This is a genomic window from Rhizobium sp. AC27/96, assembly GCF_001692325.1.
Classification (GTDB): domain Bacteria; phylum Pseudomonadota; class Alphaproteobacteria; order Rhizobiales; family Rhizobiaceae; genus Rhizobium.
In genome coordinates this window covers 56,220-171,562 of sequence record NZ_LXKN01000070.1, presented here as the reverse complement: position 1 = coordinate 171,562, position 115,343 = coordinate 56,220, and the positions used below count along the sequence as shown (strand labels likewise).

The window sequence follows — 115,343 nt, the reverse complement described above, 5'->3', positions numbered from 1 at the left end:
ACGGTCGTGCGCCAGATCGCCTTCTACGAATTCGAGCGCAAGCTGCACACCGCCCGCAAGAATGGCGAGCTGACCTCCGATGACATCGGCGAGCTGTGGCTGTCCGTACAGGCGGAAAGCCTGGGGCCGGCGATCAAGATCTCCGAGGGCTACGAGACCTATTGGGCCTATATCCCCCACTTCATCCATTCGCCCTTCTACGTCTACGCCTATGCCTTCGGCGATTGCCTGGTGAACTCGCTTTATGCCGTCTACCAGAATGCCGATCAGGGCTTCCAGGAGAAGTATTTCGAACTGCTGAAGGCCGGCGGCACCAAGCATCATTCCGAACTCCTCAAGCCTTTCGGCCTCGACGCCACCGACCCGTCGTTCTGGAGCAAGGGACTGTCGATGATCGAAGGGCTGATCGACGAGCTTGAAGCGCTAGATAAGAACTGAAACTGCGCCTGCTAGCAGGTCAGGCACGTCCGCCATTGCTGCGGCTTTGTGCATGGCCCCTCACCCTAGCCCTCTCCCCGCTCGCGGGGAGAGGGGACTGGCTCAGCATCCACAGCACTGTTCTTTGCAAACGGCGATTTAGTGGTTGCGGTAACTCCCTCTCCCCGCATTGGCGGGGAGAGGGCTAGGGTGAGGGGCCAGGCACCGAAGCTGCGGCAATGGCAGACCTGCCTGACAATCGACATAACAACGACCCGATAGACACCCACGCATGGCCGATGCCCGACCTTACGTCCTCTTCAGGGACGACAGCACAGGACAGGTGATGATCTTTGCCGAACCGGCCGAGATCATCACGGCCCGGACGCGCGCGCAGTTCTTCGATGCGCTGGACCGGATGGAGAGGGCAAGGCGACAGGGGAAATGGCTGGCAGGATACATCGCCTATGAAGCCGGCCATCTTTTCGAGGAAAAGCTTGCAGCTTTTGCCGAAGAGAACCGCGAGACGCCGCTGCTTTGCTTCGGCGTTTTCGATGCTCCCGCAGCCGATGACGACTCTCTTGGCCAGCCGATGCAACGGCTTGAAAATCAGGAATTCCTGACCGAGCCAAAGGCCGCCTGGGATTTCCCTATATATAAAGAGCGATTTGACCGGCTGCACCGGCATATTCGCCTCGGCGACTGCTATCAGGCGAACCTGACCATGCCGATCCATGCCCGCTGGAACGGCGACGCCAGAGCCGCCTTCTGGTCGCTGATCGAGCGGCAACCGGTGAAATACGGTGCGCTCGTCGATCTCGGCGGTCCGATCATTTTGTCGCGCTCGCCGGAGCTCTTTTTCCGCACGGATGAAGAAGGCTGGATCGAGACGCATCCGATGAAGGGCACGGCCAAGCGCGGCACAAACGCCGTCGAGGATGCCGAAATCGTCGCCGCCATGCTCGCCGACGAGAAGACGCAGGCCGAAAACCGCATGATCGTCGATCTCCTGCGCAACGATATCTCCCGCATCACCGAAGTCGGCACACTCGACGTGCCCAAGCTCTTCGAAATCGAGACCTACCCGACCCTGCACCAGATGGTCAGCCATGTGCAGGCAAAGCTGCTGCCCGACATCACCATCCGCGATATTCTTGCGGCACTCTTTCCCTGCGGCTCGATTACCGGCGCACCGAAAATGCGGGCGATGGAAATCCTGCATGACCTTGAGGATGGCCCGCGAGATGCCTATTGCGGCGCGATCGGCATGATCTCGCCTGATGGAGCCATGCGCTTTTCGGTGGCGATCCGCACGATCACGCTTTTCGAAGACGGCCGCGCAGTGTTCAATGTCGGCGGGGGCATCGTCTTCGATTCGACGGCGGAAGCGGAATATGAGGAATGCCTCCTCAAGGCGCGCTTCGCCGTGGGGGACCGATGGATCGACCGCTAGAGGATTTTTCCCTGATCGAGACGCTGCGCTATGAGCCGGAGGTTGGCTTCATCCGCCTGCGCCTGCATCTTGCCCGGCTGCAACGTTCGGCTCGCCGCCTCGGCTTCCCGGCTCCGAAAAATGCGCTCACCAAACTGGAAGAGGCCATCGCCGGTGCTTCCGCACCCTTGAGGGTCCGGCTGACGCTGGACCGAGACGGACAGGCAGCGGTAACGACAGCCCCCTTCTCGGCGCTGTCACCCGACACAGTCTGGCGCGTCCGTATCGCCGCCGCAACCCGGCTCGATTCCGCCGACAAGCTGCTGCGCGTCAAGACTACGCGCCGCGCCGTCTATGAGGCGGCACGCGCGGAGTACCGTCCCGACGAGGCCGATGAGGTGCTGCTGCTGAACGAGAAGGACGAGGTTTGCGAGGGGACGATCACCTCGGTCTTCCTCGAGGATGGACCCAACACGCTCCGCACCCCGCCAATTTCCTCCGGTCTGTTGGCTGGAGTCTTGCGCACCGAGCTGATCTGCCAGCGCAAGGCCCGGGTCGGCCGCATCCGGCCCGACGATCTAAGAGATCGCACGCTTTACGTCGGAAACTCCCTGCGCGGACTGATCCGCGCGCAACTCATATGGAATTGATGCATGTTCATTCTTTCGCTTACCTACCTCAAGGGCAACGACGAAGCCGACAAGCAGATGGAGCCGCATATGGCCTGGGTGAAGGAGGGATATGCCAAGGGCTGGTTCCTCGCATCCGGCCGCAAGGTGCCACGCACCGGCGGTGTCATTTTTGCCCGCGGCGAGCGCGCCGAGCTGGAGGCCTATGTCGCCGCCGACCCTTTCACCATCCACGGGATCGCATCCTACGACGTCCAGGAAATCGCCCTCACCACGGTTGTCGACGGATTGGAAGCCTTGAAGGCCTGATTGTCATATTCCGCATAGGTCAGTGAAAACAGAGCTTGAAGGCAACAAACTCGTCGCATATGGCGTGTATGTTGCCTGCACTTGACTTTGCCCGGCTAACCCTGATCAGCTCTTTATTGTGACATCAAATTATGATTAGAGCCCTTCACCTCGCGTTATCGCGCAAACTCTGCCAGCGCTTTCGCGCAAACTCTAACTAGATTTCGTGAACCGAACGGCGTCCTGCCTTTCGAAGGAGACAAGAATGACGAAACACAACTATCCGGTATATGCCGAAATTACCGGCCCGATCGTGATGATCGGCTTTGGCTCCATTGGTCGCGGCACCCTGCCCCTGATCGAGCGCCATTTCAAATTCGACAAGAGCCGGATGGTCGTCATCGACCCGCGTGAAGAACCAGCCGATATGGAAATCCTGGCGAAGCACGGCGTCCGTCATATCAAGGCACACGTCACCAAGGAAAACTACAAGGAGCTGCTGAAGCCGCTCCTGACGGAAGGCGGCGGCCAAGGCTTCTGCGTCAACCTCTCGGTCGACACCGGTTCGCTCGACCTCGTCAAGCTGTGCCGCAAGCTCGACGTGCTCTACATCGATACCGTCGTCGAGCCTTGGCTCGGCTTCTACTTCGACAAGAGCCTGAAGAATGCCGACCGCACCAACTACGCGCTGCGCGAAACCATGCGCAAGGAAAAGGCGAAGAACCCCGGGGGTTCGACTGCTGTTTCGACTTGCGGCGCGAACCCGGGCATGGTCTCCTGGTTCGTCAAGCAGGCGCTCGTCAACCTTGCTACCGATATCGGCCTGAAGTTCGAAGAGCCGGATCAGCATGACCGCGAAGGCTGGGCCAAGCTGATGAAGAAGGTTGGCGTCAAGGGCATCCATATCGCCGAGCGCGACACCCAGCGCACCAAGCATCCGAAGCCGCTCAACGTCTTCTGGAACACCTGGTCCGTCGAAGGCTTCATCTCCGAAGGTCTGCAGCCGGCCGAACTCGGCTGGGGCACTCACGAAGAATGGATGCCGAAGAACGCCAAGAAGCACAAGAAGGGCTGCCAGGCCGCTATCTATCTGGAACAGCCGGGCGCCAACACCCGCGTCCGCACCTGGTGCCCGACCCCCGGCCCGCAATACGGCTTCCTCGTCACGCACAACGAATCGATCTCGATCGCCGACTTCTTCACCGTGCGCGACAAGGACGGCGACGTTACCTTCCGTCCGACCTGCCACTATGCCTACCATCCGGCCAACGATGCCGTTCTCTCGCTGCACGAAATGTTCGGCAATGGCGGCACACCGCAGCCGGTTCACCACGTTCTCGACGAGCATGAGCTGGAAGACGGCGTCGATGAACTCGGCGTGCTCCTCTACGGCCACGACAAGAATGCCTACTGGTACGGTTCGCGCCTGTCTCTCGAAGAGACCCGCCGCATCGCTCCCTACCAGAACGCGACCGGCCTGCAGGTAACCTCCGCCGTTCTCGCCGGCATGGTCTGGGCACTCGAAAACCCGACCGCCGGCATCGTCGAAGCCGACGAGATCGACTACAAGCGCTGCCTCGAAGTGCAGCTGCCCTACCTCGGTCCGGTTGAAGGCCACTACACCGACTGGACGCCGCTCGACGGTCGCCCGGGCCTCTTCCCGGAAGACATCGACACGAAGGATCCCTGGCAGTTCAGGAACATCCTCGTTCGCTAACAGGAACAGCGTTTGCTGATGCAACCTTCGAATGCCCGCACAGGTCGTGCGGGCATTTTTGTTACGCAAGCGGGATAAATCAAGGAGTTGCGTTCTCAAGCCTTGCTTTAACCCAATAGCCGCGCCATCTTTCTCGCAACCGATACGACAACACTCCGCCCTTCATCGCGGGAGACATTTATGAAGATCAGAACCGTTCTTTCCCTCGCAGCCGCTGCGGCAGCCTTGTCCGCCTGCGTTGATTTCGGCGGATCGCGACCGCCGCCGATGACGATGAACCCCGGCGTTCAGCCGCGGACAAATTCGGTGGAAGGCAGCTGGGCCGATTCGAACGGGTTGAATTCGACCTTCACCGCCGGCCGGTTCGAGACCCATACGACGGACGGCACGAACCAGCAGATGGCTTCGGGAACTTACACGACCGACCCCTCCGGCGTGATCCAGATCAATCTCTATTCGAACGTCAAGCGCACCAGTTCCAAGGTCAATTGCTTCCTGGCCAATCCCGGTCAGCTGAACTGCACCTCGGAGACGGGTGGGCACTTCTCCCTCAACCGCCAGGGCTGATCAGGCATGGCGGAAGGATAGAACGCCATGCGCCGCATGATGCTGCTCTATCTGGCCCTCATCGCAGCTCTGCCTTTCGCCATTCTGGCGGCGGTTCTCCCTGTCAACAGCTATCGGGCACAGGGTATCGACGGGCTCGATTGCGATGGCCCGGCAAGCGTTCTCCTCTTCGCCCTGCCCGTGCTGCTGATCTATGGCATCGGTGCCATCCTGCTTTATCGGGACCGGCGCCGGCGCTTTCATTTTGCTGCGGCGCTCTGCTGTACAGCTGTCTTTTTCGTCGTCGGATGGAATGCCGTGTCGGCGATCCGAGAATCCCACGGAGACGCCTCCATTGAGGCATGCGCCTGATCCGGCGATGAATTCCCGCTCTTTATAAAATCCGAATGAAGCCAACAGCTTTTGCTTGCGCTCGCTCCGCCATGATGAAAACATTCCGGCGGGGGACCGCCATGGGGGCATCGGCGGGCCGGATTGTAAAGACGAACAGGAGAGACAGATGAAGCAGCCCTTAGGAGTGGGACTTTTGGCCGCCGCAGCCTTGGCGCTGAGCACAAGCGCCGCCTTCGCGGACTATCAGCTCAACATCCTGCACTTCAATGATTTCCATTCGCGCGTGGAGTCGATCAATAAGTTCGATGCGACATGCTCTGCGGCCGAGGAAGCCAAGAACGAATGCTTCGGCGGTGCCGCTCGCCTGAAGGCGGCCATCGATCAGCGCCGGGCCGCACTCGCCGGCCAGAACGTGGTGGTACTGGACGCCGGCGACAATTTCCAGGGCTCGCTGTTCTACACGACCTATAAGGGTGCCGCCGAAGTCGAATTTCTCAACGACATGAAGATCGACGCCATGACCGTCGGCAATCACGAGTTCGACGACGGCGAAGGCCCGCTTGCCGCCTTCCTCGACAAGGCGCAGTTCCCGGTGGTGACGGCCAATCTTGTGGTCGACGACCAGTCCAAGCTTGGCAACCGCATCAAGAAATCGATCGTCCTTACCATCGGCGGCCAAAAGATAGGCATCGTCGGCGCAGTCACCACCGAGACACCCGAGCTCGCCTCGCCCGGCCCGCATGTGAAGATCACCGACGATGCCGCCGCCATCAGCGCCGAAGTGGACGCGTTGAAATCGCAGGGTGTCAACAAGATCATCGCGCTCACCCATGTCGGCTATCCTCGTGATGTCGAAAAGATCGCCAAGATCGCCGGTGTCAGCGTCGTCGTCGGCGGCCACTCGCATACGCTGCTGTCGAACACCGATCCGAAGGCCGCAGGCCCCTATCCAACCATGGTAGACAATCCCGCCGGCTATAAGGTGCCAGTGGTACAGGCCGCGTCCTACGGCAAGTACCTCGGCGACATCGTCGTCACCTTCGATGATAACGGCGCGGTCAAGGACGCCAAGGGCGATCCCATCCTGCTCGATTCCTCCATCAAGCCGGATGCGGCAATCGCCGCCCGCGTCCAGGAGATGGCCAAGCCGATCGAAGAACTGCGCAAGAAGGTGATCGGCAATTCGCAAGGCCCGATCGAGGGCGCGCGCGAGATCTGCCGCGTCCAGGAATGCTCGATGGGCAACCTCGTGGCCGACGCGATCCTCTACCGAACCAAGGCCCAGGGCATCTCCATCGCCATCCAGAATGGCGGCGGCCTGCGTGCTTCCATCGACGCCGGCGATGTCAGCATGGGCGACGTTCTCACCGTGTTGCCGTTCCAGAACACAGTCGCGACCTTCCAATTGACGGGCGCGGATGTGAAGGCGGCATTGGAAAACGGCCTCAGCCAGATCGACGATGGCGCCGGCCGCTTCCCGCAGGTCGCGGGCCTCAAATACAGCTTCGACAAATCGAAGCCGCCGGGCAGCCGGCTCGTCTCCGTCGACGTGCAGGAAGGCACGGAATTCAAGCCGCTCGACCCCGAAAAGACCTACGGTGTCGTCAGCAACAACTATATGCGCGCGGGCGGCGACGGCTACACCGTATTCGCCAAGGACGGCAAGAACGCCTATGACTTCGGTCCGAACCTGGAATCGGTGGTTGCCGACTATCTCGGCGCGCACAATCCCTACAAGCCCTATACCGATGGCCGTGTGACCCAGGTTGCCGCGGCAGCACCTGCCGCCCAGCCCGAAGCAGCCAAGCCGGCGGAAACGCAGCAGCAGGCCGCACCGGAGCAAAAGCCCGCCCCGGCACCCGCGGACACCGGCAAGGCAGCACCTGCCGTGACGCCTCCGGCCTCCTCGACACCCTCGGCGGCAACGCCGGCAACTACAACACCGGCAAAGCCCGCGGACACATCATCGGCACCGGCAACCACGACGCCCGCCGCATCTGCCCCTGCGACGGCCAACCCGGCACCTTCAACCCCGGTGACGACAGCTCCTGCCACCGCCGCACCGGCAGCTGAAGCCAGCGAAAAGCCGAAGACGCCGACAACGCATGTCATCGTTACCGGCGACACGCTCTGGGATCTCGCCAAGACCTATTATGGCAGCGCCAAGCAATGGCACAGGCTTGTGGTGGCCAACCGCAATCTGAAGCCTCACCATCTGCAAGTTGGCGAAAAGTTGAGGATTCCAGCCAAGTAAGACGATTTGTCTCGCATGAGAGAGCCGGTCCGGGCTTCCCCGGGCCGGTTTTTGTTCCTATGTGAAGGGCTTCGTTTCGCCGAGAGGATATGATTGATGACAGAAAACGTGACCACCTTCCCGCCTGATCACCCCAGCGTGAAATTCGGCAAGGTTGGCGTGCTGCTTGTCAACCTCGGAACACCCGATGGCACAGATTACGCCTCGATGCGCCGCTACCTGCGCGAGTTCCTGACGGATCGCCGCGTCATCGAATGGTCCCGCTGGAAGTGGTATCCAATCCTGTTCGGTATCGTGCTCAACACCCGGCCGCAAAAAGTCGGCAAGGCCTACGAGACGATCTGGAACAAGGAAAAAAATGAGAGCTTCTTGCGCACCTATACGCGCAACCAGTCCGATCTGATGGCCGAGCGCCTGCGGGATCTACCCAACGTGACGGTCGATTGGGCCATGCGCTACGGCCAACCCTCGATCGGCGACCGCATACAGGCGCTGAAGGATCAGGGCTGCGAGCGCATCGTGCTCTTTCCACTCTATCCGCAATACGCCGCCGCGACGACGGCAACCGTCAACGACAAGGCATTCGAGAAGCTGGCAAAGATGCGCTGGCAGCCGGCACTCCGCACCGTGCCACAATATCACGACGACGATGCCTATATCGAAGCGCTTGCCAATTCCGTGACCCGGCATCTTTCAACGTTGGACTGGCAGCCCGAAAAGATCCTGGCGTCGTTCCACGGCATACCGATGTCCTATTTCAAACTGGGCGATCCCTATTACTGTTTCTGTCAAAAGACCGGCCGCCTGCTGCGTGAAAAGCTGGGGCTGTCGGAAGATCAGTTCATGGTCACCTTCCAGTCCCGTTTCGGCCCGGAGGAATGGCTGCAGCCCTATACAGACAAGACCGTGGAACAGCTCGCCAAGGATGGCACCAAGCGCATCGCCGTACTCAATCCGGGCTTTGTCTCGGATTGTCTGGAGACACTGGAAGAGATTGCCGAACAGGCGGCCGAATCCTTCCATCATAATGGCGGCGACAAGTTCACGCATATTCCCTGCCTCAACGATAGCGAAGACGGCATGAAGGTGCTGGAGAAGGTCGTGCGGCGGGAGTTGCTCGGCTGGGTCTGACCGATCGCCGGACTAATCCCGGCAATGGCCTCTAAAGCATTTCCAGGAAAAGTGCGCAGCGGTTTTCCGTCCGGAATGCGTGAAAAAGCAAGAAACAGAGCGTCTTCGCGATTCGAAGAAAAACGGAGAGGCTCTATTGCAGCTGCGGCTTCTTGAGGAAGCTGCCGCGATCGGCGGATTTGATGCGCAACCAGGCTTCGCGGCCATTGCGCAGCACGCGCAGCGGGATCTCGGCGCCGGCCGGCCCGCTCTCCCATATCTTGCGATAGAAGTCGGCCAAGCCGTCGACTTCCGCGTCGCGGATCTCCGAAATGACATCGCCGCGCCGCAAGCCCGCCTGAGCGGCCGGGCCGCCTTCCGTCACGCTCATGACAACGACCTCACCATTGCTTTCGGCCGAGAAAGCCCCGAGCCAGGGCCTTGGCGGCTTGTTGACGCGGCCGCGCTTGATCAGGTCGTCGAGAATGGGCGTCAGCAGGTTGATCGGCACGATCATGTTGATATCGGCGCCTTCACCATTCTGGGTCGCCATCTGCAGGTGCAGCGACCCGACACCCAGAAGCTTGCCGTCCTCATCCACCAGAGCAGCGCCACCCCACGAAGGATGCGCAGGTGCGACGAAAATCGCCTCATCGAGCAGATATTCCCAGTAACCCGCAAACTCCTGCTTGGCGACGATCTTTGCCTCGACGACCTGACCGATACCATCGGCAATCACGACCGGATCACCGATCTCGGCCTTGTCGGCATCGCCGAATTCCAGCGCCGGGACGTCGAGCGGGCCGAGCGCCTGCACAAGGCCAAACCCGGTTTCCTGATCATAGGCGAGCGCATGCCCGGGCACTACCCGGCCATTGCTCGTCGTCAGCCAGACCTCTTCGGCCTCGGTGATGAGGTAGCCGATCGTCAGCACCAAGCCGTTTCCCCGGATGACGACGCCGTTGCCTTCCCTGCGGGTGCCCAGCGTCGTCGCCGTGAAGGCGTCTTCCGGAATTGAGGCATGGACGGCTACGACCGACCGTAAAGTCCTATCGATATTCATTGCTTCACCCTGACCATGCGCGGCAGTTGGGATCGAAAGGCTGCGCGGCAGCTGACCCGAAAAATTCTCTTATAAAGTATGAATATCAACAGCGAGGCGCAAGGGCCGGATCGCGATTGATTGATCCGCTGCAACAACTTGTGGCTGATCGGGCAGTCCAGCCCGTCTACCCATTCCTCCCTTGCCGAGAACATGCTAACCCACCACATCTGATTGAGCTGCCATGATGCGTTTTCGACCGAAGACGCCGAAACGACACGGCAGTGCTTTACCTGACGCGAGAGGCTCGCATTCCGCGAGCGCGTCCATGGAGGAATTCAATGGTAGTCGGTGGTTTCAGCATCGTCGTGGTCGCCCTGGTGGTCTTGGTCATCCTGGTGCTGTTTGCAGGGATCAAGACGGTGCCGCAGGGCTATCGTTATACAATCCAGCGCTTCGGCCGCTACATCCGCACATTGGAGCCGGGCCTCAATCTGATCGTGCCCTTCATCGAAACGATCGGTGTTAGGATGAACGTGATGGAGCAGGTGCTCGCCGTTCCGACGCAGGAGGTCATCACCAAGGACAATGCCAGCGTCTCCGCCGACGCGGTCGCCTTCTTCCAGGTGCTGAATGCGGCGCAGGCCGCCTATCAGATCACCAATCTCGAAAGCGCGATCCTCAACCTCACCAAAACCAATATTCGTTCCGTCATGGGTTCGATGGACCTCGATGAGCTTCTGTCCAACCGCGACGCCATCAACGAGCGGCTGCTGCGCGTCGTCGACGAAGCTGTCGAGCCCTGGGGCATCAAAGTGACGCGCGTCGAAATCAAGGATATCCAGCCGCCGAAGGATCTGGTTGACGCCATGGGCCGGCAGATGAAGGCCGAGCGTGAAAAGCGTGCCCAGATTCTCGAGGCGGAAGGCTTGCGTGCCGCGCAGATCCTGCGCGCCGAGGGCGCAAAGCAATCGGCGGTGCTTCAGGCCGAAGGCCAGCGCGAGGCAGCGTTCCGCAACGCCGAAGCCCGCGAACGTCTCGCAGAGGCCGAAGCAAAGGCGACCCGCATGGTGTCCGAAGCCATTGCAGAGGGTAATGTGCAGGCCATCAACTACTTCGTCGCGCAGAAATACACCGAGGCCCTGACGTCGATCGGTTCGGCCAGCAACTCGAAGATCGTGCTGATGCCGATGGAAGCCAGCTCCCTCATCGGTTCGCTCGGCGGCATCGGCGCCATCGCCCGCGAAGTCTTCGGCGACAATGGCGACGGCAACGGCGCAGCGCAGCCTTCACGGCCGCGCACGAACACGGTCCGCACCACGCCTTCGGTCAATCCGCTGGCCCCTCGGGAGAGCTAAGATGTTCGACAATCTCGTCGTGGAACTCGGTCCCTGGAGCTGGTGGCTGCTGGGATTGGTACTGCTCGCCGCCGAGTTGATATTGCCGGGCTTCTTCCTCGTCTGGATCGGTCTGGCCGGCATCATCGTCGGGGCGTTATCGCTACTGTTCTGGGATGACGCCTTCTGGATCTGGCAAGTGCAGTGGCTGGTCTTTGCAGCAGCAGCCGTCATCGTCACCCTGCTCGGGCGGCGTTATGTCTATAACAACAACCAGGTGACCGACGAGCCCTTCCTGAACCAGCGTGGTGCAAGCCTTGTCGGACGCACGGCAACGCTCGGTGAGCCCATCGCCGAGGGCCGCGGACGCATCCGCCTCAACGATACCTATTGGACAGTCACGGGCCCGGATCTGCCCGTTGGTACGCGCGTGAAAGTCGTCGCCAGCAACGGCCGCGAGCTTACGGTCGAGCCGATCTGATCAGGCGACGCCGATCCGCAGCAGATCGTGGAAGTGGACGATCCCGACCGGTCGCTGCCCATCATCGACGACAATGAGCGCGGAAATGTTGTGACGATTGAGCACGGCCATCGCGCCGGTCGCCAGCGTCGTTTCCTTGACCGTCTTCGGATTGCGCGTCATCACTTCGTCCACCAGCATCTCCGCGAGGCTGGAACCAAGATTGCGGGCAATATCGCCATCGGTGACGATACCGCAGAGGCAGCCGTCATCATCGACGACGCCGACGCAGCCAAAGCGCATTTTCGCCAAAGTCGTCACGGCTTCGCGCATGCCGGTACCAAGCTTGACGAGAGGCACGCTATCGCCCTTGTGCATGATATCGGCGACATGTGAGAGGCTGGCGCCCAGCTTTCCGCCAGGATGGAAGGTACGGAAATCCTCGGCGGTGAAGCCACGCGCTTCCAGCAGCGCCACGGTGAGCGCATCGCCGATCGCAAGCTGCAGCATTGTCGACGTGGTCGGCGCCAGCCCATGCGGACAGGCTTCCTGCTCCTTGGGCAGCAGCAGCACCACATCGGACTCACGCGCCAGCGTTGACGTCTCGCCCGCGGTGATGGAAATCATCGGGATCGAGAAGCGGCGCGAATAGCTGATGATGCCGCGCAGCTCGGCGCTTTCGCCGCCCCACGAGATGGCAATGATGACATCATCCTGCGTGATCATGCCGAGATCGCCATGATTGGCCTCGACCGGGTGCACGAAGAACGCCGGCGTTCCGGTGGAAGCCAGGCTTGCGGCGAGCTTGTTGCCGATATGGCCGCTCTTGCCGACACCAGTGATGACGACGCGGCCCTTGATATCGCCGATGATCTCCACCGCGCGGCTGAAAGGCCCGGCCAAACCATTGGCCAATGCACGTTCCAGCGCCTCAAGGCCCCGTCTCTCGGTCTCGATCGTCCTCATTGCGGATTCGATCGCACCGTTCTCGATGAGTCTCACAGCTCTCTTATTCATGAGCGAGGCCTAACGCTTTTCTGCAATTCTGTCCACCAAAGATCGACTTATGCCGACGGTGACGGGCTTTTGCTGGGCCTGGATAATATTACCGATAGCATCTCGCCGTAACTCTTTAGCAACCAAGCGTTAACCACACGGCTTTACACTTGGGTAAGGATTTAGTGCTTTTCCAGCAAGGTCAGACATAGACAAAATGAACATCGGCAAGAAAAAGGCGGGTAAAAATGCCCTCCGGCTGACAGCATGGGCGACATCCGCCGTGCTTGGCTGGGGCGTCGTATGCGCCGCGCCGATGTCCGTTAACGCACAATCCCTGCCGCCCGGCCAGGACCCCGACGATACATCCGCGGTCTCGACGCCTGCCACGACGACCGACTCGGCTGCAGCACCTGCCACCGACGCGCAGACGGCGCCGCCAGCAAATCAGGCCGCTACCACCAATGCGGATGGGCCGCCGAATATGCGCCTTCGCCTTGATGGCGTCGACCCCACAACCACCGGCTCGACGCTCGACAACGACATGCGCCGCGTCAACCTGCCGGAATCCACCGTCGATGGCCTGAGAACGCGCCAGCATCCGGACCGCGCGGAAGCCCAGGGCATACCGCTCGGCACCTTCACCCTGCGCCCTTCGGTCAATCAGTCGATCAATATCGAACGCGACCGCACCGGCTCCGTCGAGGACAACCGCAGCTTCCTGCAGACGGATCTGCGCAGCACGTTGACGTCGGACTGGGATCGCCACGCGCTGACCATCACCGGCGAGGGCGTCTGGCAGAAGAATATCAGCGGCACGGGTGAAGAGAAGCCGACGATCAACCTCAATGCGGATCTGCGCCTCGACCTCCCCGCCGACACGACAGCGCATATAACGGCCGGCTATCAGTTCTTCCGTGAGGATACCAGCGACCCGAACGCCATTGCCGGCGCCTCCAAACAATCCGCCGTGAATCAGTTCACGACAGGACTGTCGCTGGAGCGCGATTTCGGCCTGCTACGCGGCACGACGGCAGTCGCGTTGACCCGCACGGTCTATTCGGATGCCGTGCTCTCGGATGGAACCCAGGTCACGCTCAGCGACCGCAACCAGACCGCCGGCACATGGCGCGGGCGTATCGGCTATGAGCTGTCACCGGCGATCATTCCCTTCGTCGAAGTCGATCTTGGTCGCGCTGTCTACGATGAGACGCGTGACAGCAACGGCTATGCCCGTTCGAACCAGGGCTACGGCGGCAAGGCCGGCGTCGAACTCGATCTCGGCGAAAAGCTGAAAGGCGAGCTGGGCTTTGGCTATCAGCACACGCAATTCGACGATTCACGCTTGGCTTCAGTCGACTCACCGACCATCGACGGTAGTCTCGCCTGGTCGCCGCAGCGCGGAACGGATGTCAGTATCGGCCTTTCAACCACGGTTCAGCCATCCACCACGGCCGGCCTGAGCGGCTACACCGCCTACCAGCTGACGAGTACAATTAGCCACCAATTGCGCGATGACCTCACCGCCAAAGCGACGGGCGGCACGATCTGGCGCGACTATCCTTCCAACGGCAGTGCGGCCGATGAGACCGAATATGACGCGGCCCTCGGCCTGACCTGGGGGATCAACCGCTACCTCGATCTCACAGGCAATTTCGGCTATCAGCTGACCACCCGAAAGGCCGGCGACGATACGCATCAGCTCCAGGCCGGCGTTGGATTGACGGTGAAGCGCTGATAGCCGGCTGGACAATTCCCCACCCGACACCTTGATCCGGCACAATCTCTCCACCCAAACGAAATGAGGCCCGGCAAATGCCGAGCCCCATCGTTTTTTCCCGAACGTTCGAGAGCTTATTTCAAGGCCGCGATCAGTGCCTTCAGCTCGTCCTCGATCGTTGGACGGATATCCGCACGCGAAAGCGCGAAAGCGACGTTGGCGAGGATGAAGCCATCCTTGGCGCCACAGTCGAAAGTCTGACCCTGGAAATGATAACCGGCAAAATCCTGCGTCTGCGCAAGCTTCAGCATGCCGTCGGTCAGCTGGATCTCGTTGCCCGCACCGCGCTCCTGGCTTTCGAGAATGCGGAAGATTTCCGGCTGCAGGATATAGCGGCCATTGATGAAGAAGTTGGACGGAGCCGTACCCTTGGCCGGCTTCTCCACCATTTCGGTGATACGGAAACCGTTGCCGATCGTTTCGCCAACGCCGACGATACCGTATTTATGGGTCTGGTCCGGAGCGCATTCCTCGACGGCGATGACATTGCCACCGCTTTGCTCGTAGAGCTCGATCATGCCCTTCATGCAGCCCTTTTCGGCCCGCATGACCATATCAGGCAACAGCAGCGCGAAAGGCTCGTCGCCGACGATTTCGCGGGCGCACCAGACGGCGTGGCCAAGGCCAAGCGGCTCCTGCTGGCGCGTGAAGCTGGCCGTGCCGGCCTTTGGCAGCAGGCCGTTCAACAGCGACAGCTCGGCATTCTTGTTGCGCTGGCGCAGCGTGTGCTCAAGCTCGAACTGGATGTCGAAATAATCCTCGATGACGTGCTTGCTGCGGCCCGTTACGAACACGAAATGCTCGATGCCCGCTTCCATCGCCTCATCGACGACGTATTGGATCACCGGCTTGTCGACGACGGTGAGCATTTCCTTCGGCACGGCCTTGGTCGCCGGCAAGAACCGCGTCCCTAGTCCGGCAACCGGAAATACTGCCTTACGCACCTTCTTATGCTGTCCCACTCATACCTCCTGGGCATTAAATCGCTGGCGCCGAGCCAATCTCAAGGTCAGTAGATTAAATTTGCTACTGTTTTGCAAATAATGACTGAACCCGGCTTCCATGGTAAAGAATTTGTTGACTTCGTTCCCCTAGTGTCATGCTTCGGCGAACGCTACCTGCTTCGCCGCACCGAAATCCAACGATTGATGGACAAGGCTGTAGATGACTGCAAACCGCAAAAACTCCCTTCGTGGTCTCGCTCTGGCGCTCGCGCTCGGTGCCTTTGCGGGACTCGCTCCCGTTAACGCCAATGCTGACCCAGGGTTCCAAAAATGGATCGCGGGCTTCTATGCTACCGCCGCAAAGAGCGGCATCACACAATCGACCTATCGCGATGCATTTGCCGGCGTGACGGACCCCGACCCCACGGTCCTCGAAAAAGCGCAGTACCAACCGGAATTCAAGTCCCAAATCTGGGATTACCTCGACTCCCGTGTCAATCCCTATACCGTGGATATTGGCCGGAAAATGGCGGTCAAGTATGGGGCCACGCTTCGCACGCTCGAGCAGCACTTCGGCGTCGATCGAAATATCATGCTGGCCATCTGGTCGATGGAATCGAACTATGGCGCGGTCCTCACCAAAAACGATCGATTGCACTACGTACCCCGTGCACTGGCGACACTTGCCTATGCCGATCCAAAACGCGCCAGTTACGCCAAGAAGCAGCTGGTCGCCGCGCTGAAAATCCTCCAGAAGGGTGATGTCTCGCGCAAGGAACTGAACGGCTCCTGGGCTGGCGCCATGGGCCATACCCAGTTCATCCCCTCCAGCTACCTGCTCTATGCCGTCGACGCCGACGGCAGCGGCCATGCCGATATCTGGAATTCCATTCCTGATGCGCTGGCGACAACCGCCAATCTGCTTGCCAAGAACGGCTGGGAAACTGGCCGCACATGGGGCTACGAAGTGGTCGTACCACCTGGCGGCAGCGCACAGGCCGGCAAGACCCACACGATCGCCCAATGGACGGCTCTCGGCTTCGTGCGTCCCAATGGCAAGGGCTTCCGGCTCACCTCCGATCGGGCGCAGCTGAAGATGCCCGGCGGGCCGAATGGCCCCGGCTTCCTGATGACCGGCAACTTCTTCACCATCAAGCGCTACAACGCATCCGACAGCTATGCTCTCGCCGTTGGCTTGCTTGCCGACCAGATCGCCGGCTATGGCGGCATGCAGCAATCCTGGCCACGCCCGAGTGGCACGCTGAATGTGCAGCAGAAATTCGAGCTGCAGACGCGGCTGAAGCAGCTTGGCTATTATGACGGCGTCGTCGACGGCAATTTCGGATCTGGATCGAAGGCCGCGATCAGCGCCGTCCAGCAGCGCATCGGCATGGATACGGATGGCGAACCTTCGATGGACCTGCTGAAGGCATTGCGCAAATAGGCCGCTGCCATCGATCGGTTCCGGGATCGCTGCACCGGGGAGCTACCCTCATGCGACCGCGGGCCGTGAGCGGAAAGAAGTTATGACAGAACGACCTGCCCGCGCGACCACGGCAACCCTGAAGGTCATTCTCACGGCATTTCTTGCCGTCGTCATCGCGTTTGGCTGCCTCTCGAAGGCAGCCGAAGCGCAGGAACGGCCGCGCCGAAACCTGTTCGACATGCTGTTCGGCACGCGCGAGCCCGACTACCCGGACCAGCCGGTTGAACAGCCGCCACCACGGCGCAAGGTGCAGCCGCGCAAACGCCCAACGCCACCGCCGCGCGAGCCCGTTGTGGTCCAGCCGGAGACACCACCGCCGGCGGAAAAGCTGCCGGATGCCAAAACCATCCTCGTCGTCGGCGATTTTCTGGCGAGCGGCCTTGGAACCGGGCTGGAGGACGCTTTTTCCACCTCGCCCGGCGTCATCATCCAAACGCGCGGCAATGTCGCCTCCGGCCTTGTCCGGCAGGATTATTACAACTGGCCGCAGCAATTGACCGGGATGATGGACCAGCTGAAGCCGGCGATTGTCATCGTCATGCTCGGGGCCAATGATCGCCAGCAGATCATCGGCGATGGCCTCAATGAAAAATACGGCACCGATCCGTGGTTCCTCGCCTATGAGGAGCGCGTGCAGCAATTTGCCAAGCTGGTCACGAACCGCCACATCCCGCTGCTCTGGGTCGGCCTGCCCTCCTTCGGCTCGGATCAGCTGACGGCCAGCGCCGTCAAGCTCAATCAGCTCTATCAGAGCCAGATGGCCGGCGTCGGCGGCGAGTTCATCGACATCTGGGACGGCTTTACCGACCAGAACGGCGAGTTCATCGTGACAGGGTCCGATATCAACGGCCAGCAGGTGCGCCTCAGAACCGCCGATGGTGTCAACATGACCCCGGCCGGCAAACGCAAACTTGCCTTCTATGTCGAGAAATCGGCGCGACGGCTGCTCGGTGATCAGGCAAGCCCGGATATCACCCGCCTCGACACCGGCAATCCGCTGCCCGTGCAGCCGGCGAATTTGCCCGCGGCGGAGGCGGAAAAGGTCACCCGCACGCCGCCCATGAGCCTGTCCGATCCGGACCTCGATGGCGGCGCGCAGCTTCTGGGTGCGGCCCCTGCACCGGTTGCTGCAGCGCCGTCTCCACGAGACCTCCTGGTCGACAAGGGTCAGATGGCGCCGGCGCCCGCAGGTCGTGTGGACGATTATCGGTTGCCGGTCCCGGCAACGACCACACCGTGATTACTTTCCAGACAAGCCGAATGCGCTGCGATGTCCGTTTGACAATATCGCAGTGCGCCAATAGAAAAACGGCATGAGCACCATCAGCGCAGATCATATCGATCGTAACCGCACCTGCCCGCAGGTCGCGATTCTGCGCGCTTTCTCCGGCCGAGGTCTCCGCGTCCAGCCGTGACGGCCGGAGGCATTGGCCTGTCCGGCGGCTGCTGGACGTAAAGCCCTTACCCAAAACATAAACGTTGCCCATGGAGAATGGCACGTGCTCAATATCTACAACGTCAATTCGCTCGTTCATTGGGAAGAGCGGGATATCCGCCTGCGCGAGGATCTCGTCCGGTACTTTTCCGATTATATCCGCAGCTTCCTGCGATCCGTAAACCCTGCCTGGGATGTCCGAAGGGTGGAAGCCCCGACCTTGATGCCGCGCAGCCTCGTTTCGAATGCCTATTCCCATGAAGATATATGGGTGCAGGAGCGCTTGTCAGAAACCGATACCGCACTGGTACTCCGACCTGAGACGACGCCTTCGACCTACATCTACATGCAGCATGTTCTCGGAAATCACTCCAGAACGCGCCTGCCTTTATGCGTCTGGCAAGCGGGGAAATCCTATCGTCGCGAACAGGAGCAGCCGACAAAGCATGTGCGGCTCAAGGAGTTCTGGCAGCTCGAATTTCAATGCGCCTTCACCGCCGACAGCGGCAATGACTACCATGTCGCCTGCCTCGAACCGGTTCGCCGGATGATCGGATCGGTCATCCATCTACCGACGAGGATCGTACCCTCCGACCGCCTGCCGGCCTATTCCGAGGTGACGATGGATATCGAAGTCGATAACGGCGACAAATGGATGGAGGTCTGCTCGATCTCCAAGCGAACGGACTTCCCGCAGCGCTATCGCAGCCAGCCCAGGAAGGGACCGTCGATAGACCACGCTGTCACGGTGCTCGAGATTGCCATCGGGCTCGACCGCTGCGTCTACAACTGGAATATCGCCGCAAACAGATAAGCAAAAGGCCGGGTTCATCACGAGCCCGGCCTTTCCGATAGTGATCTTAGAACGGTCTTGAAGACTACCGCGGCAGAACCGTCGAACCCATCAAGGTCTCGTCGATCGCACGCGCTGCCTGGCGTCCCTCGCGGATCGCCCAGACCACCAGCGACTGGCCGCGGCGCACGTCGCCGGCAGTCCAGAGCTTGTCGACGGAGGTCTTGTAGTCCTTGTCGTTGGCGACGACGTTGGTCGAGCCGCGGCGGTCGGTGTTCAAAGTCAGCTTACCGTCGAGTTCCTTGAGTACGCTATCCGTGAACGGGCCGCGGAAACCGATGGCGATGAAAGCGAGATCGGCGCGGATGACGAACTCCGTCCCGGCAATCGGCTTGCGGCGCTCATCCACTTCGCAGCACTTCACGCCAGTCAGCACGCCATCTTCGCCGATGAATTCGAGTGTCGCCACCTGGAATTCGCGAACCGCACCTTCGGCCTGCGAGGAAGAGGTGCGCATCTTCGTCGCCCAGAACGGCCAGACGGCGAGCTTGTCTTCCTTTTCCGGCGGCTGCGGGCGAATGTCGAGCTGGGTAACCTTCACCGCGCCCTGGCGGAATGCCGTGCCGACGCAGTCGGACGCCGTATCACCACCACCGACGACGACGATATGCTTGCCACCGGCCAGGATCGGGTCGGCAGGCCAGCCGGCGCTGTCGATGTTTTCGCGGCCGACGCGGCGGTTCTGCTGCACGAGATAGGGCATGGCGTCATGGACCCCGGCCAGCTCGACGCCGGGAATGCCGGCCTCGCGCGGGGTCTCAGAGCCACCGCAATAGAGCACGGCATCATGATCAGCCAGAAGCTGCTCGATCTTCACGTCGACGCCGACATTGACGCCACAATGGAAGGTAACGCCCTCGCCCTTCATCTGCTCGACGCGGCGGTCGATGAAGTTCTTCTCCATCTTGAAGTCCGGGATGCCATAACGCAGCAGACCGCCGGCCTTGCTTTCCCGCTCATAGAGATGAACCTCATGGCCGGCGCGACCGAGCTGCTGGGCAGCCGCCATGCCGGCGGGGCCGGAGCCGATGACGGCGACCTTCTTGCCGGTATGCACCGTTGCCGGCTGCGGGCGGATGAAGCCGAGCTCGTAGGCCTTGTCGGCAATCGCCTGCTCGACGGTCTTGATGGCGACCGGCGCGTCTTCCAGGTTCAGCGTGCAGGCTTCCTCGCAAGGTGCGGGGCAGACGCGGCCGGTGAACTCCGGGAAGTTGTTGGTCGAATGCAGGTTGCGGATCGCCTCTTCCCAGTTGTTGTTGTAGACGAGGTCGTTCCAATCGGGGATCTGGTTGTGCACCGGGCAGCCGGTCGGGCCATGGCAATAAGGAATGCCACAGTCCATGCAGCGCGCTGCCTGTTTCTGCACTTCCGGGTCCGACATGGGGATCGTGAATTCACGGAAATGCCGGATGCGATCGGACGCCGGCTGATACTTGCCGACCTGCCGGTCGATTTCCAGGAAGCCTGTTACCTTGCCCATGCTTTCGTTTCCTCACTCAAAAAGTGGAGCCGCCGGCTCCCGTGCCAAGGGTAAAATCCGTTCCCTGTCCGGCACTGTAATTCACATCTGATTCCGCTGTTCGACAGTCGCGATCGCCCGGATGGCGATCGCAATGCGAGGCGAAATCCTCGACTGGTTTGCCAGGAGACGGATTACTCCGCCGCCACGCTCATCCGGCTGCGCTCCATTTCCTCAAGGGCGCGACGGTATTCGACCGGCATGACCTTGCGGAATTTCGGGCGGTAATCGGCCCAGTGATCGAGAATTTCCTTGGCGCGCGTCGAGCCGCTGTAGTGGAAATGGTTCGAAATCAGTTGGTAAAGACGCTCCTCGTCGTGGCGCGTCATGTCACCCGAAACGTCGACACGTCCCTTGTGTGCAAGATCGCCACCGTGATGATGCAGCTTCTCCAGCAGTTCGTCCTCTTCCGGAACCGGCTCCAGCTCGACCATCGCCATGTTGCAGCGGCGTGCGAAATCGCCAATCTCGTCAAGCACATAGGCAACGCCGCCCGACATGCCGGCCGCGAAGTTGCGCCCCGTCTCGCCCAGCACGACGACGACGCCACCGGTCATGTATTCACAGCCATGGTCACCCACGCCTTCGACGACGGCGACCGCGCCGGAGTTTCTGACCGCGAAGCGCTCGCCCGCAACACCACGGAAGTAGCATTCGCCCTCGGTCGCACCGTAAAGCACGGTGTTGCCGACGATGATCGAGTTTTCAGCAACGATCTTCGAATTTTCGGGCGGACGGATGATGATGCGGCCACCCGAAAGACCCTTGCCCACATAGTCGTTGCCGTCGCCGATGAGGTCGAACGTGATGCCCCGTGCGAGGAACGCGCCGAAGGACTGACCGGCCGTACCCTTGAGGGTGACGTTGATCGTGTCTTCCTTCAGACCGCGATGACCGTAGCGCTTGGCAACCGCGCCCGACAGCATGGCGCCGGCCGAACGGTCGACGTTCTTGATGTCGACCTCGAAGGCGACCGGTGTCTTGGAAGACAGAGCAGGCTCTGCCTTCTCGATCAGCTGGCGATCCAGAATGTCGTCGATCGGGTGCTTCTGCACGGATGTCCAGTAGGTCTCTTCCTTCGGCGCATCGACCTTGTGGAAGATGCGGCTGAAGTCGAGACCCTTCGCCTTCCAATGGGCGAGCATGTCGTCCTTTTCCAGAAGCTCGGAAGCGCCGATGATGTCGTCCAGCTTGGCAACACCAAGCGAGGCGAGGATCTCGCGCACTTCTTCGGCCACGAAGAAGAAGTAGTTGATGACATGCTCCGGGCTGCCCTTGAAGCGCTTGCGCAGGACCGGATCCTGGGTAGCGACGCCCACCGGACAGGTATTGAGATGGCATTTGCGCATCATGATGCAGCCGGCCGCAATCAGCGGCGCGGTGGCGAAGCCGAATTCGTCGGCGCCGAGAAGCGCGCCGATGATGACGTCACGTCCGGTCTTCAGACCACCATCCACCTGCAGGGCGATACGCGAGCGCAGCCCGTTCAGCACCAGCGTCTGCTGGGTTTCGGCAAGGCCGATTTCCCAAGGGCTACCTGCATGCTTCAGCGAGGTCAGCGGCGAAGCGCCGGTGCCGCCGTCATAGCCCGAGACGGTGATATGATCGGCGCGCGCCTTGGCGACGCCGGCGGCGACCGTGCCGACGCCGACTTCCGAGACGAGCTTGACCGACACATCCGAGGTCGGGTTGACGTTCTTCAGGTCGAAGATCAGCTGTGCCAGATCCTCGATCGAATAGATGTCGTGGTGCGGCGGCGGCGAGATCAGGCCGACGCCCGGCGTCGAATGCCGGGTCTTGGCAACCGTGGCATCGACCTTGTGGCCGGGCAGCTGGCCGCCCTCGCCGGGCTTTGCACCCTGCGCCACCTTGATCTGCAGCACGTCGGCATTGACAAGATATTCTGTCGTCACGCCGAAGCGGCCGGAGGCGATCTGCTTGATGGCGGAGCGTTCCGGGTTTGCCGAGCCGTCGAAGAGCGGCATGTAGCGGTCGGACTCCTCGCCGCCCTCGCCGGTGTTCGACTTGCCGCCGATACGGTTCATGGCGATCGCCAGCGTCGTATGCGCCTCGCGGCTAATGGAGCCGAAGGACATGGCGCCGGTCGAGAAACGCTTGACGATATCGACGGCCGGCTCGACCTCATCGATCGAGATCGGCTTGCGACCGAGCGCTTCCGCACCCTTGATCGTGAAGAGACCACGGATGGTGTTCATCCGCAGCGCGGAGTCGTTCACCATTTCGGAGAATTCGCGATAGCGGTCCTCGGCATTTCCACGCACGGCATGCTGAAGGGCTGCCACCGCATCCGGCGTCCAGGCATGGCTTTCGCCGCGCATGCGATAGGCATACTCGCCGCCAATGTCGAGCGTGCTTGCCAGGAGCGGATCGCGGCCGAAAGCCGAACTGTGACGCGCCACCGTTTCCTCGGCAATGGTCTCCAGATCGATGCCCTCGATCATCGTCGCCGTACCGAAGAAGTACTTGTCGACCAATTCCTGCTGCAGGCCGATCGCATCGAAGATCTGCGCGCCGCAATAGGACTGGTAGGTCGAGATGCCCATCTTGGACATGACCTTGAGGATGCCTTTGCCGACAGCCTTGATGTAGCGGTAGACGACTTCGGTCGCGTCCACTTCCTTCGGAAATTCGCCGCGCTGATGCATGTCGAGCAGCGTGTCGAAAGCCAGATACGGGTTGATCGCTTCCGCACCGTAGCCCGCCAGCAGGCAGAATTGATGCACTTCGCGCGGTTCGCCGGTTTCGACGACGATACCGACCGAGGTACGCAAGCCCTTGCGGATCAGGTGGTGATGCACGGCCGCCGTCGCCAGCAGCGCCGGAATGGCGATCCGGTCCGGTCCGATCTGGCGGTCGGAAAGCACGATGATGTTGTAGCCGCCGCGAACGGCCGCTTCCGCCCGCTCGCAGAGACGGTCGAGCATCTCGGGCATGCCTGCGGCGCCGCGTTCGACATCATAGGTAAAGTCGAGCGTCTTCGTGTCGAAGCGGTCTTCCGTATGACCGATCGAGCGGATCTTCTCGAGATCGCCGTTGGTCAGGATCGGCTGGCGCACTTCCAGACGCTTGGCGTTCGCCATGCCGGTATGGTCGAGCAGGTTCGGGCGCGGTCCGATGAACGAGACCAGGCTCATGACCAGCTCTTCGCGGATCGGATCGATCGGTGGGTTCGTCACCTGCGCGAAGTTCTGCTTGAAGTAAGTGTAGAGCAGCTTCGGCTTGTCCGACATGGCGGAGATCGGCGTATCCGTCCCCATCGAGCCGACAGCCTCCTGCCCGGTGGTCGCCATCGGCGACATCAGGAGCTTGGTGTCCTCGGTCGTGTAGCCAAAGGCCTGCTGGCGATCGAGCAGCGACACGTCGCGACGCAGCGCGCGCGGCTCCACCGGCTTCAGGTCTTCGAGGATCAGCTGCGTGCGCTTGAGCCAGCTCTGGTAGGGATGCTTGGTGGCAAGCTCCGACTTCACCTCGTCGTCGGAGATGATGCGGCCCTTTTCCATGTCGATCAACAGCATCTTGCCCGGCTGCAAGCGCCACTTCTGGATGATCTTTTCCTCTTCGACTGGCAGAACGCCGGCTTCGGACGCCATGATGATGCGATCGTCGTTGGTGACGAGGTAACGAGCCGGACGCAGGCCGTTGCGGTCGAGCGTCGCGCCGATCTGCTTGCCGTCGGTAAAGGCGACGGCGGCCGGGCCATCCCATGGCTCCATCAGGGCGGCATGATACTCGTAGAATGCCTTGCGCTCGGCCGCCATCAGCTGGTTGCCGGCCCATGCTTCAGGGATGAGCATCATCATGGCATGCGCCATGGAATAGCCGCCGCGCACGAGGAATTCGAGCGCGTTGTCGAAGCAGGCCGTGTCCGACTGTCCCTCGTAGGAGATCGGCCAGAGCTTGGAGATGTCCTCGCCGAACAGCGGCGAGGATACGGATGCCTGGCGGGCGGCCATCCAGTTGACGTTGCCGCGCAGCGTGTTGATTTCGCCGTTGTGGGCGACCATGCGGTAGGGATGCGCCAGCTTCCACGACGGGAAGGTGTTGGTCGAGAACCGCTGGTGCACCAAGGCAACCGCCGTCTCGAAACGCGGGTCGGCTAGGTCCTTATAATAGGCACCAACCTGATAGGCGAGGAACATGCCCTTGTAGACGATGGTCGAGCTCGACAGCGACACGGGGTAGAAGCTGCTCTCTTCGCCCTCATATTCCGCATAGATGCGGTTGGAGATCACCTTGCGCAGGGTAAAGAGGCGGCGCTCGAACTCCTCGTTCGTGCCGGCATCGCGGCCAGCGCCGATGAAGACCTGCACGTGATGCGGCTCGGTGGCGGCGATATCAGGCGCCTTCGACAGCGACGAATTGTCGACCGGCACGTCGCGGAAGCCGATCAGAACCTGGCCTTCCTCGGTAACGACCTGCTTGATGGCGGTCTTGAAATGCTCGATCAGCGCCTCGTCGCGCGGCAGGAAGAAATGGCCGACGCCATATTCACCGGCCTTCGGCAGGGTAATACCCTGCAAGGCCATTTCCTCGCGGAAGAAACGATCCGGAATCTGCACGAGAATGCCGGCGCCATCGCCCATCAGCGGATCTGCACCCACGGCGCCGCGATGCGTCAGGTTCTCGAGAATGAACAGGCCGTCGCGCACGATCTGGTGCGACTTCTGGCCCTTCATATGCGCGACGAAGCCGACGCCGCAGGCATCATGCTCATTGCGCGGATCGTAGAGGCCCTGTTTCCGGGGGATGCCGCCGGCGCGTTTCGACGTTTTGGCCGCAGCGACAGCATTGGCTGCAGCAGTCTGGTCAAAACTCGTGGACGTCGTCCTGTTCGTCATCGTCTTCCCTCCGGTAAGGCCCGCATGGCGGGCGATCCTTCGTCCCGCGCGGTCCGTTTCCGGCGCCGACGCGCGACAGCTCTGTTGCATTGTGAAGATCCGGCCGCGAACCATGGCCCCTTGAGTGGAGCCCGTCGTCAGCGTTCCGCGCCTTGCTATTCCACCGCCGCAATACCCATTGCCTGGAAGGCTTGAAAGGGCATGCTCCCGATAACTATAGCTTGAAATCCCGACATCGTCAGGACCCTCTGGCGCATCTTCGGCCTCGGCGGCCAAAATAGGACAGCAACCCTGTCCTAATTCATCAGTTCTATGCCAGAAAGCTTAAGCCTTCGCAAGAGCAAAATGGCAAAAATTCGTCAGCGAACGACGGAAGATTGCCCTCGTTGCGCAAATAGAGCAATAAAGTTTCGCTGCAGCGCATCATTTTATTTGTTGATTGCGCCAATCAATTTCTGTGATGGATTGTTCAAGTTCATGCACTTGATAGGTTTTTGCATTGGCGTAAGGTCCCGCCGACCCTATTTATGCCGCCTGCTATTCACTCCTTATAATTGGTGCACTTCATGTTCTTTGCCTCCGATAACTGGGCTGGCGCCCACTCCAAGATCGCTGAACGTCTCCTCGCCGAGTCCGGCGGCTTTGCTTCCGCCTATGGTACAAGCGACCTGGACCAACGGGTGGAGGCCAAGTTCTCGGAGATCTTCGAGCGCGAGGTTGCCGTGTTTTTCGTTGCGACGGGCACGGCGGCAAATTCGCTGTCGCTCGCCAGCGTCCAGAAGCCGGGCGGAATCAGCTTCTGTCACAACGAGGCGCATGTGGCCGAGGACGAATGCGGTGCACCTGACTTCTTCAGCGGTGCGCGACTGGCAACCGTCGATGGTGCCCTCGGCAAGATCGATCCCAAGGCGCTCGCCGCCAAGGTTGCCCGCTTCCCCCAGGATGCCGTCCATCACGGCCGCGCCGCCGCGGTGACAATCACCCAGGCCACGGAAATCGGCACGGTCTATTCGCTCGCCGAAATCGATGCCATCGCCGCCATCGCCAAGGCAGACCGCCTGCCGCTTCACATGGATGGCGCGCGTTTCGCCAATGCCCTGGTCGCGCTCGGTGTCAGCCCGGCGGAAATGACCTGGAAGCGTGGGATCGACATCCTCTCTTTCGGCGGCACCAAGAACGGCTGCTGGTGCGCCGAGGCGATCGTCTTCTTCAATCCGGAGCAGGCAAGGGAGATGCATTTCATCCGCAAGCGTGCCGCCCAGCTCTTTTCGAAGTCGCGCTTCATCGCCGCCCAGTTCGATGGTTACTTCAAGGATGGCCTCTGGCTGGATCTCGCTCGCCATTCCAACGGCATGGCCGACCACCTGCGCGCCGGCATTGAAAAGGCGCCTTCGGCACGCCTTGCCTGGCCGACGCTTTCTAACGAAGTTTTCGCGATCATATCGAAATCGGCTGCCAAGGCCGCCGAGGACAAGGGTGCGAAGTTCTACGAATGGCCGATCCCGGAATCGCAGCCGGATCTGGTCGGCGGTGATGAGACACTGATCCGCCTCGTCACCAGCTTCGCCACGACCGACGCCGACGTGACGAACTTCCTCGCCTGCCTGGCCTGACGGCAAGAAAAAGGAGCGCCGGAGCCGGCTTCAGGCCGGACGGCGCTCAATGTCGCAGGAAAGCTCAGTTCTAATTCCGATGCGCGAACAGTCTGAAAGTCGATAAGTCGTCGCGATCGGATGCCGGAGCATGGTGAACGATCACCGTCATTGCCATTACGCAAGCGACAAGCCCGGAAATGAAGATGGCACCATAAGTCATCGGGGGCGGATGTCCTCATGCAACTCGTCCACTGCCACCTACGATAGCAGCCCAAGCTGACTGCGACCTGAACCGGACGCTGCGCAGAACAGATGTGCGGGGGCGCAAAACGACAGCCGGCGAAGGAAATCCTAACAAGAGCTTAATCCTATCCGCATGCTGGACAAAGGCTTTTCCATCCCTGTGGTCTACGCCACCATCATCAAATTGATCTCGGCCCTCGAACTTTTGTCAAAATGTCTTCCGATAGGGCATTGACCACAAGTTGATCCGCCCCCTTGCGTGGCACAAGCACAAATTCCACATCCTCCAGGGCCGGCAGCCAGCCCGGCGCGATCTCCGTCAACCCGGTCGGCGCCATGCTTTGCGGCTGGACGAGAACACCCATGCCGGCGCGAGCCGCGGCCGTCAGCCCGCTAAGGCTGCCGCAGGTGCAAACGATCCGCCACGGCACCTGCTGGCGACGCAGCGCCTCCAGCGCCACCGCCCGGGTGACGCTTGGCGCCGGAAAGGCGATTAGCGGCAGTGGCCCGGCAAGCCTGCGAATGCGCTCGGGATCGCGTGCCAGCCAAACCAGCGGCTCGCGATAGACCAGCTTGCCCCTGACATCGCCGAGGCGACGCTTGGCGAGCACCAGATCCAGATCACCATTGTCCTGCATTTCATAAAGAGTGCCGCTGAGCGCAACGGTCAATTCGAGATCGACCGAGGGATGCGAGCGAACGAACTCCTCGAGCACGTCGGGGAGCTGGCTGGTAACGAAATCCTCGGAAACGCCAAGGCGAAGACTGCCGCGCAGGCTGTTGCCGGCAAAGAGCTGGCGCACCTCCCCTTCGATCGACAACATGTTGCGCGCATGGCCGAGCAAAGCCTCGCCATCACCGGTCAGGACGACGCGATGCGTGTCGCGGGCCAATAGCTTGCGCCCAAGCTCCGTTTCCAATCGCTGTATATGCTGGCTGACGGTCGACTGGCCGAGCCCGAGCCGTTCCGCCGCCAGCGTGAAGCTACCCATCTGCTCCACGGCAACGAAGCTGCGCAACTGCGTGAGATCGAGCATAGCGCTTATCCTATATTGCGATAACTGTTATTCCTTGCATCGTGGATCACAATAGGTCTATCTGCAAGGATCAATTATCAAGACCTGCAACCGCGATTGGGGTTGGCACGATGCGCCGCTTTCTTCCAGATACTTTCACCATGCTGTTGGTGCTCACTGTTCTAACGGCATCCTTCTTTCCCGTTCAGGGGACAAGCGCCCACTATTTTAGCATCGCGACAAACTTTGCCATCGGTCTGCTGTTCTTCCTGCACGGCGCGCGCCTATCGCGCGATGTCGTCATTGCCGGCATGCTGCACTGGCGGCTGCATCTCGTCATCCTGCTGACAACCTTCGGCATCTTCCCGCTGCTGGTGCTCGCCATCGGCCAGATCGTACCGACCAGTGTTCTGCCCGTGTCGCTCTATACCGGCCTGCTGTTTCTGAGCGTGCTTCCTTCGACAGTACAGTCGTCGATCGCTTTCACCTCGATCGCCGGCGGCAATGTTCCCGCCGCCATCTGCTCGGCTTCCGCATCGAACATCTTCGGCATGTTCCTGACGCCGCTGCTCGTCGGCGTGCTGTTTTCAGTGGGCGGCCAGGGCGGCGGTTTTTCTTGGGATGTGCTGTGGCAGATCATGTTGCAGCTGCTTGCCCCCTTCATCGCCGGCCAATTGCTGCAGCCGTGGATCGGCGACTGGATCCGCTCCAAGAAGAAGATCCTGATGCCGGTTGATCGCGGCTCGATCCTGATGGTCGTCTATTCCGCCTTCAGCGAGGCAGTGGTCGAGGGGCTGTGGCATACGTTTTCGGTACTCGACATCGCCACCGTCATCGTCGCCAACATGGTCCTTCTGGCCATGGTGCTCTGCATCACCATGTTCGGCAGCCGTGCGCTTGGCTTCTCCAAGGCTGACGAGATCACCATCACCTTCTGCGGCTCGAAAAAGTCGCTGGCAAGCGGTGTGCCGATGGCCAATGTCATCTTCGCCGGCCAGGGTATCGGCGCCATCGTATTGCCACTGATGCTGTTCCATCAGATCCAGCTGATGACCTGCGCCTTCCTCGCCCAGAAATATGCCGACGCCGCCAAGAAGCGTGCCGACGCTAAGACCGAGGCAGCGACAGGGGCCACGAACGCGGCCTGACAATATCCTTATATTCCTCCCAAAACAAAAGCGGCGCCCCGATGGAGCGCCGCTTCTTTTTGATCTTGGGAGGATCAAAGGCGTGACGGTCATGCGACCATCAGCCCGGGCATGACGGCGTAGGGCCGTCAGCCCGATTTAGTTGATGTGAGCCTCGATGGCCTTCGGGGCTTCCACCGGATCAGCCGCAATCGAGATACGACGGGGCTTCATGGCTTCCGGAATGTTGCGCAGCAGATCGATGTGCAGCAAACCATTCTTCAGGGAAGCAGCCTGGACCTCGACATGATCGGCGAGCTGGAAACGACGCTCGAAGGCGCGCTTGGCGATGCCGCGATAGAGATATTCGCTGGCTTCAGCCGGCTCTTCGCTCTTTTCGCCCTTGACGTGAAGAACGTGGGCATGAGCGTCGATGCTCAGTTCCTTTTCATCGAAACCGGCAACGGCCATCGTGATGCGATAGGTGTTCTCACCGGTGCGCTCGATGTTGTAGGGCGGATAGGTCTGAGCCTGATCCGGCTGGGCAAGGGTATCGAGCATGGTGAACAGACGGTCGAAACCGACGGTGGAACGGTAAAGGGGAGAGAAGTCTACGTGACGCATGGAGTCCTCCTGTGAGCGACAATTGCGATTCTGAATTTGCCCCACGGCCCCACTCCTGGCGGCCTCGGGACGGCTTTGCGAGCCCGTTTGGCACCCGCAGGATGGAAATGGGGATCGCTTTTCAGGAGTTCAAGCCCCAGGCCTCGCAGCCGAGATTTTGAAAAAAGTACGCGTGAACCGCAGATGAACACCCGGTTCGGCACCCGTTCAGGCAGACAGTCCTATCCATTGCATCGTCGGATACATCATCATCCGATGACTGAAGTGTATCGTCCCTTCTTCTTCAGTCCTGCTCGGCCGGCGAAGCGGATCTCTCTATCCCGCAAGCCGGCCCCTTTTCTCCTCGATGCTAACGCAAAAGCTTCAGCGAACCGGTAAGCGATTTCACCCATTTCGATGGACCGGCTATGCCCAGGCCGTCGATGGTCTCCTGCGATAGATCGCGCCCGGGAAAAGTCGCCTCATACTCCCTGTAATCGTGCAACGAACGTGCGAAGGCCGGAAAGGGAACGATTGCCCGTTCGCCCTGCTGCGGCAGCGCCTTCAGCAGCAGCGACCGGATGGTATCGGCATCCGCCTGCAGCATCGGCACCGGCATGTTCGAGCTGATGTCGATGGCACGTTCCTGCCCGTCGATCAGCTGCCGCGCCGCAAGACCGGGAAACCTGGCCCCTAATCCGATGGCAATGGCGCCGGCGGTATTGGCGATCAGCCCGAGTGGCAGATCCGGATTGATGACAATGGCGAGACGAATATCGGGAAGCATTGAAACCTGCTGTTGTTGACGATGACTATCAGCAGGATATCGCGCCAATCACGGGCGATCTTACCTTTCATTGCGGTATACTCGCTCAATGTGGTAGATCCTACCCATATCAACCGCTATCGGGTCAATCTATGCCTTCCAATCTCGAACCCGTCGATCTAAGAATTCTCGGCGCCCTCCAGAAAGACGGACGCCTGACGAACCAGGCGCTGTCGTCCGAAGTCGGGCTCTCCACCTCGCCCTGCTGGCGGCGCGTGCGCCAGCTTGAGGAAACAGGGGTGATCCAAGGCTATACGGCAACGCTCGACAGGCGTCAGATCGGCCTTGGCGTCCTCGCCTTCATCAGGATCAAGATCGACAGCCACAGCGAGGCGGAGGCCGACGAATTTTCGCGCGATGTCCTGAAGTTGAGCGAGGTCGTCGCCTGCTACAGCATTGCCGGCGATGCGGATTTCCTGCTGCAGGTCGTTGCCGCCGATCTCGACAGCTATGCGGATTTCGCCATGCGGGTGGTGCGTCGCCTGCCGCGCATCAAGGAAATGCAGACGACATTCGTTCTGAAGGAAATCAAGCCATTCAAGGGACTACCGCTGGATGTCGGGCAGCGACTGAAATCGGATTGAAAAGACAGCGATAAATTGCCTATACGCCAGGCCGAAACTTGGCTGCCGCGAACGCCCCGCCAGCCCTTTACGTTTCAACCGAAGACATCCTATTCTGAGAAAGTGGCGGGCCAGTTGGGGTATCGAATGTCGGCGCTTTCCTTCTCGAAGATTTCCACATCGCTGAACGCGCTGCTCGCAGCAATCGGCCTGCTGACCGTGGCGGCACTGACGACACCCGACATAACCGGACAGACAAGGTTGGTTCTGGAGGTCCTGCTCGCCGGTGTCTGGGCCGCCTATGTTCTGCAACTGATCGAGACGCTGTTAATGCAGCGATCGAGAGAAGCGCGCGGCAGGACGCTGGAAACGGCCGTCGACGTGCTTGCGGTTCTCGTCCCCGTGCTCGCATTCCTCTTCGCCCGCGGGCGTGACCAGAGCCTTTATTGCGCCATCTGGCTGCTGAAGCCGCTGCGTGGCTCGACCTTCTTCCGGCTGCTGGGCCGGGTCCTCAGCAAAGAAGCGCGCAACCTGATCGGCGTCACCTCGATCTTCGGCATAGTTCTGTTTGGCGCGGCACTCGCCGCCTATATCATCGAGCGCGACGTCCAGCCCGACAAGTTCGGCAGCATTCCGCTGGCCATGTGGTGGGCGGTGGTTACGCTCTCGACCACCGGCTATGGCGACGAAATTCCGCAAAGTTTCGCCGGCCGTATCCTTGCCGGGCTGGTCATGATGAGCGGGATCGGCATCTTCGCGCTATGGGCCGGTATCCTCGCCACGGGCTTCTATGAGGAAGTTCGCCGCCAGGACTTCGTGCGCAACTGGCAGCTGGTCGCAGCCGTGCCGCTGTTCCAGAAACTTGGTTCGGGAGCACTCATCGAGATCGTCAGGGCGCTGAGACCGCGCGTCGTGCCGGCCGGCGGCATCATCTGCCGCAAGGGCGAGGCCGGCGACCAGATGTACTTCATCGTTGAGGGCCGCGTCACCGTCGCCACGCCGAACCCCGTGGAGCTCGGCACCGGCAGCTTCTTCGGCGAGATGGCGCTGATCAGTGGCGAGCCACGCTCAGCGACAGTCAGCGCCGCGACGGAGGTCTCGCTGCTGTCGCTCTATTCGTCGGATTTCCAGATGCTATCCAGCAGCAGCCCGGAAATCGCCGACATCATTCGCAGAACCGCCCTCGAACGACGCGGTGGAACGCCCACGACCTGATGAAGACAAGGTTTTGACAAAACATATTGAGAAGTGTTTGGGCACCGGATAGTCGAGCATAGGGACCGCCAACAAATCTATTGCAATTCCCCCAACCTGCGCTATCCCCTTGAGGTAGGCCATTTGTCAGCGAGGCGCGACATCGCGATGGATTCGATCCTCTATTCCACGCCAGACAATCCGGTGCCGGAAAACCGCACCGAAGGGTTCTTCGAGAGTTTCGATGGACGCAAGCTGCGCTACGCCGTATTCCGTTGCGAGCAGCCGGTTGCCAGAGGCACCGTCGTCGTGCTGCAGGGGCGCAACGAATTCATCGAGAAATATTTCGAGACGATCCGCGATCTCACGGCCAAGGGCCTGTGGGTGGCAACCTTCGATCTTCGCGGCCAGGGCGGGTCGGAGCGCCTGCTGAAGGATCCGTTGCGCGGCCACGTCGCGCGGTTTTCAGACTATGAACGCGACCTCACCGTCTTCCTCGACAAGATCGTGCTGCCGGATACACGCCTGCCCTTTTTTCTTCTCGGACATTCCACAGGCGGCCTGATTGCCATGTATTCAGCGCCAAGGCTTGCAAGCCGTATAGAGCGCATGGTGCTGTCGGCGCCCTTTATCGGCCTGACCGGTCACGGCGCCTCTCCGGGCTTGATCCGTTTCCTGTCCGGCGCCTTTAGCACGGTCGGGCTCGGCCGGATGCAATTCAGCAAGAAATTCAAGGAAAGGCCGTTCAGCGAGAATCCGGTGACCACGGATGAACAGCGCTATCGGCGCAATGCAGGCATCAGCGAGGCCTACCCACAGCTTTCCCTCGGGCCTCCGACGGCACGCTGGCTCTCGCAGGCACTCCGTGCAATCGAGCAGGTCAACAGGCCAGAGCATCTGTTTTCGATCCCCATCCCAACCGTCATGCTCTCACCGACCAGAGACGGCGTCGTGCCTTATGTCGACCAGGAAAGGGTATCGCGTTACTTCCGGGCCGCCCAGCTTGTGCCCATTCATGGCTCAAAGCACGAGATCCTGCAGGAGCGGGATATCTATCGCAACCAGGCGCTGGCCGCCATTCACGCCTTCATTCCCGGCAGCGACGCGGAAACCAACGCCTATGAGCTCGAAGCCGGAGCCTGACCTTTACCGGGACAGGATGGCGCAAGCCTGCTCGTAAACCGCCCGGCTGCCGGCAGCGATGATCGTGCCGCCCATTTCCGGACGGCCGCCGTCCCAGGTGGTCATGATGCCGCCAGCCTGCTCCACAACGGGGATGATGCCGCCGACATCATAGGGCTTCAACGAATTTTCGATGACGAGATCGACATGGCCGGCGGCGAGCAGCGCATAGGCGTAGCAATCCGTCCCATAACGGAAGAGCCGCGCCTGGCTCTCGATCTCGCGATATTTGGCAAGCTCCTCGCCGACGAAGAGATGTGGCGAGGTGGTGAAGAGAATAGCGTTCGACAGACTGCCGCAATCGCGAACCTTGAGCTGTCGCTCGCCGTCCGGGCCGGAATAGGTGGAGCCGTTGCCATCGGCGAAATAGCGCTCGCCGGTAAACGGCTGGTCGATCAGGCCCATGATGGCGCGGCCGTTCTTCTGCAGGCCGATCAGCGTTCCCCAGACGGGCACACCCGAGATGAAGGCACGCGTGCCGTCGATCGGGTCGATCACCCAGACATGCTCGCGATCAAGGCCGACGCTGCCATGTTCCTCGCCCAGAATGCCGTGATCCGGGAACTCAGCCTCGATCAGCGACCGAATCGCCACTTCGGCAGCACGATCGCCTTCGGTCACCGGATCGAACCCGCTGGCTTCCTTGTTGACCACATCGACGCCGGCGCGGAAGCGCGGCAGGGTTTCGGCCTTGGCCGCCTCGGCCAGACGGTAGAAGAACGAGCGATCGGGGAGCATGGTCAATCCGATTAGGTGATGGGATGAGCGATCCATAGCGCATATAATTCACGAAGCAAACCGGGTGATGACGCAATGGGCGCGATGCCTGTCGATCAGGCAGAGTTTTCAAATCTGCCTAAATATTTTGCACCGCAATAAAATGCTTGACATTTGTGCAGTGCGAGACCAATATCCAGCTACAGTCTTCTGACTGTAAATACCCTCCTTGGGTGTTTCCTCCCTAGACTTAGCCGCGCCACAAGCGCGGTTCTTTTTTGCTGGGGTACGGAATTCAAGTCGCGGCGAAACGGCCAGCGCGGAACCACGCCTTTCCAAGCTTGCCTAGAGAATTTTCGTTATTCGGCAGCCAGCGCCGGATCGCCCGTGTAGGATTCCACATGCTCGGCAATGCGCTTCATGAACAGCGTGATGGCCGAGGCGACCTGACTGAAATCCGGACGCTTCTCCAGCGTCGTCTCGTCCACATAGAGCGAGCGGTTGACCTCGATCTGCAGGGCGTGCAGTCCGCGAGAGGGACGACCGTAATGCTCGGTGATGAAGCCGCCGGCATAGGGCTTGTTGCGCACGGCGTTGAAGCCGAGCTCCTCGAGGATCTGCATGGCGGCGCGCGAAAGCTCCGCCGAGGCGCTGGTGCCGTAGCGATCACCGAGAATGAAATCCGGCCGCGCATTGCTGCCGGCGATTCGGATGTTGCCCGGCATCGAATGACAATCGACCAGGACACCGAAGCCGAATTTGACATGGGTGCGCGCGATCAGCCGGCGAAGCGTGGCGTGATAGGGCTTGTAGATCGTGTCGATACGCCTTAGCGCCTCTTCGACCGGGACGCGGCGCGCGTAGATTTCCATATTCTCCGCGACGATTCGCGGGATCGTACCGAGACCGCCGGCGACCCGCAGCGAATTGATGTTGGCATAGGATGGCAACGCGCCATCGAACATGCGGGGATCGAGCTCGTAGGGCTCGCGATTCACATCGATATAGGCACGCGGAAAATTGGCGAGCAACAGCGGCGCGCCGAGAGAACTCGCCGCCGAAAAAAGCTCGTCGACATAATGATCCTCGGAACGGCGGATGGCGATGCCTTCGAGGCGGGACTGGGCGATGAAATCGGGGGGATAGATGCGGCCGCTATGCGGTGAGCTGTAGACAAACGGTATCGTCTGGGAGGCGGGCTCCAATACCTCGTAAATCTCGAAACTACGCATTTCCGCGGACATCAACGTCTTTACCATGTCAACAACTTGTCGCAGTATTCATGTTGCCAGTTGCATGACCGCAAGTCCATAGTAACTTGACCGAAATGGCCTTAATCCAAAGCGCCGTAATCGAAATCTCCGAATGTTCCGCGAGCGGAAACGCAGGGCGTTTTCGTGGAATGCACTTATGCTTTGAACCAATGCAGGATTGGCGCGTTTTGGCTGGCCATTCACAGCTTGTTTACGGCGGAGCGCTAACCTGAACGCTGGACGTGTCCAACAAGACAACATTGATTAGCGAAAAGATGATGACCCAGAAGATACTTCTTGCCGAAGATGACAACGACATGCGTCGCTTCCTTGTGAAGGCGCTCGAAAAAGCCGGCTACAAGGTCTTGTCCTTTGACAACGGAGCAAGCGCTTACGACCGGCTGCGTGAAGAGCCGTTTTCGCTGCTTTTGACCGACATCGTCATGCCGGAAATGGACGGCATCGAGCTGGCCCGCCGCGCCACCGAACTCGATCCGGACCTGAAGGTGATGTTCATTACCGGCTTTGCGGCAGTGGCCCTCAATCCTGATTCGAAGGCTCCGAAGGATGCGAAGGTGCTTTCCAAGCCTTTCCACCTCCGCGAGCTCGTCGACGAAGTCAATAAACTCCTTGCCGCGTAAGGCTTCCGGCAACTACGTCACAAAACCGAAAAAAAGCCTATTGACGGCCCCCGAGGTTTTGTGATCTATGCGCCGCCATCGGATGGGCGTGTAGCTCAGCGGGAGAGCACTACGTTGACATCGTAGGGGTCACAGGTTCAATCCCTGTCACGCCCACCATCCTAATTTGCTGAAAAGCAAGGCCTTTCGAGAAATCGAAAGGCCTTTTTCGTTTCATGTCTGTTTCGGGAAGAATGTTCCGTGGGCCGCAATAGCCCGTGGATATTCACCGGTCCAGAAAATGCCGGAACACCGCCGTCGTCGGATAGGCATAGGCACCGCGATCCACATAGCCCTGGCGATAGAGGCAATTCCTCAGAGCCAGCCAATAGAAGGTGCTGTTCGGGTCGGGCGATCCCCGACGCCAGGAATAGGCCTCTGGCTCGCAGTGGTTGAGAGCCCTACTGTATCTGGCCAGCAGCACCGGATCGCTGTCGACGCGAACGCCCTGGTAAGTCTGATAGTTCGAAGGCGCCTCCCCGGCGGAGACGCATGCCAGGCTCAAAATCGCTCCCAGCGCTAACATCATTTTCATAGGCTTCGATCTCCTACTTGTCGCGCCCCGAATATTCGGGCGCAAACCGAGAATAAGCGCGTTTTTGCAGATAGCCAATCACATGCTGATGTTCGCCATGGCCTCGGCCACATCAGCCCCATCGCTGCGATTTCCCGCGACAAGCCGCTTGACTTCCGGCCGCGCCGTCATCCTACTGTCATACGGAAGCATCGATCATACGGGAGGACGAGATGACGGTGGTGAAGCGGCAGTTCTACAAGAACCACAAGCCCAACGGCGATGAATATATGTTCCACCTGGCCCGCGATTCGGAAAGCGGCGAGGTCTTCGTCATCCGCCAGGCCGACTACATGGTCGATGGCGGCAACGAAACAAGCATGAGCCTCTATGAATTCCTCGCCGGCGGCGGCAATCGGCAAAATGCCCTGCTGCAACTGATCGGCTCGCTCGTGCCGGAATAACGGCGGCGAACGCGCACATCGCTGCCTTGGGTTGACTGCCACATTTTGATCGGCAAACCTGCAGGGGCTTTAAAGGAGCCCCTTATGCGATTCGCATGCATTGTATTTGGATTGACGGCGCTGGCCGCCACGTCGGCTGCAGCCGTTGAGAATTTCCCGGCACAGGGCGTAACCGTGGTCAGCGGGAAATGCGCCAAACTCGTCGTCGGCAAACTCGATGCCTCCAAGGGCTGCGTGGGCCAACTCGGCACAGTTACCGGGGCGGATGGATCTGTGGCATTCCTTTTCACATCTGGCGGCAAGATGCTGGGGTTCGAGGGTAACGGCAAAGGCATAAAGCCCGGTAGCCAGAAGGGCACCGCACAGTTGCCGATCGACGTTATTTCGACGGGCCAGGGTGAAAAAATCTCCAACAAGATTGCAGCAAAGGGCACATGCACCTTCGCAAACCCCTATGCCGGCAAGCCGGTCGTCATCGAATGCTCGGCCAAATCGCCCGAGATGAGTTTCAACGGCAGCTTCACATCAGACGGCAAGGCGCCCAAGCACAAATAGGCATCCGTCCATCAAATGACGCGCGGCAGCCTTGGAGCATTTCCAGGAAAAGCGCATGGCGGTTTTCCGTCCGGCATGAGTAACGACAAAGAGATAGAGTGCTTTCACGATTCGGAGAAAAGCGAGAACACCCTAGTGCCGCGTGCCGGTTTTCCGCTTCTGCTTATGATTGGCGTCGGCGGGTGCTTCGCGCGACAGGTCGGCACCATTGACATGCGCCGGCACGTGAACATCGTCATGCGTCATCGGATGCAAGGTCAGGTCCACTTGATGCGGCGGCAGGACCTGTGCCTGTCGAAGCGTATTGGATTTCGCCTTCTTCTGCCGTTCCGTCAGCTCCGGCTTTTGCTCATGCGCTTTGCGATGGATGGGATTGGGACTCATGGAGGTTTCTCCTGTCGGTCGTGATCGTCCAGGCAAGACGGGTGATACAGATAAGCCTAAGGGGCAAACGCCGCCTTTCCTGTTTGGTTCCTCAAATTCTCAATTTCTGGGAGCAACCGTCTTGGCGACCGTTTCAACCCCTTGACGTACGTCCCGACTTCACTAACTATTGGTGATCTCCGCGCCTTCTGACATCGGCGGCGGATTGGACTATGGTGCCGGGCCCCTCTGGCGAGAGTTTTTACGGCGCTCTCGCGATGTCGGTACCGCCTGCAGATGAGCCGGCGGACTTCTTTTCATGAACAGCTTGACCATGCCTTGCCCGCATGCCGTCTTCGGTATGCGGCTGCGCGCTCGATCTACGATCAAATCCTTCTGCAGCGAGGTGCGCCCATGACGCCGCCCGTCGCTTCCAAATCCATGCTTGGCTATTTCGGCTGGGCTTTTGCTGTCACCCTGGCGGGTCTCGCTCTCGGAGCCCTTTTGGGCTGGAACGCGACCGGCACGCTCGGTGGCCTTGCGACGGCTTTCTTCATCTGCGCGGTCCTGGCCGTGCTGGAGATTTCGCTCTCCTTCGACAATGCCATCGTCAACGCCAACAAGCTGAAGGAAATGACGCCGGTCTGGCAGCATCGCTTCCTGACCTGGGGTATCATCATTGCCGTCTTCGGCATGCGGATCGTCTTCCCGCTGCTGATCGTCGCCATCGCCGCCTGGATCAATCCATGGGAGGCGCTGAAGCTCGCAGCCGCCGAACCCGAGCAATATGCGCGCATCATGCACGACGCGCATCTGCCCATCGCCGCCTTTGGGGGCACCTTCCTGATGATGGTTGGCCTCACCTACTTCTTCAACCACGAGAAGGACGTGCACTGGATCAGCTTTCTCGAAAAGCGGATGGCGAATTTCGCCACCATCAAGGGCATCGAGATCGCCTTCGTCCTGATCCTCGTTCTGATCTTCAGCTCGCTCCTCGACGGCGATGACTCGACGACCTTCCTTCACGCCTCGATCTATGGACTCCTCACCTTCCTGCTGGTGGAAGTGCTTGCAGGCTTTCTGGATGCCTCGCAAAAGACGATGAGCGCCGCCGCAAAGGGTGGTTTCGGCGCTTTTCTCTATCTCGAGATCCTCGATGCCAGCTTTTCCTTCGATGGTGTCATTGGCGCTTTCGCGCTCACCCAGAACCTGTTCATCATCGCCATCGGTCTCGGCATCGGCGCCATGTATGTGCGCTCCATGACCATCATGCTGGTGGAGAAGGGTACGCTTGCGCACTATCGCTATCTTGAGCATGGCGCCTTCTATGCCATCCTGATTCTCTCGGTGATCATGTATGTGCAGACGCTGGTCCATGTGCCCGAAGTCGTTACCGGTCTCGGCGGTGCCGCGCTTATCGGCGTCTCGCTCTGGTCGTCGATCCACTATAACAGGCGCAACGGTGTTGCCCATGCGCCCACGCACGGCGAACAACAGCCCGACAAGGCCGAGGCGTAGAGGGCAAGCGAGGCTTGTCGCGCCCACGCATCGAGAATTGTTTTGATCAGGCGGAAGCGGTTTCGATCGCTTCCGCCTTTTTACTTCAACGAGGATGCAGCCTGCAGAATTTCATTAGAATTTCCGCGCGGGGATAACCGAATATTTGCGGTCTTGACGTATTGTAGCTAGCGTCGAGTACAAAAATATCGCAATGGCGATAGAGGTTGTCTGGGGATGCGCGCGCCAGCGCAAGAGTTGCAATCGTTCCGGCAGGCTACCGAGAGAAGCATCCAGGAGAGGCAGGGTATGGCAGCGAGAATCGTTCCGGTGATCATGGCAGGCGGCAAGGGTACACGGCTTTGGCCGTTATCGCGCTCTTCCGCCCCAAAGCAGTTCATTCAGTTCATCGGCGATAGGACGCTGTTTCAAAACACGCTGGAGCGCATTTCGGATGCCGAGCTTTATGAGGCCCCGATCGTTCTGACCAACGAAGAGTTTCGCTTCCTCGTCGCCGAACAGGCCCGGGAGCTGGACCTGAAACTCGCGGCAATATTGCTGGAGCCGGTTGCCCGCAACACCGCAGCCGCAGTCGCCGCCGCCGCAGTGCTCGTCACCGAGCTTTTCGGCAAGGACGCGATCATGCACGTTCTCGGCTCGGACTACGAGATCGACGCCAACACGACTTATTATGATTGCGTGCGTCTGGCGCGGGATACGGCCCTTCAGAGCAAGCTCGTCACCTTCGGCATTACGCCCACCGAACCCGCGACCGGCTACGGCTATATCGAAAGCGGCAAGGCGCTTTCGACCGGAGCCCATGCCGTCAAGCGCTTCGTCGAGAAGCCGGCGCTGGAAAAGGCGCAGGAGATGGTTGCAAGCGGCAACTTCTACTGGAACTCGGGCATGTTCATGTTCTCGGCGGCCCAGCTCCTTGCCGAGATGAAGGAATATGCGCCCGAGGTCGAAAAGGCCGCCAGCGAGGCCGTCTCCAAGTCGACGCGCGACCTCGACTTCACCCGCCTGGACGCAGATCATTTCTCCAAGAGCCCCGATATCTCCATCGACTACGCTCTGATGGAAAAGACGGCCAATGCAGCCGTCGTCCCCTCACCCTTCATCTGGTCGGATCTCGGCAGCTGGGATGCGGTCTGGAAGGTCGGCAATCGCGATGAAAGCGGCAACGTCTCCACCGGCGCCACGACCTTGGTCAACACCAAGAACTCGCTCGTGATGTCGCACAGCCTCCATGTCGCCGTGCAAGGTCTTGAAGACGTCGCCGTCATCGCCAGTGAAGACGCCGTCTATGTCGGCCACCTCAAGGACAGCCAGGAAGTCGGCAAGCTCGTGAAGTTCCTGGCGAGCGACAAGAAGACCGCCAAGCTCACCGAGACACATCCGACATCCTATCGCCCCTGGGGCGGCTATACCTCGGTGCTGAACGGCGAGCGCTTCCAGGTCAAGCGCATCTTCGTGCTGCCGGGCAAGAAGCTCTCTCTGCAGAAGCATCATCATCGCTCCGAGCACTGGATTGTCGTCAAGGGCACGGCCGAAGTCACGGTCGGCGAAAATGTGCAGATGCTGCGCGAGAACGAGTCGATCTATATTCCGCTCGGCGAAGTGCACCGCCTCTCCAACCCCGGCAAGATCCTGCTGGAATTGATCGAGGTGCAGACCGGCTCCTATCTCGGCGAAGACGATATTATCCGCCTGGTCGACGAGTTCGGCAGAAGCTGATCGCAGGCTGTAAAATAGAATTCTCGAAGCGGCGGGCGAAAGCTCGCCGTTTTTATTTTGGCATTGTGCAGCAAGACTTTGGCGCTCCCGCCGAGATGTCTTGCATTCTTTCGCTGCATTGCACACACTGCCTGCGGGAACAGCAACCACCGCACAACGATGTGGGCTAGGCAAAGAGACATATGGCGATCAAGGCAAGCATCTATCATCTCACCCACTACACATATGACAATCCGGTCCGCCTCGGCCCTCAGATCATCCGCCTGAAACCTGCATCGCATTCCAAGACCCGCGTTCTCAGCCACTCGCTCAAGGTCACACCCTCCAATCATTTCGTGAACCTACAACAAGATCCCTACGGCAATTATCTCGCCCGTTTCGTCTTTCCCGATCCGGTGACCGAGCTGAAGATCGAGGTCGATCTCGTTGCCGACATGACGGTCTACAACCCCTTCGACTTTTTCGTCGAAGAGGAAGCAACCAAGTGGCCCTTCGCCTATCCCGAGACGATCCGCGAGGATCTGTCCATCTATATGACGCCGGAAGAAACCGGCCCCCGGCTGCAGGCTTTTCTCGACACGCTTGACCGCTCCGAGCAACCCACCGTCGACATGATCGTCGGCATCAATGCGCGTCTGCAGCAGGAGATCGGTTACGTCATCCGCATGGAAACCGGCGTGCAGACGCCGGAAGAAACCCTGGAGAGGGCTAAAGGCTCCTGTCGCGACACCAGCTGGCTGTTCGTCCAGGTTCTCCGCCATCTCGGCCTCGCCGCCCGCTTCGTCTCCGGCTATCTCATCCAGCTGACGCCCGATCTGAAGGCGCTCGACGGCCCATCGGGCACCGAGGTCGATTTCACCGACCTGCATGCCTGGACGGAAGTCTATCTTCCCGGCGCCGGCTGGGTCGGTCTCGACCCGACCTCGGGCCTGCTTACCGGCGAAAGCCATATTCCGCTCGCCGCCACACCGCATTACCGCAACGCCGCCCCGATCTCCGGCGGCTATTTCGGCGAAGCCAAGACAGAATTCGATTTCGCGATGACGGTCACCCGCGTCGCCGAACATCCGCGCATCACCAAGCCTTTCTCCGACGAAAGCTGGGATGCGCTGAATGCGCTTGGCAACGAGGTCGATCGCGTCCTGCAGGCCGAAGACGTGCGCCTGACCATGGGCGGCGAGCCGACCTTCATCTCGATCGACGACTTTCAGTCGGAGGAATGGAACACCGCCGCCGTCGGCCCGACCAAGCGCCACATGGCCGATCAGCTGATCCGCCGCCTTCGCGACCGCTTCGCGCCGGGCGGCTTCCTGCATTACGGCCAGGGCAAATGGTATCCGGGTGAAAGCCTGCCGCGCTGGACCTTCTCACTCTACTGGCGCAAGGACGGCAAGCCGGTCTGGCAAAACCCGGCCTTGATTGCCGAGGAAACCGCAAGGACCGGCGCCAGTGCCGAGGATGCCGGAAAGCTTCTGAGCGCAATCGCCAGGGAATTGGCCATCGAGCCCGATATGGTGCTGCCGGCCTATGAAGATCCGGCCGAGTGGATCATCAAGGAAGGCAGCCTGCCTGAGAATGTCGACCCGTCCAATTCGAAGCTGAAGGACCCCGAAGAGCGCAGCCGCATCGCCCGCGTTTTCGAGCGCGGCCTGACGACAGCGACCGGCTACGTCCTTCCCGTGCAGGCCTGGAATGCACAGGCCTCGGGCACACGCTGGGTCAGCGAGAAATGGAGCACGCGACGCGGCAAGATTTACCTCGTGCCCGGTGACTCGCCGATCGGCTACCGCCTGCCGCTTGGTACGCTGCCCTATGTGCCGCCGTCGCGCTATCCCTATATCCACACCGTCGACCCCACCCTTCCGCGCGCGCCTCTGCCCGATGTCATCGTGCCCGCTGGCCGCGCCATGCCGGAAGCGTCGTTCCAGGCCGACGAGGGCGTGCAATCGCGGGTGGAGCAAACGCTTGGCGATATCCGCGGCGCAGTGCGCACGGCCATCTCCGTCGAGCCCCGCGATGGCCGGCTCTGCGTCTTCATGCCGCCGACCGAGGGGATCGAGCAGTATCTGGAACTCTTGGCGGCCGCCGAGAATGCGGCGGCAGAACTCGGGCTGCCGGTCCATATCGAGGGCTATTCACCGCCTCAGGACGAGCGCATCAACGTCATTCGCGTCGCGCCCGACCCCGGCGTCATCGAGGTCAACATCCATCCTGCATCGAACTGGCAGGATTGCGTCGACATCACCACGACGGTTTACGAAGAAGCACGGCAGACGCGCCTCGGCACCGACAAGTTCCTGATCGACGGCCGTCACACCGGCACAGGCGGCGGCAACCATGTCGTCGTCGGCGGCGCCAATCCGAACGACAGCCCGTTCCTGCGCCGTCCTGACCTGCTGAAGAGCCTGGTGCTGCACTGGCAGCGTCACCCCTCGCTCTCCTATCTGTTCTCCGGCCTGTTCATCGGCCCGACCAGCCAGGCGCCGCGCATCGACGAAGCGCGCCACGACAGCCTCTACGAGCTGGAAATTGCAATAGCTCAGGTGCCCGCGCCCGGCCAGGGCAACCCGCCATTACCCTGGCTGGTGGACCGGCTGTTCCGCAATCTCCTGACCGATTCCAGCGGCAACACCCACCGTTCGGAAATCTGCATCGACAAGCTCTTCTCGCCCGATGGCCCGACGGGACGGCTCGGCCTTGTCGAATTCCGCGGCTTCGAAATGCCGCCCAACGCCCGCATGAGCCTTGCCCAGCAATTGCTCGTGCGCGCCCTCATTGCCCGCTTCTGGCGCAATCCCATCGAAGGCAAATTCACCCGATGGGGCACGACACTGCATGATCGTTTCATGCTGCCGCATTATGTCTGGCAGGATTTCCTCGATGTGCTTGCCGATCTCCGTGAAAACGGCTTCGACCTGCGGTCCGAGTGGTTCCAGGCGCAGCTCGAATTTCGCTTCCCCTTCTGCGGCGAGGTTGAATACGAGGGCAACAGACTGGAGCTGCGCCAGGCCCTGGAGCCTTGGCATGTACTGGGCGAAGAGGGCGCAGTCGGCGGCACGGTCCGCTACGTCGACTCCTCGGTCGAGCGTCTGCAGGTGCGGCTGGAAACCAGCAATCCCTCGCGCTACACCGTGTCCTGCAACGGACGCCCGATGCCGTTGACGTCGACTGGCATGTCAGGCGTTTCCGTCGCCGGCGTCCGCTACAAGGCATGGCATCCGGCATCCGGCCTGCATCCGGTTCTGCCCATCGATACGCCTTTGACCTTCGACATTTATGATACATGGTCGCGCCGTTCGATCGGCGGCTGCATCTATCACGTTGCTCATCCGGGGGGCCGGAACTATGACACCTTCCCTGTCAATGGTAACGAAGCGGAAGCGCGGCGTCTTGCGCGATTCGAACCTTGGGGGCATACCGCTGGCGGCTATGCCCTGCGACCGGAGACGACATCGGCGGAATTCCCGCTGACGCTCGATCTCCGCCGGCCGGCGGGACTTTGAAACGGGAATATGCATGGTTAGAAAACCGGCAGCGGAACGGCGAAGTGAAGTAAAGGCTGGCATCGGCAACGATCCGGCCTTTGCCTATAGCGCCCTGCCCGGTGTTGCCGATGAAATGGTCGACAATGCAGGTGCCGTGCGGCCGGTCTGGCAAAAGCTCCTGTCGGCATTGTCCCACATGTCGGAACAGGAACTGACCGAACGTTTCGCCCGCGCCGATCGCTACCTGCGCGATGCCGGCGTTTTCTATCGCGCCTATGGCGCAACCGGCGTCAGCGAGCGCAACTGGCCCATCTCGCACATCCCGGTGCTCATCGATGAGCGCGAATGGCAAAGCCTTTCCGAAGGCCTACAACAGCGCGCCGATCTGCTCGAAGAAGTCATGGCCGACATCTATGGCGACAGCCGGCTTGTCAATGAAGGCCTGCTACCGCCGGCCCTGATCGCCGGCAATCCGGAATTCCTGCGCCCGCTGGTCGGCGTCAAGCCCGCGAATGGCCACTATCTGCATTTCCTCGCCTTCGAGATCGGACGCGGTCCGGATGGCAACTGGTGGGTATTGGCGGATCGCGCACAGGCACCGTCGGGCGCCGGCTTTGCGCTCGAAACCCGCGTCGCCACGACGCGCGCCTTCTCCGACATCTATGCCGAAACCCGGGTGCACCGCCTCGCCTCCTTCTTCGGAGCCTTTCGTGACGCGCTTCTGGGTGGCAAGCGCGGCGGCGAAGGACGCGTTGCCGTTCTGACGCCTGGCCCGGCCAACGAAACCTATTACGAACACGCCTATATCGCCCGCTACCTTGGCTTCATGCTGCTCGAGGGCGAGGATATCACCGTCGTCAATGACCAGCTGATGGTGCGAACCGTCGCCGGGCTACGGCCGATCAGCGTGCTCTGGCGCCGGCTGGACGCCTCCTACGCCGACCCGCTGGAGCTCAACCAGCACTCCCATATCGGCACGCCGGGCCTGGTGGAAGCGCTGCGGGCCCAGACCGTCAGCATCGTCAACGCGCTCGGTTCCGGTATTCTGGAAACCCGCGCCCTGCTTGCCTTCATGCCGACCATCTGCCGGCATCTGCGCGGCGAAGAGCTGAAGCTGCCGTCGATCGCCACCTGGTGGTGCGGACAGAAGGGCGAGCGCGAGCATGTCGCCGCCAATATCGAGAAGATGGTGATCGGCCCCGCCTATTCCTGCATGCCCTTCTTCGATGACAGCGGCCAATCAGTGCTGGGCTCGACTCTGCGCAGCACTGCCCGCGATTCAATTTCGGACTGGCTGGCAACCGACGGCCACAAGCTGGTCGGCCAGGAAGTCGTTACCCTTTCGACGACACCGGCCTGGGTCAACGGCAAGCTGATGCCACGGCCGATGAGCTTGCGCGTCTTTGCCGCCCGCACGGAAAGCGGCTGGAAGATCATGCCCGGCGGCTTTGCCCGTATCGGCAGCGGCGATGATGTCGCCGCCATAGCCATGCAATCAGGTGGCTCGGCCGCCGATGTCTGGATCGTCTCCGACAAGCCTGTGGAAGCCCACACGCTGCTGCCAGCGGAGGAGACGTTTACCCGCAATATGCCGGGCAGCCTGCCGAGCCGCGCCGCCGACAATCTGTTCTGGCTCGGCCGCTATATCGAACGGGCCGAAGGGGCGCTGCGCATCCTGCGCGCCTGGCACGGCCGCTTCGCCGAAGCCGCCGATCCGAGCCAGCCGCTGCTCGCCGACGTCAGCGCCTATCTTGCCGGCATCGACATAGACATCGAGAAGGCCGTACCGGAAAGCCTGCTGCGCAACATCGACAGCGCCGTTTACTCGGCCAGCAACATTCGCGACCGCTTTTCGCCCGACGGTTGGCTGGCCTTGACGGACCTCGCCAAGACCGCCCGCCGCTTCAAGGAAAACGTCAAGCATGGCGATGACGCCAGCCATGCCATGACGATCCTGTTGCGCAAGCTCGCGGGCTTTGCCGGCCTCGTGCATGAGAACATGTACCGCTTCACCGGCTGGCGTTTCCTGTCGCTCGGTCGTTATATCGAACGCGGACTGCACATGACCCGGCTTCTCGGCCATATGTCCGGCCCCGAGGCGCCCGACGGCGCACTCGACATGCTGCTTGAAATCGGCGACAGCGTCATGACCCATCGCCGTCGCTACAACGTCAACACGGCACGTCTGACGGTGACCGACCTCCTGGCGCTTGACCCCCTTAACCCGCGCTCGATCCTCTTCCAGATGAACGAGATCCATCGCGAAGTGGAGCAACTGCCGAATGCCTTCGTCAACGGCCAGATGTCGCCCTTCTATCGGGAAGCCATGCGGCTGCATTCGGGCCTCGCCGTCATGACGCCGGAGACGATGACCGGCGAAGTCTATCAGCGGCTGGAGCGTGAGCTGGAGCGGCTCTCCGATCTGCTTGCCCGCACCTATCTCGGATGATGTGATGCTCTACGACCTGTCGCTGCACATGGGTTACACCTACGACGCGCCGGCCAGCGGCGCGCGCCACATCCTGCGTATCCTGCCGCTGTCGCTCACCAACCGCCAGCGGCTGGTCGCCGGTTCCCTGAAGGTCACGCCGAATCCGGACGAGCAATCGAATTTCACCGATTTCTTCCAGCACCCCGCGACGTCGATCCTGGTGCGCAACCCGCATGAGAAGCTTGATATCCGCATGCAGGCACGTGTGCAGGTGGAGAGCCAGCCCATCGCTGCAGACTTTTCACCCTTGCTTGGCGAATTGCCTGACGAGATCAACAGCTGCTGGTCGATCGACCCCTCCTCCCCGCATCATTTCCTCGGCAGCAGCCCTCGCCTGCCGGAGACGAGCGAAATCGCCGAATACAGCAAGCAGTGGAAGACGGCGAAGCTGACGACAATGCAGATTGCCCATGCCGTCTGTGCCCGGATCCACAAGGATTTCGTCTACGACGCGAAGGCGACGACCGTCGACACGACGCCCAAGGAGGCATTCCGCCTGAAGCGCGGCGTCTGCCAGGATTTCTCGCATGTGATGATCATCGCGCTGCGCAGCCTCGGCATTCCGGCCGGCTATGTCAGCGGCTTCCTGCGCACCATCCCGCCACCCGGCAAGGAACGGCTTGAAGGCGCGGATGCCATGCATGCCTGGGTGCGCGTCTGGTGCGGAGAAACCGCCGGCTGGATCGAACTAGACCCCACCAACAATATCCCCGCCGGCACCGACCACATCGTCGTTGCCTATGGCCGCGATTACTCCGACGTTGCACCCGTTATTGGTGTATTGAAAGGTTATGGTAACCAAAAAACGGCGCAAGCCGTAGATGTTATTCCACTAATATAGTATAAGTCGAAATAAGAATGAGACTAATCCGATAGTTTTTTAAAATTTGAACCACAACTTAAACGTTTGACTAATATTTATCGTCGATAGTCCCGCCAATTATTGAGAACTTCAACTCTCCATCAGGCGGACATGATGATCACCGGTTCGGATATACTTTGTATCTTTAGAAGACTGTTGCGTGATAGAGCCGGCAATTTCGGCATTATGACCGCACTTTCAATCCCAGTACTGGCTGTGGCGGGCGGCGTTGCTGTAGATGTGACGAACATGTCGCTGACACGCAGCCAGCTCCAGGAATCGACCGATGCTGCCGCGCTCGCCACTGCAACGGCGCTTGTCGACGGCGATGCGACCACAACGACCGCCAAAGATCTCGGCAATAATTTTGTACTTGGCCAGATGTCCAACTATCTCGGCGGAGATACGAACGCCACGAATTCACTTAAGGCGGGCACCAACACGACAGTAACGAAAACCACCGATTCCTCCGGGAATTCGGGCTATACCGTCGTTGTGAATGCATCCTATTCAATGCCCGTGAACAGCATGACCCGCTTGACGGGTCAAAGTTCGATGAACATTTCCGCGTCAAGCACCTCAACCAGCGGAAAAACTTCTGAAACCCAGAAGAGCGCTCTCTCTATGGAGATCGCGCTCGACAAGTCCGGCTCGATGTTGCTGAACACAGAGGTTGTCGACACCAGCCAGAAAAGCTGCATCCAATATTATACGGATGGGAATTATCTATATCAGTATCCAAAGGCTAAGAGCCCTTGCTACATCAAAAAGATTGCAGCACTGAAAACAGCAGTCGGCAATCTTCTGGACCAGTTGGATACGGCCGATCCTACCTCGCAATACGTCCGCACCGCGGCCATTGCATGGAGCAGCCAAGTCGACAGTTATAGCAACCTCGATTGGGGAACAAAATCGACTCGCACCAACGTCATCAGCGGATTGAATGCCGAGGGCGGCACCGAGTCCAGTGCACCTATGACAATGGCTTACAACAACCTTATGTCGGCGTCCGAGAGTGCCGCACAGGCCAAGAAGAATAACAAGACTTTCCAGAAGTACATCGTCCTGATGACAGATGGAGAAAACAACGACACCAGCTCGGATCAGAAGACGCTGACGACGTGCAATGCCGCAAAGGCCGCCGGTGTCCAAATCTACACTGTTGCCTTCATGGCTCCGGCGCGCGGCCAAACCCTGTTGCAGAATTGCGCATCAGGTTCATCAAACTACTTTGCCGCACAGCAGATGTCGGATCTGGTTGCGGCCTTCAAGACGATCGCCACGGAAACCTCCAAGCAGATGACGCTCCTGACGAAGTGACCTTGCCTGGGTCCCGCCTCAAGCAACCATAAATAGCCATTAAAACAAAAGCCGCGCGAAACGAGTATCGCGCGGCTTTTGTTTTTCATCAATCCGCGAATAAGAGCCTGAAACATCATCGGAATCAAGTCTTTTCCCGCGAATGGGAAACGTTTGGCGGCTATTTTCGCATCTGCCCAACTCGCATATTGCAACTGCTTTACATCAGTGCGTAAACTGATAGTGAAACGGAAAGGAAATTTGATTTATTGGGCATAACACTCTGAATATAAATCACAAATGGCGAGAGTTGATAGTATGAATAATTTGACGAAGGCCGATCTCCCCGTTCCCGCCCCGCGCATTTCCCGCCCCGAAATCCTTGCGGAAGAAATCATCGAGCGCCTGACCTATCGCATCGGCAAGGATGCGAAAGTGGCCAAGCCACACGATTGGCTGACGGCAACGATCCTCGTCATTCGCGACCGCGTTATCGACAGATGGATGGAATCCACCCGCCGCGTCTACGAGACCGGCGCCAAGCGCGTATACTATCTATCGCTCGAATTCCTGATCGGCCGCCTGATGCGCGACGCCGTCTCCAATCTCGGCTTGATGGAAGAAATCACCAACGCGCTGACCTCGCTCGGTGTCGACGTTCGCGTCATCGCCGGGCTCGAGCCGGACGCAGCACTCGGCAATGGCGGTCTCGGCCGCCTCGCCGCCTGCTTTATGGAATCCATGGCGACCGTCGATGTGCCGGCCTACGGCTATGGCATTCGCTACGTGCATGGCCTGTTCCGGCAGCAGATGGCCGATGGCTGGCAGGTGGAACTGCCGGAAACCTGGCTCGCCCACGGCAACCCTTGGGAATTCGAACGCCAGGAAAGCGCCTACGAAATCGGCTTTGGCGGCGCCGTCGAGACGGCAAGCAGCCATGACGACCAGCCCCGCTATGTGTGGAAGCCGGCGGAACGTGTTATCGCCGCCGCATTCGACACGCCCGTCGTCGGCTGGCGCGGCAAGCGCGTTAACACGCTGCGTCTCTGGTCGGCACAGCCGATCGATCCGATCCTGCTCGATGCCTTCAACGCGGGCGACCATATCGGCGCGCTACGCGAAAGCAACAAGGCGGAGAGCCTGACGCGCGTCCTCTATCCGGCAGACGGAACCCCCGCCGGCCAGGAACTGCGACTGCGCCAGGAATTCTTCTTCTCCTCGGCCTCGCTGCAGGACATTATTCGCCGCCATCTGCAGCAGTATGACGACCTGACCAACCTCGCCGACAAGGTCGCAATCCAGCTGAACGACACCCATCCGGCCGTCTCCGTCGCTGAAATGATGCGCCTGCTGGTCGACGTCCACGGCCTCGAGTTCGACAAGGCCTGGAACATCACCCGCGAGACCTTCGGCTATACGAACCATACGCTGCTGCCGGAAGCGCTCGAAAGCTGGCCGGTGCCGCTGTTCGAACGGCTGCTGCCGCGCCACATGCAGATCATCTACGCCATCAATGCGAAGATTCTGGTCGAGGCCCGCAAGGCCCGCAATTTCAGCGACACCGAAATCCGCTCTATTTCCCTGATCGATGAAAACGGCGACCGGCGCGTGCGCATGGGCAATCTCGCCTTTGTCGGCTCGCATTCGATCAACGGCGTATCGGCGCTGCACACCGACCTGATGAAGGTCACCGTCTTCGCCGACCTGCACAAGCTCTATCCGGACCGCATCAACAACAAGACGAACGGCATCACGCCGCGCCGCTGGCTGATGCAGTGCAATCCGGGCCTGACCGGCCTTATCCGCGAAGCCATCGGCGACGATTTCCTCGACGATGCCGAAAAGCTGAAGCCGCTCGACAAATTCGCCCACGACAGCGCCTTCCAGGAGAAGTTTGCCGCGGTCAAACGCGCCAACAAGGTGCAGCTGTCCAATCTCGTTGCGAGCCGGATGGGCATCAAGCTCGATCCGAATGCGATGTTCGACATTCAGATCAAGCGCATCCACGAATACAAGCGCCAGCTTCTCAACATCATCGAGACCGTGGCTCTCTACGACCAGATCCGTTCGCATCCCGAGCTGGACTGGCAACCGCGCGTCAAGCTCTTCGCCGGCAAGGCGGCGCCGAGCTATCACAATGCGAAGCTCATCATCAAGCTGATCAACGATGTCGCCCGCGTCATCAATAATGATCCGTCGGTGCGTGGCCTGCTGAAGGTCGTCTTCGTCCCGAACTACAATGTCTCTCTCGCCGAAGTCATGGTTCCGGCCGCCGATCTCTCCGAGCAGATCTCCACCGCCGGCATGGAAGCTTCCGGCACCGGCAACATGAAATTCGGCCTCAACGGCGCGCTGACCATCGGCACGCTCGATGGCGCCAATGTCGAAATGCGCGACAATGTCGGCGAAGACAATATCGTCATCTTCGGTCTGAAAGCCGATGAAGTCGCCAGCCTGCGCAGCGACGGCCACGATCCCCGCGCCGTCATCGAACGCTCGCGCGAACTCGCACAGGCGCTTTCGGCCATCGCTTCCGGCGTCTTCTCGCCGGACGATCGCAGCCGTTATGCCAACCTGATTGAGGGCATCTACAGTCACGACTGGTTCATGGTCGCCGCCGATTTCGATGCCTACGCCGCAGCTCAGCGCGAAGTCGATATCCTCTGGGCCAATCCCTCCGAATGGTATGCCAAGACGATCAACAACACTGCTCGCATGGGCTGGTTCTCCTCCGATCGGACGATCCGTCAATATGCCAAGGAAATCTGGAGAGCTGGATGAAAAAGCCGAAGAGACCCGCTGACGGCACAAGCTTGAGGGATATTTCGGCAGACGATATTGCTGCAATTCTCGCAGGCACGCATTCCAACCCGTTTGCCGTGCTCGGCGTGCATCGGACGGATGACGGGTTTGTGGCGCGCTGTTTCATTCTCGGCGCGGAAGCCGTCACTGCCCTGGCGCTCGACGGCTCGGTCATCGGCGAACTGGATTGCCTTGATCCGGCGGGCTTCTTTTCCGGCGATGTGAAACTGAGCAAGCAGCAGCCGGTGCGCTATCGCGCCCGGCGCGGCGACGCCGAATGGGCGGTGACCGATCCCTACAGCTTCGGCCCGGTTCTCGGGCCGATGGACGACTATTTCGCCCGTCAGGGCACGCATCTGCGTCTGTTCGACAAGATGGGCGCCCATCCCCTGAAGCACGAAGGCGTCCAGGGGTTCCATTTTGCCGTCTGGGCGCCGAACGCCCAGCGCGTCTCGGTCGTCGGCGACTTCAACAACTGGGATGGCCGCCGGCATGTCATGCGCTACAGATCGGATTCCGGCATCTGGGAGATCTTCGCGCCGGATGTCCCAGCCGGTGTCGCCTACAAGTTCGAAATACGCGGCAATGACGGCGTCGTGCTGCCGCTCAAGGCCGATCCCTTCGCCCGCCGCAGCGAGCTGCGGCCCAAGACCGCTTCCGTCACGGCAAACGAACTGACCCAAGTCTGGGAGGATGCAGCCCATCGCGAGCATTGGGCAAGCGTCGATCAGCGCCGCCAGCCCATCAGCATCTACGAAGTGCACGCAGCCTCGTGGCAGCGTCGCGACGACGGCTCCATGCTCTCCTGGGACGAACTAGCCTCGCGGCTGATCCCCTACTGCGTCGACATGGGCTTCACCCATATCGAGTTTCTGCCGATCACCGAGCATCCCTATGATCCCTCCTGGGGCTATCAGACCACCGGTCTTTATGCTCCGACAGCCCGCTTCGGCGAACCGGAGGGTTTTGCCCGCTTCGTCAACGGCTGCCACAAGGTCGGCATCGGCGTCATTCTCGATTGGGTGCCGGCGCATTTCCCGACCGACGAACATGGCTTGCGCTGGTTCGACGGCACCGCCCTCTATGAGCATGAAGACCCGCGCAAGGGCTTTCACCCCGACTGGAATACGGCGATCTACAATTTCGGCCGTACCGAGGTTCTCTCCTATCTGGAGAACAATGCACTCTTCTGGGCAGAAAAATACCACTTGGACGGTTTGCGCGTCGATGCCGTCGCCTCCATGCTCTACCTCGATTATTCCCGCAAGCACGGCGAATGGATCCCCAACGAATATGGCGGCAACGAGAACCTCGAGGCTGTCCGCTTCCTCCAGTCGATGAACACCAGGGTCTATGGCGCTCATCCGGGCGTGATGACGATCGCCGAGGAATCGACGTCCTGGCCGAAAGTCTCGCAGCCCGTTCACGAAGGCGGCCTCGGCTTCGGCTTCAAGTGGAACATGGGCTTCATGCATGACACGCTGAGCTATCTCTCCCGCGAGGCCGTGCACCGCAAGTATCATCACAATGAGCTGACCTTCGGCCTCATCTACGCCTTCTCGGAAAACTTCGTGCTGCCGCTTTCCCATGACGAAGTGGTGCACGGCAAGGGATCGCTGATTGCCAAGATGGCCGGCGACGACTGGCAGAAGTTCGCCAATCTGCGGGCCTATTATGCCTTCATGTGGGGCTATCCCGGCAAGAAGCTGCTGTTCATGGGCCAGGAATTCGCGCAGTGGAGTGAATGGAGCGAAGAGCGCGCGCTGGACTGGAACCTGCTGCAATACCGCATGCATGAGGGCATGCGGCGCCTCGTGCGCGATCTCAACTTCACCTATCGCAGCAAGGCGGCCCTGCATGCGCGCGACTGCGAAGGCGAAGGCTTCGAGTGGCTCGTCGTCGACGATTTCGAGAATTCGGTCTTTGCCTGGCTGCGCAAGGCGCCCGGTGAAAAACCCGTTGCGGTCATCACCAATTTTACGCCAGTCTACCGTGAGAATTATACGTTGCGCTTGCCAGCTGAGGGGCGGTGGCGTGAAATACTGAATACCGATGCCGACATTTATGGCGGCAGCGGCAAGGGGAACGGCGGGCGTGTACAGGCCGTTAATGCTGGTGGAGGCATACAAGCGACAATAACGCTGCCTCCATTGGCAACCATCATGCTCGAACCGGAATTTTGAGATCATTACGGACAGGGAGGAATAAAATGGTAGAAAAACGTTTCCAGCCGCTGGCACGCGACGCCATGGCCTACGTTCTTGCCGGGGGTCGAGGCAGCCGACTGAAGGAACTCACCGACCGTCGCGCCAAGCCGGCCGTCTATTTCGGCGGCAAGACCCGCATCATCGATTTCGCCCTCTCCAACGCACTCAACTCCGGTATCCGCCGCATCGGTGTCGCCACCCAGTACAAGGCGCATTCGCTGATCCGCCACATGCAGCGCGGCTGGAACTTCTTCCGCCCCGAGCGAAACGAAAGTTTCGATATCCTGCCGGCCTCGCAGCGCGTCTCGGAAACCCAATGGTACGAAGGCACGGCAGACGCCGTCTACCAGAACATCGACATCATCGAGCCCTACGGCCCGGAATACATGGTCATCCTAGCCGGCGACCATATCTACAAAATGGACTATGAATGGATGCTGCAGCAGCACGTCGATTCAGGCGCCCAGGTTACCATCGGCTGCCTCGAGGTGCCCCGCATGGAAGCGGTCGGCTTCGGCGTCATGCATGTCAACGAGAAGGACGAGATTATCGATTTCGTCGAGAAGCCTGCTGATCCGCCCGGCATTCCCGGCAATCCGGATTTCGCGCTTGCCTCGATGGGAATCTATGTCTTCCACACCAAGTTCCTGATCGAATGCCTGAAGCGCGACGCAGCCGATCCGAATTCCAGCCGCGACTTCGGCAAGGACATCATCCCCTACATCGTCAAGAACGGCAAAGCCGTCGCGCACCGCTTCACGCAGTCCTGCGTCCGCTCGGATTTCGAGCGCGAGGCCTATTGGCGCGATGTCGGCACGATCGATGCCTACTGGCAGGCCAATATCGACCTGACCGCCGTGGTGCCGGAGCTCGACATCTACGACAAGTCCTGGCCGATCTGGACCTATGCGGAAATCAGCCCTCCTGCCAAGTTCGTTCATGACGACGAAGACCGCCGCGGTTCGGCCGTCTCCTCGGTCGTTGCCGGCGACTGCATCATTTCAGGCGCCAGCCTCTACAACAGCCTGCTGTTCACCGGCGTGCGCGCCAATTCCTACTCCAAGCTGGAGGGAGCCGTCGTGCTACCGAGCGTCAAGGTCGGACGGCGCGCGCAGCTTAAGAACGTCGTCATCGATCATGGCGTCACCATTCCCGAGGGCCTGATCGTCGGCGAGGATCCGGAGCTCGACGCCAAGCGCTGGCGCCGCACGGAAAGTGGCATCTGCCTGATCACGCAATCGATGATCGACAAGCTGGATTTGTAGCAGATGAAGGTCCTCTCGGTTTCGTCCGAAGTCTTCCCTCTGATCAAGACAGGGGGGCTGGCCGATGTGGCCGGCGCCCTGCCTATCGCGCTGAAACCCTTCGGCGTCGAGACCAAGACCCTCATTCCAGGCTATCCCGCGGTCCTGAAAGCGATCCGCGACCCCGTGATCCGTTTCGAGTTCGCGGATCTGCTCGGCGAAAAGGCGACCCTGCTGGAAGTCGAGCATGCCGGCATTTCCTTCCTCGTTCTGGATGCGCCGGCCTATTACAATCGCACTGGCGGACCCTATGTCGATGCGATGGGCAAGGATTATCCCGACAACTGGCGGCGTTTTGCCGCCTTGTCGCTGGCCGCTGCGGAAATCGCCGCCGGCCGCCTGCCCGGCTGGCAACCCGATCTGGTGCATGCGCATGACTGGCAGTCGGCCATGGTGCCGGTCTACATGCGCTACTCTGCGACGCCGGAATTGCCGAGCGTGCTTACCATCCACAACATTGCCTTCCAGGGCCAGTTCGGTCCCGATATCTTTCCCGGCCTGCGCCTGCCCGCGCACGCCTTTTCCATGGAAGGCGTCGAATATTATGGCGATGTCGGCTTTCTGAAGGGCGGTTTGCAGACGGCCCATGCACTGACAACCGTCAGCCCGTCCTATGCCGAGGAAATCCTGACCCCGGAATTCGGCATGGGTCTCGAAGGCGTCATTGCCAGCAGGACAAGCAGCCTGCACGGCATCGTCAACGGCATTGACGACGATGTCTGGAATCCCGCGACCGATCCGATGATCGCGCAGACCTATAGCGCTGCAACGCTGAAGGACCGCATCGTCAACCGCCAACGCGTGACCGAACATTTCGGACTTGATAGCGATGACGGACCGATCTTCTGCGTCGTCAGCCGCCTCACCTGGCAAAAGGGCATGGACCTCCTTGCCAGCATTGCCGGCGAGATCGTCCAGATGGGCGGCAAGCTTGCCATATTGGGCGCCGGCGACGCTGCGCTGGAAGGTGCGCTATTTGCCGCAGCCGGCCGCCATCGCGGCCGTATCGGCGTATCGGCCGGCTATAACGAGCCGATGTCACATCTGATGCAGGCCGGCTGCGACGCGATTATCATCCCCTCGCGCTTCGAACCCTGTGGCCTCACGCAGCTTTATGGCTTACGTTATGGCTGCTTGCCGATCGTAGCCCGCACGGGCGGCCTCAACGATACCATTGTCGACGCCAACCACGCCGCGCTGCAGGCCAAGGTCGCAACCGGCATTCAGTTTTCGCCCGTCACCGCCGAGGGGTTGCTACAGGCGATGCGCCGAGCCATGCATCTTTTCCAGGATCGAAAGGTCTGGACGCAGATGCAAAAGCAGGGCATGAAATCCGACGTATCCTGGGGCAGGAGCGCAGAACGCTACGCCGCTCTCTACTCCAGTCTAGTCTCGAGAGGCGCTTAACCCGATGATTAAAACCGTATCCACTACCCCCTACGCGGATCAGAAACCCGGTACTTCCGGCCTGCGAAAGAAGGTTCCCGAATTCCAGCAGCCGAATTACGCGGAAAACTTCATCCAGTCGATTTTCGATTCGCTCGAAGGCTATCAGGGCAAGACCCTGGTCATCGGCGGCGACGGTCGTTACTACAATCGCGATGTCATCCAGAAGGCCATCAAGATGGCCGCCGCAAATGGCTTCGGCAAGGTGATGGTCGGCAAGGGCGGCATCCTCTCGACGCCCGCAGCCTCGAACATCATCCGCAAATACAAGGCCTTCGGCGGCATCATCCTGTCGGCCAGCCACAATCCAGGCGGCCCGACCGAAGACTTCGGCATCAAGTACAATATCGGCAATGGCGGCCCGGCTCCGGAAAAGATCACCGACGCCATTTTCGAGCGTTCCAAGGTCATCGACAGCTACAAGATCGCCGATTTCCCGGACATCAATCTTGACCGCATCGCACGCGAAGATGTCGGCGGGATGATTGTTTCGGTCATCGATCCCGTCGAAGACTATGCGGCGCTGATGGAGGAGCTGTTCGATTTCGGCGCCATCCGCAACCTGATCAGCCTCGGTTTCCGCCTGCACTTCGATGCCATGAGCGCGGTCACCGGCCCCTATGCCAAGGAGATCTTCGAGATCCGCCTTGGCGCGCCCGACGGCTCGGTGCGCAACTTCCTGCCGCTGCCTGACTTCGGCGGCCACCACCCTGACCCGAACCTCGTCCACTGCAAGGAGCTTTACGACGAGATGATGGGTGACGATGCGCCCGATTTCGGCGCAGCATCGGACGGTGACGGCGACCGCAACCTGATTATCGGCAAGGGCATCTACGTTACGCCGTCGGACAGCCTGGCGATTCTGGCCGCCAACGCCAACCTGGCGCCCGGCTATTCGCACGGCATCGCCGGCATTGCCCGCTCCATGCCGACCAGCGGCGCTGCCGACCGCGTCGCCGAAAAGCGCGGCATCGGCATGTACGAGACGCCGACGGGCTGGAAATTCTTCGGCAACCTGCTCGATGCCGGCATGGCGACGATCTGCGGCGAAGAAAGCTCCGGCACGGGCTCCAATCACGTCCGCGAAAAGGACGGCCTATGGGCCGTGCTGCTCTGGCTCAACATTCTCGCAGTACGTGGCGAAAGCGTGATCGACATCGTCACGCAGCATTGGGCTACCTACGGCCGCAACTATTATTCCCGCCACGACTATGAAGGCGTCGACACCGATGCGGCCAATGGCCTGATTACAGCGCTGCGCGAAAAGCTGCCGACGCTGCCGGGCACGAAATTTGGCGATCTCACCGTTTCTGCCGCCGATGACTTCGCCTATCACGATCCGGTCGACAAGTCGGTCAGCCAGCATCAGGGCATCCGCATTCTGTTCGAGGGCGGCTCCCGCGTCGTCTTCCGCCTCTCTGGCACCGGCACGACGGGCGCGACGCTGCGCGTCTACATCGAACGCTACGAGCCCGATTCGACCCGTCACAATATCGAAACGCAGGAAGCGCTCGCCGACCTCATCACCGCAGCCCAGGATATCGCCGATATCAAGGGCCGCACCGGCCGCGCCGAGCCGACGGTTATTACCTGAACCAAGGCCTAAGCCCCTTCTCCCTGCATATGCGGGGAGAAGGTGGCCAGTCGCTTCCGAACGACGTGAGGTAGCGACTGGTCGGATGAGGGGCTTTCTCAGGATTTGCGGCGGCCTCAGAGCTTTGCAGGACGCTCGGCCCCTCACCCTAGCCCTCTCCCCGCAAGCAGGGAGAGGGGACGAACTCCAGCCATCCGGAAAGCCCGAGCATGTCAGAGCCGACGATCCGCTCCCTTGGCGCTACTCTCACCGATACGGGCGCCGAATTTGCCGTTTGGTCCCGGAATGCCGAGCGGATCGAGCTTTGCGTGTTCGATGCGGAGGGCAAGAAGGAAGTCGTGCGGCTGCCATTGGTCCGCGATGGCGATGAGCATCGTGTTTTCGTCAAGCACGCCAAGCAGGGCATGCGCTACGGCCTGCGCGCCCACGGTACTTACGACCCTGATCGCGGCCTGTGGTTCGACCCTTCGAAACTGCTGATCGACCCCTACGCCCGGGAGATCGACCGAGCCTTCCAATATGATCCGCGTCTGGGAATAGTCGGCGAAGATACGCGCGATCTCATGCCGAAAGCGATCGTCTCGCGCGATGTCGCCGTTGCCCCCGCCAAGCCGTTGTTTCAGCCGGGCGGGCTGATCTATGAGATCGCCGTCAGGCCCTTCACCATGCTGCACCCGGATGTGCCGGCGAAGCAGCGGGGCACGCTCGGTGCCCTCGCTCATCCCTCCGTCATCGCACACCTCAAACGCCTAGGGGTGAATGCCGTCGAACTGATGCCGATCACCGCCTGGATCGACGAACGTCACCTGCCGCCGCTCGGCCTTACCAATGGCTGGGGCTATAATCCCGTCGGCTTCATGGCGCTCGACCCGCGCCTCGTGCCCGGCGGCATCAAGGAATTACGCGAGACGGTCGCGGCCCTTCACGCCGAAGGGATCGCCGTCATCCTCGATCTCGTCTTCAATCACACCGGCGAAAGCGACCGCCAGGGGCCGACGTTGTCGCTGCGCGGCCTCGACAACCCCACCTATTTCCGCAGCCTGCCGGATCAGCCCGGCACGCTGGTCAACGATACCGGCACCGGCAACACCGTCGCCTGCGACCAGCCGGCGACGCGCAGGCTGATCATCGACAGCCTGCGCCATTTCGTCCAGCACGCTGGCATCGACGGTTTCCGTTTCGACCTCGCCCCGGTGATCGGGCGCGGCAGCAAGGGGTTCGATCCCGAAAGCGTCACGCTGCGCACCATGCTGGCGGATGAGGTGTTGCAGGATCGCATCCTCATCGCCGAACCATGGGACATCGGTCCCGGCGGCTATCAACTGGGAAATTTTCCGGCACCCTTTCTCGAATGGAACGACCGCGCTCGCGACGACCTGCGCCGCTTCTGGCGCAACGACATCAGGATTGGCGATCTCGCAACCATCCTTGCTGGCTCCTCTTCCATCTTCGGTCGCGACGGCCGCACGCAGACGCGCAGCGTTAACTTCCTCGCCGCCCATGACGGTTTCACGCTGATGGACATCGTCTCCTACGCCGGCAAGCACAATGAAGCCAATGGCGAGAACAATCGCGACGGCCACAACGAGAATTTCTCCTGGAACAATGGTGTCGAAGGCAAGACAGACGACCAGGCCATCCAGAACAGCCGCCGTGCCGACATCAAAGCCATGCTTTCGACGCTGTTTGCCACACGCGGAACGATCATGCTGACATCAGGTGACGAAGGCGGCCGCACCCAGCAAGGCAACAACAACGCCTATTGCCAGGACAATGCCATCACCTGGATGGACTGGAAGACGCTGGACGACGAGCTGATCGGTCACACCGCGTGGCTTGCCGGCCTGCGCCGCCGTTTCAGCGCTTTCAGCGATATGGATTTCTTCAAGGGAGACGGCGACGTCGTCTGGTTTTCGGCCGCGGGTACGCCGATGACCGTGCCGGACTGGGATGCGCCGGCAGCCGGTGTGCTCGGCATGGCGATCGAGACACAGGACCGCAATGCCGGCCGGCCGACACGCCTTGCCATGCTGTTCAATCGAACCGCCGATGAGCTCCACGCCACTCTGCCGCCATCCGAAAAAGGCGACTGGTCGCAACTGAGCCCTGCCGGTGAAACATCAGCCGGTGAGCAGATCACGATCCCCGCCCGCTCCGTCGGTTTCTTCGTCGAATCCTGACGCCGGTTGCACTTTCCGTCCCAATTCGCCAGAAAGGGCCAGTGGCCCTTTAGATAGACGAGGATGGAATGCCCGGCGATACCTCACTTGTTGAGATCATGAAATGTGTGGGAACGGAGATCGGCGTCTCCGATTGGATCGAAGTCGACCAGACGATGATCGACACCTTCGCCGATGCGACGCACGACCACCAGTTCATCCATGTCGATCCGGAACGCGCCAAGGCGGAAACGCCCTATGGCGGCACCATCGCCCACGGCTTTCTGACGCTTTCACTGCTCTCGGCGATGAACTACAGCGCCCTGCCGAAGATCCGCGAGCAGATCATGGGCATCAACTACGGCTTCGAAAAGATCCGCTTCATGTCGCCAGTGAAGTGCGGCGCACGCGTGCGCGGCCGCTTCAACCTTGCCGAAACCCGGCTGCGCGGCGCCAATATGCTGATGCTGACCTATGATGTGACGGTCGAAATCGAGAACGAGCGCAAGCCGGCGCTAACTGCGACATGGACGACCATATCGCAGTTCGATCCGAAGGATCGGCCGGAGGAATCTTAAAACCGTTGCAAGAGCCGGGTGGTTCTTCGGATCAGAAGAGCAATTGCTTTGATAAGAATGATAGCGCCGCAGATTTCCAACTTGATCTTCAGATTATATGAAAAATGCGATCCGCTGAAAAATAGCTCGTTCACCACAGAGTCGATATTTGGGCTGAGTGTCCCATCGAAGAAATGGTAAGCAACGTGAAGAATCGCCGTAATTAATATCTGACTGGCAGTCAGAAAAAACATGAATTTCAGAACCCTGTCGAAAGAAAGAGCTTCTCGCCAAGAGAATTCTGAGTTTTCTGTCTTTCCGAAACCGCTTTCAGCAGATCCCGTGCCCGTCCACGACTTGGAATCAACTTCAAGGCCGTCTTTGTCAGAGCCCATGGGCATGACCTTTGTGTCGCGCGTCCCAGTGCGCCGGTTGAAGGTGAGTATTTCGACCTCGCCGATACAACCAATATGTGACCGAAACTGATGGCAAACAAGATCGATTGCCATCAGCCGTGGTTGTCATGCCTTGACCCGATTTTGCGTTGGCTCTACCCGCGAAGGCCTGTCGAGCCTAAAGACCCGCATCCTCCGCGGCTTCACTCAGAAGGCCGAAGGCATAATCGGAAAACGAGCGCCAGACTTCGACGCGGAAAGTTTCCGCATCGAGACGCAGGATCACGACTTCGACCTTGCCGAGCAGCGTGCGCGAGCAGGCGCCGACCGGAAAGGCCTCAAGCGAAAGATCCTGCGGGCAGCCGCCCGAGATCGTTGCCTCGGCTCCGGGACCGGAGACGATAATAGCGGTGTTGCGATGCGAGACATCGGTCGCCGAATGCAACACACCGGCCGCTGCCGCAAGACCGACCAGATCCGCGCCATTCTCATCGATGACGAGCCATTCATCCGGGCCGAGCCAGAGCGCATGACGCCCGTTAACGCTGGCCGAAGTCTTCGGCCGGTTCGGCACTTGCAGGCCGAGCGCCTGCGAAAGCCCGCCGATGGAATCAGCCGGCGCCCGCAGCGCAATGCGGCTTGCGGGTGCGGCCGGCGTTAGGCGGACGGTGGAAGAACCGCCATGGCGGCCGGCGAGCGGCAGTTTACGGGCAGCGATATCAGCCATTGATCCGGCCTCCTTCCTTGTCAAAGAACACCAGATCCGTCACCTCGACTGATATCGTCTTGTCCGGCATCGGCACATAGAGCGTCTTGCCCATGCGCTCGCGACCGCCGGCGACCAGCGCGAAGGCGATGGAGCGGCCGAGATTTTCCGACCAGTAGGCCGAAGTGACATGGCCAAGCATGGTCATCGGCTTCTGCTCGTTCGGATCGGCGACGATCTGCGCGCCTTCCTCCAGCACCACCTTCGGGTCCCGCGTGACGAGGCCGACGAGCTGCTTGCGGCCTTCCTTGATAAGATCGGGTCGCTTCAAGCCGCGAATGCCGACGAAATCGGTCTTCTTCTTGGAAACGGCCCAGGAAAGACCGGCATCATCTGGCGTCACTGTGCCGTCGGTATCCTGGCCGACGATGATGTAGCCCTTCTCCGCGCGCAGCACGTGCATGGTCTCAGTGCCGTAGGCGCAAGCGCCCAGCGGCTCGGCCCGGGCCCAGACGGCTTCCAGAACAGACTGGCCATAATCGGCCGGCACGTTGATTTCGTAGCCGACTTCACCGGTGAAGGAGACGCGGAACAGCCGGGCCGGCACGCCGCAGACCTTGCACTCAGCCACGCTCATATGCGGGAAGGCCTCGTTGGAAAGATCCTGCCCCTCGACCAGCGGCTCGATGATTTCGCGCGCCTTCGGACCCTGTACGGCGATGACGGCCCATTGCTCGGTCGTCGAGGTCAGCCACACCTTCAGATGCGGGAATTCAGTCTGGAGATAATCTTCCATATGATGCAGCACGCGCGGCGCGCCGCCAGTCGTGGTTGTCACATGGAAGCGGTCATCGGCCAGGCGCCCGACGACACCGTCATCATAAACGAAGCCATCCTCGCGGGTCATGATGCCGTAGCGGCAGCGGCCGGGCTTCAGCGTATCCCAGGCATTGGTGTAGATCAGGTTCAAGAACTCGGCCGCATCCGGCCCGACCACTTCGATCTTGCCGAGTGTCGAGGCATCGAACACGCCGGCCACATCACGCGCCGTGCGGCACTCGCGATTGACGGCCTCATGCATGGTCTCGCCAGCGCGAGGGTAGAACCAGGCACGCTTCCAGTTGCCGACATCCTCGAAGATCGCGCCATACGCCTCTTCCCAGGCATGCATCGGCGTCTTGCGGGCGGGATCGAACAGAGATCCGCGCGAATGGCTGATCAGCGTGCCGTAGGTGACGGGCGTATAGGGCGCGCGGAAGGTGGTGAGGCCAACCTGCGGAATATCCTTGCCCAACATTTCGGCGGCAATCGCCAGCCCGTGCATGTTGGAAAGCTTGCCCTGGTCGGAGGCCATGCCGTTGGTGGTGAAGCGCTTGATATGCTCGATGGAATGCATGCCCTCGCGCACGGCAAGGCGGATATCCTTGGCGCAAACGTCATGCTGGAAATCGACGAAAGCCTTGGCATTCGTGTCCGGTCCGGCGCCTTCGGCCGCACCGATCATACCGCCGGTCCATTCGAAAGCCTGCTCTGCCTGAAGCTGGATTTTCTCGCCGCCATTGGTGCTGCCGGTGGCGCGGGCCATCAGCTCGCCGGCCGCCAGTGATTCCTCGATCGCCGCCTGCAGCCCGTCCGTGCCGTTGCATGCGCCGACGGAAAGGCAATCCTGAACATAGGTGCCAGGCAGGAAGCGCTGCTTCTCCGCATCGAATTTCAACTTGCCGCGCGACTGCGAGAACAGATGCACCGACGGCGTCCAGCCTGACGACACCAGCAGCGCGTCGATCGCAATCTTGCGGGTGGCGGAGCTGCCATTGCGCAAAACCGTCATGGAGGAGACGCGGAGCTTGCCTGAGGTGTCAACCACAGCGTAATCGGCCATCACCTCGATGCCGAGCCGCTTTGCCTCGGCCAGTACAGCCTCGCTCGGGCGAGCGCGACTATCGACGATGGCGACGACGGAGACACCGGCGCGCTTCAGATCGAAGGCGGCTTCATAGGCGGAATCATGCGCGGTATAGACGCCGATCTTCGCACCGACGGCGACGCCGTAATGGTTGAGATAGGCGCGCGCCGCAGACGCCAGCATGATGCCCGGACGGTCATTGTTCGGAAACACCATGTGGCGCTCGATGGCGCCGGTCGCCAGGATTGCCCGCTTGGCGCGGACCTGCCACAGGCGTTCTCGCGGCAGATTACGGCCGGGCTTCGCCAGATGATCGGTCACCCGCTCGGCCAGCCCGAAGAAATTGTGGTTGTAATAACCGAAGGCGGTCGTGCGGGTCAGCACCTCGACATTCGGCATGGCCTTGAGCCTGGCGACGATCCCTTGCGCCCAGACGTAGCCCTCGACACCATCAATCTTGACGCCGGTGTCGAAGCGCAGTGCGCCGCCGGCTTCCGCCTGCTCGTCGCAGAGAATGACCTTTGCGCCCGTTTCGGCAGCGGCCAATGCCGCCGACAGGCCGGAAATGCCGGCGCCGACAACGAGCACATCGCAATGCGCATAGCGGCTGGCATAGTGATCCGGATCCTCTTCCGTCGGCGCGACACCGAGGCCGGCCGCACGACGGATCAAGGGTTCATAGATATGCTTCCAGGCCGCCTTCGGCCACATGAAGGTCTTGTAGTAGAAGCCGGCAGCAAAGAAAGGCGAGGCAAGATTGTTGACGCCGCCGACATCGAAGGCGAGCGATGGCCAGCGGTTCTGCGACTGCGCCTTCATACCATCGAAGACCTCCTGCACGCTGGCACGCACATTCGGCTGGCGCCGCGCCGCATCGCGGGAAATATCGAGCAACGCATTCGGCTCCTCGGCTCCGGCCGAAAGAATACCGCGCGGGCGGTGGTATTTGAATGACCGGCCGACGAGATGAACGCCATTGGCAAGCAGCGCGGAGGCGACGGTATCGCCTTCAAGCGCCGTGTAGCTTTTGCCGTCAAAGGTGAAGCGGGCGGTTCTGGCCGGCGTCAAACGCCCCTTGCCCGCAATACGATTGGCGCCGCTCATTCAGCAAATCCCTCTTTTTGTGCCGTCTGTTCTTGTTCGTTCTGTTGCTGTGCCATCGGCTCGCCAATGCCAGGCTTGAGCGAAGCCGGATCCGGCTTCGGCTCGCCAGCCTTGTAGGTGCGGTAGAAATGGTCGCTCACGGTGTCGCGCGCCGCATTGAAGAAGCGGCCGCAGCCATGGATGTGCCGCCAGCGTTCGAAGATCAGGCCCTTCGGATTGTCGCGCAGGAAGAAATATTCCTCGAATTCTTCGTCCGAGATCCCGGCAATGTTGGCCGGCCGCACGATATGCGCGTCACCGGCGTTGCGGAATTCGAGTTCCGAACGCTCTTCCTCGCAATAGGGGCAGTAAATCAGCAGCATCGTTTTCTACCTGTGTTAAAGCTCGGAGCCCGAAAGGCTTGTACCGGGAGGCTGTGCGCAGAGCCGCCGTCCCATGATGACGAAAGGCGTTATGCGCTTCAGCAGTGCTTCCAGCGAACCATAGGGTTTCAGCACGTAGGTCATTCCCAGATTGGCCATGCTCATTCCGAACAGATCCGTATCCAGTGCGAATGCCCTTGGCACCTCCGGCGTCTGCTTCGGCACGAAATAAACCACCGGTTTGTTCAGCACCTTGGCACACAAAAGCGTTCCGCTGTCGGCCACGAAGGGCCATTCCGTCTCGTTCTGCGCCTTATGGATCACCTGCATGCGAAAATCCTTGACCCCTGGCAAGAGATCGCTGACTTCGGTCGCGACCGTTCCTGCCGGAAGCGAAAGCCCCGCCGCAAGAGCGATCCCGACCGCCGCCTGCATCAATGCGCCACGGCGGCAGCCGCGGCCTCGTCGATCAGGCGACCAGTGCGGAAGCGATCCAGATTGAGCCCGGCATTGAACTTGTGCGGCTCGTCGCGGGCGATGAGGTGCGCAAAGAGATTTGCCGAACCGGGCGTTGCCTTAAACCCGCCCGTGCCCCAGCCGCAATTGACGTAGAGCCCCGGCACCGGCGTCTTCGACTGGATGGCCGAACGATCCGGCGTATTGTCGACGATGCCGCCCCAGGAGCGCATCATCTTCACGCGGCGGAACATCGGGAAGAGCTCGCAGATGGCATCCAGCGTATGGGTGATGATCTGCAGACCGCCCGTCTGGCTGTAGGAATTATACTGGTCCGTGCCGGCGCCGATGACGAGCTCGCCCTTGTCGGACTGCGAGATATAGGCATGCACCGTGTTCGACATGACAACGCAGGGGAAGATCGGCTTCAGCGGCTCGGACACCAGCGCCTGCAGCGGGCTCGACTGCAGCGGCACGCGCACGCCGGCCATCTGCATGACCACCGTGGTGTGGCCAGCGGCTGAAACGCCGACCTTCTTGGCGCCAATGAAGCCCTTGCTCGTGTCGACGCCGGTCACGCGACCATCCGGCCCGCGGCGGATGCCGGTCACTTCGCAGTTCTGGATGATGTGGACGCCGCGATCGGCCGCCGCACGGGCAAAGCCCCAGGCGACGGCATCGTGCCGCGCCGTACCGCCGCGACGCTGCAGGGCAGCGCCATTGATCGGATAGCGGGCCGTCTTGGAGATATCGAGCGGCGGACAAAAAGCCTTCGCCTGCTCCGGCGTCAGCCACTCATTGTCGATGCCATAGAGGCGGTTGGCGTGGATATGCCGCTTGAAGGACTGCTGGTCGTGCACATTGTGCGACAGCATCATCACGCCACGCGGCGAATACATGACGTTGTAGTTGAGATCCTGCGAAAGCCCCTCCCAGAGCTTCATCGAATGCTCGTAGATGTGCATGCTCTCTTCATAGAGATAGTTCGAGCGAATGATCGTGGTGTTGCGGCCGGTATTGCCGCCGCCGAGCCAGCCCTTTTCGATCACGGCAATATTGGTGATGCCATGCTCCTTGGCGAGATAGTAGGCCGCGCCCAGGCCATGACCGCCGGCGCCGACGATGATGACGTCATACTCCTTGCGCGGCTCCGGCGAGGTCCATTGGGCCTCCCAGCCCTTGTGAGCCCGCATCGCTTCCCTTGCCACGGCAAAAACCGAGTATTTACGCATTCGCCCTCAACTCCTTCAGGCATGACGCCCTTTTATGGCTCATACAGATCGCAAATCAAAAACCGACACAACGGCTCTTTTGCGACGCATTCAGGACCGTCTTTCGACACGGTCAAAAAGAATGGGCGAACAACAACGTCAAGTCATCTGCGGAGTCTGCGCCGATATGGCCGAATTCATGCCCGTTGGGGAACAAACCACATTGTTGCGTCACGCGTAAAAAGAAGACAGGCGCCAAACAAATAAAACGAGGTCATCAAAATTAGCATAATCAATTCGAAAACCGTTCCCTCAGCGTGACCTCTAATAGCGAGTACGCCGAAGCCGAAACCAATGATAAATATCATAGCGAATTGCCCGCCAAGTGTCACCCAACGCGCCCAGTTCGCCCGTTTACGGACAACCAGCCAAACCCAAAAGATTTGGATGCAAAGAATCGCAATCTGTAAAATCGTGAAGGCCAATGGTGCTTCGGCAAGACGACTGGCCGTCCTATCCCAGTTCACCCCTTGATTTATCAAAACAACCGCTATTCCAGCATATGTGAGGCGTCCGTAATATCGAACGCTCGTCGGCATCGTCTTATCGCTCATAATCCCCAGTCCATCCTACTTGCGCTGCAGGTGACAAACCTCCACCCGGCCACCACGGCCGTCGCTGCGCCAGACACATCCTGGCTTCTGCGGCTTATGGTTGTAAAGATAAATTTGCGCGCGATGCTTGCTGTCAAAAGTCTGGTGCGAAAAATCATGATCGCCGACCCGGACATTCCTACCGAAATGCACTTCGCCTGATGCAGCAGGCGCAGGAGTTACGGCAAGAGCGACGAAAGCAAGCATGAGCGCGGCACCGAGTTTTCCGGCGGAAGCCAAGTCGAGTGGTTCCATAAAGTAGCTCCCCCTTTGCACCATCTCACGGTGGGAATCGGGCAATGGCAGTAGCGCACAAATGACTGTGATCCAGAATCATCGCGCAGGCATGTCAGTGTCGCAAAACACCGAAAATCACATTCTCATGCCAGAACCATCATGAGGCGGCGATGGCTTTATCGGGCCAATTCAGCCCTCGACAAGCCGCTTTTTCCCCGGCAAACTCACGATCTGGCTAGACTTTGACAAACCGATCTGCTATCCCGCCTAACCAATCGCAAGGCTACGGCTGCGCGAACGTTATTTTTTTGCCTCCAGGCGCCGCCGTCGCCGTTGGTAACAACAAACCAAAGGAACGTGATTCTCGTGCAGGTACTTGTCCGCGATAACAATGTTGACCAGGCTCTCCGCGCTCTCAAGAAGAAGATGCAGCGCGAAGGTATTTTCCGCGAAATGAAGATGCGCGATTATTACGAGAAGCCGTCGCAGAAGCGTGCTCGCGAAAAGGCCGAAGCTGTTCGTCGCGTTCGCAAGCTTGCCCGCAAGCGTGCTCAGCGCGAAGGCTTGGTTGCCAAGTAATCGCCGTTTTTTGGACGTTTTCAGATGTATGTGTGGCGGGGGCGAGTCGTTCGCCGCCGCCTTTTTGATTTATTCTCTGCGCAAATCGGATTAAATCAGAACAGACTGATATGACGCATGGGGAAAGCGAACCCGATAATGGCAATGACGACTTTCGTACAGTTCCGCACTTCGAGCCTCTCCTCCCGTGTTTCGAAGCGCGCCGCGGCTCTGCCGGCTTTGGCAATTTTTGCCGCAATCAGCCTTTCCGGCTGCCAGACCGCCTCAACCGATAGCGTCATACGCATCGACAAGGCGCAGGGCTCCTCGGAAAATATTGCTTCGCTGACCTCGGTCATCAACGCCAATCCCCAGGATCCGGAAGGCTATAACGTACGCGGCACCGCTTACGGCCGTGGCGGTGATTTCAACCGCGCCCTTGGGGACTTCAATCAGGCGATCCAGCTCAATCCGAAGTTCTATCAGGCTTACGCCAACCGCGCGCTCATCTACCGCAACATGGGCAAGCTGCCGGAAGCGGTCGCCGACTATAATGCAGCGCTGCAGATCAACGGCAACTACGATGTCGCCTATATCGGCCGTGGCAATCTCTATCGCCAGGCAGGCCGCGACAACGATGCCTTCAACGACTATTCCAAGGCCATCAGCCTGGGAACGACGGATGGCCGCGCCTATAATGGCCGCGGCGTGATCTTCCAGAAGCGCAATCAGCAGGACAAGGCGATTGACGATTTCTCGAAGGCAATCTCGCTGTCGCCGAACTCGCCGGAGCCCTACAACAGCCGCGGCATTTCCTATCTCGCGCAGAATGACGACGACAATGCCTTCGCCGATTTCAACCACGCCATCGATCTGAACAACAAGGTCGCCGAATCCTGGGCAAATCAGGCCTTCGTCTATGAGCGCAAGGGTGACAAGGCGAAAGCCCGCCGCTCCTACCAGCACGCGGTCAATCTCGATCCCAACTATCAGCCAGCCAGAGATGGCCTGGCGCGCGTAGGCGCCGGCGCCTGATAAAGGTCGCACCACAATAGGACATTCGGCCGCCGGCGATGCTTCGCCCGGCGGCTTTTCTTTGCGCCGATGAACGCCTAGTCTTGAGGCACCCCATCCGAACGAGACAGCGATATGCCCTCCCCCCAGAAAGTCATCGTCATCGGCGCCGGAATTATCGGCGCTTCCATCGCCTGGCACCTCCAGCGCAAGGGCGCTGAAGTCACGGTGATTGCCGGAAAGATCGGCGGCGTGGCGACGCCCAATTCCTTCGCCTGGATCAATGCGAGCTGGGGCAATCCGGAGTTCTATTTCCGGCTCAGGCATCGCTCCATGGCCGAATGGTCGCGACTGGCGGCGGAGGTGCCGGGCCTGCCGCTGTCCTGGTGCGGCGGATTGAGCTGGGATCTCCCCGAGGTGGAGCTGGACGCCTATGCGGCTCAGCATCACGGCTGGGGCTACGGCATACAGCCTGTCAATCGCGCCACCAGTGCAATGATCGAACCGAGCCTTGCCTCCCCGCCGGACTACGCGCTGCATGTCGCTGAGGAAGGCGCGGTCGAGCCCGTCGCAGCCGCCGCGCTGCTGCTGGAAGATGCAGAGCGCCACGGCGCGACACTATTGTCCGGCGTCGAGGTCACCCGCCTGCTGAGGGATAATGCCAAGATCATCGGCGTCGAAACTAGCCAGGGCGTTATAACTGCCGATCATGTCGTTCTGGCCGCTGGCGCCGGCACAGCAGCGCTCGCCGCATCGGTGGATATCGATGTGCCGCTCGAAACACCGCCGGGCCTCATCGTCCACTCCCTGCCCGCTCCCAAACTGCTGAATGGCCTGGTGATGGCGCCGGAACTGCACATGCGCCAGACGGCGGAGGGGCGGATCATCGCCGGCAGCGATTTCGGCGGCACCAATCCCGGAGACCAACCGGAGAAAGCCGCAGCTGAGCTCTTCGCCAAGGTCAGGGCAGCATTGAAAGGCGGCGAGGCACTGACGCTCGATTTTCATACCATCGGCTATCGGCCGACGCCGAAGGATGGTTTTCCGATCCTCGGGGGCGTCGATGCGGTACCGGGCCTCTATCTCGCCGTTCTTCACTCCGGCGTAACGCTGGCACCACTCGTCGGACTGCTTGCCGCCGAGGAAATCCTCGACGGCTGCAAAGCCCCGCAACTCTCGCCTTTCCGCCTGTCCCGCTTTGACTGACCCGGAAGAAGGCACGGTTGCCGCAACCGCAGGAATACATCTTTATGGTCGTAAATATCCGAGATCGCTTATGATTTCGCGGCAATGACTTTTCAGATGTTGCAAGGTAATTTACCGCGCCCTAACATGGGCGCTTCGAGAGCATGTAGCTCGGGACTAGGCATGGGGGCGCTTGGCATGACGACGAGAACCAATCTTTCCGCTTTTGCCAATGTTTCCCATCGTCATGGAGTTACGATCGGTTGATCGCACCATGAGGAAGCCACATTTCCCTAAGGCGTCAATTGGGGCTTATCTGATCGCCATCGCACTGGCGATCGCCTTGCCTATTCTGGCCTTTGTCGCCTTGCTCCTGGTTCAGCTCGAAGACAATGAGCGCGACGCATTGAAGGGCGATACCGTTCAGGACGCCCAGGCTCTGGCGCGCGTCATCGATCGGCAATTGCAGGACATGGCGACGACGCTGCGACTGCTTTCCTCTTCACCGGAGCTGGAGCAAAACGACATAGCCACCTTCTTCGCCCGGACGGAGACGGTCTTGCGCACCGATTCCCTCTTCGTCCTGCTGATGAACAAGGATGGCGATATCAGGCTGAACACCCGCTGGCCTCTTAGCAAGCCGCTCGGCAAGACGGGCAATATCACTGCGCTGCAATCCGCGCTCGATTCCGGGCGCATCGAAACCTCCGACGTCTTCGTGGGCTCAACCATCCACCGGTGGGTCTATAACGTCACCTTGCCGCTCGAACATTCACCGGCAGGCGCCGCCCTGGCCATAACCCAGGATGCCGATGATCTTGCCAAGCTCATCTCTACGGAGGCTTTGCCGCCGGGCTGGTCGGCAGCGGTCCTCGACAAATCGGGCCATGTCGTTGCCGCCGGCGGGCCGACGATCCACGCGCCGGGCGACGTGTTCAACAAGGAAATTCTCTCCAAGCTGATTGCATCGAGCGGCGTCTATCAGGATGACAAGGTCCTGCCGCACTCGCTGCTTGGCTATGCCCAGATCTCCGGATGGTCATGGAAAGCGGTCGTCTGGGGGCCTGTCGCCTCGGCACAATCCTCGCTGATGAGCACCTGGCGCTTCCTGATCTACGGCGGCGTCACCTTGCTGCTGGTGGCGTTGATCGCCGTCTATGCCCTGGCGCGCCAGGTGCGGACCACCATACAGAGCATTGCTGACATGGCAGACCGCATGGGCCGCGGCGAGATCGTCGCCCCGGTCGAAACCAGCGTTGTCGAAGCCAACCAGGTGGCCGTCGCGCTTTCCAATGCATCCTTCGATCGCAGCGTCACGGAAGACCGGCTGCATTTCGTCATGCATGAGCTCGTCCACCGCACCAAGAACCTGCTGGCGCTTGCCCAGGCGATGACCCGTCAGCTCGCGCGGCAGACGGATAGTGTCGATACCTTCCAGCGTGCCGTCGCCGACCGGCTGGAGGGATTGGCTCGATCGATCGAAGTGCTGACCAGCGAACAATGGTCGGGCGTTTCGCTGCGCCGGGTGATCGACATCCATCTCGCCACCTTTCTGCAAGGCCCGCAGCAACTCGACGTCCTGGGCAACGACTTTCTGCTGAAGCCCGAAGCCGTGCAAAACCTTGGGCTGATCCTGCATGAGCTTGCGACGAATTCGGTGAAATACGGTGCGCTTTCTGCCCCTGAAGGCAGGATCGCCATCGAGTGGGCGAATGAAGCCGGCGACAGCGGACCAATGATCCGAGTCACATGGACGGAAAGCGGCGGTCCGCCCGTCAAGCCTCCGACCGAGACCGGCTTCGGCACCACCGTGACGAAGACCCATGCCGCCGCGTCCTTCAGCGGCAGCGTCGAGATCGATTTCCGCCCCGGCGGCCTCGTCTGGATACTGATCGCCCCGCGCAACACGATGGAGCGCGAGCGCGAACGGGCATAGGCAGGCAATCCGAATGGGAGGTGAACGCCTTTACTCGTTCATCGCCTTGACGATTTCCTCGGTCACCTTCTTGGCATCGCCCAGCAGCATCATCGTGCCGTCCTTGTAGAACAGCGTATTGTCGATGCCGGCATAGCCGGAGCCAAGCGAGCGCTTGACGAAGAGGCAGGTCTTCGCCTTGTCGACGTCGAGGATCGGCATGCCGTAGATCGGCGAAGTCTTGTCGTCGCGCGCCGCCGGATTGGTGACGTCGTTGGCGCCGATGACGTAGGCGACATCGGCCTGGGCGAATTCCGAGTTGATGTCCTCGAGCTCGAACACCTCGTCATAGGGCACGTTGGCTTCGGCAAGCAGCACGTTCATATGGCCAGGCATGCGGCCGGCAACGGGGTGGATGGCGTATTTCACCTCCACGCCATGCGCCTTCAGCCTGTCCGCCATCTCGCGCAACGCATGCTGTGCCTGTGCGACCGCCATGCCATAACCCGGCACGATGATGACCTTGGAAGCATTCGCCATGAGATAGGCGGCATCCTCGGCCGAGCCGAGCTTGACGGACTTGTCGGAATTATCAGCGCCGCCGGATGCCGTCTCTCCGCCAAAGCCGCCAAGGATGACCGAGACGAAAGAGCGGTTCATGCCTTTGCACATGATGTAGGACAGGATCGCGCCGGAAGAACCGACGAGCGCGCCGGTGATGATCAGCGCCAGATTACCGAGCGTGAAGCCGATACCGGCCGCCGCCCATCCCGAATAGGAATTCAGCATCGACACGACGACAGGCATGTCCGCGCCACCGATCGGCACGATCAGCAGCACGCCGAGCGCCAGCGACAGGACGATGATTGCCCAGAAATCGAAATGGCTTTCGCTGACGGCAAGGCCGACGATGAAAAAGACGATGAGAACCAGCAGCGCGGCGTTGATGACGTGCCGGAAGGGCAGCATGATCGGCTTGCCGGACATGCGCCCGTCGAGCTTCAGGAAAGCAATGATAGAACCCGTGAAGGTCAGCGCGCCGATCGCCGCACCGATCGCCATCTCGACGCGCGCTTCCGTATGGATCGAGCCGATATTGCCGATACCGAAGGAAGAGGGCGTATAGAGCGCCGATGCCGCCACCAAAACAGCGGCAAGACCCACCAGCGAGTGGAAGCCGGCCACAAGCTGCGGCATCGAGGTCATCGGGATGACGCGGGCGATATAGGCGCCTGCCCCGCCGCCAATGGCAAGACCGAGGATGATCAGCACCAGACCGCCGAAGGACGGGGTTGCCAGCACCAGCGTGGTGACGATGGCGATCCCCATGCCCACCATGCCGTAGAGATTGCCGCGCCGGCTGGTCGCGGGGTGCGAAAGGCCGCGCAGTGCCAGAACGAACAGCACACCGGAGACGAGATAGAGGAAAGCTGCGATATTGGTCATGCCGGCCTCACTTGTCCTTCTTGCGGTACATCGCCAGCATGCGCTGTGTGACGAGGAAGCCGCCGAAGATGTTGACCGACACCAGCACCAGCGCGACGAAGCCGAACCCCGTGGCCAGGCCGCTGGCGGAGATACCGACCGCCAGCAATGCGCCGACGACGATGACCGAGGAGATTGCATTCGTCACCGCCATCAGCGGCGTGTGCAGAGCCGGCGTCACCGACCAGACCACATAGTAACCCACGAAGATCGCCAGCACGAAGATCGCGAACTGAAACACGAAGGGATCGATCACCCCGCCCGTTGCGGCGCTCGCGACTTCGGGCGCCTGTGCGGCGGCCGTCGTGACGGCGGTCACGGCGTCATTCAGTTGCTGGAGTGCCTGGTCCATTGCTTGGCTGGCCATCTCAGAGATCTCCCTTTTTGACCGTCGGCTGATCGGGATCGACGAAATTCGGGTGCACGACTTCGCCGCCATCGGTCAGCATCGTCGCCTTGATCAGCTCGTCGGCGCGATTGAGGCCGAGGCTCTTGCTGTCCTTGTCCACCATCGTTTCCAGGAAGGTGACGAGGTTCTTGGCATAAAGAGCCGACGCGCTTGCCGGAATTCGTCCGGCCATGTTCGGATATCCGACCACCTTGACGCCTTCGACATCCGCGATGGTGTTGTATTCGGCGCCCTCGATATTGCCGCCACGCTCGACGGCAAGATCGACCGCGACCGCGCCAGGCCGCATCGCCTTCAGCATGTCGCGGCTGACAAGCCTCGGTGCCGGCCGGCCCGGGATCAGCGCCGTGGTGATGATGATATCCTGCTTGGCGATGTGCTCCGCCACGAGCGCTGCCTGCTTGGCCTGATACTCTTTCGACATTTCCTTGGCGTAGCCGCCAGCGGTCTCCGCCGCCTTGAACTCTTCGTCCTCGACGGCGATGAATTTCGCGCCGAGCGAGGCAACCTGCTCCTTGGCAGCCGGACGCACGTCGGTACCCGAGACCAGGGCACCCAGGCGCCGGGCCGTGGCGATCGCCTGCAGGCCGGCAACACCGGCGCCCATGACGAATACCTTAGCCGCCGGCACGGTGCCGGCTGCGGTCATCATCATCGGCAATGCCCGGTCATAGATTGCGGCAGCCTCGATGACCGCCTGATAACCGGCGAGATTGGCCTGCGACGACAGGACGTCCATCGACTGCGCCCGCGTGATGCGTGGCATCAGCTCCATGGCAAAGCTCGTCAGTCCGGCGCGCGCCATCTCGACGAGAGCAGCCTCGTTGCCATAGGGATCCATGATGGCGATAACGATCGCGCCGCTCTTGTAGCCGGAAATTTCCTTGCTCGTCGGCCGCCTGACCTTGAGGATCACATCCGCTCGCTTGGCATCCTTCGCGGTGCCGATGCGTGCGCCCATGGCCTCGTATTCGCTGTCAGGAATGCGGGCGGAAGCCCCGGCGCCGGCCTCGATGACCACATCGAAGCCGAGACTTCTCATCTTCTTGACACTCTCGACGGATGCCGCGACGCGCGTTTCATCCCCTACGGTTTCCTTGCCGACAAAAACCAGATTGCCCAACGACAACACCTCGCATCAAACGACAGCCCCGCTGGATACAGCAGCGCAAGAACCTGCGAAATCAGGTCAGAATTTCAGGGAAAGCGCGGGCGAAACAGCCCAGCGTCGATCAGCGCACGAGAAAACCGCCAACGATCGCAAGAACGACAAAAATGGCAAAGCCGCCGAACAGGCCGGCGTGGCCGAAGAAACCGGCAGCCATTCCAATCAAAAGCGCGGCAATGATCGCCGATCCGACCCTGGCGACGAAAAGGAAGCCGTTATAGGTCTTTTCATGCTCCCTGTAGTCCATGGGAGCACCAGTTTCCGCGGGTCCAGTATGATGTTCGGCCATTCAAAAAATCTCCCCTCAATCCTCTCCCCCGACATGCCTTATAGCTCGCTGGCGGCAGGAGATTGTCCTCAAAAGCTGCGGCATCAAATAGCGAGATGCCACAGCCAAATATCCTCTACCGAGGGGTTACACAAAGCGAGGGAAAATGCAATGCACGAGAAGGTCGCATCGGTGCGCAGCTCAGAGCATTTCCGTTTTTGAACGGAAATGCTCCATCTCTTTGCTCCAACTAATTCCGGCCGCAAAACCGAGGCGCACTTTTGCTGGAATTGCTCTAGCCAAACTGCCCGCGAATGTCGCGTCGACCGCCGCTCGCCAGCCGTGCCGTCGGCAGGATGGTCAAGGGCGGGGTGCCGAAATCTTCTTGGCGGGAAAACATCATGCGCCGCTCGTAAGGTTCGGAATCGAAAAACGGATATCGCTGCATCAGCTTGCCGCGAATTTCCTTCGACCGCGATGCCAGAAGCGTCAGCTCGAAACCGTAAGTCTTGGTCATGCGCGGCGGCACGACCGTATCGGCATAGAAGACCCGTTTGTAGAAAGCCGCATGTGCCGGGCGAATATGCTGCATCACCCGATCCGTATTGAAATAGATGGCACCCACGATGGCCGGCCTCAGCGTCAGGTAGGGCAAAGCCGGCAATTCCAGTTCGAGATCAGGATCCACGGCAAAGCGCGCGGGATCGATCAACGTCATGCCGGCATCGAGGAAGGCGTGAATCTCCTCGGGGAAAATGCCGGTAGACTGGCACACCCGATGATCCGGCGTGACATGGTGTATTCGCACCGTGCTCACCAGCTCCTCGTAGTAGTAGACCCCGAAAATATAGGCGTGATCATCGAAATCGATGTCGTCGATCAGGTTTTTGGCCGCCACCGGCAAGACTTCGCGCGCCTTGTAGGCCTTGTAGCGTAGCCGCGCGACATCCTCCATGTCCTCGCTGCTTTCGATCCGGCGGTATTCCACGTGATCGAGCACCTCCATCAGCTTGCCGGCGAAGCTGTTTTGTAAAGTACTCATATGCGTCATGATGAATGTTCCGTGATGGTTAACGAAACATTAATGGTATTAACCGAAAATTTGATCAATATTTGTTTTAGATTTAATTAACCAATCGTTCATTAAGGTTAATTTTTTTGACGAATACCGGTATAGATTTTGCTTCAGCAAAACGCCCGAGTTTACGTTGCTGTAAAGCAGGCTATGACTAATCTTGGCATAGGCAGCGGCCAGTAAATCCGGCCCCTCGTTTCCCCGGGCCATGGCGGCTAGCGCGGCATGAGGTCGAAGACCTTAAGGCATGTCAGGCGACGTGATCCTGCCTCGGGCCTGACTGGCGCCGGCTGAGACTCTCCACCATTCCGACAACTTGCTCTCGGGATACAGGGGCGGAAAACACGTAGCCCTGGATGATATCGGCCAAGTTCTTCTCGACAATGAGCGCCAGCTGTTCCAGCGTCTCCACTCCCTCGATGACGATGTGGAGGCTGAGGGCGCGGGAGAGATCGACGATGCCGCATAGAAGCTTGAAGCGGCGGCTATCGGTCGTGATGTCGCGAACGAAGGACCGATCGATCTTGACGACATCGACAGGCAAGGAATCGAGATAGCTCAAGCTGGAAAAGCCCGTGCCGAAATCGTCGATCGCGATGGTGATGCCCTTGGCGCGCAGATCGGCGAGGATGGAGCGCACCGTCGCCACTTCATCCATCAGGCAGCTTTCGGTGACTTCGAGATGCAGCCGCGAAGGCTCCAGCCCCGAGGCTTCGAGCGCTTCCAGGACGATACCGACGATATCGTTGCTGCGCAGGTCCTGCGCCGAAAGATTGACCGAAACCGCAACCGGCGCCGGCCATGAGACGCAATCCCGGCAGGCCTGGTTGATCATGAAGCGGGTGATGCCGCCAACAATGCCCATCTCCTCGGCGATCTGCACGAAGATATTGGGAGGAATCGCGCCTTTTTCCGGATGGACCCAGCGCGCCAAGGCCTCGCAGCAATCGATGCGGGAACCATCCGGCGTGAACATGGGCTGGTATACGGCCTGAAGGTTGCCGGCTTCCACCGCCTCGCGCAAATCATCCTTCAGCTTCTGCCGCTCGACATAGCGTGCATCCATCTCCTGCTCGAAGGCGCTGCAGCCGCCGCGTAGCCGCAGCTTGGCATCGAACAGTGCCAGATCGGCCTTGATCTGCCACTCCTCGGGCCGGAATTCGCGGCTCGACATGGTCACATAGCCGCTGCTGAACGAAATCCGCAAACTATTGTCGTCGACATCGTAGCTGCCGGACATGGCAGCATGGAGTGCACGCACACGGCTGTCTATATCGGGAGCGTTGTCCTCATTCGGGAAGAACAGCACGAATTGATCGCCGACCAGGCGCGCCGCAAGCGCGGTGGTCCCCGCAAGCTGCTTCAGGCGTTCCGCGATGGCGACCAGCAAGCGATCTCCAGTCACATGACCCTTGGTATCGTTGACGTGCTTGAAGTCGTCGACATCGAGAACCAGAATGCCGATCTGGCCTTCATTGCCGCGCGCAGCCAGCTTTTCCTTGACCATCTCGACGAAATATTCGCGGTTCGGCAATCCCGTCAGAGGGTCGTAGCGCACCATGTGCAGGATCTTGCGCTCTGCCCGGATGCGCACCGTCACATCCTCGAAAATCAGGATGACGACACCATCGGCGCGGCGGCTGGCTGAAAATTCCAGAAACTGATCTTCGTTGAACTGAATCAGCGTGCGCGACAGCGTGCCGCTGACGAGCTGCGCCATTTGCCGCTGAATGAGCCCCGGCAGCGACCCGTCGATGAAGGCATGACGTGCGCCGTAGCGCAGCACGACATCGAACTCGCAATCCTTGAGCTGTTCCTGATGTGAGAAATTCAGCAGTTCGCATGCCTTGCGGTTGACCACGAGGATGCGGTTATGGGCGTCCAGCATGAACAGGCCATGCGTCATATTGTTGAGCGCCGTATCGAACCGGTCGGCGATCTGCGAGATCTCGCGTGACGCGATGACATTCTTGTAGAGAAACTCCCGCACACCGTTTGCCATCGCGCGTGTCGTCAGGCCGAACGGCACGAGCATGATGGAAACCACGGCCTTGTAGAGCTGCTGCGACATCAGGCAGGCGATGATGATGGGCAGGCAACAGGCGAGCGTCTGGAGATCGATCGCCTTCTGCGAACCGTAGTTGCGGCCGACGATCGACACCATCGACGCCATCGTCACGGCGATACAGATGAATTCGGCTAGCGGATCCTGCACGATCAGAATGGCATAGCCGCTGCCGATGCCGAGGATGGACGCCGTTGCCGCCGCGCCGATCACATAGCGCGTTTCCCAGCGGGCGATGTCGGCGCGCGTGAAACTATGCTTGTCGGCCACGTCGAAGAGCCAGAACGAATACATCCGCAATGCAAAGACGGCTGCGAAAGCCAGGCAAAGAGCGAGATAGATGTTCGCGCGCGTGCTCAGGAAGACGATGACATATGTCAGGATATGGACAGCCACCCCCGTAAACAGCGTTTTACGGTTTCCGAAAAGCGAACTGACGAACGACAGATAAACATCCGTCGGCACGGTGTTCGGGCTTGGAGGCTTCATTCAGAGTTCCCCTGATGCGGCGGACACCCTAGGTGAAACGTTTTAAAATTTGATTGCCCAAATAGCATGCATCGCGACAGTTTTTCCAATTATGTCGGTAACTTACGTTGAATTTAAGTTGTAAGCCGCATCGTATTCGCGCAATCGACCCAAGTGAATTCTACCAGCAATATAGTATTTAAGTGCCTAATAAATAAAACACAACATCACTAAACACTTATAGAATACTGATCAGAGCTTTCCTGCACGCTGCTGGATCATCATGAAGGTATCGAAAGTATATTCCGAGAGCTGCATCCAGAGATATGCATCCTTCTTATAGGCTACCTGATCCTCATAGATGCGCTTGAAGGAGTCGTTGGATTTGGACAGGTCGGCATAGAGCGCATTGGCCGCCTGGAAGCAGGCTTCCATGATTTCCTGGCTGAAGGGACGCAACGTCACGCCCTGCTGTACGATATCCTTCAGCGCCTGCGGGTTCTTCACATCGTATTTAGCCAGCATGTTGGTGTTGGCAAAGGCACAGGCGTCGGCAAGGATCGTCTGATAATTCTTCGGCAGACTATTCCACTTGTCGAGGTTGAAGAAGGCATGCACCACGGCACCGCCCTCCCACCAACCCGGATAATAGTAATATTTGGCGATCTTCTGCAGCCCGAGCTTCAGGTCGTCATAGGGACCGACCCATTCGACCGCGTCGACCGTGCCCTTGTCCAGCGCGTCATAGACACCATTGGCGGCGATGTCCTGCTGCGGCGCGACACCGATCTTTTCCATCACCTTGCCGGCAAGGCCGGCAATGCGCATCTTCAGCCCCTTGAGATCATCAAGCGTATTGATTTCCTTGCGAAACCAGCCGCCCATCTGCGTGCCGGTATTGCCGGCGGGAAGACCGATGATGCCTTGCGTCGCATAGAATTCGTTCATCAGCTTGTTGCCGTCGCCCTGGTAGAACCAGGCATTCGTCAGCCGGGCATTGAGACCGAACGGCAGCGCCGTACCGATGGCATAGGCCGGATCCTTGTTGGAGAAATAATAGGAGCAGGTATGCGCGGCATCGACCGTGCCGGCGCTCACCGCATCGGCAGCCTGCGCGGCGGGCACGATCTCGCCGGCCTCGTAGGTCTGGATCACGAAATTACCGTTGGTCGCATCGGACACATGCGAGGCAATATCCTCCGCGCCCCCATAGATCGTATCCAGGCTCTTCGGAAAGGACGAAGTCATCTTCCAGGTGATCTTCGGATATTCCTGGGCCAGAGCCGGGCTTGCAAGCGCGGAGGCGGCAGCACCTGCGCCAACAGCTCCTGCCCGCCTTATGAAGGAACGGCGATCCATCGAAATCTCCTATACGGACGGTTTTGCAGGAGAGCGGCGCGCTCCCCAACCCAGCGCAAGCGATGGAACTAACCACGCCGCACACTGTCTTTCAAGTTTGCTCTTGCATCGCATTATGGCGATTCCTGTACATCCGCGTGACGAACGGAAACAAAGCCTTATCGAAACCACTCCGCGTTGCCGGCCGAGCTCTCTTCGCGTAGATTGAGTAGCGGGGTAAATTGCCCTCGGATTGACATCTTCGTCATTCAGGGATCCCTGAAAATAGCCGTTCAGCAGCCTTCGGAGCCTTGCATGTCCAGACCGATCATCGCCATTCCCGCCGACATTCGTGAGTTTGACGGTACGAGCTGGCATGCGGTGCAGCTGCAATATGTCCGCGCGGCGGTAAAGGCGGCGGGGCTGACGGCGCTCATCGTTCCGGCACTCGAAGAAGACAATGATGCCGACGCCATTCTGGACCGCGTCGACGGCCTGCTCGTCTCCGGCTCCGCCAGCAATGTGCACCCCTCGCTCTATGGCAAAGAGGCTCACGAAAGCGATGGGCCGTTCGATCCGGCGCGCGATGCGACGTCCCTGCCGCTCATCCGGCGGGCCATCGAACGCGCCATTCCGATGCTCGCCATCTGCCGCGGCATTCAGGAGCTGAACGTTGCGCTTGGCGGCACGCTGGCGAGCGAGATCCAGGACCAGCCTGGCATCTGGGATCACCGCAAGCCGCAGAATGTCGACCGGGACACGATGTACTCCATCCGCCAGAGCGTTTTCGTCAAGGAAGGTTCCTGCATCGCCCGTGTCATCGGTCCGGGCGAAGTGCGGGTCAATTCTCTGCATCGTCAGGCGATTGCCGAGACGGCCCCGAGGCTGCAGGTGGAAGCGCTTGCCGAAGACGGCACGATCGAAGCCGTCTCCGTCATCGGCGCAAAGGCCTTCGCCGTCGGCGTGCAATGGCACCCGGAATATTGGGCCGACACGGATTCGCCGTCGCACAAGCTCTTCGTCGCATTCGGCGACGCCGTGCGTGATTATGCATCGAGCAAGGAGCGGCCCCTCGCCGCTCCCCATCGCCAAAACGCCGTCTGATCAGCCGCGCGGCTTGACCGGCGTTTCCGGCACCGGCGTTACCGCCTTGCCCTTGCCGAACCACTCGATGATGTTGTCGGCCACCAGATCGGCCATCGCATCGCGCGTCGGCGCGGAGGCGGAAGCCACATGCGGCAAAAGCGAAACGTTCGGCAGCGAGAGATAGCCTTCCGGAACGTTAGGTTCGTCGTAGAAAACGTCGAGGCCGGCGGCTCCGAGCGTTCCGTTGCCGAGCGCAGCAATCAGCGCATCGTCATCGACAGACCAGCCGCGGCCGACATTGATGAACACGCCCTGCGGTCCAAGCGCCGAAAGGATCTCGGCATTGATGACCTTATGCGTTTCCGGCGTCTTCGGCACGATGGAAATCAACGTGTCCACCGACTGCGCCATCTCCTTGAGGCTTGAATAGTAATCATAGGGCAGCGCATCGCGTGGTGTGCGCGTGTGATAGCCGATCTTCACCTTGAACGGCTCGAGCCTTCTGGCGATCTCCAGGCCGATGCGGCCAAGACCGTTAATGCCGATGCGGCGCCCCTTCATCGAGAAGGGCGAGAGCGGAAACGCGCCGTCCTTCACCCAGCGTCCCTCGCGCAGCCAGCTCTCCGCCTTCGGAAATTGCCGCAGCGTGTTCAGCAGCAGGGCAATCGCCGTATCTGCGACCTCATCGTTGAGCACGTCGGGCGTGTTGGTGACGACGATGCCCTTCGAAGCGGCGTGCTTGACGTCGATGCCGTCATAACCGACGCCGAAATTGGCGATGACTTCCACATTCGGAAAGGCATCGATCCAGGCTGCGTTGAAACCACCAGCGACTGCCACGCCACGCACGCGGGCCGCTGTTTCCGCGTCGACCTTCGGCCCACCATCGCGATCGACGGAGATGACATCGAACTGCCTTCCAAGCCTTTCGAGCACACGCGGGTGTATCTTCCCCGGGACGAGGACGGCAACGCGGTTATCGGACATGAATCTTTCCTTTGAGATACGGTTCGGCGCTACTAGCGAGCCTTGTAGGGCACTGTCGACTGGCGGATGCGCATTTCCGGCTTGATGAGATGAATACCATCCGGCTCATGGCTTCCAGCTAACCTATCCAAAAGCGCTCTCGCTGCAAGCCTTCCGACTTCGGCCTGGCCGTTCCATACGGTGGTGAGCGCGGGCGTCGCGATTGCCGCTTCCTCCAGATCGTCATAGCCGGTGACCGATATGTCCCGTCCCGGAACAAGGCCGGCGCGGGAAATACCGTTCATGAGGCCGATGGCGACCAGATCGTTCCAGCAGACCGCAGCTGTCGGCTTCTGCGGCAGCGACAGGAAATGCACCGCCGCTTCGAAACCACCCTGCTTGGAGCGCGCGCCGGGAATGCGCAGATCGGGATCGACTTCGATGCCAGCCTTACGAAGCGCGTTGACATAACCCTGATAGCGGTCGCGCCCGGTCGAGGTCTGGTCGGTGCCGCCGATCATCGCAATGGAGCGATGGCCAAGGCTGATCAGATGATTGGTCGCAAGCGAGATGCCGTAGCTGTCATCGCCGCGAAAGGTCGGCAGATCCAGCGCATCGATCTGACGCGCTACAAGGATAGCCGGCATGCCGTTTTCTTCGGCCAGCTCGAAATCTTCAGGCGGCGTGCCGATCGCCGGCGACATGATGACGCCATCGCCGCCGAGTTGCAGCAGCGTCTCGATGAAGGTCCGCTGCTTTTCGACCGAATCATAATGGTTCGAAAGAATGAATGTGTGACGGCTGCGGTCGAGCTCGCTTTCGATCGCCTTCAGAATTTCCCCGTAAAAAGGGTTCATGATGTCGTGCACGACGACGCCGATGATCCCCGAGCGTGACGTCCTGAGACTGGCCGCGCGGCGGTTGTATATATAGCCGAGCGCGCGGGCCTGATCCTTGATCTTGTCACGCGTGTTGGCCGCAACCAGCGGGCTGTCACGTAAGGCCAGGGATACCGTTGCCGTTGAAATGCCCAGCGTTTCCGCAATCGTCGAAAGCTTTATCTTTTGCGCCACGCGCACCCTCCCCGTGAAACGCAGCTTTATACTCATTCCGTCGTTTTACGATTCCGGAATTTAAAATATTTAATTAAAAGGTTTAATCGCGCCGCGCAACTCGAATTCTTGAGGAATTTCAGATTTCCTCATCATCCTCGTCGTCATCGCCGGCCTGGAGGTTATTCTCGATCGCCTTGAGCAGTCGTACGAGCGAGCGAATGTCTTTTTCGGAGAAGCCGCGCGTCGCCAGCTCATCACAGCTGGCAGCCGAACTTTCGATCTCGCTTACGCTGTTGCGCCCCGTTTCGGTCAGATAGACCTTGGTCAGGCGGGCGTCTTCGGCATCCGGCCGGCGCTCGACGAAGCCCTGCGCTTCCATGCGGCCGATCGTGCGCGTCATAGTCGGTGCCTTGACGCCGAGCTTTTGTGCCAGCGACCCGGCGGGAAGACCGTCACTTGCCGCCAGGGCAAGAATGACGCCATCCTGTCCGGCATAAAGACCGCTTGCCGTCAGGTTGCGTGTTATCACCGTGCGCATCGACCGCGCCGCCTGCGTCAATGCCGGCGACAGATCGGCAAGCGTGTAGTCGCGGTGATCCTTCTTTTTACCTGACTTACTTTTCTTCCCGACCTTGTTCTTCTTACCCATCGTGATTCCGTTGACCTTTTCGCCGATGCGCCATCACGCTATGACATTGCGCAGGTTATTGACATAAACAAGAGGCACACCCTCAGATGGCGTATCCTTTGCCATGTTTCGACGACAATGATGCTACATTGACCCCTGAAGAACGGGCAAAATGGATCGTCGTGCTGCCACTTGGCGCCTATGAGCAACACGGGCCTCATCTCCCGTTCGAAACCGATACACTGATCGCCGAAGGCATCGTCGCCCGCCTCAAGACTGCCCTGCCCGCCAATCTGCCCGTCACCTTCCTCGCCGCCGAGCCCGTCGGCTACTCCATCGAGCACATGGATGTCGCCGGTTCGAAATCGCTTGCCTTCGATGAGGCGGTTCAACGCTGGCTCGGCATTGCCGAGCGAATGCACAAGCTCGGCATCCGCAAATTCGTCATGCTGAATGCCCATGGTGGCAACTCGCCGTTGATGACCATTGTCGCGACCGAAGCCCGCGTCCGCTTCGGCATGCTGGCGGTCGCCACCAGCTGGACCCGCTTCGGCGTGCCGGACGGGCTGATCGCACCGGACGACAAGGCCATTGATATCCACGGCGGCGATATCGAGACTTCTATCATGCTCGCCCTGCATCCGGAAAAGGTCGACATGTCGAACGCGGAAAACTTTCCGTCCCGCCAGTCCGATTTCATCCGAGATCTCAAACATCTTCGCGCCTATGGCCCCCATGCCTTCGGGTGGAAGATGTCCGACCTGAGCGTGCAAGGCGTCGCCGGCAATGCCGAGGCGGCAACGGCGGAAAAGGGTGAAAGGCTGATCGCGCATGCGGTCAAAGGGCTTGTGGAGCTTTTGCAGGATGTCGATAGCTTCGATGTATCGACGCTGACCTGACGATGAGGCCATTCCGCCCGTCCGCAACCCAATGTGATCTTATAACATATAAAAGCCTTTGAACTGCCGTCTCCAACTCCTTATATGGAACCCGACCAATATCCGCTCCCCGGGGCAACCTTCCATATTTCGAGGCTCCCATGACCGAAACAGCCACGCAAAAGCCCGTTCCCGTTACCGTTCTCACCGGCTATCTCGGTGCCGGCAAGACGACCCTGCTCAATCGCATTCTCTCCGAAAACCACGGCAAGAAATACGCCGTCATCGTCAATGAATTCGGCGAAATCGGCATCGACAACGACCTGATCGTCGAGTCGGACGAAGAAATCTACGAAATGAACAACGGCTGCGTCTGCTGCACCGTCCGCGGCGACTTGATCCGCGTCGTTGAAGGACTGATGCGCCGCCCCGGCCGCTTTGACGGCATCATCGTCGAAACGACGGGCCTTGCCGATCCGGTTCCCGTTGCCCAGACCTTCTTCATGGACGACGATGTTCGCACCAAGACGGAACTCGACGCCGTCGTCGCGCTGGTCGACGCCAAGCACCTGCCGCTGCGCCTGAAGGACAGCCGCGAGGCCGAAGACCAGATCGCCTTTGCCGACGTCGTCGTCATCAACAAGTCCGATCTCGTATCGCCGGCAGAGCTGGCGCAGATCGAGGACATCGTGCGCGCCATCAACCCGGCCGCCCGCGTCTACAAGACGACCCGCTCCGGCGTCGACCTTGCCCGCGTGCTGAACCAGGGTGCCTTCAATCTGGAGCGTGCACTCGAAAACGATCCGCATTTCCTCGACCAGAGCCATGACGATCATGTCTGCGGCCCGGATTGCGATCACGACCATCACGGCCATGATCACCATCATCATGACCACGACCACGACCACGATCACCACCATGATCATGATCATGATCACGGGCATGACCATCACCACCACGCTCCGTCGCCCATCCATGACGTGACCGTGCAGTCGGTGTCGCTGCGCGGCGGTGAAATGATCGCGGAGCGGTTCTTCGCATGGATCCAGAAGGTCACGCAGACCCAGGGGCCGAGCATCCTGCGTCTCAAGGGCATCATCGCCTTCAAGGATGATCCGGAACGTTATGTCGTTCAGGGCGTGCACATGATCATCGAAGGCGATCACCAGCGTCCCTGGAAGGATGGCGAAAAGCATGAAAGCCGTCTGGTCTTCATCGGCCGCGATCTCGACCGCGAAAAGCTCGAAGCAAGCTTCAAAGCCTGCGAGGCGTCCGCCTGATGCCGACTGTTGCTCCGCTTGATATCGACGGCCACGTTCTGGCCGTCGAATTTTTAGGTGACACCCCCTTCTTCGCCAGCGCCGCCGGCGCAATCCATCGTCTGGAAGGTGGAGACAAGGTGACCGAAGCCCATCAGGGCATGCTCACCTGCATTCGCGATCCCTATAGCGAAAGCCTGATTTCAGGCGGCGAAGATGGCAAGGTTCTGCGCATCGCAGCCGATGGTAGCGCCACACTCCTGGCCGAAGCTCCGCGCAAATGGATCGCGCAGATCGCCGCAGGTCCGCAGGGTGCGGTCGCCTATTCCTACGGCAAGAGCACGTTCGTGCGACTGTCCGACAGCACGACGAAGGAATTCGCGGAAGAACGCACCGTCGAAGGCATAGCGTTTGCGCCCAAGGGCCTGCGTATCGCCGCCGCCCGCTACAATGGCGTATCGCTGCACTGGGTCGGCATGAGCGCACAGCCGATCAATCTGGAATGGAAGGGCGCGCATAACGCCGTCACCTTCTCGCCGGACGGCCAGTTCATCGTCACCACCATGCAGGAAAACGCCCTGCACGGCTGGAAGCTGGATGTCAAAGCGGGCACCGAAGCCCGGCACATGCGCATGACGGGCTATCCCGCCAAGGTGAAATCCCTGTCCTGGTCGGCAAAGGGCAAGTGGCTCGCCTCGTCAGGCGCACCGGCCGCAATCGTCTGGCCCTTCCAGGGCAAGGACGGCCCGATGGGCAAAGCACCGCTCGAACTCGGCAGCCGCGCCAACATCATGGCCACTTGCGTGAAGTTCCATCCCGCCGAGGATATCCTCGCCATCGGCTTCATCGACGGCATGATCCTCGCGGTCCGCCTCGGTGACGCCAAGGAAGCGCTCTTGCGCCGGCCGGGCAAGGGTGCAATCACATCCATGAGCTGGAGCAAGTCCGGCAAATTGCTGGCCTTCGCCTCCGAAGCCGGCGATTGCGGCGTCGTCGACGTCTCCGGTTGAAGAGAAAGACAGGATCATGCCCCAGTCAGGATCGGCAATCGTCGGAAATACACCTGTATCAGCCGAAAGCGTCTGGGATGTGATCCGCCGGGAAGCTGCCGAACTCGCCAGGCGTGAGCCGACGCTCGGCCCGCTTTTGCAGGCACAGATCCTTGCCAGCCGCTCGAATGCCGAGAGCCTCGCCAATGTGCTCACCGCCCGGCTTTGCGTCGTCCGGATCGAGCACGACGAACTGCTTTCGCTGCTATCAGGCGTATTGACGCGGCACGCCGCAATCCTGCAGGCGACCGAAGCCGACCTCATCGCGGTACGCACCCGCGACCCCGCCTGCACGACCTATCTGCACGCGCTGTTGAACCTGAAGGGCTTTCACGCCCTGCAGACCCACCGTATCGCCCATGCGCTCTGGACCGAGGGCCGTCCGGAAATCGCCAGCTGGCTTTCCAATCTTGTCTCGCTTGTCTTCGGCCCGGATATTCATCCGGCCGCCAGGATCGGCTCCTCGATCATGCTGGATCATGGCTCCGGCATCGTCATCGGCGAGACGGCCGTGATCGAGGATGAAGTCTCCATACTGCAGAACGTGACGCTTGGGGGAACGGGCAAGGAGAGCGGCGACCGGCATCCGAAGATCCGCCACGGCGTGATGATCGGCGCCGGCGCAAAAATCCTCGGCAATATCGAAGTCGGCGCCTTCAGCAAGGTCGCGGCGGGTAGTGTCGTGGTGAAAGCCGTACCGCCCCATTGCACCGTTGCCGGCGTGCCCGCTGTCGTCGTTCGCATTCATCCCGCCGACGAAATTCCGGCCGAGACGATGGATCAGAACATCTAGCGTTCCGCCCGTATGTAGCGGCATAGCGAATTCAACGAGAATTAGGAGTGCCCTCGCCCATTTGGAGCGAAGGCAAAGCCTTTAGGCAGCCTTTGATATCGGCGGCTGGGCAAGCTTTCGGCCGCAGGCAACGACCATACCGGCGGCGCCACTGAGCCAGCCTTCCTTGAGCTCAAGCGCAAGGAAACGCTCCCGCTGGAACGGGCCCGGCATCACCAGATGGCGGGTCTTCTCGGCAAAGAAGCCGAAACGCTCATAGTAAGGCGCATCACCGACCAGCAGAATGGCGCCATGGCCGCGCTTCTTGGCTTCCAGGACGGCGGCGCGCATCAGCGCCGAGCCCATGCCCTTGCCTTCATAGGCAGGATCGACGGCCAGAGGACCGAGCAATAGCGCATCGACCGGGCGGGTCTCGCGATCGACGCCGGCCTCGACATTCCAAAGGCGAACGGTGCCGACGACGTGGCCGGCGCGGTCGCGGGCGACCAGCGCCAAGCCTTCGGCGGGAACGCGGCCGTGGCGCAGCTTTTCGGACGACTTCTTGCGGCGGTCGGCGCCCATCGCGCGATCCAGCAGATTTTCGCGCGCGACGACATCGCCTGCGTTTTCCAGGTCGAGGGTGAAAGTTGTGGGCGCAAAGAATGCGCGGACAGAATCAAGAACAGCGGCCATCTTGGCCTCCCGTTGCCCAATACCGTTATCAGCGGTGGTGACAAATAATTGTGAGAGTGCCGCCCCGGCTGAATACGGGGTCGGCGAAGTCGGATCTCAGCCAGCGCTGAGATTTTTCCTTGGCACGATCTTATCCGAAAACCGCTTCGCACTTTTCGGGATGCATGCCTTAGATAATGTAGGCCTTCAGCGGGTCGAAACCGTTGAAGGCAACAGCCGAATAGGTCGTCGTATAGGCGCCGGTGCCTTCGATCAGGACCTCGTCGCCAATGGTGAGCGTCACTGGCAGCGGATAGAGGTTCTTTTCATAGAGCACGTCAGCCGAATCGCAGGTCGGGCCGGCAATCACGCAGGCTTCCATCTCATCGCCGTCGCGCTCCGTGCGGATCGGGTAGCGGATCGCCTCGTCCATGGTTTCGGCCAGACCGCCGAACTTGCCGATGTCGAGGAACACCCAGCGAGCGGCATCATTGTCCGACTTCTTCGAAATCAGGACGACTTCAGCCTTGATCACACCGGCATTGCCGACCATGCCGCGGCCCGGCTCGATGATCGTGTGCGGGATCTGGTTGCCGAAATGGGCGCGCAGAGACGCAAAGATCGCCTTGCCATAGGCTTCAGCCGACGGAACGTCGCGCAGATACTTGGTTGGAAAACCACCGCCCATGTTGACCATCTGCAGGTGGATGCCCTGCTTGGCCAGCGAGACGAAAACGCGCTTGGCATCGGCAAGAGCAGCGTCCCAGGCGTCGACCTTGGTCATCTGCGAGCCGACATGGAAAGACACGCCGTAGGATTCCAGACCCAGCTGATGGGCGTAGACGAGAACGTCGACAGCCATCTGCGGAACGCAGCCGAACTTGCGCGACAGCGGCCATTCCGCACCTTCACCATCCGTCAGGACACGGCAGAACACGCGAGCGCCGGGGGCGGCACGGGAAATCTTCTCGACTTCCTCGTGGCTGTCGACGGCGAAGAGGTTGATGCCGAGCGCATGCGCACGAGCGATATCACGCTCCTTCTTGATCGTGTTGCCGAAGGAGATGCGGGCAGCGGTCGCACCGGCGTCGAGCGCCATTTCGATTTCAGCGACGGACGCGCAATCGAAGTTGGAGCCGAGGCTTGCGAGGAGGCGCAGAACTTCCGGAGCCGGGTTGGCCTTGACGGCATAATAGATGGCGCTGTCCGGCATGGCATGACGGAAGGCACGGAAGTTATCGCGGACGACATCGAGATCGACCACCAGGCAAGGACCGTCCGGACGTCGGGTAGCGAGAAAGTCGCGAATACGCTGCGTGGTCATGTCAATTCCCTTTCAATTCCAAAAACTCCGGGGAAAGACCCAGAGGACAAAGGGCGACGCTCATTCGCTCAGGAACCAGCCGGTGGAGACCCCGGTACCGTGCAAATGCGCGAAGCGCGGATGATGAACCAGTGCCGCAAGCGGCGCTAATTCGCTTTGTCTGCCATGGATTGGAGGGAGTATCCCAACCGCACTTCCGGCAATGAAGGTGTGCCTCTTCAGTAACCCCGGCTGATGGAAAGCCGGGAGAGAACAAAAAGGCCCGCACCGTCGTTGCTTTAGATGTCCTCGCATTTTTCGGTTGGCCGAAATAGCGACTGGAGGGGTTAGTTCCAGGTACCTTACCGATTTTCTCACCACATCGAGGATCGGCGGACACCCACGGGCACGTGCGACTTTGGGCTGATCCGGAAATAGGTACATTCGCCGTAACAATCAAGAATTTTTTTCGCCCGTGCCCTAAAAAAATAATTGAACAAATCAGCGCGTTTTGTTCAACATCCGGAAACAGTTAACGGGAGGTTTCACCATGGATACGCTGACCCGGATTCGCGCCTTTATCGACGTGGTGGAAGCCGAGGGGTTTTCGGCGGCGGCTCGCAAGACCGGGCGCTCCAAGGCCCTGCTCTCGAAATATGTCCGCGAGCTTGAAGACGAGCTCGGTGCGCTGCTACTCAACCGTACCACCCGTCAATTCTCCATGACCGAGGCCGGCCATACCTATTATCGCACCGCCTCCGACATCCTGAAGGAGATCGACAATCTTGCCGACCTCGTGCGCGAAAACAACCAGCAACTTAAAGGACGACTGCGCGTTTCGGTGCCACGCACCTTCGTCGATGCCGAAGTCGGGCAGTCGCTGATCGACTTTGCCAAGGAAAATCCCGACCTCTCTCTCGAAATCGCTGCCGACGACCGTTTCGTGGATCTGATCGAGGAAGGCTTCGATGTGGCCGTGCGCATCACCAAGCTTGAGGATTCCGGCATGATCGCCCGCAAGATTTCGGATTTCCGTGTGCATCTTTGCGCAACCCGGGAATTCCTCGATCGCTATCCGACGCTGGAACATCCGACCGATCTGACCCGCGTGCCTTTCATCATCGACACCAACACTCGCTCGCAAGGCAGCATTCGCTTCGTCGATGCCGATAGCACTACCTTCAACGTCGCCATCAACGGCACACTTGAAGTCAACAGCCCGCACGCGACCCTGCGCGCTGCCTTGTCCGATCTCGGCATTGCCGTTGTTCCGGACTTCATCGGCCGCAAGGCGATCGAAAGCGGGCAGTTGCTGACGCTGTTCAACGACTATCTGCCGACGGATCGCGGCATCTATGCGGTCTACCCGCATCGCCGCTATCTCCCTGCCAAAGTGCGCATCTTTGTGGACTACCTTCACAACTGGTTCCGCAAGCACGGCTGAAGGCCGAGCGGTCCCAATTCCGTCTCATTTCCTGACCAGAAGTCGACCTGAATCAATGCTCACGAGACACATCGGACGCATGAAGAAATCCACGATCGTCTACGCTATCGCCTTGGCAGGCGGCATGCTGCTTGTGCCGCCGATCGCCTCGGCGCATCCGCATATTTTCGTGGAAGCACGGCTTGAAGTTTTCGCCGGCCCGGATGGCAATGTGCAGGAGCTGCGCAACGTCTGGCGTTTCGACGAAGTGTTCTCGTCCTCCGTGCTGATGGATTTCGACAAGAACACCAACCTGAAGCTCGATCCCGACGAGCTGAAGGAAGTCGGCAAGACCGTGCGCGATTCCCTTGTCGACTATGACTACTACACGAACCTCACGCTCAACGGCAAAAGCATCAAGGTCAACAAGCCTGATGTCATCAATGTCGATTATCGCGACGGTCAGATCCTGATGTTCTTTGCCGTCAAGCCGTCCGAGCCCATGCCCCTGACGAAAGGCAACAAGCTCAGCTTCGGCATCTACGACCCGACGCTCTACACATCGATCGATTTCCCGACCGATAACGAGTTGGTCGTAGAGGGTGAAGCCTTCAAAAGCTGCACGCATCAGGTCGTGCGGCCCAACCCGGATGAGGTCATCGCCGAAAACAAGGCGACATTGACGGATGCCTTCTACAACGATCCGACGGGAACGACGATGTCGAAACTCTTCGCAACGCGGATAGACGTTCAATGCTGATTTCGAGCGTAAAGAGACTGGCCCTGACCGCTGCGTTTGCCTTTCTGGCGATCGCCGGTCTCGCCCATGCCGCGGGCTCGCCGCTTGGCATCGGCACGGCCGAGCCGAGCTTCCAGCCGATGGGCGGGCCGCTGGCGCCGATCTTTCTCTATGTGAATTACGAGCAGCAGGCCTTCTACCGTGCCCTCACCAAATCGATCGAAGCCATGCGCCAGGACCCCTGGCAGCTCTGGACGCTGATCGGCCTCTCCTTCGCCTATGGCATATTTCACGCGGCCGGCCCCGGCCACGGCAAGGCGGTCATTTCCTCCTACATGGTTGCCAACGAGATCGAGTTGAAGCGCGGCATCGGCATTTCCTTCGTCTCGGCACTCATCCAGGGCCTCGTCGCAGTCCTCGTCGTTGGTGCCGCCTATTTCGTGCTGCGCGGCTCCGGCATCACCATGACGATGGCGACCAATGCGATGGAGATCGCCAGCTTCGTCATGGTCGTCCTGTTCGGCGGCTGGCTTCTGTTCCGCAAGCTGCGGGCCATGCTCCAAAGCCGGGCGCAGCGCCGGGAAATACGGATGGCAACATCGACCGGTCCGATCAGCCTGTCGCTTTTCGAAGGCGCGGCAACGGGCACGGATTCGGTGAGAGGCTTCTCGCGCGGCAGCAGCACTGTAATGCCGGCTGCCGAGGGCTATCAATGCTACGATCCCGCTCACGCGTCCGGTGACGGCGCCTACTGCGAAACCTGCGGCCACGCCCATCTTCCTGATCCGAAAACGCTGTCGAAAGAGAAATTCAGCGTCCGCGAAGCCTGGTCGGCAATCATCGCCGTCGGTCTGCGCCCCTGCTCGGGTGCGCTTCTCGTCATGACCTTCTCCATGCTGAATGGGCTCTATCTCGGCGGCCTGCTGTCTGTGCTCGCCATGTCGATCGGCACGGCACTGACCGTTTCGCTGCTGGCCATTATCGCGGTTTTCGCGAAAAGCACCGCCGTGCGCTTCACCGGCAAGGGCTCGAGACTCTCGGGATGGGTCGGTGACGGCATCGAGATTTTCGGCGCACTGCTCGTCATCTGCACCGGCGTCATTCTGCTCGGCGCTTCGCTGCAGAATTGAGCTTACTGCCCGCTGCGTCGCTGGTAGCGAGCTCTCAGCCAAAACACGAAGAAGAAGGCCAGGATAACCAATACGCCGAAGCCCGTGCCGAGCCACGGCGAGATGTTTCCGAGCCAGACGATGACGTTTGGCATCAGATAGAGCACGGCCGTCGCGACCAGCAAAATAACACCGGCTGCGATCGCCGCCGAGCGGGTGTCGCTCTTTTTGTCCGTCAAGTTGCCGATCCCTAGCGCCATGAAATGTTCCGGCGAAGGATTAGGCCAGCCGCCGTTGAAAGGCAACTGGCTCTACCCCTCAGAGTTGGACTTTGGCACCTGCAACGGTCGCCTCGATATGATCGACCAGCGGATCGGCCAGGCCAAGCCGCCCTGCCAACAGATCAAGATAGCCACGTTCCGCCCGGGAATCCGGCTCAATGGCCAGGCGCGATGCCGTATAGATCTGCACCCGTTGCTCCTCGGTCTGCGCAGAGGCAACGATGGCGTCGAGATCGACCGGATTGGCAAGTTCGCGCTGGAAGAAGGCTTCGGCCTCGGACCCGACGCCACTCTCCTGCACCTTGCCGAGAATGCGCTGGCGCTCCGTATCGTCGATATGGCCGTCGGCCCGGGCAGCGGCGATCATCGCCCGCACCAGGGAGAGCGTAAAATCATTGCTGGCAATGGCCGGCGCGGTGCTGAAACCGGAATTGGATGGCGGCGGCAGAAATTGCGGTTCAGCCTGCGGGGCGGATTGCGGCGCCGGCTGCGGCTGATTGCCATCCCTGTAATTCTTGTAGGCCTGATAGCCAAGCCCGGCGATGGCTGCGAGGCCGCCGAGCGCCAGGGTATTGCCGGCAATCTGACGTCCGGTTTTCGTTCCCAGCAACACGCCGGCGATGGCGCTCGTTGCCATCGGATTGTCCCTGGCAAGATTGATGGCCTGGGTTGCCTTGTCTTTCACGCTTCCCTGCATTCCTGGAACCTGCGACCCCAGGAATTGGTCAAGAAGTTTGCGGGCGTCGATCATATGGATGGTCCTCCGTCCTTGTGATGGTGAAAGGGAGATAGGAAGCGCAACCGCAAATACAAATCCAGGGTAAAGAAAAAGGCGCGCAGGAAGTCCCGCGCGCCTCTAAAATCGATCGGAAGGAAGCTAGCCGTTCAGCCCTTGAGCGCCGCAGCCTCGGCTGCAAGCTTGGTGATCCCGGCCCAGTCACCGGCCGCAACCAGCTCCTTCGGCGCCACCCAGGAGCCGCCAACGCAGATGACGTTCGGCAGCGACAGATAATCATGGGCGTTCTTCAGCGAGACACCGCCGGTCGGGCAGAAGAGCGTGCCGGCGAGCGGTGAGGACAGAGCCTTGAGGTAAGCGGCGCCGCCGGCCTGCTCGGCGGGGAAGAACTTCAGCACCGTATAGCCTTCTTCGCGCAGCGCCATGACCTCGCTTGCGGTGGCAGCACCCGGCAGCAGCGGCACATGCGACGCGCGGGCTGCATCGAGCAACTCCTGCGTCGTGCCGGGGCTGACGATGAACTTGGAACCGGCTTCGACGGCAGCATCCCACTGGGCGACGTTCAGGATCGTGCCGGCCCCGACTTCGGCACCTTCCACTTCATCGGCGACGGCGCGGATGGCATCGAGCGCGCCTGCAGTGCGCAGCGTGATCTCGATGGCCTTGAGCCCGCCGGCCACAAGCGCCCGGGCCAGAGGTACGGCCGATTTCGCATCGTCGACGATCAGCACGGGTACGACCGGTTGCAGTTTCAGAACGGAAAGAAGCTTCTCGGTTTTCTCGCCCATGGTCGGAGCGCTCCCTTAAAACGATTGAAATCCGGCTTTCGAATAACCTTCCCGGAGATGCTTGTCGAGACAAAAGCTTGCTCTCAATACAACGGGTAGGAAATCCTCATGACTTGCTATAGTGTAGCCCGATCTGTGCCAGTGGAGCATGTCAAACGCATGGCAAAAGAGATCGAGCGAAAGTTTCTGGTGCGCGGCGATCAGTGGCGTAATTTGGTGTCCGAGAGGCTCATTCTACGGCAGGGATATATTGCCTCCATGGAGGATCGTTCAGTCCGGATCAGGCTGACGAACGAGGCAACCGCGACCTTGACGATCAAGATCGGCAAGAAAATGACGCGCGACGAATTCGAATATGAGATCCCGATTCCGGAGGCAGAGGAACTGCTCGGAACGGCCATCGGCCTCGTGATCGAGAAAACCCGCCACAAGGTGCCCTTCAAGGGATTTGTCTGGGAGATCGACGTGTTTCGCGGCGCCCATCGCGGCCTGGTGATTGCCGAGGTGGAGATGGAAGACGAAAGCGATGATCCGGAACTACCGGATTGGATCGGCCGGGAAGTGACCGGCGAACATCGCTATTCCAACCAGGCGCTCGCGACACAGTTCGAACAGGAATATAATGAGCTATCGCATACGGCCTGACCGGGCTCTTGATGGCGAGGTGCACAAGGCCGCCGCGCATCAACTCGGCAAGGCGATGGCTGTCCTGACGGATCGCCCGCAAGGCCTGCACGAAGCGGTGCATGCCGCCAGGAAAAGCATCAAGCGGGTCCGTGCCCTTTATCGTCTGATTGCCCCGATCGCTCGGGAATTCCAGCAGCAGGAAAATGCCCGCCTTCGAGACGTGGCGCGCACGCTATCGAGTGTACGTGACGCGACGGCATTGATCGAAGTCAGCCACTATCTGCAGCAGACGGCGACGTCTGACGATGAGCAGCAGGCACTGGCGCGCGTGACAGCCGTGCTGACGAGCCGGCGCGACCGCCTGTCCGAGGCCGAGACTGATCTCGAAGACAAGGCCAGGGCAGCAATCGCAATCTGCGGTGAAGCCATCGGGGCCGTGAAGGGCACGTCCTTTGGCGGTGGCCGGCGCGATACCGCTCGCCTCTTCCAGAAAAGCTGGCGCAAGAACGGTTGCAAGGCGATGGAAGCGCTCTCCGAATGCCTTGGCGAAATGCCTCACGCGGAAAGCTTTCACGATCTGCGCAAGCGCAGCCAGGATTACTGGATGCACCACATGCTGCTGAGGGACATCTGGCCGGCCGCCATGCATGCCAAGCAGCTTGAAGCCAAGGCCTTGGTCGATGTGCTCGGCCGCTATCTCGATCTTGCGATCCTGTCCGATGTCGCCGACCGCGAGCCGCAGCTCTTCAATGACAGCGACGACCGCGCACGCCTCTTGGAGGCGATCATCTCCCGCCAGCAGATAGCCCGCGAAGAAGCGTTGAACAGGGCTCACTGGGTGTTTGCCGACAAGCCGGAGCGGGAAGCGCGAACCGTCAAGCGCCTCTGGCTGGACGCGGCAGACTAGAGCAGCCAGCCGATGCTGTTTCGATGACGCAAGGCTTCAACGCAAATCCCGATTGCCTGCCGGCCCACAAAATTGTATTTCCCCGGCATGACCGACATCTTTTCCAGCTCACGGCATGAGGCGACCGGCGCATTCCTCGTTGCGGCGCTCTACCATTTCGTTTCCCTTCCGCGCTTCGAAAGCCTGCAGGAGCCATTGCTTGCGCTCTGCGAGGCCAATGGCGTGAAGGGCACGCTGCTGCTTGCGCATGAGGGCATCAACGGCACCATTGCCGGGACGCATGCCGCCATCGGCACCGTGCTCGCCTTCCTCAGGGCACAGCCGGAATTTGCCGGCCTGGAACACAAGGAAAGCCACGCCTCGAAAATGCCGTTCGTGCGCATGAAGGTGAAGCTCAAGAAAGAGATCGTCACCATGGGCGTCGAGGATATCGACCCCACCCAGATCGTCGGCACCTATGTGGCGCCGAAGGACTGGAACGCGCTGATCTCCGACCCCGATACCATCGTCATCGATACCCGCAACGATTACGAGACGGCGATCGGCGTCTTCAAGGGCGCCGTCGACCCGAAGACCAAGACCTTCCGCGAATTTCCGGAATGGGTGCGCGAGAATACCGGCCTGCACAACAAGCCGAAGATCGCCATGTACTGCACCGGCGGTATTCGCTGCGAAAAGGCCACGGCCTTCATGAAGCAGCAGGGCTTCGACGAGGTCTATCACCTCAAGGGCGGCATTCTGAAATATCTCGAGGAAGTGCCGGCGGAAGAAAGCCTCTGGGAAGGCGCATGCTTCGTCTTCGACGAGCGCGTCTCGGTCGAGCATGGCCTGAAAGAGGGCAATCACAAGCTCTGTCACGCCTGCCGCAACCCGATCACCGCGGAAGAAGTGACCTCACCCTTCTATGAAGCCGGTGTCTCCTGCAGCCATTGCTATCACGAGCGCAGCGAGGAAGACCGGGAACGCTTTCGCGAAAGACAGCGGCAGGTCGCGCTTGCCCGCAAACGCGGCCAGCAGCATATCGGCTGAGGATATCAGGCGGCGGCTCCATGCTCTTCGTCGAGGGTAACCGGTATCTGCGCGGCCAGGCGCTTGCTGATGTCGGCGGCAGGCATCGGCTTTCCATAGAAATAGCCCTGCAATTCGTCGCAACCGAAGTCCCGTAGCGCCCTTCCTTGCTCTTCAAGCTCGATACCCTCGGCGGTAACTGGAATGTCGAGCGATCGGGCCAGCGCCACGGTCGCCCGCAGCATTTCGCGGGCGCGGCTGTCTTCGAGCACATCCATCGTCAGCGAGCGGTCGATCTTGATGCGATCAAAGCCGAATTGGCGCAGATAACCGATGGATGAGAAGCCCGACCCGAAATCATCCAGCGCCACCTTGACGCCGAGCGCCTTCAGCCGCTCGATCGACTTGCGGGTACGCTCCGGATTCTGGATGATATAGCCTTCGGTGATTTCAAGCGTCACGCGACCGGCCTCGATCTCCGTCCTGTTCAGCACGCTACGGACGTAATCGGCAAAGGCGGGGTTACGGAATTGCCCCGGCGAAACGTTGACGGCGACGCGCAGGTCCGGCCATTGCTGCGCCGCTTCACATGCCTTGCGCAGCACCAGAAGTCCCAGCGCCTCAATCAGCCCGCTGGTTTCGGCAACAGGAATGAAATCGTCTGGCGAGATGGGCCCGTGGCCCGGGCGGTTCCATCGCACGAGCGCCTCGACACCTGTCATCTCGCAGCTCGATGCGTCCACAAGCGGCTGATAGGCAAGCGTCAATTCTTCCATCTCGATCGCACGGCGCAGATCCAGTTCCAATGCGTTGCGTTCCTCGCGATGCGCATCCATGGCCGTCTCATAGCAGGCCATGCGTGCCCGGCCGGCCTCCTTGGCCTTGTACATGGCGAGATCGGCGCGGCGCACCAGTTCTTCGCGGTCGATGCGGCCTTCCGGCGAGCTTGCAATGCCGATGCTGGCGCCGACGACGATCACGCGGCGACCAATTTCCAGCGGCTCGGAAAGAAAATCCAGAACCTGTTCGGCCAGCCCCAGGGCCGGCCCATCGTTAAGCTCCCTGGTCGGGAAAACGATGGCGAACTCATCTCCACCGAGCCGCGCCAGCGTCGCCTGCGGCGGAATGAGCACGCTGAGGCCGGCTGCGACGGCGCGGATGAGCTGATCGCCCGTGCCATGTCCATAGGCGTCGTTGATTTCCTTGAAACCATCGAGATCGAGGTAGAGAAGCAGGACGTTACTGCCATCGCTGCTCGCCCGCTCGACCAGCCGGTCGACGTCGAGCCGCAGTCCCTCGCGATTGAGGAGGCCGCTCAGGCGATCGCGAAGGGAGCCCTGACGAGCCTGCACTTCCTCGGCCCGCAGCCGGCGTCCCGCCAGCGATCCCAAGATCAGCAAGACGATAAAGAACAGTCCCACCAGACCGAGCGCGCCGACTACGATCGGACGGACCTGGAGATAGCTTAGGTCGCCCGGTTCGCGCGAATTCCAGACCAGCCGTCCCAGCGGCTTGCCGAGCGGATCGACGATGGAAACCGCATAACGCGCAATGGTCTCCGGCGGCACCAGCTTGAGACCGCTGATGACATAGGTGTTGGACAGCATCTTGATCCTGGCGGCATCGAGATAGCGCACCAGAACGAGATAGCGCCGCTGGCCTTCGGGGACAGGAATGCGACCGGACCTTTCGCGGATCGTCGCGGCTCCGACAGCCGCGATGCCGTTGCTGGTCATGATGTAGCCGCTCGCCTCGGGGACACCGGTCACCCGCGTGCTGCGCACCTGATCGACCAGCGCCCAGACGGCGGTGCCAAGGAGATCCTCGACTTTCTGCGTCACCGGCTCACCGTTATGGTAGCCAATGACCGGCTTGTTGCGGTCATCGACGATGATGGCGATATCGAAGAGCGCGCCGTTCGAGGATATGTCGCCGTAGTTTCCGGCGACCCAGCCCTGATCGTCTGTTCCGTAGACGCTACGCGCCGCATCATTGCGCGCCGAATGATCGTGAAGCGTCGCCTCGAGTTGCCCCTGAAAAGTCTTGAGCGCGCCGACGGTCGTTTCCCACGAGCGCTCGTCATCCAGCTTGTTGGAGTAATCAGCCACACGGCCTATGGCAGAGAGCACCATCAGGGTCACCACGGCAACGACCACTGCGAAAGAAATCAAAACGGCCGTCACAATGGAATGACGACCGATCTGCGTACTCTGACGCAACGATTTCAAAACTGCCCCCAACGCCTTTTCTCCTTGGCGTCGAAGTCTGCCGTCAGGACTTCAATAAACGGTTAAGGCGAGTTGGAGATTCCTACAGGAAAGAGTTGTATATTTGCCGCCCCCGGCAAAATTTACGGCTCCGCGCGAATCGCCTCTGCGAAACGTCCGAGACTGGCCTGCAACGCCCCACTTTCGCTTGCATCCAAGAGAATTGCCGCCTGCGCCTCATCGCTCTTGCCAGCAATCGGGACACGCAAAAACGCCGGCTCCACGACGCGCAGCGACATGGTCTGCAGCACCTCGGTGAGCTGCTCCAGCACAAGGTCGCCACGATGCGAGGCATGCGCGAACATCAGCGGCTTGAACGGCACCTCGTCGCGCGACACCAGCCAGTCCAGCGCATTCTTGAAGCCACCCGGTATGCCATGCGCATATTCAGGGCAGGAGACGATCAAACCATCGGCACGCTGGAGTTGCGCTGCAAACTGCTCGACAATGGCCGGCGTCCTCTCGCCCTCGTCATCCGGATTGAAGATCGGCAGGTCGCCGATCAGATCGCAGATCTCGATGGTGATGCCCTCCGGGCATGCCCGCCGCAAGGCTTCCAGCAGCCGGCGGCTGGTCGAAGCCTGCCGCTGGCTGCCGCACAATGCATAGAGGAAAAGCTGGCGCGAAATCATACAAGAAGCCTAACAGCCACCATCGATTCGGGCGATAGCTACCCTCCCCTTGAGGAGGAGGGTCGGACCAAAGGTCCGGGGTGGGGTGACCATTACGGACGCCGAAGATTTTCCCCACCCGCGCGTTCCGCGCGACCTCCCCCTCGAGGAGGCAGAGCCACATCAAACCGCCTTATGGTTGCCCTTCGGGAACTGGGCAGCAAGCTCACGGTACCATTTGCCGCTCTTCTTCACCGTGCGAACCTGCGTCTCATAGTCGACATGCACAAGACCGAAGCGCATGCGGTATCCTTCGGCCCATTCGAAATTATCCATGAGGCTCCAGGCGAAATAGCCGCGCATCGGATATCCGTCCTTGATCAGGTCGGCGACGATGCCGAGGTGCTCGATGTAGTAATCGAGGCGCGGCTGGTCGTCGATCTCGCCATTGACGATGCCCATATTGTAGCAGGCGCCGTTCTCGGTGATGTAGCACTCCGGCAGCTCGTAGCGCTTGTTGAGATCCTCAACGACATGCTTCAGCCCCGGCGCATAAATTTCCCAGCCGATATCGGTCTTCACGTCGCTGGCAGGCGGCGCTTCCTTCGTCCAGGGGAAATCGCCGCTCTTCGTCGCATCATCGAAGACGCGATCCGGCTTGTAATAGTTCAGGCCCCACCAATCGAGCTTCTGGTTGATGGTCTTGAGATCGCCATCCTCGATGACGGGCATGCGGTCGCCAAGCGCCTCGACGAATTCCTTCGGATATTCGCCCTTGAAGATAGGGTCGAAGAAAGCGCCGTTGTGGAACTGGTGAGCGCGCTCGACAGCCGCCAGATCTTCGGGGCGATCCGAGCCCGGCAGGATGGAGGAGGCGTTGAGCACGATGCCGACAGGCACCTTCGGCGCCACGGAACGGATCGCCTCGACGCCGAGACCATGGGCAAGGTTCATGTAGTGCATGGCGTAGAGCGCCGCCTGCATGTTGCGTTCGCCCGGCGCATGGACGCCGTAGAGATGACTCAGCCAGACGATGCACCAGGGCTCGTTGAAGGTGGCAACGGAATCGAGGCGATCGCCGAGGCGCGACATCACGGTCTTGGCGTAGCGCTGGAAGGCATGCGCCGTCGAGCGCGCCGTCCAGCCACCGTCGCCGGCAAGCGTCAGCGGCAGATCCCAGTGATAGAGCGTCGCGAAGGTCTTGATCCCCCGCGCCTTGCAGCCGTCGACAAGACGATCGTAGAAATCGAGGCCAGCCTCGTTCACAGGGCCGGTACCATCGGGAATGATGCGCGGCCAGGCGATCGAGAAGCGATAGGCTTCGACGCCCATCTCCTTGATCAGATCGAGATCCTGCTCCAGCCGGTTATAATGATCGCAGGCAACATCGCCATTCTGGCGCTGAAAGACGCGGCCGGGCATGTTGGCGAAGGCATCCCATATCGAGGGCTTGCGGCCGTCCGCCTTGGTGGCGCCTTCGATCTGGAAGGCGGCGGTGGCAACGCCGAAGGTGAAATCGCCGGGGAAGCGATCAGCAAGAAGCTTCGGATCGATCATGATGAAAATCCCGTTTGTTATGGCTTCGTTGGCAGCGGTTTAGCCAAGCCGCGTGACAAAGTACAGTGCCGATATGACAGAGCTGCAACGTTGCAGTCACTGAAAAACCGAGCCGGCTACCGGTTTCGCGGAGAATTCCGCAGGCAATCGCCAGAACTTCTCCGGCAGTTCGATAACATCAATGTCAACAGTCGTGACTTGTCTTTTTAATGCGGATCAATTGAGGGTAGCATTCAAACTTGACAACGAAAGGATACAAATGCTCCCTGCGCTCCACTCTCTCCACCCCTATCTGCTGAGCCTCCTGCGCATCGTCGCCTCGCTGGTGCTGTTCAGCTATGGAACGCAAAAGGTGCTGCATTTCCCGGCCGCCGAGACTGTTCCGGCCGTCGGATCGCTCTCGTGGATCGCCGGCCTGCTCGAGCTCACTCTCGGCTTCCTCGTCCTGATCGGCTTCCAGACGCGGGTCGCGTCCTTCGTCCTGTCAGGCCTGATGGCTTTCGCCTATTTCCTGCGCCACGCGCCGCAGAGCTTCTATCCCGCACAGAACGGCGGTGTCTCGGCCATCCTCTTCTGCTTCATTTTCCTGTTTCTCGTTGCAGCCGGCAGCGGCCCGCTTGGTATCGACGCGCTAACGAAGCGCAAACAGGGACATGCCGCCTGACCGGCAGCAACCCCAGCGAATTCGAGGCGGCCTTCGCCGCCTCGAACAAAGGTTCGAACCTTACAGCTTAATCCAGGCGCCGTTGCGCTTCGAGGAAGCAACGCAAGCGTCGACAAAGGCAACACCCTTCACGCCGTCATCGACCGTCGGGTAGATCACGGCCGGATCGACCGCAACGCCCTTCTTGGCCGCATTGATGGCACGCGCAGCCTCGGTATAGATCGTGGCAAAGGCTTCCAGATAACCTTCCGGATGGCCCGACGGGATACGCGAGACGCGGGCCGCTGCAGCGCCTGAGCCGGCGCCATTGCGGGTAATCAACCGCTTCTGCTCGCCGAATGGCGTGTACCAGAGATAGTTCGGATCCGCCTGCGTCCATTCGATGCCGCCCTTGGTGCCATAGACCCGGAGCTTCAGGCCGTTCTCGTGGCCCGGCGCCACCTGGCTGCACCAGAGCATGCCCTTGGCCGGCTTTTCCGAACCCCTGGCCTTGAAGCGCAGCATCACATGGGCGTTGTCGTCGAGGCGACGTCCCTCAACGAAGCTGTCGAGGTCGGCAGCAAGGCTGTCGAGTTCCAGGCCGGTGACGAAGGAGGCGAGATTATAGGCATGCGTGCCGATATCGCCTGTGGAGCCGCCAGCACCAGATTGTGACGGGTCGGTACGCCAAGCCGCCTGCTTCTGGCCGGACTGTTCGATATTCTCCGTCAACCAGTCCTGCGGATATTCCGCCTGCACGATGCGGATATCGCCGAGCTCGCCGTTGGCGATCATTTCCCGCGCCTGGCGGATCATCGGATAGCCGGTGTAATTGTGCGTGAGGATGAAGAGCGCGCCGCTCTCGTCGGCCACCTTCTTCAGCTTCTTGGCATCGGCAAGATTGGAGGTCAGCGGCTTGTCGCAGATGACGTGGATGCCGCGCCTCAGGAATTCCTTGGCGGCGTCGTAGTGCACATGGTTCGGCGTCACGATCGAAACCGCCTCGATGCCGTTTTTCAGCTTGGCTTCGCGGATCGCCATGTCGCGGTAGCTGGAATAGGTGCGCGTGGGGTCGAGGCCGAGATCGCGCCCCGAAGCGATGGCCCGCTCCGGCGAGGAAGAAAGCGCGCCGGCGACGAGATCGAACTGGTCGTCAATGCGCGCGGCGATGCGATGCACAGCGCCGATAAAAGCGCCAGCGCCGCCACCCACCATGCCAAGCCGAATGCGCGGCTCCCGCGTCTGTTCCGATGATCCTTCGATTGCCATAAGGGTCCTCCTGAATAAATTAAAATTCAAATTCCTGGTGCTTGCCGTTTCAAGCCACCCGCCTCGCCCTTCGAGGGCCCTGCGGGCCACCTCAGGGTGAGGCTGATCTTCTGCGCCAACACCACTACCCTTCACCTACCAATGCCGAAGATGGCCTTTGTGGAGTTTCGCAAAAGCCCGCTCCGCCCTCATCCTGAGGTGCGGAGCCTCTTGAGCTCTGCGAGGGAGTGAAGCCTCGAAGGACGAGGGTGGCCTCTACCTTCTCCCCGCACTCGCGGGGCGAAGGGGTTTGATCAGATCCCCAGCATGCGCCGGTTGGCCGCCTGGTCCGTGCCGCTGCCGGCGAAATCGTCGAAGGCTTTTTCCGTTACACGGATGATATGCGCCTTGACGAACTCGGCGCCTTCACGCGCGCCGTCTTCGGGATGCTTCAGCGCGCATTCCCATTCGACCACGGCCCAACCGTCGAAATTGTTCGCGGTCATCTTCGAGAAGACAGCGCCGAAATCGACCTGACCGTCGCCGAGCGAACGGAAGCGGCCAGCGCGCTCGACCCAGCCCTGATAGCCGCCATAGACGCCCTGCCGGCCGGTCGGGTTGAATTCCGCGTCCTTGACGTGGAACATCTTGATCCGGTCCTTGTAGATGTCGATGTTGTCGAGATAGTCGAGGCACTGCAGGACATAGTGCGAGGGGTCATAGAGCATGTTGGCGCGCGGATGGTTTTTCACGCGCTCGAGGAACATCTCGAAGGTGATGCCGTCATGCAGGTCTTCGCCGGGATGGATTTCGTAGCAGACGTCGACGCCGTTTTCATCGGCATGGTTGAGGATCGGCGTCCAGCGGCGGGCAAGCTCGTCGAAGGCGGTCTCGACCAGACCGGCCGGGCGCTGCGGCCACGGATAGATGAAGGGCCAGGCAAGCGCGCCGGAGAAGGTTGCATGCGCCTTGATGCCGAGATGCTTCGACGCCGTCAGCGCCATCTTCACCTGCTCGACGGCCCATTCCTGCCGCGCCTTCGGATTGCCTCGCACTTCCGGCGCCGCAAAGCCATCGAAGGCTTCGTCATAGGCCGGATGGACGGCAACGAGCTGGCCCTGCAGATGGGTCGAAAGTTCTGTTACTTCGACGCCGTTCGAGCGGGCAACGCCGGCAAACTCGTCGCAATAATCCTTGGAGCTGGCCGCCTTCTTCAGGTCGATGAGCTGGCTTGCCCAGGTCGGAACCTGCACGCCGACATAGCCGGCATCAGCCGCCCATTTCGTGATCGAATCCCACGAGTTGAACGGTGCTGCATCGCCTGCGAACTGGCCGAGAAACAGGCCGGGGCCCTTGATCGTCTTCATCAGTAATTCCTCCCTAATCACGTTCTGTAAACGTTTCCGATGCCTCGCGGACCCTTATGTGAGGCGGTTGGGACACCGTAACCTCGAAAAACTATAGGGTCGTTTGGCTGAAAGTCGAATGCCTCGTGACCTAAACACGGCACGCTGTCGACGGCAAGAGGTACGTGCCGCAAAAATTTCCACTCGATGCGAAATGACACGGCATCTGCATAAAAAACGCCCGCCGGAACCGGCGGGCGCATCTGTTCAGATCAACCGATCAGAACGGTGAATCGGCGAAGTAGAAGTCCTTGGCATTGTCCTTGGTCACCAAGGTCGCATCGAGGATGTAATTGCCGCGAACCGGAACCTGATCGTAGAAGTTAGCAGCCGTCAGCGCCATGGCCGTGCCGACCATCGCCGGCGGATAGAGCACGTCGACCGGGATCAGCTTGTCGCCGTCCATGACCTTCTTGATCATATCCTTCGAGCCGGCGCCGGCGATGACATACTTGATGTCGGTGCGCTTTGCCTGCTCGATTGCCTGCAGCACGCCGACGGCCATGTCATCATCCTGGCACCAGACGACGTCGATCTTCGGGAACTTCGTCAGGTAGTCCTGCATGACCTTGAACGCATCGTCGCGGTTCCAGTTGCCGTACTGGCGGTCGAGAACCTTAACGTTCGAGCCGGCAATACCCTTGTCGAAACCATCTTGACGCTGCTGGTCGATCGGGATTGGCAGGCCGCGAATGATGACGACCTGAGCGTCCGGCGTGTTCTTCTTGATATATTCGCCGGCCGTCTGGCCGAGCGCCGGATTATTGCCGGCAACGTAGAGGTCGCGAACGGAATTGTCGTTGCTGCTCGGCGCACGGTCGACGAGCGTCACGAACTTGCCCTTGTCCTTGACTTCCTTGATGGCGTTGACCAGCGGATCCGGGTCAGACGGCAGGATCACGAGCGCGTCGATGCCCTGGGTCTCAAGGTCCTGCACGGCGTTTGCCTGGCTGGCGGCATCAGGCGAGGTCTTGACGATGACGGTCAGTCCCGGATGCTCCGCCATCAGCAGCTTGGCGACACGCTCGGCATGGAACACCACGCCCGAGGTCCAGCCATGGTCGGCGGCCGGAATGGAGACGCCGATCGTCACCTTCTTGTCTGCGGCATGTACCGTGCCGGCCAAAGCCGCCATCACTACCGCCAGTCCCAATAGTCTTTTACGCATGTTTATCCTCCCAGATAGAGACAGGGCCTTGTCACAAGAACCGGGCGCCCCCTGACCCGGTTATTCATGATTTGCGTGCAAGCGAGCGCTGGACCAGCATGGCGATGATGATGATCGCGCCCTGGATGGCACTCAGCAGATACTCGCTGATGAAATTGGAAAGCAGCATGATGTTGCCGACGAGCTCGAGGATGAAGGCGCCGCAGATCGTGCCCCATACCCTGCCCGCGCCGCCCTTCAGCGCCGTTCCGCCGACGACCACGGCGGTAATCGCTTGCAGCTCCCAGAGAATGCCCGTCGTTGCCGACGTCGACCCGAGCCGCGGCACATAGAGAAGCACGGCAATCGCCACACACAGGCCCTGGATGACAAAGGCGACGGTGCGGACGCGATTGACCGCCACGCCGGAATAGCGCGCAACATCACGATTGGAGCCGACGGCGATGACATGCCGGCCGTAGCGCGTGCGATAAAGGATGAAGGCCGCGATACAGGTGACGACAAGGATGACCACGATCGGAACCGGCACACCCAGCACGGAGCCATAATAGACGGGCTTGTAGAGCGCTTGTACATCCGCCGGTCGCAAGGTGATCGCGCCGCCCTGCGACAGCCAGGTCGTCAAGCCGCGGTAGACGCCCATCGTGCCCAGCGTCGCGATGAAAGGTTCGATCTTGCCCATGGTCGTGATCAGGCCATTGGCCAGACCGCACAGGACACCCGCGACAACCGAGAACAATACCGCAGCCGCCAGCATCAGGCTCGGATCGGCGATGACGCCCGAGTTCATGAACAGGATCATCAGGCTCGCGACGAAGGCGACCATTGCACCCACGGACAAATCGAGATCGCCCGCCGAGATGACGAAGGTTGCTCCCACCGCGATAATCGCGATGAAGGCGCATCTCGTCGCGACATTGGTAAGATTGGTCATGCCGATGAAATTCGGATTGACCAACGCGCCGACGATCAGAAGCAGCACCAGCGCCGCAAACGGCGCCACGGCCCGCAGATCCACATCCCGCCAGGATCGGCCCCGTCTGACTGTCTTCTCGCTGCTATCCTCGCCCACGCTCATATCCAAAACCAACCTCCCGCCCCATTATTGCTTGGGAATTCACTTATGCCTTCGCCGCCCGTTCAGGCAGCCGTCTTTTTCTTCAGGCCCGCCGCATAACGCATGATCTCCTGTTCGGAGATTTCGTCGCCTTCGAGCATGCCGACGATCCGGCCTTCGCGCATCACGGCCACCCGCGTGCACAGCCCGATGACCTCAGGCATCTCCGAAGAAACGACAATGATCGAATGCCCGTCACGCGCCAGCGCCGAGATGAAATGATAGATCTGCTGCTTCGTGCCGACATCGATGCCGCGGGTCGGCTCGTCGATGATGATGATCTGTGGCTCGGTCTCCATGACCTTTGCCAGCAGCAGCTTCTGCTGGTTGCCGCCGGACATTCGGCCGGCAACGATGTTTCCGTCGCGAACGCGGATATCGAAACGGCGGCGTGCTCGCGCCAAGGCATCGGCTTCACTTGCGGCGCTGAGATAACCGAACCTGCCGTGCCGATCGAGCGACTGCAACGTAAGGTTCGCCGTCATGCCGGAATTCAGAAGCAGGCCCTTGGACTTGCGGTCCTTGGTCATATAGGCAAGGCCGGCACCGATCGCGGCATGTACATCATGCGCCGGTACGGATTGTCCGTTGGCGAAGACCTCACCAGATGCACGCGAGCGCAGGCCGACGATCGCCTCCATCAGCTCGGTGCGGCCGGAGCCAATCATGCCGGAAAAGCCGAGTATCTCGCCCTTGCGCAGCTCGAAGCTCGCATCGCGGACATAGCCAGTCGAGATGGAGTTCACCGCGAGCACGACCTTCTCATCGACATCGGGCTCGTTCTTTGCTGGATAGAGACTGGAGAGTTCACGCCCGACCATCAATTGCGCGATGGATTCACCGTCGAGCAACGAGGTCGGCGACGTCTTCACCCACTGGCCATCGCGCAGGACCGTGACCCGGTCCGTCAGCTCCATGACTTCATCGAGCTTGTGCGACACGAAGACGAAGCTCGTGCCCTGGTCGCGCAGCTTTCGCACCTGCTTGAACAGAAAGTTGGTTTCCTCACGCGACAGCACGGCCGTCGGCTCGTCCATGAAGACGATTCGCGCATCACGGCTGATCGCCTTGGCAATCTCGACCATCTGCTTGTCGGCAACGGAAAGCGTGCTGATCATTGCGTTCTCATCGACATGCGACCCGAGGAGATCGAGCACGCGCCGCGTCTCCGCCCGCATGTGCTTGCGGTCGAGCACACCGAAATGCGTGACTTCGCGGCCCAGAAACAGGCTCTCGGTCACGGTCAGATGTTCGGCAAGATTGAATTCCTGGTGGATGATGACGATGCCGAGCGCCTCGGCGGCGCCATTCGGCGGCAGCTTCACCGGCTTGCCGTCAAGCAGGATTTCGCCGGAACTGGGCTGCTCGAAACCGGAGAGAACCTTGACCAGCGTCGACTTGCCGGCGCCGTTTTCACCCATCAATGCATGGATTTCGCCGGCCCGGAGATCGAAGTTGACGCTGAACAGAACCTGCACGCCATTGAAGGACTTACAGATTCGCTTCGCTGACAGCACAACGGCACCGTCGACGGCCTCCGAATTCATTGCTTCCTCCCCTGCGGCTCCACCCGCTTTCCTTGCTGTGTAAACCTTTACATATAACGTGTAAAGGTTTACATCGTTGGATATTGCACAATTCTTCGGGGTCACCTTTGACCTGCACGGAAGTCTGTGTAGTGTCCGGTGCGAGACGAGACCCAAGGCAGAGCGCAGTGTCGAATTCCACGCCCGCAACCATCGAAGACGTCGCCCGAATTGCCAATGTTTCGATCGCAACGGTCTCCCGGGCAATCCACATGCCGGAGAAGGTCGCCAATTCGACGCGGCTGAAGGTCAATCAGGCAATTGCCGTCACCGGCTACACGACCAATGCCATGGCACGCAGCCTCAGGCTCGGCCGTTCCAACATGATTCTCGTGGTCGCACCCGACATTGGCGACCCCAATTTCTCCAATATCCTCATCGGCCTGGAGAACGAAGCGCGCGCGCATGGCTATGGCATCCTCATCGGTCACACGCAGAACGATGCCCAGCGCGGGCTGGAATATCTGAAATTCCTGAATTCCAACCAAGCGGCGGGATTGATCCTGTTCACCGGCATATTGCCTTTCGGACACCAGACGATGACGGCGCGCTTGCCGCCGAGCGTCGGCGTGTTCGAGCCGGTGTTCAATGGCGGTATTCCCTATGTCGGCGTGGACGATATCGCCGGTGCGCGCAAGGCTGTCGACCTGCTGATCGCCGAAGGCCATCGCAAGATCGCGTTTATCGGCGATTCCCGCACCCGCCTTGCCTATAGCCGGCGGCGCATGGGCTACGAGGCCGGGATGGATGCCGCCGAAATCGGCGAGGATCTCCGCATCGTTCTCGACGGCGACGGCACCATCGAGAGCGGGCGGCTGGCCGTCGAGCAGCTTTTCATGCGCGACACGCTGCCGACAGCCTTCATGTGCGTCAACGATCAGACCGCAATCGGCGTGATGATCGGCCTGAAGACACGCGGCTACGACATTCCCGTGGACTTTTCGGTGACCGGCTTCGACGACGTGCCGCAAGCCGTCTTCATGACGCCATCGCTGACGACGATCCGCCAGCCGCGCACCGCCATCGGCAAGCATGCCATGGCGCTGCTGCTCGAGCTCCTGTCGGACGGCCAGCCGACGGAGACGGAAATCCTGCTGTTGCCGGATCTGGTGGTGCGCAATTCTGTGTCGGCGCCGTCGCGTATCAGGCGATAGGGAGGCGCAGCCATGCCGCTCGGCAGGATCACCCTCTATGTCCGCGATGTGGAAGCGACGATCGATTTCTACCAAAGACATTTTGGCTTCAAGCCGCTCCGGCAGGAGGGTGATCGGATTGTCGAACTTTTGGCATCGGATGGCGGCGCCAATCTGATGATCCATCAGGCAGGAAAGGCCCAGAAGATGGGCCAGGTGCTGGTGAAACTGGTCTTCGACGTCGAAAATGTCGATGCATTCCGCGCCAAATGCGCGGGCGATGGACTGGAATTCGGCCCTCTGCATCAGGCCGACGGCTATGTATTCGCCAATGCCAAGGACCCCTCGGGAAATCCCATCGCTATTTCCAGCCGCGCGTTCAGGCGGTAGTCCGAGAGGCGACGAATAGCCGCCTCCCGGATGTCATCGATCAAACGTAACGATTGACGATGTTCTCAAGCAGTTCCTGCTTGCCGGACTTCGGCTGCGGATTGATATCCTTGGCCTCGACCCACTGCGCGATCTGATCGAGTGAATATTCGCCGCGAAGCAGCTTCTGTCCTTCGGCCGAATCCCAACCGGCGTAGCGGTCGGCGAGCGGCTGCGACAGCGCCTTGTCTTCGATCATCTTGGCAGCGGCCTTCAGGCCACGGGCGCAGCAATCCATGCCGCCGATATGACCGATCAGCAGGTCTGCCGGATCAAGCGACTGACGACGCAGCTTCGAATCGAAGTTGGTACCGCCGTTCTTGAAGCCGCCGCCTGCCAGAACCTGGTAGTAGGCCAGCGTCATTTCCGGAACGTTGTTCGGGAACTGGTCGGTATCCCAGCCGGACTGGTAGTCGTTGCGGTTCATGTCGATCGAGCCGAAGATGCCGAGTGTGTTGGCAAGCGCCAGCTCGTGCTCGAAGGAGTGGCCGGCGAGGATCGCATGGCCCTGCTCGATATTGACCTTCACTTCGTTTTCGAGGCCGTTCTTCTTCAGGAAGCCGTAGACGGTTGCGACGTCGTAATCATACTGGTGCTTGGTCGGCTCCTGCGGCTTCGGCTCGATGAGGATCGTGCCCTTGAAGCCGATCTTGTGCTTGTACTCGACCACGAGGTTGAGGAAGCGGCCCATCTGGTCCAGTTCGCGCGTCAGGTCGGTATTGAGCAGGGTTTCATAGCCTTCGCGGCCGCCCCAGAGCACGTAGTTCTCGCCGCCGAGCTTGTGGGTCGCGTCCATGCAGGTCTTCACGGTCGCAGCCGAGAAGGCGAAGACATCCGGATCCGGGTTGGTGGCAGCGCCCGACATGAAGCGGCGGTTGGAGAAGAGGTTCGCCGTGCCCCACAGCAGCTTGACGCCGGTTTCGGCCTGCTTCTGGGCGAAGTAATCGACGATCTCGTTGAGGTTCCTGGTGTTCTCGGCAAAGTTCTTGCCTTCCGGACGCACGTCAGCGTCATGGAAGCAGTAGTAGGGCGAGCCGAGCAGCGTGAAGAATTCGAACGCGACGTCGGCCTTCAGCTTGGCGGCTTCCATCGTCTCGTTGAACCAGGGGCGAAGGAAAGTCTGGCCGCCAAAGGGGTCGCCGCCCGGCCAGGTGAAGGTGTGCCAATAGGCGACGGCAAAGCGGAGGTGATCCTCCATGCGCTTGCCGGCAACGACCTCGTCCTTGTTGTAATGACGGAAGGCCAGCGGATTGGTGCTGTCAGGGCCCTCGTATTTTACCTTGCTGATATCGCCGAAAAATCCGGTGCTCATAGTGTGTCTCCTTGGGTTTGCTGTTCAAATGTTGTTGTTCGTTCCGTGTCGCTTAGCCCCTCACCCTAGCCCTCTCCCCGCCTGCGGGGAGAGGCGATGACCTCCGTATCCTTGCCGAGCAAATCGTTAGGAGTGGGCAGTAGCTGCCACTTTCCCCTTCTCCCCGTAAAACGGGGAGAAGGTGCCCGACAGGGCGGATGAGGGGCTCACCCGCACGGTATTTCAATGCGCAGACAACGGCTTGATCGCCGGATAAAGCGCCCGGTAGCGCTTGTAGGCATCCGCATAAGCATCCTTCAGCGACGCGACGGGCTCGATCGTCCCTGCCGTCTGTGGCGGTGTGCAGACCGCAACCGGATCGGCGCCCGTCGCCGCGATCAGGCCGAGGCGCGCAGCACCGAAAGCGGCACCGAAATCGCCGTCCGCCGGCAGATCCACCGGCACGCCGAGCGCCGTGGCGATCGAGGCCAGCCAGTAGCGCGAGCGCGAGCCGCCGCCGATGGCGGTGACGCGCGCAATATCGGTGCCGGCGGAGCGCAAAGCCTCCAGATTGTCACGGATGGCGAAGGATACGCCTTCGAGCACGGCCTGCGTCAGCACGGCGCGGCCGCTTTCATGACCAAGGCCGATGAAGGCACCGCGGATCGTCGCGTCATTGTGCGGCGTGCGCTCGCCTGAGAGATAGGGAAGGAAGGTAACGCTGGAAGGCGCTTTCAGCGTCTCGCCCAGCTCGCCGGTGAGGTCGGCGGCGGATTTGCCTGTCACGCCCGAATGCCAGTTCAGCGCATCGGTCGCCGACAGGATGACGCCCATCTGGTGCCAGGTATTCGGCAGCGCATGGCAGAAGGCATGCACGGCACTTTCCGGCTTCGGAAGATAAGAGCCGTTGGCCGCGAAGAGCACGCCCGATGTCCCGAGCGAAACGAAGGCGGCGCCATGGCTGACCGTGCCCATGCCGCAGGCCGAGGCTGCATTGTCCCCTGCCCCGCCGGCAACGACGACATCGCCGCCGATACCCCATTTCGAGGCCAACTCGCCACGCAGCTTGCCGGCGGCTTCCGTCCCCTCCACCAAGGTCGGCATCTGCTTCTCGTCGAGATTGGTCGCGGCAAGCAGCTCGGAAGACCATTTGCGCTTGCCGGTATCGAGCCAGGAGGTGCCGGCGGAATCGGACATTTCCGACATGTGTTCGCCGGTCAGCCACAGGCGCAGATAGTCCTTCGGCAAAAGCACCCAGCGCACTTTAGCGAAAATTTCCGGCTCGTGCTTGGCGACCCAGGCGAGCTTGGGCGCGGTGAAGCCCGGGAAGACGATATTGCCGGTCAGAGCGCGGAAGCGCGGATCGGCATCGAGCGCGGCAGCCTCATGATAGCTGCGCGTATCGTTCCAGAGGATGCAGGGGCGCAGCACCTTGTCGTCGGCATCGAGCAATGTCGCCCCATGCATCTGGCCGGAAAGGCCGATGCCGCGCACCGCCGCCAGCTCCTTTGGATGCGCCGCCTTCAGCCCGGCAACCGCTTCCTCGGTCGCGCGGACCCAGTGCGCCGGATCCTGCTCCGACCAGCCGGGATGCGGACGCGATACATCGAGATCGCCATGGGCGGAACCGATGATCTTCTGATTGCCGTCGATCAGCATCGCTTTGACGCCGGACGTTCCGAGATCGAGACCCAAATACATCAGATGCTACTCCCTGTGTTCTGCCGTTTTCGAATGATCAGGGCAGATTATCCTTCAAGAAAATGTCGAGACGTATGCGCTCCTGGTCGGCGATGACGCCCTGACCATCGGCCTTCGCCTTCATCACGC

Annotated in this window: 100 protein-coding genes and 1 tRNA gene (2 of these 101 cut by a window edge); 55 read left to right on the top strand and 46 right to left on the bottom strand. The window is 60.4% G+C overall.

All coding sequences use genetic code 11. The features are described 5' to 3' along the window. The 9 genes from A6U86_RS31505 to hemH form a co-directional block, all read left to right on the top strand. Positions 1 to 438, top strand: the 3' portion of a protein-coding gene (locus tag A6U86_RS31505) for a M3 family oligoendopeptidase (RefSeq protein WP_068400163.1). It extends 1,410 nt beyond the left edge of the window; 438 of the gene's 1,848 nt are visible here — the last part of the coding sequence; the start codon falls outside the window, past its left edge; it ends in the stop codon at positions 436 to 438. 271 nt (positions 439 to 709) lie between these two features. Beyond that, positions 710 to 1,870 carry an aminodeoxychorismate synthase component I gene (locus tag A6U86_RS31500; protein ID WP_068400160.1) on the top strand — a complete coding sequence of 387 codons (1,161 nt, stop codon included), beginning with the start codon at positions 710 to 712 and terminating at the stop codon, positions 1,868 to 1,870. Continuing rightward, positions 1,855 to 2,499, top strand: a complete 645-nt coding sequence (locus A6U86_RS31495; RefSeq protein WP_068400157.1) for an aminotransferase class IV family protein — start codon at positions 1,855 to 1,857, stop codon at positions 2,497 to 2,499. Before A6U86_RS31500 ends, A6U86_RS31495 begins: the two co-directional genes overlap by 16 nt. A 3-nt stretch (positions 2,500 to 2,502) precedes the next feature. Further along, positions 2,503 to 2,787: a YciI family protein gene (locus tag A6U86_RS31490; protein ID WP_068400154.1), complete on the top strand. Its 285-nt coding sequence runs from the start codon at positions 2,503 to 2,505 to the stop codon at positions 2,785 to 2,787. Positions 2,788 to 3,031: 244 nt separating this feature from the next. Then, complete coding sequence (locus tag A6U86_RS31485; protein WP_068400151.1) at positions 3,032 to 4,483, top strand: homospermidine synthase; 1,452 nt, start codon at positions 3,032 to 3,034, stop codon at positions 4,481 to 4,483. A 180-nt stretch (positions 4,484 to 4,663) separates the two neighbouring features. Next, positions 4,664 to 5,050, top strand: coding sequence for a hypothetical protein (locus A6U86_RS31480; protein WP_068400148.1), 387 nt, complete (start codon positions 4,664 to 4,666; stop codon positions 5,048 to 5,050). A gap of 27 nt (positions 5,051 to 5,077) precedes the next feature. Beyond that, positions 5,078 to 5,401: a hypothetical protein gene (locus A6U86_RS31475; protein ID WP_068400145.1), complete on the top strand. Its 324-nt coding sequence runs from the start codon at positions 5,078 to 5,080 to the stop codon at positions 5,399 to 5,401. A gap of 148 nt (positions 5,402 to 5,549) precedes the next feature. Beyond that, positions 5,550 to 7,637 (top strand): 5'-nucleotidase C-terminal domain-containing protein, encoded by a 2,088-nt coding sequence (locus A6U86_RS31470; protein ID WP_068400518.1) that lies wholly within the window; start codon positions 5,550 to 5,552, stop codon positions 7,635 to 7,637. Positions 7,638 to 7,733: 96 nt separating this feature from the next. Further along, positions 7,734 to 8,768: a ferrochelatase gene (gene hemH / locus A6U86_RS31465; RefSeq protein WP_068400142.1), complete on the top strand. Its 1,035-nt coding sequence runs from the start codon at positions 7,734 to 7,736 to the stop codon at positions 8,766 to 8,768. 133 nt (positions 8,769 to 8,901) lie between these two features. Here the strand turns inward: hemH and A6U86_RS31460 are convergent, their stop codons facing one another. Next, positions 8,902 to 9,810, bottom strand: a complete 909-nt coding sequence (locus tag A6U86_RS31460; protein WP_068400138.1) for a S1C family serine protease — start codon at positions 9,808 to 9,810, stop codon at positions 8,902 to 8,904. Between the two features lie 320 nt (positions 9,811 to 10,130). Here A6U86_RS31460 and A6U86_RS31450 point away from each other — a divergent pair, with 320 nt between their 5' ends. Together A6U86_RS31450 and A6U86_RS31445 are read left to right on the top strand one after the other, a co-directional pair. Then, positions 10,131 to 11,147: an SPFH domain-containing protein gene (locus A6U86_RS31450; RefSeq protein ID WP_068400132.1), complete on the top strand. Its 1,017-nt coding sequence runs from the start codon at positions 10,131 to 10,133 to the stop codon at positions 11,145 to 11,147. 1 nt (position 11,148) lies between these two features. Further along, positions 11,149 to 11,607, top strand: coding sequence for an NfeD family protein (locus A6U86_RS31445; protein WP_068400129.1), 459 nt, complete (start codon positions 11,149 to 11,151; stop codon positions 11,605 to 11,607). On the opposite strand, the gene A6U86_RS31440 is transcribed toward A6U86_RS31445, so the two are convergent. After that, positions 11,608 to 12,603, bottom strand: coding sequence for an SIS domain-containing protein (locus A6U86_RS31440; protein WP_068400126.1), 996 nt, complete (start codon positions 12,601 to 12,603; stop codon positions 11,608 to 11,610). It abuts the gene before it with no gap. A 196-nt stretch (positions 12,604 to 12,799) separates the two neighbouring features. Between A6U86_RS31440 and A6U86_RS31435 the strand changes: the two genes are divergently transcribed. Continuing rightward, positions 12,800 to 14,320: an outer membrane beta-barrel protein gene (locus A6U86_RS31435; RefSeq protein ID WP_068400123.1), complete on the top strand. Its 1,521-nt coding sequence runs from the start codon at positions 12,800 to 12,802 to the stop codon at positions 14,318 to 14,320. 116 nt (positions 14,321 to 14,436) lie between these two features. Here A6U86_RS31435 and galU read toward each other — a convergent pair whose 3' ends face one another. Continuing rightward, on the bottom strand, positions 14,437 to 15,324 hold the full coding sequence (gene galU / locus A6U86_RS31430; protein WP_068400121.1) for a UTP--glucose-1-phosphate uridylyltransferase GalU: 888 nt from the start codon (positions 15,322 to 15,324) through the stop codon (positions 14,437 to 14,439). A 202-nt stretch (positions 15,325 to 15,526) separates the two neighbouring features. Between galU and A6U86_RS31425 the strand changes: the two genes are divergently transcribed. The 3 genes from A6U86_RS31425 (at position 15,527) to A6U86_RS31415 (ending at position 19,041) form a co-directional block, all read left to right on the top strand. Further along, entirely contained in the window at positions 15,527 to 16,750 is a 1,224-nt protein-coding gene (locus A6U86_RS31425; RefSeq protein ID WP_068400118.1) for a lytic murein transglycosylase, read from the top strand. An 82-nt stretch (positions 16,751 to 16,832) separates the two neighbouring features. Beyond that, positions 16,833 to 18,032, top strand: coding sequence for a DUF459 domain-containing protein (locus A6U86_RS31420; protein ID WP_068400117.1), 1,200 nt, complete (start codon positions 16,833 to 16,835; stop codon positions 18,030 to 18,032). A 259-nt stretch (positions 18,033 to 18,291) separates the two neighbouring features. Further along, a complete protein-coding gene (locus A6U86_RS31415; protein WP_068400114.1) occupies positions 18,292 to 19,041 on the top strand; it encodes an aminoacyl--tRNA ligase-related protein in 750 nt (249 codons plus the stop codon). A gap of 64 nt (positions 19,042 to 19,105) precedes the next feature. On the opposite strand, the gene A6U86_RS31410 is transcribed toward A6U86_RS31415, so the two are convergent. Together A6U86_RS31410 and gltB are read right to left on the bottom strand one after the other, a co-directional pair. Then, positions 19,106 to 20,560, bottom strand: coding sequence for a glutamate synthase subunit beta (locus A6U86_RS31410; RefSeq protein ID WP_068400111.1), 1,455 nt, complete (start codon positions 20,558 to 20,560; stop codon positions 19,106 to 19,108). 173 nt (positions 20,561 to 20,733) lie between these two features. Continuing rightward, a complete protein-coding gene (gltB, locus tag A6U86_RS31405; protein ID WP_068400108.1) occupies positions 20,734 to 25,458 on the bottom strand; it encodes a glutamate synthase large subunit in 4,725 nt (1,574 codons plus the stop codon). A gap of 566 nt (positions 25,459 to 26,024) precedes the next feature. Here gltB and A6U86_RS31400 point away from each other — a divergent pair. Next, positions 26,025 to 27,071, top strand: a complete 1,047-nt coding sequence (locus A6U86_RS31400) for a low specificity L-threonine aldolase (RefSeq protein ID WP_068400105.1) — start codon at positions 26,025 to 26,027, stop codon at positions 27,069 to 27,071. A 404-nt stretch (positions 27,072 to 27,475) separates the two neighbouring features. On the opposite strand, the gene A6U86_RS31395 is transcribed toward A6U86_RS31400, so the two are convergent. Beyond that, the gene (locus A6U86_RS31395; RefSeq protein ID WP_068400102.1) at positions 27,476 to 28,333 is read right to left on the bottom strand and encodes a LysR family transcriptional regulator; all 858 of its coding nucleotides are present in this window, start codon (positions 28,331 to 28,333) and stop codon (positions 27,476 to 27,478) included. Between the two features lie 110 nt (positions 28,334 to 28,443). Between A6U86_RS31395 and A6U86_RS31390 the strand changes: the two genes are divergently transcribed. Next, positions 28,444 to 29,460 carry a bile acid:sodium symporter family protein gene (locus tag A6U86_RS31390; RefSeq protein WP_068400099.1) on the top strand — a complete coding sequence of 339 codons (1,017 nt, stop codon included), beginning with the start codon at positions 28,444 to 28,446 and terminating at the stop codon, positions 29,458 to 29,460. Positions 29,461 to 29,598: 138 nt separating this feature from the next. Here A6U86_RS31390 and A6U86_RS31385 read toward each other — a convergent pair whose 3' ends face one another. Both A6U86_RS31385 and A6U86_RS31380 read right to left on the bottom strand, forming a co-directional pair. After that, positions 29,599 to 30,063 (bottom strand): Hsp20 family protein, encoded by a 465-nt coding sequence (locus A6U86_RS31385; protein ID WP_068400096.1) that lies wholly within the window; start codon positions 30,061 to 30,063, stop codon positions 29,599 to 29,601. Between the two features lie 349 nt (positions 30,064 to 30,412). After that, positions 30,413 to 30,829 (bottom strand): DUF2000 domain-containing protein, encoded by a 417-nt coding sequence (locus A6U86_RS31380; RefSeq protein ID WP_068400094.1) that lies wholly within the window; start codon positions 30,827 to 30,829, stop codon positions 30,413 to 30,415. Between the two features lie 131 nt (positions 30,830 to 30,960). Here A6U86_RS31380 and A6U86_RS31375 point away from each other — a divergent pair, with 131 nt between their 5' ends. The 3 genes from A6U86_RS31375 to A6U86_RS31365 all read left to right on the top strand — a co-directional run bounded on the left by A6U86_RS31375 (position 30,961) and on the right by A6U86_RS31365 (position 33,768). Further along, a complete protein-coding gene (locus A6U86_RS31375) occupies positions 30,961 to 31,452 on the top strand; it encodes an Lrp/AsnC family transcriptional regulator (protein ID WP_068400091.1) in 492 nt (163 codons plus the stop codon). A 126-nt stretch (positions 31,453 to 31,578) separates the two neighbouring features. Next, positions 31,579 to 32,646, top strand: coding sequence for a cyclic nucleotide-binding domain-containing protein (locus A6U86_RS31370; protein WP_068400088.1), 1,068 nt, complete (start codon positions 31,579 to 31,581; stop codon positions 32,644 to 32,646). A gap of 147 nt (positions 32,647 to 32,793) precedes the next feature. After that, a complete protein-coding gene (locus A6U86_RS31365) occupies positions 32,794 to 33,768 on the top strand; it encodes an alpha/beta fold hydrolase (RefSeq protein ID WP_068400085.1) in 975 nt (324 codons plus the stop codon). 3 nt (positions 33,769 to 33,771) lie between these two features. On the opposite strand, the gene hisN is transcribed toward A6U86_RS31365, so the two are convergent. Both hisN and A6U86_RS31355 read right to left on the bottom strand, forming a co-directional pair. Next, positions 33,772 to 34,545, bottom strand: coding sequence for a histidinol-phosphatase (gene hisN, locus A6U86_RS31360; protein ID WP_068400083.1), 774 nt, complete (start codon positions 34,543 to 34,545; stop codon positions 33,772 to 33,774). A 338-nt stretch (positions 34,546 to 34,883) separates the two neighbouring features. Continuing rightward, positions 34,884 to 35,783, bottom strand: a complete 900-nt coding sequence (locus A6U86_RS31355; RefSeq protein ID WP_234906243.1) for an N-formylglutamate amidohydrolase — start codon at positions 35,781 to 35,783, stop codon at positions 34,884 to 34,886. Between the two features lie 272 nt (positions 35,784 to 36,055). Between A6U86_RS31355 and cpdR1 the strand changes: the two genes are divergently transcribed. After that, complete coding sequence (cpdR1, locus tag A6U86_RS31350) at positions 36,056 to 36,418, top strand: response regulator CpdR1 (RefSeq protein ID WP_004117561.1); 363 nt, start codon at positions 36,056 to 36,058, stop codon at positions 36,416 to 36,418. Positions 36,419 to 36,502: 84 nt separating this feature from the next. After that, positions 36,503 to 36,577 (top strand) — tRNA-Val (locus tag A6U86_RS31345). Between the two features lie 106 nt (positions 36,578 to 36,683). Here the strand turns inward: A6U86_RS31345 and A6U86_RS31340 are convergent. Continuing rightward, positions 36,684 to 36,992 carry a hypothetical protein gene (locus tag A6U86_RS31340; protein WP_068400076.1) on the bottom strand — a complete coding sequence of 103 codons (309 nt, stop codon included), beginning with the start codon at positions 36,990 to 36,992 and terminating at the stop codon, positions 36,684 to 36,686. A 212-nt stretch (positions 36,993 to 37,204) separates the two neighbouring features. Between A6U86_RS31340 and A6U86_RS31335 the strand changes: the two genes are divergently transcribed. Together A6U86_RS31335 and A6U86_RS31330 are read left to right on the top strand one after the other, a co-directional pair. After that, positions 37,205 to 37,435: a hypothetical protein gene (locus tag A6U86_RS31335; RefSeq protein WP_068400072.1), complete on the top strand. Its 231-nt coding sequence runs from the start codon at positions 37,205 to 37,207 to the stop codon at positions 37,433 to 37,435. An 84-nt stretch (positions 37,436 to 37,519) separates the two neighbouring features. After that, positions 37,520 to 37,990 (top strand): hypothetical protein, encoded by a 471-nt coding sequence (locus A6U86_RS31330; protein WP_068400069.1) that lies wholly within the window; start codon positions 37,520 to 37,522, stop codon positions 37,988 to 37,990. Between the two features lie 132 nt (positions 37,991 to 38,122). Here A6U86_RS31330 and A6U86_RS31325 read toward each other — a convergent pair whose 3' ends face one another. Then, entirely contained in the window at positions 38,123 to 38,374 is a 252-nt protein-coding gene (locus A6U86_RS31325) for a hypothetical protein (protein WP_068400066.1), read from the bottom strand. Positions 38,375 to 38,767: 393 nt separating this feature from the next. On the opposite strand from A6U86_RS31325, the gene A6U86_RS31320 reads away from it, so the two are divergent. From A6U86_RS31320 to A6U86_RS31260, 13 genes are all read left to right on the top strand, one after another. Next, complete coding sequence (locus A6U86_RS31320; protein WP_068400515.1) at positions 38,768 to 39,871, top strand: DUF475 domain-containing protein; 1,104 nt, start codon at positions 38,768 to 38,770, stop codon at positions 39,869 to 39,871. 288 nt (positions 39,872 to 40,159) lie between these two features. Beyond that, complete coding sequence (locus tag A6U86_RS31315) at positions 40,160 to 41,587, top strand: mannose-1-phosphate guanylyltransferase/mannose-6-phosphate isomerase (protein ID WP_068400064.1); 1,428 nt, start codon at positions 40,160 to 40,162, stop codon at positions 41,585 to 41,587. Positions 41,588 to 41,769: 182 nt separating this feature from the next. Further along, positions 41,770 to 45,090: a DUF2126 domain-containing protein gene (locus A6U86_RS31310; RefSeq protein ID WP_068400061.1), complete on the top strand. Its 3,321-nt coding sequence runs from the start codon at positions 41,770 to 41,772 to the stop codon at positions 45,088 to 45,090. Between the two features lie 13 nt (positions 45,091 to 45,103). Next, on the top strand, positions 45,104 to 47,521 hold the full coding sequence (locus tag A6U86_RS31305) for a circularly permuted type 2 ATP-grasp protein (RefSeq protein ID WP_068400058.1): 2,418 nt from the start codon (positions 45,104 to 45,106) through the stop codon (positions 47,519 to 47,521). 4 nt (positions 47,522 to 47,525) lie between these two features. Then, positions 47,526 to 48,404 (top strand): transglutaminase family protein, encoded by an 879-nt coding sequence (locus A6U86_RS31300; RefSeq protein WP_068400054.1) that lies wholly within the window; start codon positions 47,526 to 47,528, stop codon positions 48,402 to 48,404. Between the two features lie 135 nt (positions 48,405 to 48,539). Further along, complete coding sequence (locus tag A6U86_RS31295) at positions 48,540 to 49,745, top strand: TadE/TadG family type IV pilus assembly protein (protein WP_068400512.1); 1,206 nt, start codon at positions 48,540 to 48,542, stop codon at positions 49,743 to 49,745. Positions 49,746 to 50,042: 297 nt separating this feature from the next. Further along, complete coding sequence (locus A6U86_RS31290) at positions 50,043 to 52,505, top strand: glycogen/starch/alpha-glucan phosphorylase (RefSeq protein ID WP_068400051.1); 2,463 nt, start codon at positions 50,043 to 50,045, stop codon at positions 52,503 to 52,505. Continuing rightward, complete coding sequence (glgB, locus tag A6U86_RS31285) at positions 52,502 to 54,709, top strand: 1,4-alpha-glucan branching protein GlgB (RefSeq protein WP_068400048.1); 2,208 nt, start codon at positions 52,502 to 52,504, stop codon at positions 54,707 to 54,709. Before A6U86_RS31290 ends, glgB begins: the two co-directional genes overlap by 4 nt. A 26-nt stretch (positions 54,710 to 54,735) precedes the next feature. Then, positions 54,736 to 55,998, top strand: coding sequence for a glucose-1-phosphate adenylyltransferase (gene glgC, locus A6U86_RS31280; RefSeq protein ID WP_068400045.1), 1,263 nt, complete (start codon positions 54,736 to 54,738; stop codon positions 55,996 to 55,998). A 3-nt stretch (positions 55,999 to 56,001) separates the two neighbouring features. Continuing rightward, positions 56,002 to 57,444, top strand: a complete 1,443-nt coding sequence (gene glgA / locus A6U86_RS31275) for a glycogen synthase GlgA (RefSeq protein WP_068400043.1) — start codon at positions 56,002 to 56,004, stop codon at positions 57,442 to 57,444. Positions 57,445 to 57,448: 4 nt separating this feature from the next. After that, positions 57,449 to 59,077: an alpha-D-glucose phosphate-specific phosphoglucomutase gene (locus A6U86_RS31270; RefSeq protein WP_068400040.1), complete on the top strand. Its 1,629-nt coding sequence runs from the start codon at positions 57,449 to 57,451 to the stop codon at positions 59,075 to 59,077. A gap of 209 nt (positions 59,078 to 59,286) precedes the next feature. Beyond that, complete coding sequence (gene glgX / locus A6U86_RS31265; protein WP_068400037.1) at positions 59,287 to 61,257, top strand: glycogen debranching protein GlgX; 1,971 nt, start codon at positions 59,287 to 59,289, stop codon at positions 61,255 to 61,257. 68 nt (positions 61,258 to 61,325) lie between these two features. Next, complete coding sequence (locus A6U86_RS31260; RefSeq protein WP_068400034.1) at positions 61,326 to 61,814, top strand: MaoC family dehydratase; 489 nt, start codon at positions 61,326 to 61,328, stop codon at positions 61,812 to 61,814. Here A6U86_RS31260 and A6U86_RS31255 read toward each other — a convergent pair. From A6U86_RS31255 to A6U86_RS31220, 8 genes are all read right to left on the bottom strand, one after another. After that, positions 61,811 to 62,302 (bottom strand): hypothetical protein, encoded by a 492-nt coding sequence (locus tag A6U86_RS31255; protein WP_068400031.1) that lies wholly within the window; start codon positions 62,300 to 62,302, stop codon positions 61,811 to 61,813. The two genes, A6U86_RS31260 and A6U86_RS31255, sit on opposite strands and share 4 nt — an antisense overlap. A 64-nt stretch (positions 62,303 to 62,366) precedes the next feature. After that, the gene (locus tag A6U86_RS31250; protein WP_068400028.1) at positions 62,367 to 62,915 is read right to left on the bottom strand and encodes a sarcosine oxidase subunit gamma; all 549 of its coding nucleotides are present in this window, start codon (positions 62,913 to 62,915) and stop codon (positions 62,367 to 62,369) included. Next, a complete protein-coding gene (locus tag A6U86_RS31245) occupies positions 62,908 to 65,904 on the bottom strand; it encodes a sarcosine oxidase subunit alpha (protein WP_068400025.1) in 2,997 nt (998 codons plus the stop codon). Before A6U86_RS31245 ends, A6U86_RS31250 begins: the two co-directional genes overlap by 8 nt. Beyond that, positions 65,901 to 66,266, bottom strand: coding sequence for a sarcosine oxidase subunit delta (locus tag A6U86_RS31240; RefSeq protein ID WP_068400024.1), 366 nt, complete (start codon positions 66,264 to 66,266; stop codon positions 65,901 to 65,903). Before A6U86_RS31240 ends, A6U86_RS31245 begins: the two co-directional genes overlap by 4 nt. 15 nt (positions 66,267 to 66,281) lie before the next feature. After that, positions 66,282 to 66,701, bottom strand: coding sequence for a hypothetical protein (locus A6U86_RS31235; protein ID WP_068400021.1), 420 nt, complete (start codon positions 66,699 to 66,701; stop codon positions 66,282 to 66,284). Beyond that, positions 66,701 to 67,954, bottom strand: a complete 1,254-nt coding sequence (locus A6U86_RS31230) for a sarcosine oxidase subunit beta family protein (RefSeq protein WP_068400018.1) — start codon at positions 67,952 to 67,954, stop codon at positions 66,701 to 66,703. Before A6U86_RS31230 ends, A6U86_RS31235 begins: the two co-directional genes overlap by 1 nt. Before the next feature lie 176 nt (positions 67,955 to 68,130). Then, positions 68,131 to 68,547 carry a hypothetical protein gene (locus A6U86_RS31225; protein WP_068400013.1) on the bottom strand — a complete coding sequence of 139 codons (417 nt, stop codon included), beginning with the start codon at positions 68,545 to 68,547 and terminating at the stop codon, positions 68,131 to 68,133. Between the two features lie 15 nt (positions 68,548 to 68,562). Then, positions 68,563 to 68,841 (bottom strand): hypothetical protein, encoded by a 279-nt coding sequence (locus tag A6U86_RS31220; protein ID WP_068400011.1) that lies wholly within the window; start codon positions 68,839 to 68,841, stop codon positions 68,563 to 68,565. A 348-nt stretch (positions 68,842 to 69,189) separates the two neighbouring features. Between A6U86_RS31220 and rpsU the strand changes: the two genes are divergently transcribed. From rpsU to A6U86_RS31200, 4 genes are all read left to right on the top strand, one after another. Beyond that, positions 69,190 to 69,402 (top strand): 30S ribosomal protein S21, encoded by a 213-nt coding sequence (gene rpsU / locus A6U86_RS31215; RefSeq protein WP_004117638.1) that lies wholly within the window; start codon positions 69,190 to 69,192, stop codon positions 69,400 to 69,402. A gap of 138 nt (positions 69,403 to 69,540) precedes the next feature. Further along, entirely contained in the window at positions 69,541 to 70,416 is an 876-nt protein-coding gene (locus A6U86_RS31210; RefSeq protein ID WP_068400008.1) for a tetratricopeptide repeat protein, read from the top strand. A gap of 114 nt (positions 70,417 to 70,530) precedes the next feature. After that, a complete protein-coding gene (locus tag A6U86_RS31205) occupies positions 70,531 to 71,601 on the top strand; it encodes an FAD-binding oxidoreductase (protein WP_068400005.1) in 1,071 nt (356 codons plus the stop codon). Positions 71,602 to 71,854: 253 nt separating this feature from the next. After that, positions 71,855 to 73,516, top strand: a complete 1,662-nt coding sequence (locus tag A6U86_RS31200) for a sensor histidine kinase (RefSeq protein WP_068400511.1) — start codon at positions 71,855 to 71,857, stop codon at positions 73,514 to 73,516. A gap of 30 nt (positions 73,517 to 73,546) precedes the next feature. Here A6U86_RS31200 and A6U86_RS31195 read toward each other — a convergent pair whose 3' ends face one another. The 7 genes from A6U86_RS31195 to A6U86_RS31165 form a co-directional block, all read right to left on the bottom strand. Beyond that, positions 73,547 to 74,941 carry an NAD(P)(+) transhydrogenase (Re/Si-specific) subunit beta gene (locus tag A6U86_RS31195; RefSeq protein WP_068400002.1) on the bottom strand — a complete coding sequence of 465 codons (1,395 nt, stop codon included), beginning with the start codon at positions 74,939 to 74,941 and terminating at the stop codon, positions 73,547 to 73,549. Between the two features lie 7 nt (positions 74,942 to 74,948). After that, a complete protein-coding gene (locus A6U86_RS31190; RefSeq protein WP_068399999.1) occupies positions 74,949 to 75,347 on the bottom strand; it encodes a proton-translocating transhydrogenase family protein in 399 nt (132 codons plus the stop codon). Position 75,348: 1 nt separating this feature from the next. Further along, positions 75,349 to 76,512: a Re/Si-specific NAD(P)(+) transhydrogenase subunit alpha gene (locus A6U86_RS31185; protein ID WP_068399995.1), complete on the bottom strand. Its 1,164-nt coding sequence runs from the start codon at positions 76,510 to 76,512 to the stop codon at positions 75,349 to 75,351. 109 nt (positions 76,513 to 76,621) lie between these two features. Continuing rightward, on the bottom strand, positions 76,622 to 76,846 hold the full coding sequence (locus A6U86_RS31180; protein WP_068399992.1) for an aa3-type cytochrome c oxidase subunit IV: 225 nt from the start codon (positions 76,844 to 76,846) through the stop codon (positions 76,622 to 76,624). A gap of 274 nt (positions 76,847 to 77,120) precedes the next feature. Then, positions 77,121 to 77,876, bottom strand: a complete 756-nt coding sequence (locus A6U86_RS31175; RefSeq protein WP_068399988.1) for a hypothetical protein — start codon at positions 77,874 to 77,876, stop codon at positions 77,121 to 77,123. Between the two features lie 274 nt (positions 77,877 to 78,150). Then, on the bottom strand, positions 78,151 to 80,454 hold the full coding sequence (locus A6U86_RS31170) for a bifunctional diguanylate cyclase/phosphodiesterase (RefSeq protein WP_068399985.1): 2,304 nt from the start codon (positions 80,452 to 80,454) through the stop codon (positions 78,151 to 78,153). Positions 80,455 to 80,685: 231 nt separating this feature from the next. After that, positions 80,686 to 81,792, bottom strand: coding sequence for a TRAP transporter substrate-binding protein (locus A6U86_RS31165; RefSeq protein WP_068399982.1), 1,107 nt, complete (start codon positions 81,790 to 81,792; stop codon positions 80,686 to 80,688). A gap of 294 nt (positions 81,793 to 82,086) precedes the next feature. Here A6U86_RS31165 and A6U86_RS31160 point away from each other — a divergent pair, with 294 nt between their 5' ends. Beyond that, positions 82,087 to 82,875 (top strand): gamma-glutamyl-gamma-aminobutyrate hydrolase family protein, encoded by a 789-nt coding sequence (locus A6U86_RS31160; RefSeq protein WP_068399979.1) that lies wholly within the window; start codon positions 82,087 to 82,089, stop codon positions 82,873 to 82,875. Here A6U86_RS31160 and A6U86_RS31155 read toward each other — a convergent pair whose 3' ends face one another. The 3 genes from A6U86_RS31155 to A6U86_RS31145 form a co-directional block, all read right to left on the bottom strand. Then, positions 82,876 to 83,844 carry a 2-hydroxyacid dehydrogenase gene (locus A6U86_RS31155; protein ID WP_068399976.1) on the bottom strand — a complete coding sequence of 323 codons (969 nt, stop codon included), beginning with the start codon at positions 83,842 to 83,844 and terminating at the stop codon, positions 82,876 to 82,878. A gap of 32 nt (positions 83,845 to 83,876) precedes the next feature. Beyond that, complete coding sequence (locus A6U86_RS31150) at positions 83,877 to 84,896, bottom strand: LacI family DNA-binding transcriptional regulator (RefSeq protein WP_068400510.1); 1,020 nt, start codon at positions 84,894 to 84,896, stop codon at positions 83,877 to 83,879. 118 nt (positions 84,897 to 85,014) lie between these two features. Continuing rightward, complete coding sequence (locus A6U86_RS31145; protein ID WP_068399973.1) at positions 85,015 to 85,527, bottom strand: MarR family winged helix-turn-helix transcriptional regulator; 513 nt, start codon at positions 85,525 to 85,527, stop codon at positions 85,015 to 85,017. A gap of 86 nt (positions 85,528 to 85,613) precedes the next feature. Here A6U86_RS31145 and A6U86_RS31140 point away from each other — a divergent pair, with 86 nt between their 5' ends. From A6U86_RS31140 to cysE, 4 genes are all read left to right on the top strand, one after another. After that, a complete protein-coding gene (locus A6U86_RS31140) occupies positions 85,614 to 86,405 on the top strand; it encodes a creatininase family protein (protein WP_068399970.1) in 792 nt (263 codons plus the stop codon). Positions 86,406 to 86,545: 140 nt separating this feature from the next. Continuing rightward, positions 86,546 to 87,664: a GTP-binding protein gene (locus A6U86_RS31135; protein WP_068399967.1), complete on the top strand. Its 1,119-nt coding sequence runs from the start codon at positions 86,546 to 86,548 to the stop codon at positions 87,662 to 87,664. Next, the gene (locus A6U86_RS31130; protein ID WP_068399964.1) at positions 87,664 to 88,653 is read left to right on the top strand and encodes a WD40 repeat domain-containing protein; all 990 of its coding nucleotides are present in this window, start codon (positions 87,664 to 87,666) and stop codon (positions 88,651 to 88,653) included. Before A6U86_RS31135 ends, A6U86_RS31130 begins: the two co-directional genes overlap by 1 nt. 16 nt (positions 88,654 to 88,669) lie before the next feature. Then, positions 88,670 to 89,485: a serine O-acetyltransferase gene (cysE, locus tag A6U86_RS31125; RefSeq protein WP_068399961.1), complete on the top strand. Its 816-nt coding sequence runs from the start codon at positions 88,670 to 88,672 to the stop codon at positions 89,483 to 89,485. 81 nt (positions 89,486 to 89,566) lie between these two features. Here cysE and A6U86_RS31120 read toward each other — a convergent pair whose 3' ends face one another. Both A6U86_RS31120 and odc2 read right to left on the bottom strand, forming a co-directional pair. Continuing rightward, the gene (locus A6U86_RS31120) at positions 89,567 to 90,157 is read right to left on the bottom strand and encodes a GNAT family N-acetyltransferase (RefSeq protein WP_068399958.1); all 591 of its coding nucleotides are present in this window, start codon (positions 90,155 to 90,157) and stop codon (positions 89,567 to 89,569) included. A 169-nt stretch (positions 90,158 to 90,326) separates the two neighbouring features. Further along, positions 90,327 to 91,460 (bottom strand): ornithine/lysine decarboxylase, encoded by a 1,134-nt coding sequence (gene odc2 / locus A6U86_RS31115; protein ID WP_068399955.1) that lies wholly within the window; start codon positions 91,458 to 91,460, stop codon positions 90,327 to 90,329. Between the two features lie 529 nt (positions 91,461 to 91,989). Between odc2 and A6U86_RS31110 the strand changes: the two genes are divergently transcribed. The 3 genes from A6U86_RS31110 (at position 91,990) to A6U86_RS31100 (ending at position 94,731) form a co-directional block, all read left to right on the top strand. Continuing rightward, positions 91,990 to 92,883 carry a LysR family transcriptional regulator gene (locus A6U86_RS31110; protein WP_068399945.1) on the top strand — a complete coding sequence of 298 codons (894 nt, stop codon included), beginning with the start codon at positions 91,990 to 91,992 and terminating at the stop codon, positions 92,881 to 92,883. A 79-nt stretch (positions 92,884 to 92,962) separates the two neighbouring features. Next, positions 92,963 to 93,622 (top strand): DUF1007 family protein, encoded by a 660-nt coding sequence (locus A6U86_RS31105; RefSeq protein WP_068400508.1) that lies wholly within the window; start codon positions 92,963 to 92,965, stop codon positions 93,620 to 93,622. Next, positions 93,616 to 94,731: a nickel/cobalt transporter gene (locus tag A6U86_RS31100; protein WP_068399941.1), complete on the top strand. Its 1,116-nt coding sequence runs from the start codon at positions 93,616 to 93,618 to the stop codon at positions 94,729 to 94,731. Before A6U86_RS31105 ends, A6U86_RS31100 begins: the two co-directional genes overlap by 7 nt. A 2-nt stretch (positions 94,732 to 94,733) precedes the next feature. Here A6U86_RS31100 and A6U86_RS31095 read toward each other — a convergent pair whose 3' ends face one another. The 3 genes from A6U86_RS31095 to A6U86_RS31085 form a co-directional block, all read right to left on the bottom strand. Continuing rightward, positions 94,734 to 94,970, bottom strand: a complete 237-nt coding sequence (locus A6U86_RS31095) for a hypothetical protein (protein ID WP_068399939.1) — start codon at positions 94,968 to 94,970, stop codon at positions 94,734 to 94,736. A gap of 58 nt (positions 94,971 to 95,028) precedes the next feature. After that, a complete protein-coding gene (locus tag A6U86_RS31090; RefSeq protein WP_068399936.1) occupies positions 95,029 to 95,742 on the bottom strand; it encodes a tellurite resistance TerB family protein in 714 nt (237 codons plus the stop codon). 134 nt (positions 95,743 to 95,876) lie between these two features. Beyond that, positions 95,877 to 96,515, bottom strand: coding sequence for a 2-dehydro-3-deoxy-phosphogluconate aldolase (locus tag A6U86_RS31085; RefSeq protein ID WP_068399933.1), 639 nt, complete (start codon positions 96,513 to 96,515; stop codon positions 95,877 to 95,879). 159 nt (positions 96,516 to 96,674) lie between these two features. Here A6U86_RS31085 and A6U86_RS31080 point away from each other — a divergent pair, with 159 nt between their 5' ends. The 3 genes from A6U86_RS31080 to A6U86_RS31070 all read left to right on the top strand — a co-directional run bounded on the left by A6U86_RS31080 (position 96,675) and on the right by A6U86_RS31070 (position 99,078). Then, the gene (locus A6U86_RS31080) at positions 96,675 to 97,160 is read left to right on the top strand and encodes a CYTH domain-containing protein (RefSeq protein ID WP_068400507.1); all 486 of its coding nucleotides are present in this window, start codon (positions 96,675 to 96,677) and stop codon (positions 97,158 to 97,160) included. Continuing rightward, complete coding sequence (locus tag A6U86_RS31075; protein ID WP_068399930.1) at positions 97,138 to 98,049, top strand: CHAD domain-containing protein; 912 nt, start codon at positions 97,138 to 97,140, stop codon at positions 98,047 to 98,049. The genes A6U86_RS31080 and A6U86_RS31075 overlap by 23 nt, the downstream gene beginning before the upstream one ends. Before the next feature lie 87 nt (positions 98,050 to 98,136). Then, on the top strand, positions 98,137 to 99,078 hold the full coding sequence (locus tag A6U86_RS31070) for a rhodanese-related sulfurtransferase (RefSeq protein ID WP_068399927.1): 942 nt from the start codon (positions 98,137 to 98,139) through the stop codon (positions 99,076 to 99,078). Between the two features lie 5 nt (positions 99,079 to 99,083). On the opposite strand, the gene A6U86_RS31065 is transcribed toward A6U86_RS31070, so the two are convergent. The 3 genes from A6U86_RS31065 to A6U86_RS31055 all read right to left on the bottom strand — a co-directional run bounded on the left by A6U86_RS31065 (position 99,084) and on the right by A6U86_RS31055 (position 103,492). Continuing rightward, positions 99,084 to 101,297 carry a bifunctional diguanylate cyclase/phosphodiesterase gene (locus A6U86_RS31065; protein WP_068399924.1) on the bottom strand — a complete coding sequence of 738 codons (2,214 nt, stop codon included), beginning with the start codon at positions 101,295 to 101,297 and terminating at the stop codon, positions 99,084 to 99,086. Between the two features lie 110 nt (positions 101,298 to 101,407). Then, positions 101,408 to 101,953 (bottom strand): NADPH-dependent FMN reductase, encoded by a 546-nt coding sequence (locus A6U86_RS31060; RefSeq protein WP_068400505.1) that lies wholly within the window; start codon positions 101,951 to 101,953, stop codon positions 101,408 to 101,410. A gap of 165 nt (positions 101,954 to 102,118) precedes the next feature. Beyond that, positions 102,119 to 103,492, bottom strand: coding sequence for a GH1 family beta-glucosidase (locus A6U86_RS31055; RefSeq protein ID WP_068399921.1), 1,374 nt, complete (start codon positions 103,490 to 103,492; stop codon positions 102,119 to 102,121). Positions 103,493 to 103,751: 259 nt separating this feature from the next. On the opposite strand from A6U86_RS31055, the gene A6U86_RS31050 reads away from it, so the two are divergent. Next, positions 103,752 to 104,156 carry a DoxX family protein gene (locus A6U86_RS31050; protein ID WP_068399918.1) on the top strand — a complete coding sequence of 135 codons (405 nt, stop codon included), beginning with the start codon at positions 103,752 to 103,754 and terminating at the stop codon, positions 104,154 to 104,156. A 60-nt stretch (positions 104,157 to 104,216) separates the two neighbouring features. On the opposite strand, the gene A6U86_RS31045 is transcribed toward A6U86_RS31050, so the two are convergent. The 5 genes from A6U86_RS31045 to A6U86_RS31025 form a co-directional block, all read right to left on the bottom strand. Next, entirely contained in the window at positions 104,217 to 105,404 is a 1,188-nt protein-coding gene (locus A6U86_RS31045; RefSeq protein WP_068399915.1) for a Gfo/Idh/MocA family protein, read from the bottom strand. Positions 105,405 to 105,697: 293 nt separating this feature from the next. Beyond that, positions 105,698 to 106,750, bottom strand: coding sequence for a sugar phosphate isomerase/epimerase (locus A6U86_RS31040; RefSeq protein WP_068399912.1), 1,053 nt, complete (start codon positions 106,748 to 106,750; stop codon positions 105,698 to 105,700). Positions 106,751 to 107,009: 259 nt separating this feature from the next. Beyond that, positions 107,010 to 107,957 (bottom strand): substrate-binding domain-containing protein, encoded by a 948-nt coding sequence (locus A6U86_RS31035; protein ID WP_068399909.1) that lies wholly within the window; start codon positions 107,955 to 107,957, stop codon positions 107,010 to 107,012. 64 nt (positions 107,958 to 108,021) lie between these two features. Then, positions 108,022 to 109,035, bottom strand: a complete 1,014-nt coding sequence (locus tag A6U86_RS31030) for an ABC transporter permease (RefSeq protein WP_068400503.1) — start codon at positions 109,033 to 109,035, stop codon at positions 108,022 to 108,024. A gap of 62 nt (positions 109,036 to 109,097) precedes the next feature. Beyond that, the gene (locus tag A6U86_RS31025) at positions 109,098 to 110,621 is read right to left on the bottom strand and encodes a sugar ABC transporter ATP-binding protein (RefSeq protein WP_068399905.1); all 1,524 of its coding nucleotides are present in this window, start codon (positions 110,619 to 110,621) and stop codon (positions 109,098 to 109,100) included. A 167-nt stretch (positions 110,622 to 110,788) separates the two neighbouring features. Here A6U86_RS31025 and A6U86_RS31020 point away from each other — a divergent pair, with 167 nt between their 5' ends. Both A6U86_RS31020 and A6U86_RS31015 read left to right on the top strand, forming a co-directional pair. Continuing rightward, positions 110,789 to 111,814: a LacI family DNA-binding transcriptional regulator gene (locus A6U86_RS31020; protein WP_068399902.1), complete on the top strand. Its 1,026-nt coding sequence runs from the start codon at positions 110,789 to 110,791 to the stop codon at positions 111,812 to 111,814. Positions 111,815 to 111,826: 12 nt separating this feature from the next. Further along, entirely contained in the window at positions 111,827 to 112,183 is a 357-nt protein-coding gene (locus A6U86_RS31015) for a VOC family protein (RefSeq protein WP_068399900.1), read from the top strand. Positions 112,184 to 112,223: 40 nt separating this feature from the next. On the opposite strand, the gene xylA is transcribed toward A6U86_RS31015, so the two are convergent. The 3 genes from xylA to A6U86_RS31000 form a co-directional block, all read right to left on the bottom strand. Next, positions 112,224 to 113,534, bottom strand: a complete 1,311-nt coding sequence (gene xylA / locus A6U86_RS31010) for a xylose isomerase (protein WP_068399897.1) — start codon at positions 113,532 to 113,534, stop codon at positions 112,224 to 112,226. 222 nt (positions 113,535 to 113,756) lie between these two features. Continuing rightward, positions 113,757 to 115,214 (bottom strand): xylulokinase, encoded by a 1,458-nt coding sequence (gene xylB / locus A6U86_RS31005; RefSeq protein WP_068399894.1) that lies wholly within the window; start codon positions 115,212 to 115,214, stop codon positions 113,757 to 113,759. 37 nt (positions 115,215 to 115,251) lie between these two features. Further along, positions 115,252 to 115,343, bottom strand: partial view of a LacI family DNA-binding transcriptional regulator gene (locus A6U86_RS31000; RefSeq protein ID WP_068399891.1) — the final stretch only. 934 nt of this gene lie beyond the right edge of the window; the window shows 92 of its 1,026 coding nt (coding positions 935-1,026); the start codon falls outside the window, past its right edge — the gene reads right to left on this strand; its stop codon occupies positions 115,252 to 115,254.

What these genes read in the sequence shown, in the direction of transcription:
- A6U86_RS31500 (WP_068400160.1), top strand. Translation starts at nt 710, where the DNA reads ATGGCCGATGCCCGACCTTACGTCCTCTTCAGGGACGACAGCACAGGA.
- A6U86_RS31495 (WP_068400157.1), top strand. Translation starts at nt 1,855, where the DNA reads ATGGATCGACCGCTAGAGGATTTTTCCCTGATCGAGACGCTGCGCTAT.
- A6U86_RS31490 (WP_068400154.1), top strand. Translation starts at nt 2,503, where the DNA reads ATGTTCATTCTTTCGCTTACCTACCTCAAGGGCAACGACGAAGCCGAC.
- A6U86_RS31485 (WP_068400151.1), top strand. Translation starts at nt 3,032, where the DNA reads ATGACGAAACACAACTATCCGGTATATGCCGAAATTACCGGCCCGATC.
- A6U86_RS31480 (WP_068400148.1), top strand. Translation starts at nt 4,664, where the DNA reads ATGAAGATCAGAACCGTTCTTTCCCTCGCAGCCGCTGCGGCAGCCTTG.
- A6U86_RS31475 (WP_068400145.1), top strand. Translation starts at nt 5,078, where the DNA reads ATGCGCCGCATGATGCTGCTCTATCTGGCCCTCATCGCAGCTCTGCCT.
- A6U86_RS31470 (WP_068400518.1), top strand. Translation starts at nt 5,550, where the DNA reads ATGAAGCAGCCCTTAGGAGTGGGACTTTTGGCCGCCGCAGCCTTGGCG.
- hemH (WP_068400142.1), top strand. Translation starts at nt 7,734, where the DNA reads ATGACAGAAAACGTGACCACCTTCCCGCCTGATCACCCCAGCGTGAAA.
- A6U86_RS31460 (WP_068400138.1), bottom strand. Translation starts at nt 9,810, where the DNA reads ATGAATATCGATAGGACTTTACGGTCGGTCGTAGCCGTCCATGCCTCA.
- A6U86_RS31450 (WP_068400132.1), top strand. Translation starts at nt 10,131, where the DNA reads ATGGTAGTCGGTGGTTTCAGCATCGTCGTGGTCGCCCTGGTGGTCTTG.
- A6U86_RS31445 (WP_068400129.1), top strand. Translation starts at nt 11,149, where the DNA reads ATGTTCGACAATCTCGTCGTGGAACTCGGTCCCTGGAGCTGGTGGCTG.
- A6U86_RS31440 (WP_068400126.1), bottom strand. Translation starts at nt 12,603, where the DNA reads ATGAATAAGAGAGCTGTGAGACTCATCGAGAACGGTGCGATCGAATCC.
- A6U86_RS31435 (WP_068400123.1), top strand. Translation starts at nt 12,800, where the DNA reads ATGAACATCGGCAAGAAAAAGGCGGGTAAAAATGCCCTCCGGCTGACA.
- A6U86_RS31425 (WP_068400118.1), top strand. Translation starts at nt 15,527, where the DNA reads ATGACTGCAAACCGCAAAAACTCCCTTCGTGGTCTCGCTCTGGCGCTC.
- A6U86_RS31420 (WP_068400117.1), top strand. Translation starts at nt 16,833, where the DNA reads ATGACAGAACGACCTGCCCGCGCGACCACGGCAACCCTGAAGGTCATT.
- A6U86_RS31410 (WP_068400111.1), bottom strand. Translation starts at nt 20,560, where the DNA reads ATGGGCAAGGTAACAGGCTTCCTGGAAATCGACCGGCAGGTCGGCAAG.
- gltB (WP_068400108.1), bottom strand. Translation starts at nt 25,458, where the DNA reads ATGACGAACAGGACGACGTCCACGAGTTTTGACCAGACTGCTGCAGCC.
- A6U86_RS31400 (WP_068400105.1), top strand. Translation starts at nt 26,025, where the DNA reads ATGTTCTTTGCCTCCGATAACTGGGCTGGCGCCCACTCCAAGATCGCT.
- A6U86_RS31395 (WP_068400102.1), bottom strand. Translation starts at nt 28,333, where the DNA reads ATGCTCGATCTCACGCAGTTGCGCAGCTTCGTTGCCGTGGAGCAGATG.
- A6U86_RS31390 (WP_068400099.1), top strand. Translation starts at nt 28,444, where the DNA reads ATGCGCCGCTTTCTTCCAGATACTTTCACCATGCTGTTGGTGCTCACT.
- A6U86_RS31385 (WP_068400096.1), bottom strand. Translation starts at nt 30,063, where the DNA reads ATGCGTCACGTAGACTTCTCTCCCCTTTACCGTTCCACCGTCGGTTTC.
- A6U86_RS31380 (WP_068400094.1), bottom strand. Translation starts at nt 30,829, where the DNA reads ATGCTTCCCGATATTCGTCTCGCCATTGTCATCAATCCGGATCTGCCA.
- A6U86_RS31375 (WP_068400091.1), top strand. Translation starts at nt 30,961, where the DNA reads ATGCCTTCCAATCTCGAACCCGTCGATCTAAGAATTCTCGGCGCCCTC.
- A6U86_RS31370 (WP_068400088.1), top strand. Translation starts at nt 31,579, where the DNA reads ATGTCGGCGCTTTCCTTCTCGAAGATTTCCACATCGCTGAACGCGCTG.
- A6U86_RS31365 (WP_068400085.1), top strand. Translation starts at nt 32,794, where the DNA reads ATGGATTCGATCCTCTATTCCACGCCAGACAATCCGGTGCCGGAAAAC.
- hisN (WP_068400083.1), bottom strand. Translation starts at nt 34,545, where the DNA reads ATGCTCCCCGATCGCTCGTTCTTCTACCGTCTGGCCGAGGCGGCCAAG.
- A6U86_RS31355 (WP_234906243.1), bottom strand. Translation starts at nt 35,783, where the DNA reads ATGGTAAAGACGTTGATGTCCGCGGAAATGCGTAGTTTCGAGATTTAC.
- cpdR1 (WP_004117561.1), top strand. Translation starts at nt 36,056, where the DNA reads ATGACCCAGAAGATACTTCTTGCCGAAGATGACAACGACATGCGTCGC.
- A6U86_RS31340 (WP_068400076.1), bottom strand. Translation starts at nt 36,992, where the DNA reads ATGAAAATGATGTTAGCGCTGGGAGCGATTTTGAGCCTGGCATGCGTC.
- A6U86_RS31335 (WP_068400072.1), top strand. Translation starts at nt 37,205, where the DNA reads ATGACGGTGGTGAAGCGGCAGTTCTACAAGAACCACAAGCCCAACGGC.
- A6U86_RS31330 (WP_068400069.1), top strand. Translation starts at nt 37,520, where the DNA reads ATGCGATTCGCATGCATTGTATTTGGATTGACGGCGCTGGCCGCCACG.
- A6U86_RS31325 (WP_068400066.1), bottom strand. Translation starts at nt 38,374, where the DNA reads ATGAGTCCCAATCCCATCCATCGCAAAGCGCATGAGCAAAAGCCGGAG.
- A6U86_RS31320 (WP_068400515.1), top strand. Translation starts at nt 38,768, where the DNA reads ATGACGCCGCCCGTCGCTTCCAAATCCATGCTTGGCTATTTCGGCTGG.
- A6U86_RS31315 (WP_068400064.1), top strand. Translation starts at nt 40,160, where the DNA reads ATGGCAGCGAGAATCGTTCCGGTGATCATGGCAGGCGGCAAGGGTACA.
- A6U86_RS31310 (WP_068400061.1), top strand. Translation starts at nt 41,770, where the DNA reads ATGGCGATCAAGGCAAGCATCTATCATCTCACCCACTACACATATGAC.
- A6U86_RS31305 (WP_068400058.1), top strand. Translation starts at nt 45,104, where the DNA reads ATGGTTAGAAAACCGGCAGCGGAACGGCGAAGTGAAGTAAAGGCTGGC.
- A6U86_RS31300 (WP_068400054.1), top strand. Translation starts at nt 47,526, where the DNA reads ATGCTCTACGACCTGTCGCTGCACATGGGTTACACCTACGACGCGCCG.
- A6U86_RS31295 (WP_068400512.1), top strand. Translation starts at nt 48,540, where the DNA reads ATGATCACCGGTTCGGATATACTTTGTATCTTTAGAAGACTGTTGCGT.
- A6U86_RS31290 (WP_068400051.1), top strand. Translation starts at nt 50,043, where the DNA reads ATGAATAATTTGACGAAGGCCGATCTCCCCGTTCCCGCCCCGCGCATT.
- glgB (WP_068400048.1), top strand. Translation starts at nt 52,502, where the DNA reads ATGAAAAAGCCGAAGAGACCCGCTGACGGCACAAGCTTGAGGGATATT.
- glgC (WP_068400045.1), top strand. Translation starts at nt 54,736, where the DNA reads ATGGTAGAAAAACGTTTCCAGCCGCTGGCACGCGACGCCATGGCCTAC.
- glgA (WP_068400043.1), top strand. Translation starts at nt 56,002, where the DNA reads ATGAAGGTCCTCTCGGTTTCGTCCGAAGTCTTCCCTCTGATCAAGACA.
- A6U86_RS31270 (WP_068400040.1), top strand. Translation starts at nt 57,449, where the DNA reads ATGATTAAAACCGTATCCACTACCCCCTACGCGGATCAGAAACCCGGT.
- glgX (WP_068400037.1), top strand. Translation starts at nt 59,287, where the DNA reads ATGTCAGAGCCGACGATCCGCTCCCTTGGCGCTACTCTCACCGATACG.
- A6U86_RS31260 (WP_068400034.1), top strand. Translation starts at nt 61,326, where the DNA reads ATGCCCGGCGATACCTCACTTGTTGAGATCATGAAATGTGTGGGAACG.
- A6U86_RS31255 (WP_068400031.1), bottom strand. Translation starts at nt 62,302, where the DNA reads ATGGCAATCGATCTTGTTTGCCATCAGTTTCGGTCACATATTGGTTGT.
- A6U86_RS31250 (WP_068400028.1), bottom strand. Translation starts at nt 62,915, where the DNA reads ATGGCTGATATCGCTGCCCGTAAACTGCCGCTCGCCGGCCGCCATGGC.
- A6U86_RS31245 (WP_068400025.1), bottom strand. Translation starts at nt 65,904, where the DNA reads ATGAGCGGCGCCAATCGTATTGCGGGCAAGGGGCGTTTGACGCCGGCC.
- A6U86_RS31240 (WP_068400024.1), bottom strand. Translation starts at nt 66,266, where the DNA reads ATGCTGCTGATTTACTGCCCCTATTGCGAGGAAGAGCGTTCGGAACTC.
- A6U86_RS31235 (WP_068400021.1), bottom strand. Translation starts at nt 66,701, where the DNA reads ATGCAGGCGGCGGTCGGGATCGCTCTTGCGGCGGGGCTTTCGCTTCCG.
- A6U86_RS31230 (WP_068400018.1), bottom strand. Translation starts at nt 67,954, where the DNA reads ATGCGTAAATACTCGGTTTTTGCCGTGGCAAGGGAAGCGATGCGGGCT.
- A6U86_RS31225 (WP_068400013.1), bottom strand. Translation starts at nt 68,547, where the DNA reads ATGAGCGATAAGACGATGCCGACGAGCGTTCGATATTACGGACGCCTC.
- A6U86_RS31220 (WP_068400011.1), bottom strand. Translation starts at nt 68,841, where the DNA reads ATGGAACCACTCGACTTGGCTTCCGCCGGAAAACTCGGTGCCGCGCTC.
- A6U86_RS31210 (WP_068400008.1), top strand. Translation starts at nt 69,541, where the DNA reads ATGGCAATGACGACTTTCGTACAGTTCCGCACTTCGAGCCTCTCCTCC.
- A6U86_RS31205 (WP_068400005.1), top strand. Translation starts at nt 70,531, where the DNA reads ATGCCCTCCCCCCAGAAAGTCATCGTCATCGGCGCCGGAATTATCGGC.
- A6U86_RS31200 (WP_068400511.1), top strand. Translation starts at nt 71,855, where the DNA reads ATGAGGAAGCCACATTTCCCTAAGGCGTCAATTGGGGCTTATCTGATC.
- A6U86_RS31195 (WP_068400002.1), bottom strand. Translation starts at nt 74,941, where the DNA reads ATGACCAATATCGCAGCTTTCCTCTATCTCGTCTCCGGTGTGCTGTTC.
- A6U86_RS31190 (WP_068399999.1), bottom strand. Translation starts at nt 75,347, where the DNA reads ATGGCCAGCCAAGCAATGGACCAGGCACTCCAGCAACTGAATGACGCC.
- A6U86_RS31180 (WP_068399992.1), bottom strand. Translation starts at nt 76,846, where the DNA reads ATGGCCGAACATCATACTGGACCCGCGGAAACTGGTGCTCCCATGGAC.
- A6U86_RS31175 (WP_068399988.1), bottom strand. Translation starts at nt 77,876, where the DNA reads ATGACGCATATGAGTACTTTACAAAACAGCTTCGCCGGCAAGCTGATG.
- A6U86_RS31170 (WP_068399985.1), bottom strand. Translation starts at nt 80,454, where the DNA reads ATGAAGCCTCCAAGCCCGAACACCGTGCCGACGGATGTTTATCTGTCG.
- A6U86_RS31165 (WP_068399982.1), bottom strand. Translation starts at nt 81,792, where the DNA reads ATGGATCGCCGTTCCTTCATAAGGCGGGCAGGAGCTGTTGGCGCAGGT.
- A6U86_RS31160 (WP_068399979.1), top strand. Translation starts at nt 82,087, where the DNA reads ATGTCCAGACCGATCATCGCCATTCCCGCCGACATTCGTGAGTTTGAC.
- A6U86_RS31155 (WP_068399976.1), bottom strand. Translation starts at nt 83,844, where the DNA reads ATGTCCGATAACCGCGTTGCCGTCCTCGTCCCGGGGAAGATACACCCG.
- A6U86_RS31145 (WP_068399973.1), bottom strand. Translation starts at nt 85,527, where the DNA reads ATGGGTAAGAAGAACAAGGTCGGGAAGAAAAGTAAGTCAGGTAAAAAG.
- A6U86_RS31140 (WP_068399970.1), top strand. Translation starts at nt 85,614, where the DNA reads ATGGCGTATCCTTTGCCATGTTTCGACGACAATGATGCTACATTGACC.
- A6U86_RS31135 (WP_068399967.1), top strand. Translation starts at nt 86,546, where the DNA reads ATGACCGAAACAGCCACGCAAAAGCCCGTTCCCGTTACCGTTCTCACC.
- A6U86_RS31130 (WP_068399964.1), top strand. Translation starts at nt 87,664, where the DNA reads ATGCCGACTGTTGCTCCGCTTGATATCGACGGCCACGTTCTGGCCGTC.
- cysE (WP_068399961.1), top strand. Translation starts at nt 88,670, where the DNA reads ATGCCCCAGTCAGGATCGGCAATCGTCGGAAATACACCTGTATCAGCC.
- A6U86_RS31120 (WP_068399958.1), bottom strand. Translation starts at nt 90,157, where the DNA reads ATGGCCGCTGTTCTTGATTCTGTCCGCGCATTCTTTGCGCCCACAACT.
- odc2 (WP_068399955.1), bottom strand. Translation starts at nt 91,460, where the DNA reads ATGACCACGCAGCGTATTCGCGACTTTCTCGCTACCCGACGTCCGGAC.
- A6U86_RS31110 (WP_068399945.1), top strand. Translation starts at nt 91,990, where the DNA reads ATGGATACGCTGACCCGGATTCGCGCCTTTATCGACGTGGTGGAAGCC.
- A6U86_RS31105 (WP_068400508.1), top strand. Translation starts at nt 92,963, where the DNA reads ATGAAGAAATCCACGATCGTCTACGCTATCGCCTTGGCAGGCGGCATG.
- A6U86_RS31100 (WP_068399941.1), top strand. Translation starts at nt 93,616, where the DNA reads ATGCTGATTTCGAGCGTAAAGAGACTGGCCCTGACCGCTGCGTTTGCC.
- A6U86_RS31095 (WP_068399939.1), bottom strand. Translation starts at nt 94,970, where the DNA reads ATGGCGCTAGGGATCGGCAACTTGACGGACAAAAAGAGCGACACCCGC.
- A6U86_RS31090 (WP_068399936.1), bottom strand. Translation starts at nt 95,742, where the DNA reads ATGATCGACGCCCGCAAACTTCTTGACCAATTCCTGGGGTCGCAGGTT.
- A6U86_RS31085 (WP_068399933.1), bottom strand. Translation starts at nt 96,515, where the DNA reads ATGGGCGAGAAAACCGAGAAGCTTCTTTCCGTTCTGAAACTGCAACCG.
- A6U86_RS31080 (WP_068400507.1), top strand. Translation starts at nt 96,675, where the DNA reads ATGGCAAAAGAGATCGAGCGAAAGTTTCTGGTGCGCGGCGATCAGTGG.
- A6U86_RS31075 (WP_068399930.1), top strand. Translation starts at nt 97,138, where the DNA reads ATGAGCTATCGCATACGGCCTGACCGGGCTCTTGATGGCGAGGTGCAC.
- A6U86_RS31070 (WP_068399927.1), top strand. Translation starts at nt 98,137, where the DNA reads ATGACCGACATCTTTTCCAGCTCACGGCATGAGGCGACCGGCGCATTC.
- A6U86_RS31055 (WP_068399921.1), bottom strand. Translation starts at nt 103,492, where the DNA reads ATGATCGATCCGAAGCTTCTTGCTGATCGCTTCCCCGGCGATTTCACC.
- A6U86_RS31050 (WP_068399918.1), top strand. Translation starts at nt 103,752, where the DNA reads ATGCTCCCTGCGCTCCACTCTCTCCACCCCTATCTGCTGAGCCTCCTG.
- A6U86_RS31045 (WP_068399915.1), bottom strand. Translation starts at nt 105,404, where the DNA reads ATGGCAATCGAAGGATCATCGGAACAGACGCGGGAGCCGCGCATTCGG.
- A6U86_RS31040 (WP_068399912.1), bottom strand. Translation starts at nt 106,750, where the DNA reads ATGAAGACGATCAAGGGCCCCGGCCTGTTTCTCGGCCAGTTCGCAGGC.
- A6U86_RS31035 (WP_068399909.1), bottom strand. Translation starts at nt 107,957, where the DNA reads ATGCGTAAAAGACTATTGGGACTGGCGGTAGTGATGGCGGCTTTGGCC.
- A6U86_RS31030 (WP_068400503.1), bottom strand. Translation starts at nt 109,035, where the DNA reads ATGAGCGTGGGCGAGGATAGCAGCGAGAAGACAGTCAGACGGGGCCGA.
- A6U86_RS31025 (WP_068399905.1), bottom strand. Translation starts at nt 110,621, where the DNA reads ATGAATTCGGAGGCCGTCGACGGTGCCGTTGTGCTGTCAGCGAAGCGA.
- A6U86_RS31015 (WP_068399900.1), top strand. Translation starts at nt 111,827, where the DNA reads ATGCCGCTCGGCAGGATCACCCTCTATGTCCGCGATGTGGAAGCGACG.
- xylA (WP_068399897.1), bottom strand. Translation starts at nt 113,534, where the DNA reads ATGAGCACCGGATTTTTCGGCGATATCAGCAAGGTAAAATACGAGGGC.
- xylB (WP_068399894.1), bottom strand. Translation starts at nt 115,214, where the DNA reads ATGTATTTGGGTCTCGATCTCGGAACGTCCGGCGTCAAAGCGATGCTG.